At 69.3% G+C, this 98,550-nt stretch carries 98 protein-coding genes and 1 tRNA gene; 51 read left to right on the top strand and 48 right to left on the bottom strand.

All coding sequences use genetic code 11. The features are described from left to right. Positions 1-46 precede the first annotated feature (46 nt). A complete protein-coding gene (locus tag ACWGST_RS05755; protein ID WP_452045692.1) occupies positions 47-820 on the bottom strand; it encodes an SDR family oxidoreductase in 774 nt (257 codons plus the stop codon). A 139-nt stretch (positions 821-959) separates the two neighbouring features. On the opposite strand from ACWGST_RS05755, the gene ACWGST_RS05750 reads away from it, so the two are divergent. The 4 genes from ACWGST_RS05750 (at position 960) to ACWGST_RS05735 (ending at position 3,572) form a co-directional block, all read left to right on the top strand. Beyond that, positions 960-1,427: an NfeD family protein gene (locus ACWGST_RS05750; protein ID WP_452045698.1), complete on the top strand. Its 468-nt coding sequence runs from the start codon at positions 960-962 to the stop codon at positions 1,425-1,427. After that, positions 1,427-2,356, top strand: a complete 930-nt coding sequence (locus ACWGST_RS05745) for an SPFH domain-containing protein (protein WP_452045691.1) — start codon at positions 1,427-1,429, stop codon at positions 2,354-2,356. Before ACWGST_RS05750 ends, ACWGST_RS05745 begins: the two co-directional genes overlap by 1 nt. A 10-nt stretch (positions 2,357-2,366) precedes the next feature. Continuing rightward, on the top strand, positions 2,367-3,122 hold the full coding sequence (locus tag ACWGST_RS05740) for a glycerophosphodiester phosphodiesterase family protein (RefSeq protein WP_452045690.1): 756 nt from the start codon (positions 2,367-2,369) through the stop codon (positions 3,120-3,122). An 84-nt stretch (positions 3,123-3,206) separates the two neighbouring features. Further along, complete coding sequence (locus tag ACWGST_RS05735) at positions 3,207-3,572, top strand: RNA polymerase-binding protein RbpA (protein ID WP_452045689.1); 366 nt, start codon at positions 3,207-3,209, stop codon at positions 3,570-3,572. Here ACWGST_RS05735 and lnt read toward each other — a convergent pair. The 9 genes from lnt to ACWGST_RS05690 all read right to left on the bottom strand — a co-directional run bounded on the left by lnt (position 3,569) and on the right by ACWGST_RS05690 (position 13,570). Beyond that, positions 3,569-5,161 (bottom strand): apolipoprotein N-acyltransferase, encoded by a 1,593-nt coding sequence (gene lnt, locus ACWGST_RS05730; RefSeq protein WP_452045688.1) that lies wholly within the window; start codon positions 5,159-5,161, stop codon positions 3,569-3,571. The two genes, ACWGST_RS05735 and lnt, sit on opposite strands and share 4 nt — an antisense overlap. 70 nt (positions 5,162-5,231) lie before the next feature. Further along, on the bottom strand, positions 5,232-7,664 hold the full coding sequence (locus ACWGST_RS05725; protein WP_452045687.1) for a DEAD/DEAH box helicase: 2,433 nt from the start codon (positions 7,662-7,664) through the stop codon (positions 5,232-5,234). 12 nt (positions 7,665-7,676) lie between these two features. Next, positions 7,677-8,429, bottom strand: coding sequence for a twin-arginine translocase subunit TatC (tatC, locus tag ACWGST_RS05720; RefSeq protein ID WP_452045697.1), 753 nt, complete (start codon positions 8,427-8,429; stop codon positions 7,677-7,679). Between the two features lie 50 nt (positions 8,430-8,479). Continuing rightward, positions 8,480-8,692 (bottom strand): twin-arginine translocase TatA/TatE family subunit, encoded by a 213-nt coding sequence (gene tatA, locus ACWGST_RS05715; protein ID WP_452045686.1) that lies wholly within the window; start codon positions 8,690-8,692, stop codon positions 8,480-8,482. 37 nt (positions 8,693-8,729) lie between these two features. After that, complete coding sequence (locus tag ACWGST_RS05710; RefSeq protein WP_452045685.1) at positions 8,730-9,752, bottom strand: helix-turn-helix transcriptional regulator; 1,023 nt, start codon at positions 9,750-9,752, stop codon at positions 8,730-8,732. Next, complete coding sequence (locus ACWGST_RS05705) at positions 9,752-10,804, bottom strand: helix-turn-helix transcriptional regulator (RefSeq protein ID WP_452045684.1); 1,053 nt, start codon at positions 10,802-10,804, stop codon at positions 9,752-9,754. Before ACWGST_RS05705 ends, ACWGST_RS05710 begins: the two co-directional genes overlap by 1 nt. Before the next feature lie 50 nt (positions 10,805-10,854). Then, complete coding sequence (locus tag ACWGST_RS05700; RefSeq protein WP_452045683.1) at positions 10,855-11,805, bottom strand: FKBP-type peptidyl-prolyl cis-trans isomerase; 951 nt, start codon at positions 11,803-11,805, stop codon at positions 10,855-10,857. Between the two features lie 41 nt (positions 11,806-11,846). Then, positions 11,847-12,899: a tRNA (adenine-N1)-methyltransferase gene (locus ACWGST_RS05695; protein WP_452045682.1), complete on the bottom strand. Its 1,053-nt coding sequence runs from the start codon at positions 12,897-12,899 to the stop codon at positions 11,847-11,849. Then, a complete protein-coding gene (locus ACWGST_RS05690) occupies positions 12,896-13,570 on the bottom strand; it encodes an HAD family hydrolase (RefSeq protein ID WP_452045681.1) in 675 nt (224 codons plus the stop codon). The genes ACWGST_RS05695 and ACWGST_RS05690 overlap by 4 nt, the downstream gene beginning before the upstream one ends. 75 nt (positions 13,571-13,645) lie before the next feature. On the opposite strand from ACWGST_RS05690, the gene ACWGST_RS05685 reads away from it, so the two are divergent. Beyond that, a complete protein-coding gene (locus ACWGST_RS05685; RefSeq protein WP_452045680.1) occupies positions 13,646-14,560 on the top strand; it encodes a PAC2 family protein in 915 nt (304 codons plus the stop codon). 15 nt (positions 14,561-14,575) lie between these two features. Here ACWGST_RS05685 and ACWGST_RS05680 read toward each other — a convergent pair whose 3' ends face one another. Next, complete coding sequence (locus ACWGST_RS05680; protein ID WP_452045679.1) at positions 14,576-15,403, bottom strand: undecaprenyl-diphosphate phosphatase; 828 nt, start codon at positions 15,401-15,403, stop codon at positions 14,576-14,578. 97 nt (positions 15,404-15,500) lie between these two features. After that, complete coding sequence (locus ACWGST_RS05675) at positions 15,501-16,826, bottom strand: M20/M25/M40 family metallo-hydrolase (RefSeq protein WP_452045678.1); 1,326 nt, start codon at positions 16,824-16,826, stop codon at positions 15,501-15,503. A 113-nt stretch (positions 16,827-16,939) separates the two neighbouring features. Between ACWGST_RS05675 and ACWGST_RS05670 the strand changes: the two genes are divergently transcribed. From ACWGST_RS05670 to ACWGST_RS05645, 6 genes are all read left to right on the top strand, one after another. Continuing rightward, positions 16,940-17,023, top strand: a tRNA-Leu gene (locus tag ACWGST_RS05670). 202 nt (positions 17,024-17,225) lie between these two features. Beyond that, positions 17,226-17,978: a hypothetical protein gene (locus ACWGST_RS05665; RefSeq protein WP_452045677.1), complete on the top strand. Its 753-nt coding sequence runs from the start codon at positions 17,226-17,228 to the stop codon at positions 17,976-17,978. Next, positions 17,978-19,609: a DNA polymerase Y family protein gene (locus ACWGST_RS05660; RefSeq protein WP_452045676.1), complete on the top strand. Its 1,632-nt coding sequence runs from the start codon at positions 17,978-17,980 to the stop codon at positions 19,607-19,609. The genes ACWGST_RS05665 and ACWGST_RS05660 overlap by 1 nt, the downstream gene beginning before the upstream one ends. A 49-nt stretch (positions 19,610-19,658) precedes the next feature. Then, positions 19,659-23,135: an error-prone DNA polymerase gene (locus ACWGST_RS05655; protein ID WP_452045696.1), complete on the top strand. Its 3,477-nt coding sequence runs from the start codon at positions 19,659-19,661 to the stop codon at positions 23,133-23,135. An 80-nt stretch (positions 23,136-23,215) separates the two neighbouring features. Beyond that, positions 23,216-24,394: an MFS transporter gene (locus tag ACWGST_RS05650; protein WP_452045675.1), complete on the top strand. Its 1,179-nt coding sequence runs from the start codon at positions 23,216-23,218 to the stop codon at positions 24,392-24,394. Between the two features lie 141 nt (positions 24,395-24,535). Next, positions 24,536-25,414, top strand: a complete 879-nt coding sequence (locus tag ACWGST_RS05645) for a DUF3097 domain-containing protein (protein WP_452045674.1) — start codon at positions 24,536-24,538, stop codon at positions 25,412-25,414. Positions 25,415-25,440: 26 nt separating this feature from the next. On the opposite strand, the gene ACWGST_RS05640 is transcribed toward ACWGST_RS05645, so the two are convergent. Continuing rightward, positions 25,441-26,535 (bottom strand): VIT1/CCC1 transporter family protein, encoded by a 1,095-nt coding sequence (locus ACWGST_RS05640; RefSeq protein WP_452045673.1) that lies wholly within the window; start codon positions 26,533-26,535, stop codon positions 25,441-25,443. 156 nt (positions 26,536-26,691) lie between these two features. Further along, entirely contained in the window at positions 26,692-27,168 is a 477-nt protein-coding gene (locus ACWGST_RS05635; protein ID WP_452045672.1) for an Lrp/AsnC family transcriptional regulator, read from the bottom strand. Positions 27,169-27,277: 109 nt separating this feature from the next. On the opposite strand from ACWGST_RS05635, the gene ACWGST_RS05630 reads away from it, so the two are divergent. Continuing rightward, positions 27,278-28,513: a trans-sulfuration enzyme family protein gene (locus ACWGST_RS05630; RefSeq protein WP_452045671.1), complete on the top strand. Its 1,236-nt coding sequence runs from the start codon at positions 27,278-27,280 to the stop codon at positions 28,511-28,513. A 152-nt stretch (positions 28,514-28,665) separates the two neighbouring features. Continuing rightward, positions 28,666-29,238, top strand: coding sequence for a class I SAM-dependent methyltransferase (locus ACWGST_RS05625; protein ID WP_452045670.1), 573 nt, complete (start codon positions 28,666-28,668; stop codon positions 29,236-29,238). A gap of 38 nt (positions 29,239-29,276) precedes the next feature. Here the strand turns inward: ACWGST_RS05625 and ACWGST_RS05620 are convergent, their stop codons facing one another. Together ACWGST_RS05620 and ACWGST_RS05615 are read right to left on the bottom strand one after the other, a co-directional pair. Beyond that, positions 29,277-30,659, bottom strand: a complete 1,383-nt coding sequence (locus ACWGST_RS05620; protein ID WP_452045669.1) for an MFS transporter — start codon at positions 30,657-30,659, stop codon at positions 29,277-29,279. Positions 30,660-30,725: 66 nt separating this feature from the next. Continuing rightward, a complete protein-coding gene (locus ACWGST_RS05615) occupies positions 30,726-32,525 on the bottom strand; it encodes a DEAD/DEAH box helicase (protein ID WP_452045668.1) in 1,800 nt (599 codons plus the stop codon). A 71-nt stretch (positions 32,526-32,596) separates the two neighbouring features. On the opposite strand from ACWGST_RS05615, the gene ACWGST_RS05610 reads away from it, so the two are divergent. Then, on the top strand, positions 32,597-33,391 hold the full coding sequence (locus ACWGST_RS05610) for an SGNH/GDSL hydrolase family protein (RefSeq protein WP_452045667.1): 795 nt from the start codon (positions 32,597-32,599) through the stop codon (positions 33,389-33,391). A gap of 61 nt (positions 33,392-33,452) precedes the next feature. Here the strand turns inward: ACWGST_RS05610 and ACWGST_RS05605 are convergent, their stop codons facing one another. Then, the gene (locus tag ACWGST_RS05605; RefSeq protein ID WP_452045666.1) at positions 33,453-34,748 is read right to left on the bottom strand and encodes a D-alanyl-D-alanine carboxypeptidase family protein; all 1,296 of its coding nucleotides are present in this window, start codon (positions 34,746-34,748) and stop codon (positions 33,453-33,455) included. Continuing rightward, complete coding sequence (locus ACWGST_RS05600) at positions 34,745-35,563, bottom strand: TrmH family RNA methyltransferase (RefSeq protein WP_452045665.1); 819 nt, start codon at positions 35,561-35,563, stop codon at positions 34,745-34,747. The genes ACWGST_RS05605 and ACWGST_RS05600 overlap by 4 nt, the downstream gene beginning before the upstream one ends. Positions 35,564-35,641: 78 nt before the next feature. Here ACWGST_RS05600 and ACWGST_RS05595 point away from each other — a divergent pair, with 78 nt between their 5' ends. Further along, on the top strand, positions 35,642-36,502 hold the full coding sequence (locus tag ACWGST_RS05595; protein ID WP_452045664.1) for an NAD-dependent protein deacetylase: 861 nt from the start codon (positions 35,642-35,644) through the stop codon (positions 36,500-36,502). Between the two features lie 51 nt (positions 36,503-36,553). Further along, positions 36,554-37,174 (top strand): histidine phosphatase family protein, encoded by a 621-nt coding sequence (locus ACWGST_RS05590; RefSeq protein ID WP_452045663.1) that lies wholly within the window; start codon positions 36,554-36,556, stop codon positions 37,172-37,174. Positions 37,175-37,201: 27 nt separating this feature from the next. Here ACWGST_RS05590 and ACWGST_RS05585 read toward each other — a convergent pair whose 3' ends face one another. Together ACWGST_RS05585 and ACWGST_RS05580 are read right to left on the bottom strand one after the other, a co-directional pair. Continuing rightward, positions 37,202-38,299 carry a glycosyltransferase family 4 protein gene (locus ACWGST_RS05585; RefSeq protein ID WP_452045662.1) on the bottom strand — a complete coding sequence of 366 codons (1,098 nt, stop codon included), beginning with the start codon at positions 38,297-38,299 and terminating at the stop codon, positions 37,202-37,204. Continuing rightward, a complete protein-coding gene (locus tag ACWGST_RS05580; protein ID WP_452045661.1) occupies positions 38,296-39,192 on the bottom strand; it encodes an alpha/beta fold hydrolase in 897 nt (298 codons plus the stop codon). The genes ACWGST_RS05585 and ACWGST_RS05580 overlap by 4 nt, the downstream gene beginning before the upstream one ends. 124 nt (positions 39,193-39,316) lie before the next feature. On the opposite strand from ACWGST_RS05580, the gene ACWGST_RS05575 reads away from it, so the two are divergent. After that, positions 39,317-40,015: an exonuclease domain-containing protein gene (locus tag ACWGST_RS05575; protein WP_452045660.1), complete on the top strand. Its 699-nt coding sequence runs from the start codon at positions 39,317-39,319 to the stop codon at positions 40,013-40,015. Between the two features lie 159 nt (positions 40,016-40,174). Here the strand turns inward: ACWGST_RS05575 and ACWGST_RS05570 are convergent, their stop codons facing one another. The 3 genes from ACWGST_RS05570 to glgA all read right to left on the bottom strand — a co-directional run bounded on the left by ACWGST_RS05570 (position 40,175) and on the right by glgA (position 42,575). Then, on the bottom strand, positions 40,175-40,423 hold the full coding sequence (locus ACWGST_RS05570) for a type B 50S ribosomal protein L31 (RefSeq protein ID WP_056650308.1): 249 nt from the start codon (positions 40,421-40,423) through the stop codon (positions 40,175-40,177). A 111-nt stretch (positions 40,424-40,534) separates the two neighbouring features. After that, entirely contained in the window at positions 40,535-41,320 is a 786-nt protein-coding gene (locus tag ACWGST_RS05565; RefSeq protein WP_452045659.1) for an ABC transporter ATP-binding protein, read from the bottom strand. Positions 41,321-41,387: 67 nt separating this feature from the next. Further along, positions 41,388-42,575: a glycogen synthase gene (glgA, locus tag ACWGST_RS05560; protein ID WP_452045658.1), complete on the bottom strand. Its 1,188-nt coding sequence runs from the start codon at positions 42,573-42,575 to the stop codon at positions 41,388-41,390. 81 nt (positions 42,576-42,656) lie between these two features. On the opposite strand from glgA, the gene ACWGST_RS05555 reads away from it, so the two are divergent. The 5 genes from ACWGST_RS05555 (at position 42,657) to ACWGST_RS05535 (ending at position 45,976) form a co-directional block, all read left to right on the top strand. Continuing rightward, positions 42,657-43,904 (top strand): glucose-1-phosphate adenylyltransferase, encoded by a 1,248-nt coding sequence (locus tag ACWGST_RS05555; protein ID WP_452045657.1) that lies wholly within the window; start codon positions 42,657-42,659, stop codon positions 43,902-43,904. Beyond that, positions 43,901-44,563, top strand: a complete 663-nt coding sequence (gene serB / locus ACWGST_RS05550) for a phosphoserine phosphatase SerB (protein ID WP_452045656.1) — start codon at positions 43,901-43,903, stop codon at positions 44,561-44,563. The genes ACWGST_RS05555 and serB overlap by 4 nt, the downstream gene beginning before the upstream one ends. A 71-nt stretch (positions 44,564-44,634) precedes the next feature. Then, the gene (locus ACWGST_RS05545) at positions 44,635-45,153 is read left to right on the top strand and encodes a universal stress protein (protein WP_452045655.1); all 519 of its coding nucleotides are present in this window, start codon (positions 44,635-44,637) and stop codon (positions 45,151-45,153) included. Next, positions 45,150-45,602 (top strand): fluoride efflux transporter FluC, encoded by a 453-nt coding sequence (locus ACWGST_RS05540; RefSeq protein ID WP_452045654.1) that lies wholly within the window; start codon positions 45,150-45,152, stop codon positions 45,600-45,602. The genes ACWGST_RS05545 and ACWGST_RS05540 overlap by 4 nt, the downstream gene beginning before the upstream one ends. Then, complete coding sequence (locus ACWGST_RS05535; RefSeq protein WP_452045653.1) at positions 45,599-45,976, top strand: fluoride efflux transporter FluC; 378 nt, start codon at positions 45,599-45,601, stop codon at positions 45,974-45,976. The genes ACWGST_RS05540 and ACWGST_RS05535 overlap by 4 nt, the downstream gene beginning before the upstream one ends. Positions 45,977-46,006: 30 nt before the next feature. Here the strand turns inward: ACWGST_RS05535 and fabG are convergent, their stop codons facing one another. Further along, positions 46,007-46,717 carry a 3-oxoacyl-ACP reductase FabG gene (gene fabG / locus ACWGST_RS05530; protein ID WP_452045652.1) on the bottom strand — a complete coding sequence of 237 codons (711 nt, stop codon included), beginning with the start codon at positions 46,715-46,717 and terminating at the stop codon, positions 46,007-46,009. Positions 46,718-46,851: 134 nt separating this feature from the next. On the opposite strand from fabG, the gene ACWGST_RS05525 reads away from it, so the two are divergent. The 3 genes from ACWGST_RS05525 to ACWGST_RS05515 are packed head-to-tail and all read left to right on the top strand — an operon-like array spanning position 46,852 to position 48,334. Beyond that, positions 46,852-47,241 (top strand): DUF3099 domain-containing protein, encoded by a 390-nt coding sequence (locus tag ACWGST_RS05525; RefSeq protein WP_452045651.1) that lies wholly within the window; start codon positions 46,852-46,854, stop codon positions 47,239-47,241. Beyond that, positions 47,238-47,501: a hypothetical protein gene (locus ACWGST_RS05520; protein ID WP_452045650.1), complete on the top strand. Its 264-nt coding sequence runs from the start codon at positions 47,238-47,240 to the stop codon at positions 47,499-47,501. The genes ACWGST_RS05525 and ACWGST_RS05520 overlap by 4 nt, the downstream gene beginning before the upstream one ends. Further along, complete coding sequence (locus ACWGST_RS05515) at positions 47,498-48,334, top strand: SURF1 family cytochrome oxidase biogenesis protein (protein WP_452045649.1); 837 nt, start codon at positions 47,498-47,500, stop codon at positions 48,332-48,334. The genes ACWGST_RS05520 and ACWGST_RS05515 overlap by 4 nt, the downstream gene beginning before the upstream one ends. A gap of 16 nt (positions 48,335-48,350) precedes the next feature. Here the strand turns inward: ACWGST_RS05515 and ACWGST_RS05510 are convergent, their stop codons facing one another. Further along, positions 48,351-49,949: an ABC-F family ATP-binding cassette domain-containing protein gene (locus ACWGST_RS05510; protein ID WP_452045648.1), complete on the bottom strand. Its 1,599-nt coding sequence runs from the start codon at positions 49,947-49,949 to the stop codon at positions 48,351-48,353. Positions 49,950-50,130: 181 nt separating this feature from the next. On the opposite strand from ACWGST_RS05510, the gene ACWGST_RS05505 reads away from it, so the two are divergent. Further along, positions 50,131-51,246: a winged helix DNA-binding domain-containing protein gene (locus ACWGST_RS05505; protein WP_452045647.1), complete on the top strand. Its 1,116-nt coding sequence runs from the start codon at positions 50,131-50,133 to the stop codon at positions 51,244-51,246. Between the two features lie 61 nt (positions 51,247-51,307). Here ACWGST_RS05505 and ACWGST_RS05500 read toward each other — a convergent pair whose 3' ends face one another. Next, positions 51,308-51,871 (bottom strand): YceI family protein, encoded by a 564-nt coding sequence (locus ACWGST_RS05500; protein ID WP_452045646.1) that lies wholly within the window; start codon positions 51,869-51,871, stop codon positions 51,308-51,310. Positions 51,872-52,013: 142 nt separating this feature from the next. Next, on the bottom strand, positions 52,014-53,180 hold the full coding sequence (locus ACWGST_RS05495; protein WP_452045645.1) for a glycoside hydrolase family 3 N-terminal domain-containing protein: 1,167 nt from the start codon (positions 53,178-53,180) through the stop codon (positions 52,014-52,016). A gap of 78 nt (positions 53,181-53,258) precedes the next feature. Between ACWGST_RS05495 and ACWGST_RS05490 the strand changes: the two genes are divergently transcribed. The 6 genes from ACWGST_RS05490 to ACWGST_RS05465 all read left to right on the top strand — a co-directional run bounded on the left by ACWGST_RS05490 (position 53,259) and on the right by ACWGST_RS05465 (position 59,421). Beyond that, the gene (locus ACWGST_RS05490; protein WP_452045644.1) at positions 53,259-54,389 is read left to right on the top strand and encodes an aggregation-promoting factor C-terminal-like domain-containing protein; all 1,131 of its coding nucleotides are present in this window, start codon (positions 53,259-53,261) and stop codon (positions 54,387-54,389) included. Between the two features lie 17 nt (positions 54,390-54,406). Next, positions 54,407-55,237, top strand: coding sequence for an oxygenase MpaB family protein (locus tag ACWGST_RS05485; RefSeq protein WP_452045643.1), 831 nt, complete (start codon positions 54,407-54,409; stop codon positions 55,235-55,237). Then, positions 55,237-55,731, top strand: a complete 495-nt coding sequence (locus ACWGST_RS05480; RefSeq protein ID WP_452045642.1) for an Lrp/AsnC family transcriptional regulator — start codon at positions 55,237-55,239, stop codon at positions 55,729-55,731. The genes ACWGST_RS05485 and ACWGST_RS05480 overlap by 1 nt, the downstream gene beginning before the upstream one ends. A 107-nt stretch (positions 55,732-55,838) precedes the next feature. Continuing rightward, positions 55,839-56,981, top strand: coding sequence for a pyruvate dehydrogenase (acetyl-transferring) E1 component subunit alpha (gene pdhA / locus ACWGST_RS05475; RefSeq protein ID WP_452045641.1), 1,143 nt, complete (start codon positions 55,839-55,841; stop codon positions 56,979-56,981). Further along, the gene (locus ACWGST_RS05470; protein WP_452045640.1) at positions 56,978-58,015 is read left to right on the top strand and encodes an alpha-ketoacid dehydrogenase subunit beta; all 1,038 of its coding nucleotides are present in this window, start codon (positions 56,978-56,980) and stop codon (positions 58,013-58,015) included. The genes pdhA and ACWGST_RS05470 overlap by 4 nt, the downstream gene beginning before the upstream one ends. Beyond that, on the top strand, positions 58,012-59,421 hold the full coding sequence (locus ACWGST_RS05465; protein ID WP_452045639.1) for a dihydrolipoamide acetyltransferase family protein: 1,410 nt from the start codon (positions 58,012-58,014) through the stop codon (positions 59,419-59,421). Before ACWGST_RS05470 ends, ACWGST_RS05465 begins: the two co-directional genes overlap by 4 nt. Positions 59,422-59,456: 35 nt before the next feature. On the opposite strand, the gene ACWGST_RS05460 is transcribed toward ACWGST_RS05465, so the two are convergent. Continuing rightward, positions 59,457-59,861 (bottom strand): hypothetical protein, encoded by a 405-nt coding sequence (locus tag ACWGST_RS05460; RefSeq protein WP_452045638.1) that lies wholly within the window; start codon positions 59,859-59,861, stop codon positions 59,457-59,459. 206 nt (positions 59,862-60,067) lie between these two features. After that, entirely contained in the window at positions 60,068-60,565 is a 498-nt protein-coding gene (locus tag ACWGST_RS05455) for a glutathione peroxidase (RefSeq protein ID WP_452045637.1), read from the bottom strand. Between the two features lie 98 nt (positions 60,566-60,663). Here ACWGST_RS05455 and ACWGST_RS05450 point away from each other — a divergent pair, with 98 nt between their 5' ends. The 3 genes from ACWGST_RS05450 (at position 60,664) to ACWGST_RS05440 (ending at position 62,387) form a co-directional block, all read left to right on the top strand. After that, complete coding sequence (locus tag ACWGST_RS05450; protein WP_452045636.1) at positions 60,664-61,149, top strand: deaminase; 486 nt, start codon at positions 60,664-60,666, stop codon at positions 61,147-61,149. Positions 61,150-61,204: 55 nt separating this feature from the next. Further along, the gene (locus tag ACWGST_RS05445; protein ID WP_452045635.1) at positions 61,205-61,990 is read left to right on the top strand and encodes a metal-dependent hydrolase; all 786 of its coding nucleotides are present in this window, start codon (positions 61,205-61,207) and stop codon (positions 61,988-61,990) included. 97 nt (positions 61,991-62,087) lie between these two features. After that, the gene (locus ACWGST_RS05440; protein ID WP_452045634.1) at positions 62,088-62,387 is read left to right on the top strand and encodes a hypothetical protein; all 300 of its coding nucleotides are present in this window, start codon (positions 62,088-62,090) and stop codon (positions 62,385-62,387) included. Between the two features lie 73 nt (positions 62,388-62,460). Here ACWGST_RS05440 and arfB read toward each other — a convergent pair whose 3' ends face one another. Next, positions 62,461-62,898, bottom strand: a complete 438-nt coding sequence (gene arfB, locus ACWGST_RS05435) for an alternative ribosome rescue aminoacyl-tRNA hydrolase ArfB (protein WP_452045633.1) — start codon at positions 62,896-62,898, stop codon at positions 62,461-62,463. Positions 62,899-62,967: 69 nt separating this feature from the next. Between arfB and ACWGST_RS05430 the strand changes: the two genes are divergently transcribed. Beyond that, positions 62,968-63,381, top strand: coding sequence for a nitroreductase/quinone reductase family protein (locus tag ACWGST_RS05430; RefSeq protein WP_452045632.1), 414 nt, complete (start codon positions 62,968-62,970; stop codon positions 63,379-63,381). Here ACWGST_RS05430 and ACWGST_RS05425 read toward each other — a convergent pair. The 6 genes from ACWGST_RS05425 to ACWGST_RS05400 form a co-directional block, all read right to left on the bottom strand. Then, complete coding sequence (locus ACWGST_RS05425) at positions 63,321-64,037, bottom strand: SDR family oxidoreductase (RefSeq protein WP_452045631.1); 717 nt, start codon at positions 64,035-64,037, stop codon at positions 63,321-63,323. The two genes, ACWGST_RS05430 and ACWGST_RS05425, sit on opposite strands and share 61 nt — an antisense overlap. A 6-nt stretch (positions 64,038-64,043) precedes the next feature. Then, a complete protein-coding gene (locus ACWGST_RS05420) occupies positions 64,044-64,814 on the bottom strand; it encodes an SDR family oxidoreductase (RefSeq protein ID WP_452045630.1) in 771 nt (256 codons plus the stop codon). Positions 64,815-64,911: 97 nt separating this feature from the next. Next, on the bottom strand, positions 64,912-65,277 hold the full coding sequence (locus ACWGST_RS05415; RefSeq protein ID WP_452045629.1) for a hypothetical protein: 366 nt from the start codon (positions 65,275-65,277) through the stop codon (positions 64,912-64,914). Then, positions 65,264-66,145 carry an RNA polymerase sigma-70 factor gene (locus ACWGST_RS05410; RefSeq protein WP_452045628.1) on the bottom strand — a complete coding sequence of 294 codons (882 nt, stop codon included), beginning with the start codon at positions 66,143-66,145 and terminating at the stop codon, positions 65,264-65,266. The genes ACWGST_RS05415 and ACWGST_RS05410 overlap by 14 nt, the downstream gene beginning before the upstream one ends. A 224-nt stretch (positions 66,146-66,369) precedes the next feature. Then, positions 66,370-67,107: an alpha/beta fold hydrolase gene (locus ACWGST_RS05405; protein WP_452045627.1), complete on the bottom strand. Its 738-nt coding sequence runs from the start codon at positions 67,105-67,107 to the stop codon at positions 66,370-66,372. Between the two features lie 276 nt (positions 67,108-67,383). Further along, the gene (locus tag ACWGST_RS05400) at positions 67,384-67,887 is read right to left on the bottom strand and encodes a flavodoxin family protein (RefSeq protein ID WP_452045626.1); all 504 of its coding nucleotides are present in this window, start codon (positions 67,885-67,887) and stop codon (positions 67,384-67,386) included. Positions 67,888-67,998: 111 nt separating this feature from the next. Between ACWGST_RS05400 and ACWGST_RS05395 the strand changes: the two genes are divergently transcribed. Continuing rightward, positions 67,999-68,832, top strand: a complete 834-nt coding sequence (locus ACWGST_RS05395) for a universal stress protein (protein WP_452045625.1) — start codon at positions 67,999-68,001, stop codon at positions 68,830-68,832. A 248-nt stretch (positions 68,833-69,080) separates the two neighbouring features. Then, entirely contained in the window at positions 69,081-69,689 is a 609-nt protein-coding gene (locus ACWGST_RS05390) for a DUF305 domain-containing protein (protein ID WP_452045624.1), read from the top strand. On the opposite strand, the gene ACWGST_RS05385 is transcribed toward ACWGST_RS05390, so the two are convergent. From ACWGST_RS05385 to ACWGST_RS05370, 4 genes are all read right to left on the bottom strand, one after another. After that, positions 69,646-70,089, bottom strand: a complete 444-nt coding sequence (locus ACWGST_RS05385; protein WP_452045623.1) for a pyridoxamine 5'-phosphate oxidase family protein — start codon at positions 70,087-70,089, stop codon at positions 69,646-69,648. The two genes, ACWGST_RS05390 and ACWGST_RS05385, sit on opposite strands and share 44 nt — an antisense overlap. Before the next feature lie 73 nt (positions 70,090-70,162). Next, positions 70,163-70,993: a universal stress protein gene (locus ACWGST_RS05380; RefSeq protein WP_452045622.1), complete on the bottom strand. Its 831-nt coding sequence runs from the start codon at positions 70,991-70,993 to the stop codon at positions 70,163-70,165. Positions 70,994-71,024: 31 nt separating this feature from the next. Further along, the gene (locus tag ACWGST_RS05375) at positions 71,025-71,846 is read right to left on the bottom strand and encodes a universal stress protein (protein ID WP_452045621.1); all 822 of its coding nucleotides are present in this window, start codon (positions 71,844-71,846) and stop codon (positions 71,025-71,027) included. Positions 71,847-71,997: 151 nt separating this feature from the next. Beyond that, complete coding sequence (locus ACWGST_RS05370) at positions 71,998-72,429, bottom strand: pyridoxamine 5'-phosphate oxidase family protein (protein WP_452045620.1); 432 nt, start codon at positions 72,427-72,429, stop codon at positions 71,998-72,000. A 241-nt stretch (positions 72,430-72,670) separates the two neighbouring features. Here ACWGST_RS05370 and ACWGST_RS05365 point away from each other — a divergent pair, with 241 nt between their 5' ends. From ACWGST_RS05365 to ACWGST_RS05325, 9 genes are all read left to right on the top strand, one after another. Then, positions 72,671-74,050, top strand: coding sequence for an MBL fold metallo-hydrolase RNA specificity domain-containing protein (locus ACWGST_RS05365; protein WP_452045695.1), 1,380 nt, complete (start codon positions 72,671-72,673; stop codon positions 74,048-74,050). A gap of 205 nt (positions 74,051-74,255) precedes the next feature. Further along, a complete protein-coding gene (locus ACWGST_RS05360; RefSeq protein ID WP_452045694.1) occupies positions 74,256-74,582 on the top strand; it encodes a DUF1003 domain-containing protein in 327 nt (108 codons plus the stop codon). A 127-nt stretch (positions 74,583-74,709) separates the two neighbouring features. Then, a complete protein-coding gene (locus ACWGST_RS05355) occupies positions 74,710-76,119 on the top strand; it encodes a ferredoxin reductase family protein (RefSeq protein WP_452045619.1) in 1,410 nt (469 codons plus the stop codon). A gap of 47 nt (positions 76,120-76,166) precedes the next feature. Continuing rightward, positions 76,167-76,592 carry an FMN-binding protein gene (locus ACWGST_RS05350; RefSeq protein ID WP_452045618.1) on the top strand — a complete coding sequence of 142 codons (426 nt, stop codon included), beginning with the start codon at positions 76,167-76,169 and terminating at the stop codon, positions 76,590-76,592. Then, entirely contained in the window at positions 76,589-77,371 is a 783-nt protein-coding gene (locus tag ACWGST_RS05345; RefSeq protein WP_452045617.1) for an FAD:protein FMN transferase, read from the top strand. The genes ACWGST_RS05350 and ACWGST_RS05345 overlap by 4 nt, the downstream gene beginning before the upstream one ends. Then, complete coding sequence (locus ACWGST_RS05340; protein WP_452045616.1) at positions 77,368-78,036, top strand: response regulator transcription factor; 669 nt, start codon at positions 77,368-77,370, stop codon at positions 78,034-78,036. Before ACWGST_RS05345 ends, ACWGST_RS05340 begins: the two co-directional genes overlap by 4 nt. Continuing rightward, a complete protein-coding gene (locus tag ACWGST_RS05335; RefSeq protein ID WP_452045615.1) occupies positions 78,033-79,238 on the top strand; it encodes a sensor histidine kinase in 1,206 nt (401 codons plus the stop codon). Before ACWGST_RS05340 ends, ACWGST_RS05335 begins: the two co-directional genes overlap by 4 nt. Before the next feature lie 227 nt (positions 79,239-79,465). Then, positions 79,466-80,416 (top strand): 1-phosphofructokinase family hexose kinase, encoded by a 951-nt coding sequence (locus ACWGST_RS05330; protein ID WP_452045614.1) that lies wholly within the window; start codon positions 79,466-79,468, stop codon positions 80,414-80,416. A gap of 76 nt (positions 80,417-80,492) precedes the next feature. Next, entirely contained in the window at positions 80,493-83,330 is a 2,838-nt protein-coding gene (locus ACWGST_RS05325) for a cation-translocating P-type ATPase (protein ID WP_452045613.1), read from the top strand. Positions 83,331-83,381: 51 nt separating this feature from the next. Here the strand turns inward: ACWGST_RS05325 and ACWGST_RS05320 are convergent, their stop codons facing one another. Further along, positions 83,382-83,696, bottom strand: a complete 315-nt coding sequence (locus tag ACWGST_RS05320) for a TM2 domain-containing protein (protein ID WP_452045612.1) — start codon at positions 83,694-83,696, stop codon at positions 83,382-83,384. A gap of 324 nt (positions 83,697-84,020) precedes the next feature. Between ACWGST_RS05320 and ACWGST_RS05315 the strand changes: the two genes are divergently transcribed. The 3 genes from ACWGST_RS05315 to ACWGST_RS05305 all read left to right on the top strand — a co-directional run bounded on the left by ACWGST_RS05315 (position 84,021) and on the right by ACWGST_RS05305 (position 86,193). Next, positions 84,021-85,040 (top strand): zinc-binding alcohol dehydrogenase family protein, encoded by a 1,020-nt coding sequence (locus ACWGST_RS05315; protein WP_452045611.1) that lies wholly within the window; start codon positions 84,021-84,023, stop codon positions 85,038-85,040. Positions 85,041-85,121: 81 nt separating this feature from the next. Next, positions 85,122-85,964: a universal stress protein gene (locus ACWGST_RS05310; protein ID WP_452045610.1), complete on the top strand. Its 843-nt coding sequence runs from the start codon at positions 85,122-85,124 to the stop codon at positions 85,962-85,964. Beyond that, positions 85,939-86,193, top strand: coding sequence for a DUF1918 domain-containing protein (locus tag ACWGST_RS05305; RefSeq protein ID WP_452045609.1), 255 nt, complete (start codon positions 85,939-85,941; stop codon positions 86,191-86,193). The genes ACWGST_RS05310 and ACWGST_RS05305 overlap by 26 nt, the downstream gene beginning before the upstream one ends. Before the next feature lie 34 nt (positions 86,194-86,227). On the opposite strand, the gene ACWGST_RS05300 is transcribed toward ACWGST_RS05305, so the two are convergent. The 5 genes from ACWGST_RS05300 to ACWGST_RS05280 form a co-directional block, all read right to left on the bottom strand. Beyond that, positions 86,228-87,283 carry a zinc-dependent alcohol dehydrogenase family protein gene (locus ACWGST_RS05300; protein WP_452045608.1) on the bottom strand — a complete coding sequence of 352 codons (1,056 nt, stop codon included), beginning with the start codon at positions 87,281-87,283 and terminating at the stop codon, positions 86,228-86,230. Between the two features lie 280 nt (positions 87,284-87,563). Next, entirely contained in the window at positions 87,564-88,205 is a 642-nt protein-coding gene (locus tag ACWGST_RS05295) for a DNA-3-methyladenine glycosylase family protein (protein WP_452045607.1), read from the bottom strand. After that, positions 88,202-89,878 carry an FAD-dependent oxidoreductase gene (locus tag ACWGST_RS05290; RefSeq protein WP_452045606.1) on the bottom strand — a complete coding sequence of 559 codons (1,677 nt, stop codon included), beginning with the start codon at positions 89,876-89,878 and terminating at the stop codon, positions 88,202-88,204. Before ACWGST_RS05290 ends, ACWGST_RS05295 begins: the two co-directional genes overlap by 4 nt. A gap of 14 nt (positions 89,879-89,892) precedes the next feature. Continuing rightward, positions 89,893-90,687, bottom strand: coding sequence for an alpha/beta hydrolase (locus tag ACWGST_RS05285; RefSeq protein ID WP_452045605.1), 795 nt, complete (start codon positions 90,685-90,687; stop codon positions 89,893-89,895). Between the two features lie 122 nt (positions 90,688-90,809). Next, complete coding sequence (locus ACWGST_RS05280; protein ID WP_452045693.1) at positions 90,810-93,953, bottom strand: ATP-binding protein; 3,144 nt, start codon at positions 93,951-93,953, stop codon at positions 90,810-90,812. A gap of 37 nt (positions 93,954-93,990) precedes the next feature. Between ACWGST_RS05280 and ACWGST_RS05275 the strand changes: the two genes are divergently transcribed. Beyond that, the gene (locus ACWGST_RS05275) at positions 93,991-94,296 is read left to right on the top strand and encodes a hypothetical protein (protein ID WP_452045604.1); all 306 of its coding nucleotides are present in this window, start codon (positions 93,991-93,993) and stop codon (positions 94,294-94,296) included. On the opposite strand, the gene ACWGST_RS05270 is transcribed toward ACWGST_RS05275, so the two are convergent. Together ACWGST_RS05270 and ACWGST_RS05265 are read right to left on the bottom strand one after the other, a co-directional pair. Next, entirely contained in the window at positions 94,278-97,208 is a 2,931-nt protein-coding gene (locus ACWGST_RS05270) for a DEAD/DEAH box helicase family protein (RefSeq protein WP_452045603.1), read from the bottom strand. The genes ACWGST_RS05275 and ACWGST_RS05270 overlap by 19 nt on opposite strands. Continuing rightward, the coding region (locus ACWGST_RS05265) for a site-specific DNA-methyltransferase (protein ID WP_452045602.1) at positions 97,205-98,550 on the bottom strand (1,346 nt) is incomplete at its 5' end. The genes ACWGST_RS05265 and ACWGST_RS05270, both read right to left, overlap by 4 nt.

Genomic DNA, 98,550 nt, shown 5'->3' with positions numbered 1-98,550 from the left:
GATTCGCTTCGGCGGGCTTCTCGCTTCTGGCTTCTGGCTTCTCAGCTCAGGCGTCGCCCTCGCGCACGAAGCCCGAGGTGTCGCCGACGTAGCGGGTGTTGTCGGCCGGCACCTCGTCGACGACGGCCGACGCCACCTCAGCGGCGAATTCGGCGACGTTGAAGAGGCGGCCCGCGTCTTGCTTGCGGGCCTCGATGGCTCCGGGGTTCGCCCGCTCGAGCAGGGTCGCGGTGATGGTGCCCTCGATCATGTCGCCCGAGACGACGACGAACTCGACCCCGGCGGCCTCGAGCTCGGGCAGCTTCGCGCGCAGCGCGTCTTCGCCGGCGCGCTTCGAGAGCGCGACGGCTTCGTACTCGGGCATCGTCGGCGTCGTGCGGATGAAGTGCGCCTGGTGGCTCGTGACGAAGACGATGCGCGCGCCGGGCGCGAGGTGCGGCAGTGCGCCTTCGACGACGTTGACCTGCGCGTCGCGGTTCAGCCGCATCGCGTAGTCGTCGCCCATGCCGGTCTCCATGCCGCCCGAGGCGTTGAGCACGAGGATGTCGATCGGGCCGAGTTCGGCGACGGCGCGCTCGAACATCGAGGCGACGGATGCCGCGTCGGTGAGGTCTGCGCCGACGGCGATGGCGGTGCCGCCGGCCGCGGCGATCTCGGCGACGACCTTGTCGGCGCGGGGTGCCTTGCTGCGGTAGTTGACGACGACGGATGCCCCGGCGCCGGCGAGGTAGCGGGCGGTGTCGGCGCCGATTCCACGGGAGGAGCCGGTGACAAGGGCGACGCGGCCGTCGAGCGATCCGGGGGCGAGCGGGTTGGTCACAGGGAACTCCTCGAGGCTTGACGAACGGCGGTCCGCACGGAACCGGCGAACCGAGACTATCAACTCCGCAGCGGCGACCCACCGGGTCAGCCGCCCTGATAGTTTCAGTACAGGCCGTGCGAAGGAGAACGAATTGGATGTGCTGACCCAGTACGCGTGGATCGTCTGGCTGGTGTTGATCCTGGCGTTCGCGACCATCGAGGTCTTCACGCTCGAGATGACGTTCCTCATGCTCGCACTCGGCAGCGTCGCCGGGCTGCTCTCGGGTCTCTTCGGCATTCCCTGGTGGGCGCAGTTCATCGTCGCCGCGCTCGTCGCGATCGCGCTGATCCTGACTCTTCGGCCGCCATTGCTCCGAATGCTTCGGCGTGGCGGCGATCCCGCACGCAGCAACATCGATGCACTCATCGGTGCCGACGGCCAGGTCGTGCGCACCGTGACCCCGGCCGGCGGTCAGGTGCGTCTCCAGAACGGCGACGTGTGGACGGCTCGGTTGTCGCCCATCACCGAGCAGACGGATGTCGCGGTCGGCGAGCGAGTGCTCGTCACCGGCATTGACGGGGCGACGGCCGTCGTCGTCCCGGTTGAGAGGAGCACTGGGGTTTGATGGACGTTTCCGGCATCATCGTGGGGGTCGTCGTCGCGGCGATCGTCATCTTCGTCATCGTCGTGTTGGCGAAATCGATCCGCATCATCCCGCAGGCCTATTCGGGCGTGGTCGAGCGGCTCGGCCGCTACCACAAGACCCTCTCCCCCGGACTGAACATCCTCGTTCCGTTCATCGACCGGCTGCGCCCGCTCGTCGACATGCGCGAGACGGTCGTCTCGTTCCCGCCGCAGCCGGTCATCACCGAAGACAACCTCGTCGTCTCGATCGATACGGTCGTCTACTTCCAGGTGACCGACGCACGCGCCGCGACGTACGAGATCGCGAACTACCTCGGTGCCGTCGAGCAGCTCACGACCACGACGCTTCGCAACGTCGTCGGCGGCCTGAACCTCGAAGAGGCGCTCACCTCGCGCGACAACATCAACGGGCAGCTGCGCATCGTGCTCGACGAGGCCACGGGCAAGTGGGGCATCCGCGTCGGGCGCGTCGAACTCAAGGCGATCGACCCGCCCCACTCCATTCAAGACTCGATGGAGAAGCAGATGCGCGCCGAGCGCGACCGCCGCGCGCTCATCCTCACCGCCGAGGGCACCAAGCAGTCCGCGATCCTCACCGCCGAGGGCGCCCGCCAGGCCGCCATCCTCGAGGCCGAGGGCGACGCGAAGGCCGCGGTGCTGCGCGCCCAGGGCGAGGCCGAGGCGATCCTCACGGTCTTCGACGCGATCCACAAGGGCGACCCCGACCCGAAGCTGCTCGGCTACCAGTACCTGCAGATGCTGCCGCAGATCGCGCAGGGCGAGGCGAACAAGCTCTGGATCGTGCCGAGCGAGCTCACCGAGGCGCTCAAGGGCATCGGCAAGGCGTTCACTCCCGCTGCACCGGCACAGGCACCGGATGCCGCGGGGCCGGCCGGCACCCGTCCCTGACGACGGGTTCATGGTCTCCGCCTACGTCGAGCCGGCGGGGCCGCGAGTGCTCGCGCACCGCGGCCTCGCCCTCGAGGCACCCGAGAACACGCTGCTCGCGTTCGCGAAGGCCGTCGCGATCGGCTCCGAGTACATCGAGACCGATGTGCACCGCACGGCCGACGGGATCGCCGTCGTCGCGCACGATCCCTCGCTCAGTCGGGTCGCCGGCCGCGAGGTCGAGGTCTCGAAGCTCACGATGGCCGAACTTCGTCGCATCGAGCTCGGGCACGGGCAGGGCTTCTGCTCGCTCGAAGAGACGCTCGACGCCTTTCCCGAGACGAGGTTCAACATCGATGTGAAGGTCGAGGGCGCCGTCGAGCCGACGGTCGCCGCGGTCGCGAAGCTGCACGCCGGGTCGCGAGTGCTGCTCACGAGTTTCTCCGAACGCCGGCGACTGAAGCTCGCCCGGCTCGTGCCCGATGCGGTGACCTCGGCCGGCAGCGCCGGAGTCGTCCGGGTTCGCCTGGCCTCGTTCAGCGGCTCGACGCGAGCAATGCGCAGGTCGCTGCGCGGGGCGGTCGCCCTGCAGGTGCCAGAGGGCCTCGGCCCCGTGCAGCTCGTGACCGAACGGTTCGTCACCGCCGTGCACCGTGCCGGAGCCGAGGTGCACGTCTGGACGGTCAACGAGCCCGCCGACATGACGAGACTGCTCGACCGTGGTGTCGACGGACTCGTCACCGACCGTGCCGACCTCGCAATCCCGCTCATCGCCGCACAAAGCTGAGAATTCCCCGGTAAACCTCAGGCTCCGGAAAGGGAATGCCCAGCTTGATCGTTTAGACATGTAGGCGAGCGAGAGGAGTACGCCATGGCGGACAGGAGCCTTCGAGGCATGCGCATCGGCGCACAGAGCCTGCAGAGTGAAGACGGCGTGGTGTTCGCAGACCGTGCGGAGTACACCTATCGCTGCGAGACCTGCGGGCGCGAGACCGTGATGACGTTCTCGACCGAGGCCGAACTGCCCGAGTCGTGGGAGTGCAAGCACTGCGGAGCATCCGCTGTGCTGCTCGTCGACTCGAAGCCGGTCGAGATCGACCGCTCGGGCGAGAAGATCGCCCGAACCCACTGGGACATGCTGCTCGAGCGCCGCACCCGTGCCGAGCTCGAAGAGCTGCTCGAAGAGCGGCTCAGCTTCCTGCGCGCACGTCGCGGCCAGCAGAAGATCGGCGCTTAAGGCGCGAGCGGCTCCATCGGAGCGTCGTCGTCGGCTTCGCCGGCGGCGTTCGTGTCGCCACGGTCTCGTGACCGTCGGCGAGCGATAACCCCGGCGGCGATGAGTGCTGCCAGCGCGCCGATCTCGATCACGAACGGCACGCTCGAACCGAGCATGACCGACGGAGTCAGCCCGTCGCGCAACTCGACATCGGTGACCATCGCGCCCGGCTCGTAGGCCGGCAGCGCATCGATGGTGCGGCCTGACGGGTCGATGACCTCGCTCGTGCCGACGGTCGAGATGTTCACGACCGAACGGCCGGTCTCGATCGCGCGCAGCCGGGCGATCGCGAGTTGCTGCTGGTTCTCGTCGGTGCCCCGGAAGTCGGCGTTGTTCGTCTGGAACATGTAGAGCTGGGCGCCGTCGCGCGCGCCCTCCCAGATCACGTCGTCGTAGATGACGTCGAAGCAGATGGCGAGGCCCGTGACGGCGTCGCCGAGGTCGAACACCGGCGCGTTGGTGCCGGGAGTGTACCCTCGCTGCACGAGCCCGATCAGGTCTGGCGCGAGGGCGTACCAAAAGTCGCGGTCGGGGATGTACTCGCCGAATGGCACCGGGTGGCGCTTGTCGTAGACGTCGACGGCCCCCTCCCCCGCACGCCACAGCATCGACGTGTTGAAGTACTCGTCGTCGCGCATCGTCACGGTGTTGAGCACGAGCGGCGCGTCGAGCTGCTCGCTCAGACGATCGAAGATGCGCGCGGCAGACTCGCTGCGCGTCGGATCGATGTCGGAACCGCCCTCGGGCCAGAGCAGCACGTCGATACCGGGCTCGTCGAGGATCGGTTCGGTCGCCGCCAGTTGCGCGGCCAGCACCTCACCGGGCTCGCGCTCGTCGAAGTACCCTGTGGGCCCGTCGCCCTGCACGCTCGCGACTCGGATCTCACCGGCAGGCGTCGTCTGCCAGGCGGGCACGAGCATCGAGACTGCGAGGAGGCCGACGACCGGCAGCACCGTGACCGGTCGGCGCCACCCCGCGATCCGCACCCACTCGATGGCTCCGGCCACGATGGCGACCATCACGAAGCTCAGCCCCGTCGAGCCCGCCCACGACACCACCTGTGCGAACGGACTCTCGGACTGGCTGAGCGCCGCTCTGCCCCACGGGAATCCCCCGTAGGGGATGCTGCCGGTGGCCGCCTCGCGCACGCACCAGAGCCCGGCGACGAGCAGCGGCAGCGCCACGAGTCGTATCCACCGCGAACGGCCGAGGCGCGGCGCCCATCGATAGGCGAGCGCGATCAGCACCCCGCCTGCGGCGACGATGAGCGACTCGAGCACCGAGAGCGCGAGCCACGGCACCGGGCCGAGGTAGAGCGCCGTCCACGACACCTGCAGCAGGTAGAACGACATCCCGAAGACGAAGCCCACGAGCGCGCCGCCCCACGACGAGCGCCCGATGAGGCTGACGAGCGCGAGCGCGATGCCGAGAAAGGCCATCGGCCAGAAGCTCGCGCCAGGAAAACCGAGGTCGTAGGCGAACCCGCCGGCCGCCGCGGCGAGCACCGCGCCCCAGAGCGGCAGCAGGGGGCGGTGGGACTTCTCGGGCACCAGATCAGCCTAAGCGACCGCGCCGACGTCGCCGGTCACCCGGCGACCGGCGCTCACGCAACGCCACCGCTCACCCGACGGCACCATACGCCACGACCCCGCGCCGCACCGCATCGATCGCGGCGCGTGCCGTCGAGCCGAGTTCGGCGTCGGCCACGATCGATACCTGGTCGAGCAGGTCGACGACCTGTTTCGCGAGACGCACGAAGTCGCCGGCCGCGAGCTCGGTGTCGGCGAGCACCGTGCCGAGCCCGGCGCCGCGCGCCCACGCGTGCATCGCGAAGGAGAGGGCGGGCGAGGGCACCTCGCTGCCCGGCAGGCGGTGATCGCGTTCGAGGTCGTCGAGCACGCTCCACGTGTCGGTCGTGCGCTCGAACGCCTCGCGGAACCGACCGCGCGGCAGCCGATACTCGACGTTGCTGTCGTCACGGCGGGGTTCATAGACGAGCGCAGCGGCCATCGCGGCGATGCCGGCCTCGTCGAGGCCGTCCCAGATGCCGCGCCGCAGGCACTCGGCCACGAGCAGGTCGCGTTCACCGTAGATGCGCTTCAGCACGCGGCCCGCCGCAGTCGAGACGAGGGTGCCGGATGCATCGCGGTCGAGGTAGCCGAGCGACTCGAGCACCTCGGTGACCCGGTCGAACCGCTTGGCGACCTGTCCGGTGCGGGTTCTGATCTGCCGTGAGAGCTGCTCGTGCTCTTGCTTCAGGCGCCACCAGCGTTCGGCCCAGCGGGCGTGCGACTCGCGCTCGGCGCAGCCGTGGCACGGGTGCGCCCGCATGGCCTTGCGGGCCGACGCGAGCTCACGCTGCATCCGATCGCGTTGTGCGTGCGTGGGATTGCCCTTCGACGACTGCCTCTCGATCTCGCCGATGCGCCGCCGAAGGGCGGCGTACTCGCCGAAGTCGCCGAGGTGGCAGCGCATCGCCTGCTCGAAGCCGGCCATCGACTCCTCTTGCTTGCGCAGCGTGCGCGCGAGGTCGACCACGGCCCGGTCGGCCTGGAACTGTGCGAACGAGAGCTCGAGGATCTGACGGGTGCGCTCGCGCCCGAACTGGTCGATGAGGTTCACGGCCATGTTGTAGGTCGGCCGGAAGCTCGAATTCATCGGGTAGCTGCGGCGCGACGCGAGGGCGGCGACGGCTTCGGGGTCGAGCCCGTCGACCCACTGGATCACCGAGTGGCCCTCGACGTCGATGCCGCGGCGGCCGGCCCGACCGGTGAGCTGGGTGTACTCCCCCGGCGTGATCGGCACCCGCGCCTCGCCGTTGAACTTCTCGAGCTTCTCGAGCACCACCGAGCGGGCCGGCATGTTGACGCCGAGGGCGAGGGTCTCGGTCGCGAAGACGACCTTCAGGAGCTTCAACTGGAAGAGCTCTTCGACGATCTCTTTGAACGCCGGCAGCATGCCGGCATGGTGGGCCGCGACCCCGCGCTCGAGGCCCTCGAGCCACTCCCAGTAGCCGAGCACCGCGAGGTCTTCGTCGCGGAGCATTCGGGCGCGTGATTCGACGATCTGCCGGATCTCGGCGCGCTCGGCCGATTCGGTGAGCCGGATGCCGCTGCGCAGCACTTGACGCACCGCCTGATCGCATCCCGCACGCGAGAAGATGAACACGATCGCCGGCAGCAGGTTCTTGCCCTGCAGCATCGCGACGACTTCGGGGCGATCGGCCCGGCCATTGCCGCTGCGTGCGTCGCCGTGGTACCGACCGCGGTCGCCGCCGCGCTGCCCGCGGGTCGAACGACCCGAGATCGAGCGACCGCCCGCCCTGGCGAGCTGCTTGAGCTCGGGGTTCACCCGGTTCGTCGCCGCCTGCCCCGAGGAGTCGAAGAGGTCGAGCATCTTCGACTTCACGATGACGTGCTGTTCGAGCGGCACGGGCCGCTCTTCGGAGACGATGACGTCGGTGTCACCGCGCACGGCCTGCAGCCAGTCGCCGAACTCCTCGGCGTTCGAGACGGTCGCCGACAGCGACACCAGGCGCACGGCCTCGGGCAGGTGAATGATCACCTCCTCCCAGACGGCGCCGCGGAACCGGTCGGCGAGGTAGTGCACCTCGTCCATCACCACGTACGCGAGCCGGTCGAGCAGCGGCGAATCGGCGTAGAGCATGTTGCGCAGCACCTCGGTCGTCATCACGACGATGCGCGCACCCGAGTTGACGTTCGTGTCTCCGGTGAGGAGGCCCACGGACTCAGCACCCCAGGCGTCGACGAACTCCTGGTACTTCTGGTTGGAGAGCGCCTTGATCGGGGTCGTGTAGAAGACCTTCGCCCCGGCTTCCTGCATCGCGAGGAACACCGCGAACTCGGCGACCACCGTCTTGCCGGCGCCGGTCGGCGCGGCGACGAGCACGCTCCGCCCCTCGTCCAGCGCACCGCACGCGGCGAGCTGGAACGGGTCGAGGTCGAATCGCTGACGCGCGACGAAGTCGGCGAGACGCGGCTGGCGGCGTTGTTGGCGCGAGAGCGCGTAACGCTCGGCCGGCGAGAGGCTCATCACCCCTTCAGCCTAGACAGGCTCCCCGAATTCGAGGGCGTTGCGCTTCGCGACACGACGATCGTGCAGATTCGAGATGAACCAGGCGAGGAAGTAGAGGAGGACCATCGGCACCGCGAGCATGAACATCGACACGACGTCGGCCGACGGCGTCGCGATGGCCGTGAAGAGCACGATCACGAGGATCGCCACACGCCACGACTTGATGATCGCCGCCGCGCTGATGACGCCCGCGAAGTTCAGCAGCACGATGAAGACCGGCACCACGAAGGCGATGCCGATGGCGACGACGAGCTTCAGCACGAAGTCGATGTACTCCTTGGCAGTGAGCAGTGACAGCGCGTCACCCGGCACGAAACTCGTCATGAGCTTCACGATGTTGGGCAGCACGAACCAGCCGGCCGCACAACCCGCGAAGAACAACGGGATCGCCGTCGCGAAGAAGGCGAGCGTGAACCGGCGCTCCTTCTTGTTGAGCCCCGGCACGAGGAAGGCGAAGATCTGGTACAGCCACACGGGGCTCGAGATGACGAGGCCGATGGTGAACGCGATCTGCAACCGCAGGTCGAATGCGCTCGAGATCGTCGGGAAGACGATCGCCGTGTCGGTGCCCTGCGCCACGGCGACGCGGTGCACGGGCTCTTGGATCGCCTCCCAGACGAAGGCGTCCGTGAGCCACCAGCCGAGGGCTGCACCGACGACGATCGCGATCGCCGAGATGAAGAGGCGCTTGCGGAGCTCGATCAGATGCTGACCGAGCGACATCCGCTTCTCGCGGTCTTTCTCGCCGCGATCTTTCACCGCGGTCACCGTGGTCAGGAGTTCTTGCCGGAATCCGGCCCGTCGGCCTTCGGCGTCTCATCGCCGGGGGTCTCGGGATCGGTCTTGTCGGGGCGGACCTCGGACTTGAGGATCTTCATCGACTGGCCGAGGCTACGGGCGAGCGCAGGGAGCTTGGGAGCTCCGAAGAGCAACAGGATGACCACGAGGATGATCAGCGCGTGCCAACCAGTGAAGCCTTGCCACATGGGGGTTCGTCCGTTCGTCGGTGAAGGTGACGACAGTCTAGCTGCCGTCGATGTCAGGCGTGTGCCGCCCGGCATCGGAGGGAAGGGTTTCAGCGTAACCTGCGAGGCCCGCTTCCGCCCACTCGGCGACGACGGCACGAGCCTCGGCGGGGGCCACGACGGTCACGAGACCGGGCAGACCCGCCACGAGCCGCTTGAGTCCGTGCACGTGCGCAAGGCGCAGGGTCACCCGCAGGCGGCCGTCGACCTGATCGGTACGCGAGTCGGCGAGGTAGTCGGCGAGCAGCGGCAGCGTCTCGGGCGCGACATCGACGACCACGTCGAGATCGGAGTCCGAGCTCTGGAAGAGCGAGTCGGGCACGGTGCGATCGGAGTGGTCTTGGATCGGGATCTCGGAGACGACGAGCTCGCTCATGCGGTCGACACGGAAGTTGCGCACGTCTTCGCGGGTGTGGCAGTACGCCTGCAGGTACCAGTCGGCGTCTTGCGACAGGATGCGGAGCGGATCGACCCGCCGACGCCCTGCGACGCCGAGCGCGTTGCGGTAATCGAACTCGAGCTGCCGCCCGCCCGTCACCGCTTCGCGAATGCGGGCCAACGAGGCATCCGCTTCTGATTCGGCGACGGCAAGACGGCTGGGCGCCGCGGATGCCCCGGCGGTGAGTTTGGCCATGAGCGACGCGAGCGACGCGCGACCGGCGTTCTCGGGCGACGCCGAGAGGTACTGCAGGCCGGCGATGAGGGCGGCGGCCTCGCGCGCCGAGAGCCGCGGCGCGTCTTCGATCGCGACGTGGTGCACGATGACGATGACGTCTTCGTCTTCGAAGGAGTCCCAGTCGATGTCGAACAGGTCGTTCGGCTGGTAGGTGCCGGTCTCGCCCGGAAGCCCCGAGGTCGCGATGAGCCGCACGGCGTGCCGGATCTCGTCTTCGGAGAGCCCGAAATGCGCTGCGGCCTCTGCGACGTCGACGACGCGCTGCTCGAGGAGGTACGGCACGAACGAGAGCAGGAAGACGAGTTTGTCGGGTGCCTTCAGCGGCTTCGGGCGTTTGGTCGCCATCATCGACCCTTCCCGTTCTGGCCGGCATCGGCATCGGCATGAGCATCGCGGTGTGCGGCCGCTACGGCGCGAAGCCGCTCGCGCACGGCATCGCGCAGGGCGGGCGGCGACAGCACGCGCACCTCGGGGCCGTAGGCGGCGAGTTCGTCGGCGAACACCGCGGCATCGGTGTAATGCAGACGGATGACGCCGGCGTCTTCGTCGCCCTCGATGGCGCGCTTGCCGAGCCGCACCTCTGCGTCGCTGCCGCTCGTCACCGCGAGGTCGGCGACGTTGCTCTGGTGCAGTTCGTGCAGTTCGGCGATGATGCGGTCTTGCACGCCGAGGGGCGGAGCCGCGAACGTCGACCCGGGCACCGTCGCCACCTCGCCGATGATGCGGGACAGCAGGAAGGTGCGCGGGCCCGCCGCGTCGTGGTCGTAGGCGTGCAGGTGCCAGCGGCCGTCGTGCAACACCACTGCGAGCGGGTCGACCGTGCGTTCGCGTGGCTCGGCCTCGCCCGGCTTGAAGTAGCGGAACCGCACCGACTGCCGCCGGTCGAGCGCCTGCCGCAGCGGTTCGAACGCTGTGTCGCGCACGCGCAGTCGCGGGGCGTAGCCGATCACCGGCTCGCGCGGCTCGATGCCGAGGGACCGCAGCTTCGTGAGCGCGCGCTGCGAATCGGCCGAGAGGGATGCCTCGCGCCAGACCTCTGCCGCGAGACCGAGGAGGGCGAGCTCGTCGGGGGTGAACCGCACGTCGGCGGGCAGATCGTACTGACCCTTGGGGATGCGGTAGCGCAGCGACTGGTTGTCACCCGGGCGGTCGGGCGATTCGACGGTCTCGAGCGGAATGCCGAGCTCACGGATGTCGTCTTTGTCGCGTTCGAACTGGCGCTCGAGATTCGCATTCTGACCGCCGGAATCGTAACGATCGGCATAGCCGCGCACCGTCGAGAGGATCTCGGACTTCACGAGCCCGGTCTCGGTGGCGAGCAGCGCCAGCACGAGGCTGAACAGGCGATCCTCGACCGGGATCTTCGACTCGCCCTTGGTCTCTCCGCCGCTTGCCACAGGTGCGATCTTACTGAACCGCGGTGGCGGCGAGGGCCGCTTCGACCGGCTCAGATGACACCCAGGATGTCGATGACGAAGAACAGGGTCGAATTCGCGGGGATGTCGCCCTGGGGCTGGTCGCCGTAGCCGTCGCCCGGCGGAATCACGACCGCGACCTGCGAGCCGACCTTCTGCCCGATGACGGCCTCGGAGAAGCCCGGGATCACCTGGCTGTCGTCACCGCCGGAGACGGTCATCATGGCCGGCGCGCCCGTCTCCCACGTCGAGTCGAACACCTTGCCGTCGGCCCATTTGACGCCCGTGTAGTGCACGACCACCGTGTCGCCGGACTCCACGACCTGGCCCGAGCCCTCTTTCAAGACCTCGACCTCGGTGTTCTCGAACGGATCGGCCTTCGGCACCGTGATGCCCGGCCGACCGTCGGGTGCCAGCACCACGGCCGGGAAACCGTCGCGGCTGAGGCGCACCGCACCATTGGCGCGGGGCAGGAAGGCACGCTGGACGTCGATCACGAACACGAGACTGTCGCCCGGTTCGATGCCGATCGACGGGTTGCCGTCGGCGCCGAACGCGTCGTCGGCCGGCACCACGACGGCCACCCGTGACCCGGCCGAGCCGCAGGAGAGACCCTTGGCGAGCCCTGGGAGCGTGTTGTCGGCGATCGCCAGCGGAACCGGATCGCCGGTCTTGCCGCCGAAGCCCGTCACCTGCAGCTTCTCGCCCGTCGCGCCGTTGTACACGGCGAGACCCACGAGGGTCTGCTGCCCCGCGACGAGACGGTCGCCGTCGCCCTCGATGATTTCGGTGCACTGCGTCGCGGGGGGTTCGAGCGGCGAGGGGAACTCGACCCGAGGCGTGTCGCCGAAGTCGCCCTTCACGACGACCGCGTTCGAGGAGGCACCCGGCTGCGCTTCGGGAGCGGCAGGGGCGGATGTGCAACCCGACAGGGTCAGGGCGATGACGCCGGCCGTGGCGATGAGCGCGAATGACGAGCGCACTGATCCTCGATTCTCAGGTTTCGGTGAGGGGCGTAGAAAGCCTACCCGCCCGGACCGGCGGGTTCCGTCTCGAACGACTCGCCGTCGGGCCTCGCCGACGGATCGGACTCGTCGCCGGCGCGCGAACGGGTGGCCGCGGCATCCGCCTGCCTGACCCGCTTTCGCAGGCTCTTGTCGCTCACGTTGCGCTCGCCGAGCGCGCCGGGGGTCCACGCCTCGACGTCTTCGTCGCTGAACTCCGTCTTCGACGGGCGGCGCTTCAGCTCGGGCAGGATCGTGTCGGGCGCGAGGCGACGGGCGGTGATGAGGAAGCCCGTGTGCGCGATCATACGGTGGTCGGGGCGCACAGCGAGGCCCTGCACGTGCCAGCCGCGCACCATCGTCTCGCTCGACTGCGGCTCGGTGTACTCCCCCGTGGCGCGGATCGCCTCGGCGACGCGCGAGAGCTGGGTGGCGGTGGCGATGTAGCAGAGCAGCACACCGCCGGGCTTCAGGGCCGCCGAGACGGACTCGAGGCACTCCCACGGCGCGAGCATGTCGAGCACGACGCGGTCGACGGATGCCGGCTCGACCGTCGCGGGCAGCACCTCGGCCAGGTCGCCGAGCGTGATCGACCAGTTCTCGGGGTCGGCGCCGTGGAAGGTGGCGACGTTCGCGCGGGCGACGCTCGCGAAGTCGTCGCGGCGCTCGAACGAGTACAGGTGACCGGCCGGGCCGATCGCGCGCAGCAGCCAGAGCGAGAGCGCGCCCGAGCCGACGCCGGCCTCGACCACGCGGGCGCCCGGGAAGATGTCGGCCTGCGCGAGGATCTGCGCGGCGTCTTTCGGGTAGACGATCGCGGCGCCGCGCGGCATCGACATGACGAAGTCGGTGAGCAGCGGCCGGAGCGCCAGATACTCGACGCCCGCCTGATTGGCGACGACAGAGCCGTCGGGGCGGCCGATCAGGTCGTCATGCGCGAGCAGACCCTTGTGCGAGTGGAAGTGCGCGCCCGGCTGCAGCGTGATGGTGTGCAGGCGCCCCTTGGGGCCGGTCAGCTGCACTCGATCGCCGACGCGGAACGGACCGCTCTGCTCGCCTCGGCTCTCGATCATGCGGTCACCTCGCGAGCCGTGAGAAGTTCTGCGATGTCGTCGACGGTCGTGCCGTCGAGCGTCGTCCACAGCGCAGCGGCCGGCAGGCCGTCGAGCGGGATGAAGTTCGGCACCGCGAGCGCGATCGCGCCCGAGGCGTGCGCCGACGCGAGCCCGGGAGGCGAGTCCTCGATGGCGACGCAGTCGACGATGTCGACGCCGAGCTCTGCCGCAGCGGTGAGATAGGGCTCGGGATGCGGCTTCGCGTTCTCGACGCTGTCGCCCGAGACGATCACGTCGAACGCCGTGAACGGGATGGCGGCGACGATGTCGTCAGCCATCGAACGGACCGACATCGTCACGAGCGCCGTCGGCACCGAGGCCTCGCGCAGCGACCGCAGCAGTTCGCGCGCCCCCGGCCGCCACGGCACGCCGTGCGCCTCGAGCTGCTCGCGCACCCGCTCGGTGAGTCGGTCGACGATGGCGTCGGCTTCGAGCGCGACACCCTTGTCTTGGAAGAACTCGGCCGCCTCCCAGAGGCCGCTGCCGACGAGCTCGAGGGCGTCGTCATGGCTCCACGGCAGGCCGAACGACTGCATCAGCTCCGTCTCGGCGGCCATCCAGTACTGCTCGGTGTCGACAAGGGTGCCGTCCATGTCCCAGAGGACTGCGGCGGGGAGGCGAGTGGTCACAACCGTCAAGTCTACGGGCACGGCCTATTGTGGAGGTGAACCCGGAGATCCGGGGCGGGAAGCGGGGCACCAGGAGTGAATCAGCCGGCCGGTTTCGAGGGCGGAAGGCTGCTCATCGTCGCATTCGAGGGATGGAACGACGCCGGCGAGGCGGCGACCGGGGCGGGCAAACTGCTCGTCGAGCGCCTCGGCCTCGTCGAGATCGCCGCGGTCGACCCCGAACTCTACTTCGACTACCAGTTCACGAGGCCGACGATCGTGATCGGCGACGACGGCACGCGGCGAATCGAGTGGCCCGGCGCGGCGATCATGGGGCCAGGCGGTCTGCCCCCGAGCGACGATGACGACGACCGGGTCACCGGACCGGGCGCCGACACGCTGCACGTGCTGATCGGCGCCGAGCCCGCCCGCAGCTGGAAGGGATTCGCCGCCGAACTCATCGACGCCGCCCTCACCGCCGACATCGAGGGCATCGTGCTGCTCGGCGCCATGCTCGCCGATGCGCCGCACACACGGCCGCTGTCGGTCTTCGCATCGAGCGAGAACCCCGAGGTGCGCTCGGCCCTCGGCGTCGAGCGATCGACCTATGAGGGCCCCGTCGGCATTCTCAGCGTCATCGCCGACCAGGCCGAACGCGTCGGGATCCCCACGGTCTCGCTCTGGGCCTCCGTGCCGCACTACGTGCACAACGCCCCCTCTCCCAAGGCGGTGCTCGCGTTGCTCGGCAAGGTCGAAGAGCTCACCGGGCTCTCGATCCCCCGCGGCAGTCTCGAAGTCGATGCGAAGGCGTGGGAGGCCGGGGTCGACGCCCTCGCCGCCGAAGACGACGAGATGGCCGGCTACATCACGCAGCTCGAGCAGGCGCGCGACGCGGTCGACGCCCCCGAGGCGAGCGGCGAGGCCATCGCGCAGGAGTTCGAGCGCTACCTGCGCCGGCGCGGCGAAGAGCCCGGCGGCCGGGCCGACGGGCGCGGCGAGGGGCCGCGCTGAGCGACGAGGTGCAGGCTAGGCGCTGAGCACGCCCGTGCCGAGCAGCACGAAGATCGTCGTGCCGAGCAGCACCCGGTAGATCACGAACGGCAGGAAGCTGCGCTTCGAGATGTAGCTCATGAAGAACGCGATCACGAGCAGCGCGACGACGAAGGCGACGAGCGTCGCCGCTGCCGTCTCGATCGGGCCGTACACGCTGGGCTCGTCGAGGCTCTTCACGAGCTGGAAGAACCCGCTGCCGAAGACGGCCGGAATCGCGAGCAGGAAGGCGTAGCGCGCTGCCGCCGCCCGCTCGTAGCCGAGGAAGAGCCCCATCGTGATCGTGCCGCCCGAGCGGGAGACGCCCGGGATCAGCGCGAGCGATTGCGCGAGGCCGAAGAAGATGCCGTGCGGCACCGTGAGGTCCTCGAGCTTGCGGCGCTTGGCACCCGCCCAGTCGGCCAGACCGAGGATCAGGCCGAAGACGATGAGCATCGTCGCGACGATCCAGAGCGAGCGCAGGCTCGTCTCGATCTGGTCTTGGAACACGAGACCGAGCACGACGATCGGCACCGAGCCGATGATGATGAGCCAGCCCATGCGCGCGTCGGGATCGTTGCGCGGCACCCGCCCGGTGAACGACCCGAACCAGTGCGAGACGATGCGCACGATGTCACGCCAGAAGAACACCACGACCGCGGCCTCGGTGCCGAGCTGCGTGATCGCGGTGAACGCGGCCCCGGGGTCTTGAGCGCCGGGCAGGAACTCCCCCAGGATGCGCAGGTGAGCGCTCGAGGAGATCGGCAGGAACTCGGTGAGGCCCTGGACGAGGCCGAGGATGAGCGCTTCGATCACGTGGTGCATCCGCCTTCCGCCTCCGCGGATGCAGGAGGACTGAGTTCGGTCAGTAGTCGAGGAGGAGGTCGCGCAGGACCTGCCTGCCGAAGACTGACTCGTTCGGTCAGTAGTCGAGGAGGAGGTCGCGCAGGACCTGCCTACCGAAGACTAATGCGTCGAGCGGCACCCGCTCGTCCACGCCGTGGAACATCGCCGGGAAGTCCAAGCCTTCTGGCAGCTTCAGCGGAGCGAAACCGTACCCCGCGATGCCGAGCCGGCTGAGCGCCTTGTTGTCGGTGCCGCCCGAGAGCAGGTACGGGAAGACGGGGGCGCCGGGATCGTGCACCCCGAGCGTGTGCTTCACGGCGTCGACGAGGGCACCGGATGTCGCGGCCTCGAGCCCGACGTCGCGGTGCACGATCTCCACCTCGACCTCGTCGCCGACGAGCGCGCGCACCTCGGCGAGCACCGCCTCCTCCTCGCCGGGCAGGGTGCGGATGTCGACGAGCGCCTCGGCCCGATCGGGGATGACGTTGTGCTTGTAGCCGGCCGTGAGGAGGGTCGGGTTCGTCGTCGTGCGGAGGGTCGCCGTGATGAACCCCGATGCCGAGCCCGTGGCGAGTGCGAGCTCGTCGGGCGAGACCTGCTCGGGGTCGACGCCGAGCACGCCCGCGATCTCGCCGAGCAGTTCGCGGGTGGTGTCGGTGAGTCGAACCGGCCACTCGGTGCGGCCGAGCGTCGCGATCGCCTCGGCGAGCTTCGTGATGGCGTTGTCGCGGATGAGCCGCGACCCGTGGGCGGCGGTGCCATTTGCGACGAGACGCACCCAGAGCAGCGACTTCTCGCCCGTCTGCAGCAGGTAGGCGCGGCGGCCGCCGACCGTGATCGAGTACCCGCCGACCTCGCTGATCGCCTCGGTGGCGCCGTCGAAGAGCTCAGGGTGGTGGTCGACGAGCCAGCCGGAGCCCGCGCCTCCCCCGGCCTCCTCGTCGGCGAAGAAGGCCACGACGAGGTCACGCGCCGGCTGCGAGCCCGATCCGATGATGTCGCCGAGGGCGGTCAGCATCATCGCGTCCATGTCTTTCATGTCGACCGCGCCGCGACCCCACAGCATGCCGTCGCGCACTTCACCCGCGAAGGGGTCGACGCTCCAGTTGCGGGCGTCGGCGGGCACGACGTCGAGGTGCCCGTGCACGACCAGGGCAGGCTTCGACGAATCACGGCCGGGCACGCGTGCCACGACGCTCGTGCGTCGCGGCTCGGGCTCGAAGAGCTGCGGCGCGAGCCCGAGTGCGGTCAAGCGCGCCTCGACGTACTCGGCGGCCTCTCGCTCGCCATTGGCCTTGCCCTCGCCGTAGTTCGAGGTGTCGAAGCGGATCAGCTCTCGTGCGACGATCGCCGTCTCGTCGAGCTCTGCTTCGGATGGGAGATCGGAGGGAGACGAGGCCATGCCCTTCACGGTAGCCGGGGCATCCGTCATTGGCCACCGTGGTCGAAGGCGCCTCTGAAACCGTGCTAATGTCTTCTCTCGGGCCACCGAGTGATCGGAACGGCCTGACACGAGCGCGGGTGGCGGAAATGGCAGACGCGCTAGCTTGAGGTGCTAGTGCCCTAACGGGCGTGGGGGTTCAAGTCCCCCCTCGCGCACGCTTGTGTCGAGAAGGCCGGATCAGTTTTCTGATCCGGCCTTTTCGCATTTCCGGATGCTGTCGTCAGGGTCGTACGAACGTCTTTTCACGATTTCGTCGCACTCATCCGATGTCTGTCGCGAGGTCGTCAGATGTTCTGGACGGACGGCACGGTCGACTTGCCGTTCTCGAACATTTGTTCGAAACTGTCGAATGTGACCATGACCGCTCCCCTCACCCCGGCCGATGCGCTCTCGCGCGTCGACGAGTTGCAGGCGCGCATTCGAGGCATGCAGGCGACCCGGCTCGACTCCAAGACGGTGCCGACGCATCCGGCGTTCGAGCAGGTGCTGCCGGGCGGCAGCCTCCGCGAGGGCACGGTGGTCTCGGTCGAGGGGTCGATGACCCTGCTCATGGCACTGCTCGCGGGCCCCTCGGCGAGCGGGCGCTGGGTCGCCGTCGCCGGCATGCCCGAGTTCGGTGTCGAGGCGGCCTCGCGGTTCGGCATCGATCTCGAACGCCTCGCGCTCGTGCCCGACCCCGGGCGGCAGTGGCTCACCGTGGTCGCGGCGCTCGCCGACGTCATCCCCGTGGTCGCGGTGCGCCCGGTCGGCCGGGTCGCCCCAGCCGAGGCTTCACGGCTGACCGCCCGGCTCAGGCAGCGCGGCACCGTGCTGCTCGTCGCCGGACAGTGGCCGGGCAGCGACGCGAGCCTCGGCGTCGAGGCGAGCCGGTGGCACGGGCTCGAGCTCGGGCACGGGCACCTCAGCGACCGTGATGTCGTCGTCACCGCCGGCGGTCGTGGAGAGTTCGGGCGCCGCGGTCGTTCTCGTCTTCAACTGCCGGGGCGGTCGCTCGAGTTCCGGGTCGCGACCGACGAGCCGATGCCGTCGGCCAGGCCGGTACCGCTGGGCGAGCCGGTGCCCTTGGGCGAACCCGTGCGCCTCGACGAGTACGTTCGGCGGGCCGTCTGATGGCGCTCGACCTCGTGCACGTCGCCCTCACCCGCACGATCGTGCTCTGGTGCCCCGACTGGCCCGTCTTCGCAGCGTGCCGCGAGCACGGGCTCGACCCGGGCGCTCCCGTCGCGCTCACCGCGGGCGGCCAGATCTTCGCCTGCTCGGCAGCTGCGCGCCGCGACGGCGTGGTGCGGGGGCTGAAGCTCCGCGAGGCGCAGTACCGCTCCCCCGCGCTCACGCTGCTCGACTACGACGCCTCGCTCGACGTGCGCGTCTTCGAACCCGTCGTGCGGCGAGTCGAAGAGACGGTGCCGGGGGTGCAGCTCGTGCGCCCCGGCACGCTCGCCATGCGAGCCCGCGGGCCGGCGCGGTACTACGGCGGTGAGGATGCCGCGGCGCGGGCGCTGCTCGACACCGTCGACGCGCTCGGGGTGGTCGACGCGCGGGTCGGGGTCGCCGACGGGCCCTTCGCGGCCGAACAGGCGGCCCGGGCTGTCGGCGGTGCGGGCGACGGCGGCCCCGGTGCCGGGGGCGGTGAGGGCAGAGCGGTCGAGCGTTCTGTGGGCATCGTCGCGCCCGGGGCATCCGCCGCCTTCATCGCACCGCTGCCGGTGGGCCTCGTCGTCGACGCCCGCATCGGCACCCTGCTGAACCGGCTGGGAGTGCGCACGCTCGGCGAGTTCGCGGCCCTGCCCGAGGCCGACGTGCGCCGCCGGTTCGGTGCGGCGGGTGCCTTCGCCCACGACCGTGCAGCCGGCCGCGAGCAGTCGCGGGTGCTCGCCCGCACGCCGCCGCCCGAGTTCGAGGTCGCGCAGGAGTTCGAGCCGCCGCTCGACCGCATCGACCAGCTCGCCTTCGTCTTCCGGGTGCGCGCAGACGAGTTCATCGAGCGCATGCGGGCGAAACGGCTCGTGTGCACCGGCATCCGTGTCGAGATCGACGACGAGGCCGGCGGGCACTCCAGCCGCAGCTGGCTGCATCCGCGCTGGTTCACCCCCGCCGACGTCGTCGACCGTGTGCGCTGGCAACTGCAGGGCACCGGCACCGCCGACAGTGCGCTCACCTCGCCGATCGTGCGCCTGCGGGTCGTGCCCGAACGCATCGACTCGACCGGCAACCACGAAGAGGGGCTCTGGGGCGATGCGCCCGACGAGCGCGTGCATCACGGACTCACTCGCGTGCAGAGCATGCTCGGCCACGACGCGGTCGTCACGGCCGCGATCGGCGGGGGCCGCATGCTCGCCGACCGGCAGGTGCTCGTGCCGTGGGGCGATCGGGCGCCCGAACGCGCCGGTGCAGGTGCGGGGGCAGGTGCGGGGACGCCGTGGCCCGGCAGTCTGCCCGCACTGGCGCCGGCGAGCGTGTTCCGTGAACGGCTGCCGATCGGGCTGCTCGACGCCGGGGGCGCCGTCGTCGAGATCGACGCCCGCGGGGCGATCTCGGCCAAGCCCGAACGTTTCGCGTTCGCGGGCGCCGAAGCCGCCCCCGTGCGGGCCTGGGCCGGCCCCTGGCCGGTCGTCGAACGCTGGTGGGACGCCGAGCACGCGAGGCGCGTGCACCGCTTTCAGATCGTCGACAACGACGGGTGCGCATGGCTGCTCGTGCGCGACGACGAAGGGTGGTGGGCCGAGGCGAGATACGACTGAGCCGGCGACGGCGTGAAACGAACGAATGAACACATCGACGGGGGCGACTTTGGGGTGGAACAATCCGGGCATTCCGTGGTCGGAGCTCGAACGCAAGCTCTCCGACGCACGCCGTCCAGGCGCGCCGGCCGGGCCGTCGGGCGAGTCGGGCACGCCGAAGACCATCGGCGACGGCGGAGACTCCCCCGCGTGGAGCCGCAAGCGCCACCCCTATCGCCCGTCGGAAGGACTCGCAGCCCCGACCGGGCCGATCGTGCCCTACGCCGAGCTGCACGCGCACTCCAACTTCAGCTTCCTCGACGGCGCCTCCTCGCCCGAGCAGCTCGTCGAGGAGGCGCAGCGCCTCGGGCTCACGGGCCTGGCCGTCACCGACCACGACGGCTTCTACGGCATCGTGCACTTCGCCGAGGCGGCCGAGAGCTTTCCCGAGCTGCAGACGGTCTTCGGCGCCGAGCTCTCGCTCGGGCTGCAGGGGCCCCAGAACGGCGTCGCCGACCCCGAGGGCGAACACCTGCTCGTGCTCGCCCGGCGCGAGGCGGGCTACCACCGCCTGGCCGGGGCGATCACCGCCGGTCAGCTCGCGGGCGGCGAGAAGGGGCGGCCGGTGTACTCCCTCGACGAGCTCGCCGAGCAGGCGGGCGGCGAGTGGGTGGTGCCGACCGGGTGCCGCAAGGGCGCCGTGCGCCGTGCGCTCGCCGAGGGCGGTGCGGATGCCGCGTGGCGCGAACTCGACCGCCTGATCGCGCTCTTCGGCCGCGACAACGTCGTCGTCGAGCTCTTCGACCATGGGCACCCGCTCGACCAGCAGGCGAACGACGCCCTCGCCGGACTCGCCGAGCGGGCGGGCCTGCCCCTGCTCGCGACGAACGCCGTGCACTACGCGACACCGCCCGAGCACCGCCTCGCGGCCGCCCTCGCCGCGGTGCGGGCCCGGCGCAGCCTCGACGAGCTCGACGGGTGGCTGCCGGCCTCCGACCAGCTGCACCTGCGCAGCGGCGCCGAGATGGCCGCGCGGTTCGCCCGCTACCCCGGTGCCGTCGCGCGCTCGGTGACGCTCGCCGACGACCTCGCCTTCACGCTGCGCAGCGCCCGCCCGAAGCTGCCGAAGCAAGAGGTGCCGGTGGGGCACACGCCGATGAGCTGGCTGCGGGTGCTCGTCTGGCAGGGCGCCGAAGAGCTCTACCCCGGCGTGCCGCCGCATGTGCGCGAGCGGCTCGAACGCGAGCTCGACGTCATCGAGTCGAAAGACTTCTCGGGCTATTTCCTGATCGTGCACGACATCGTGGCCGAGGCGCGGCGCCGCGGCATCCTGTGTCAGGGTCGTGGATCTGCGGCGAATTCGGCAGTCTGCTACGCACTGCGCATCACCGCGGTCGACTCGATCGGCTACCGGCTGCCCTTCGAGCGGTTTCTCTCGGCACTGCGCGACGAAGAGCCCGACATCGACGTCGACTTCGACTCCGACCGGCGAGAAGAGATCATCCAGTACGTCTACGCGAAGTACGGGCGGCAGAACGCTGCGCAGGTCGCGAACGTCATCAGCTACCGGCCGAAGGTCGCGGTGCGCGACATGGCGAAGGCACTCGGCTACTCGACGGGCCAGCAGGACGCGTGGTCGCGACAGGTCGAGCGCTGGGGCGCCGTCGTCGAGACCGACGACCACGACATCCCCGACGCCGTCGTCGAACTCGCCGGACAGGTGCTCACCTTTCCGCGGCACCTCGGCATCCACTCGGGCGGCATGGTGCTCACCGACCGACCCGTCGGCGAGGTCGTGCCGATCGAGCACGCCCGCAAAGAGAATCGCACCGTGGTGCAGTGGGACAAAGACGACTGCGCGTGGATGGGGCTCGTCAAGTTCGACCTGCTCGGCCTCGGCATGCTCGCCGCGCTGCAGTACACCTTCGACCTCGTGCGCGAGTCGACGGGCGAGGTGTGGGAGCTCTCGAGCCTGCCGAAAGAAGAGGCGGCGGTCTACGACATGCTCTGCCGCGCCGATTCGATCGGCGTGTTCCAGGTCGAGAGCCGGGCGCAGATGGGCACGCTCCCCCGCTTGAAGCCCCGGAACTTCTACGACCTCGTCGTCGAGATCGCGCTCATCAGGCCGGGCCCGGTGCAGGGCGGCGCGGTGCACCCCTACATCCGCCGGCGCACCGGCGAAGAGGCCGTCAGCTACCTGCACCCGAAGCTCGAACCCGTGCTCGAACGCACGCTGGGCGTGCCGCTCTTCCAGGAGCAGCTCATGCAGATGGCGGTCGCGGTCGGCAACTGCAGCGCCGCCGACGCCGACCTGCTGCGACGGGCCATGGGCTCCAAGCGCGGGGTCGAGAAGATCGAGCGGCTGAGGGCGAAGCTCTACGCCGGCATGGCCGAGAACGGCATCGAGGGCGACGTCGCAGACTCGATCTACGAGAAGATCGAGGCCTTCGCGAACTTCGGCTTCGCCGAGAGCCACGCCTTGAGCTTCGGGCTGCTCGTCTACGCGAGCTCGTGGCTGAAGCTGCACTACCCTGCCGCGTTCCTCGCGGCGTTGCTGCGCGCCCAGCCCATGGGCTTCTACTCGCCGCAGACGCTCACCGCCGACGCGCGCCGCCACGGGGTGGAGGTGCTGCGTCCCGACATCCTGCGGTCGGGGGTGCACGCGGGGCTCGAGGCCGGCGAACCGCTCGCTGAGCCTGTCGAAGCGGGTTCCCTTCGACCGACTCGGGGCACGCGGCATCCAACCGGCCTCGATGCATGTGTCGAGCCCGCGCAACCCCCGATCGGCCCCTTCGACCGCAGCGCGCCCGATCGCGGCGCCGAGCATCGCCGCGACGGCGCGTTCGCGGTGCGGCTGGGCCTCGCCGACGTCTCCTCGATCGGCCAGGCCGTCGCCGAACGCCTCGTCGCCGAGCGCGCGGCCCGCGGTCCGTACCGAGACATGGCGGATGTCTCGCGCCGAGGTGCGCTCGACGCGACGCAACTCGAGGCGCTCGCCGCAGCCGGCGCGTTCGACCGCTTCGGGCTCGAGCGGCGCGAGGCGCTCTGGATGGCGGGCGAAGCGGCCCTCGACCGCGAGGAGTACCTCGCGGGTTCGGTCGTCGTCGTGCAGCCGCCGCTGCTGCCGATGCTGAGCCCGGCCGAGCAGGTCGTCTACGACCTCTGGGCCACGGGCATCTCGCCCGACGACCACCCCATCAGGCATGTGCGCGAACGACTCGACGAACGCGGGGTCGTGCGCATCGACCTGTTGGCGCAGGCGGAGCCCGGGCGGCGCATCGAGGTGGGCGGGGTCGTCACGCACCGGCAGCGGCCCGCGACGGCGAGCGGCATCACCTTCATCAACCTCGAAGACGAGTCGGGCACGCTGAACGTCATCGCGGGCGTCGGAGTGTGGCAGCGTTATCGTCGCATCGCCCGCGAGGCGCCGGCTATGATCGTGCGCGGCATGCTCGAACGCTCGCGTGAAGGGGTCACCAATCTCGTCGCCGATCGGTTCGAGCCCCTCGTCGTGACGGCGCCGCATCGATCGCGCGACTTCCGTTGACCCCACGGCTCGACCGTGCAGGAATACCCTGAGGTCGTGGCCAGACGCGATCCACGGCATTCGACGCGAGGCGACGGCAGATGACCAGTCGACCGACACGGAACCGCCTGTTCTCGCGCGCGTTCATCGCGTTGGGGATCGCGGAGCTCTGCTACTTCGCCGCTGCAGGCATCGCGATCTTCGCGCTTCCGCTCTACGTCACCGGCCCGATCGGCGGCGACGAGGCGTGGGCGGGGTTGGCCTTCGGCGCATTCGCCCTGACGGCCCTCATCCTGCGGCCGCTCGCCGGACGGCTCGCGGACAACGTCGGGCGACTCCCGTTGCTCGTGGGCGGCGCGTTGATCGCCGCGACGAGCCTCGGGCTGATCGCCCTGGCCGACGACCTCGTCACGGTCATCGCCCTGCGGCTGCTCGCCGGTGTCGCCGAGGCTGCGTTCTTCGTGGCGGGGTTCGCCGCGCTCGCCGACCTCGCGCCCAAGGAGCGCCTCGGCGAGGCACTGTCGTACAACTCGCTCGGACTCTACCTCGGCATCGCGCTCGGACCGCCGCTCGGGCAGGCACTCGTCTCGCTCGGCGGCTACCCGTTCGCCTGGGCAGGCGGCGCAGCACTCGCGGCGCTCGCGGCCGGTCTCTCGTTCCTCGTGGGCGAGACCAGGGAGGGCGCTGCGCCCGCAGAACCCGACCGTCGGCTGATCCACCGTCCGGCTCTGCCGATCGCACTCGGCTTCCTCGCCTCGCTCATCGCGATGGGCGGGTTTCTGGCTTTCGCCTCACTCCACGCCGTGCAGGTGGGGCTCGAGAACCCGAGCCTCGCGCTGTTCAGCTACGGCGGCGTCGTCGTGGTGTGCCGCATCGCCTTCGCGCGGGTTCCCGATCGGCTGCCGCCGCTCGCGCTCGGAGCCGCGGCGCTCGTCACGATCGGTCTCGGTCTCGTGCTCGTCGCCTCATGGCCGTCGCCCGCAGGACTCGTCGTCGGCGCAGGCGTCGTAGCGGTGGGGGTCGCATTCAGTACGCCGGCCTTCTTCGCCGCGATCTTCGCAACGGCGTCGCCGTCGCAGCGCGGCGTGGCATCGGGCACCGCGAGTGCGGCGATCGATCTGGGCCTCGGGATCGGACCGATCGCGCTGGGCCTCGTCGCCGACGCGGTCGGCATCCCGTGGGCGTTCGGCGTCGGAGCGGTCGTCGCCGTCGCCGGGGCGATCTGGACGTTCACTCTCCGGCGTCGCGGAGCCGAGTCTGCTCGGGTCGTTGCGTCCTGACGAGGTCGCCGACTCGCTCGAGAGGTCGGCCACATCCTTCGAAAGGCCGACCGCTTCTCGACAGGCCGACCGCGGCCCGGTTCGCAGTGACGCCGTGTGTCGACGCCGGGCTCGCCCCGCGGCATCCGCTAGCCTCGATCGGTGCCTGCAACGCCCCCTGGATCCTTCTCCGATGACCCTCACGACCGATACGGCGCCGATGTGCTCGCCGGCGACTGGAAGGCGCGCGGGCGAAAGGTGATTCCGACGGTCGAGGCCGAGCGCGACCTCGTCGTCGAACTCGCAGACAACGGCTTCTGCGGTGCCGTGATCGGCATCGAGAAGAACATCGTCGTGCTCGAAGACCGCTTCGGTGCGAAGCGCATGTTCCCGCTCGGGCACGGCTTCCTCGTCGACGGCGCGGCGGTGCAGCTCGTCGCGCCGAAGCCGAAGGCGCCGACCGGGCGATTGCGCACAGCCTCGGGGTCGTTCGCCGTGGAGTCAGCGCCCGCACGCGTTGCTCTGCCGAGCCGCATCTTCGTCGAGGGACGCCACGACGCCGAACTCGTCGAGAAGGTCTGGGGCGCCGACCTGCGCATCGAGGGCGTCGTCGTCGAGTACCTCGAGGGCGTCGACGTGCTGGCCGACGTGCTGGCCGAGTTCCGCCCGGGGCCGGGGCGCAAGGCCGGGGTGCTCGTCGACCACCTCGTGCCCGGCTCGAAGGAGCAGCGCATCGCCGACGCCGTCATGCGCGGCCCGCACGGGGCGAACGTGCTCGTTGTCGGACATCCGTTCATCGATATCTGGCAGGGCGTGAAGCCGGCTCGCCTCGGCAAGGAGGCGTGGCCTGTCATTCCGCGGGGCATCGAGTGGAAACGCGGCGTGTGCGACGCGTTCGGCTGGCCGCACGACGAGCAGGCCGATATCGCCCGGGCGTGGCAGCACATCCTCGGGCGGGTGCGCGGCTACGGCGACCTCGAGCCCGCTCTGCTCGGCCGGGTCGAGGAGCTCATCGACTTCGTGACGGCGCCCGCCGGCTGACGCCGCCGCCACCGCGACGCCGGCTCCTAGCCGATCGTGGTGCCGAAGGCGAGGCCGAGCAGGTAGGTCACCGCCGCAGCGCCGAGGCCGATGCCGAGTTGGCGGACCGCGCGCTTCAGCGGTGACGCGCCCGAGAGCAGGCCGACGATCGCGCCGGTCGCGAGCAGTGCGATGCCCACGAGCACCGTCGCCGTCAGGATCGCCGGAAGGCCCGTCAGGCCGAACAGGTACGGCAGCACGGGGATCAGCGCGCCCGACGCGAAGAAGCAGAAGCTCGAAATCGCAGCCGAGAGGCCGGTGCCGACCGCCTCGTCGTCGTGCTCGACGACATTGAGCGCATCGGTCGGCGCCTGCACCTGCTCGGCGGCGTGCACGCGTGCGACGACGAGGGCGGCGTGTTCGACGGCGTCCTGCTCGTCCATGCCGCGCGCCCGGTAGACGAGCGCGAGCTCGTTGGCGTCGATGTCGAGGTCGGGCAACGCCTCGCGTGCCGACGGGTCGGGGGCGGATGCCTCGAGCAGTTCGCGCTGCGATCGCACCGAGACGTACTCCCCCGCGCCCATCGAGAGCGCGCCGGCGAGCAGACCCGCGATGCCGGTGAAGAGCACGACGGCCGCGGGCACACCGGTCGCGCCGATGCCGAGTACGAGGGCGAGGTTCGAGACGAGTCCGTCGTTGGCGCCGAAGACCGCGGCCCGAAAGGTGCCGGCGAGGCGGCGGCGACCGCGCGAGGCGAGCCCGCGCACGACCTCGCCGTGGATGCGCTCGTCGGCCGCCATGGCCGCGGTGGCGTCGGGGTCGCTCGCGTACGGGGAGCGGGCCTCGGCGCGCTGCGCGAGGGCGAGCACGAAGATCGAACCGAATCGGCGTGCGAGCGCACCGAGCAGCCGCGTGCGTACGTCGGCGCGGGGCACCCCGCTGTCGTCGCCATCGAGGAGGGCGAGCCAGTGGGCCTCGTGGCGCCCCTCGGCTACGGCGAGGGCGAGCAGAATGTCGCGCTCCTCGCCGTCGCGCCGTGCCGCGAGCTCGCGGTAGACCGCGGCCTCGGCCCGTTCGTCGGCGAGGTAGCGCCGCCACCTCGCACGGTCGGCGGCGGTGCTCGCCGGCTGGTCGTCGGTCATCGTGCTCCCGTTCATCGCGGGCGCCCGGATCGCCGCGGCCCGAGCCTCCCGCGCCATCGCATGCGGCCGCTCACGCAGCCTCAGACACGCTATCGGGAGCTGTGGCCCGAGCGGCCCGGTTCTGCGGGATTGGCAGCTTTTCGGAGCGCCGAACCGTCAGCCGACGAGTTTGTTCCAACCGTCGCCGTCGACGTGCTCGAAGATGAGGTTCGTCTCGGTGTGGGCGACCGCGGGGTGGCCCGTGAGATAGGCGAGCACGAACTCCCGCAGCTCTTCGGCGTCGCGCGCCGCGACGTGGATCAGGTAGTCTTCGGCGCCGGCCATGTGGAAGACGCCGAGAACGCCAGGCAGGTGCGGCACCGCCTGCCGGAACGCGTCGATCTCGCTGCGGTCGTGCTTGACGAGTCGGATCGCGATGAGCGCCTGCAGTGAGACGCCGAGCGAGGCGAGGTCGACGTCGACCCGGTAGCCCTTCACCGTGCCGAGGGTCTGCAAGCGGCGCAGACGGAGCGACACGGTGGACTCGGCCACCCCGACCTCGGCGGCGAGGGCCGCGCCCGAGGCGCGAGCGTTGGTCGAGAGTGCCTGCAGCAGCGCCCGGTCGACGCGATCGAGTTCGGGCTTCTGCGCCACGGCGGGCTCCTCAGGGGTCGATACTGCAGAACATTCGAGATTTAGAGCGTATCGCATCGAAGCTTCACGGTCGTTTGCCGAATGTCACAGATTCTGCTTGATTCGAGGCATGCAGACATCGTCGTCGCACCTCGAGACCCGCGCCGTCCACGGCGGCATGGCGGGCGTTCGAGAGAGCGGATCCCATGTGCCCGTCATCGACTTCTCCACCACGAACCCGCTCGGCGACGTCGAGACCGGCGGCGCCTCCTACGAGGAGCTCGCGACCGGTCACGACCTCGGCGACGGCCGCTCGGCGGTGTACCAGCGGCTCTGGCAGCCCGGGGTCGCACGATTCGAGGAGTCGCTCGCAGGCCTCGAGGGCACCGAAGGCGCCGTCGCGTTCGCGAGCGGCATGGCGGCGCTCGCCGCGACGCTCATCGCCACGGCATCCGCGGGCAAGCCCCATGTCGTCGCGGTGCGCCCGCTCTACGGTGGCACCGACCACGTGCTCGCGAGCGGTCTGCTCGGCACCGAGGTGACCTGGACGGACGCCGCGGGCATCGCCGGCGCCATCAGACCCGAGACGGGGCTCGTCGTCATCGAGACGCCCGCGAATCCCACGCTCGAGCTGCTCGACATCAGAGCGGTGGCGGATGCCGCGGGTGACGTGCCCGTGCTCGTCGACAACACCTTCGCGACTCCCGTACTGCAGCGCCCGGTCGAACACGGTGCGACCCTCGTGCTGCACAGCGCCACGAAGTACCTCGGCGGACACGGCGACGTGATGGGCGGCGTCGTCGCCGCCGACCGCGCCTGGGTCGAACGGCTGCGCCAGGTTCGCGCGCTCACGGGCGGGCTGCTGCACCCCATGGCCGCGTACCTGCTGCACCGCGGCCTGCGCACGCTGCCGCTGCGCGTGCGGGCGCAACAGGCGACCGCGGCGGTGCTCGCCGAGCGCCTGCTCGAGCACCCGGCCGTGGCGGCCGTGCACTATCCCGGGCTGCCCGGGCAGGATCCGTCGGGGCTGCTCGGTCGTCAGCTCGAGGGGCCGGGCTCGATCATCGCGATCGACCTCGTCGGCGGATACGCTGCCGCTGCGCGGTTCACGGAGTCGTGCGAACTCATCACCCACGCCGTCTCGCTCGGCGGGGTCGACTCGCTCGTGCAGCACCCGGCGTCGCTGACCCACCGGCCAGTGGCCGGCGAAGCGAAGCCGGGTGCCGGCATCGTGCGCCTCGCGATCGGGCTCGAGCACGTCGACGATCTCACGAGCGACCTGATGCAGGCGCTCGATGCGGCCGCCGAACTGGGCGGTCTCGACCGCACCGACGCGAACGCATCGATTCCGGTCGACGCCGGCTGAGGGGGCGGCGGGGCCGAGCGCAGGGCGGCGGGGCCGAAACACGCGATCCTGCACCGGCGACCTCCTTCGCCGTGACACGCCTGGAGATCGAGGCCGGATCGGTCGCTCCCCCGCACTTGCATCGTGCTCGCCGGGGCGCGTAGAACGGGAGCATGGTCGACGACAATTGGCACCACGGCGACGCCGAGTTCCGTGCGGGCGATGCCGGGCACCTGCCGATGGCGGATGCCTCGGTCGATGCCGTCGTCTCGGGCCTCGTGCTCAATTTCGTGCCCGACGCCGCCGCGGCCCTCGACGAGATGGTGCGGGTCACCGCGCCCGGCGGAGTCGTCGCCGCGTACGTCTGGGACTACGGCGGGCGCATGCAGGTGATCCGCGAGTTCTGGCAGGCCGAGTCCGAGATCACACCGGATGCCGGTGGCCTCGACGAGTCCGTGCGGTTTCCGCTCTGCCGGCCCGAGCGACTCGCCGAGCTCTTCTCGCTGGCCACGGGCGGTGCGGCCGAAACCCTGGCCATCGATTCTCAGGCGGAATTCGTCGACTTCGACGACTACTGGCTGCCGGTCCTCGGCGGGCAGGGGTCGGCTCCGTCATACCTCGCGACCCTCGACGAGACGCACCGGTCGGCACTGCGCGAGCGACTTCGCGAACGGCTGCCGGTGCGGCGCGACGGCTCGATCGTGCTGTCGACCCGGGCCTGGGCTGTTCGGGCGCGCATCGCCTGACGCGCCGATCGCGCCCGATGAGCGCCGCACCGCCGCCTTCAGTCGCGCGCGGGCTCGCGTGACGATGCCGTCGCTGCGGCGTGCACCGGGTTTCTGATGCCGATCCACGAGACGAGCCCGCCGACGAGGAGGAAGACGGACGTCGCGATCGCGGCGCGGCGAAGCCCGTCGATGTCGAGCTGGGCACCCACGATGACCCCGAGCGAGGCGATCGCGACGAGCCCCGCGATGCGCGCAACCGCGTTGTTGACGGCCGAACCGATGCCCGCCCTGGCGGGGTCGACCGCCCCGAGGATCGCGGCGGTCAGCGGCGCCACCGTCATCGCCATGCCGAGCCCCATCACGATGATGCCGGGCAGCAGCTGCGCCCAGTAGTTCACATCGTCGGTCACGGTCAGCACGAGCAAGTACCCGATCGCGACCGTGATCGGGCCGAACGTCATGAAGATGCGCGGGCCGAAGCGCGACGAGAGGCCGCCGAACCACGAGCCGAGCAGCACCAGCATGATCGTCGGCGGCAGCATCGCGAGCCCGGCGAGCGTCGCCGAGAACCCGGCGAACTCCTGCAGGAAGATCGTGATCGCGAACGGCCCGAGCGAGAACGCGGCGTAGATGAAGAAGGTGGCGAGGTTGCCGGCGGCGAAGTTGCGTGCGCTGAAGAGGCTGAGCGGAAGCATCGGCTGGGGCGTCCGGCGCTCCCACCAGAGGAACACCGCGAGTGCCGCGACGCCGACGAGGAGCGGCACGAAGACCACGGGCGAACTCCAGCCGTATCGCCCCTGTTCGATGAGCGCGAAGACCGTGCCACCGAGGCCGACGATACCGAGCACCGCACCGACCCAATCGATGCGCTCCCTCGCCGGGCTCGGTTCGTCGCGGCCGAGGGCGTGCATGAATACGAGGGCGAACGCGATCGGGGCGAGATTGATCCAGAACACGAGGCGCCACGAGGCGAGGTCGACGAGTGCGCCGCCGAGGAGCGGGCCGACGAGGAACGCCGCCGTCGTCCACGCCGTCCATCGACCGATCGCCTTGCCCTGCGCCGCCGAGGGGAACGTGGCGATGATGAGGGCGAGCGAGCTCGGCACGAGGAGGGCCCCCGCCGCACCCTGCAGCGCACGGCCGATGACGAAGACGAGGCCGTCGGGCGCGAGCGCGCAGATCGCCGAGGTGACGGCGAAGCCGTAGAGCCCGATGCGGATGATGCGGAGCCGACCGTACGAGTCGGAGAGCGAGCCTGCGATCAGGATGAGCGAGCCGAGCGTCAGCAGGTAGGCGTCGACCGCCCACTGCTGCAGGGCGAGTCCGCCGCCGAGCTCCGCCTCGATCGCGGGCAGCGCGACATTGATGACCGCACCGTCGAGAAATGCGATGAACGACACGACGATGGCGACGACGAGCACCCGCGATCGACGGTCCATACCGGTCATGCTAGCCCCGCTCGGGATGTCGCGAGCCGAGGCATCCACTCAGCGTCTCCCCGCCCGTCAGCGGTTGGCGAGCCGTCTGCGCAGGAATTCGATGCGCGCCTGCAATTGCGTCACCGTGGCCTGCGCGACCGGCGGCCCGCCGCAGACGCGGCGCAGCTCGCCGTGCACGAGCGAGTGCGCCTCGCCGGTGTGCCGCGCCCACAGGCCCACGAGGCTGTTGAGCAGCGAGCGCTGCTCTTTCAGGGTGCGGAAGAGGGCGACCGGCTCGGGGTTCTCGTCGGCGACGACGTGCTTGCGCCGCTCCCCCGCACGTCTGGCCTGACGGGCCTGACGATGCCGAAGCAGCTCTGAGACCTGCTCGGGCTCGAGAATGCCGGGGATGCCGATGAAGTCGAACTCTTCATCGCTGCCGGGTTCGGCGAGGGTGCCGAACTCGGTGCCGTCGTAGAGCACGCGGTCGAACGAGGCATCCGACCCGATCGCCTCCCAGGTGCCGAGCCCCAGCTCTGCATCTGAGGCGCGCTCTTCACGATTGGCCGACTCGAGCAGGCTGTCGTCGAGTCCGTCATCGTCGGCGTCGCCCCCGCGGCGGTCGAGGGCGTGGTCGCGCTCGAGTTCGAGCTGCGCGGCGAGGGCCATGAGCCCGGGCACGTTCGGCAGGAACACCGAGGCCGTCTCGCCGCGCCGACGGGCTCGCACGAAGCGGCCGATCGCCTGGGCGAAGAAGAGCGGAGTCGAGGCGCTCGTGGCGTAGACGCCGACCGCGAGCCGCGGCACGTCGACGCCCTCGGAGACCATTCGCACCGCGACCATCCACCGTGTCGTGTTCGCCGAGAACTCCTCGATGCGCGAGCTCGCCTCTTTCTCGTCGGACAGCACGATGGTGACCTTCTCGCCGCTGATCTGCTCGAGGATCTGCGCGTAGGCGCGGGCGACGGTCTGGTCGGTCGCGATCACGAGCCCGCCGGCGTCGGGGATGCCGTGCCTAACCTCGGTCAGGCGCCGGTCGGCGGCGGCGAGCACCGCGGGGATCCACTCGCCGCTCGGCTCGAGCGCCGTGCGCCACGCCGAGGAGGTGATGTCTTTCGTGTTGTCTTCGCCGAGCCGCGCCTCCATCTCGTCGCCGGCCTTCGTGCGCCAGCGCATGTGGCCCGCGTAGACCATGAAGAGCACCGGACGCACGACGCCGTCGGCGAGGGCGCGGCCGTAGCCGTAGTTGTAGTCGGACCTCGAGAGGCGCACGCCTTGGGCGTCGGGCACGTAGTCGACGAACGGAATGGGGGCCGTGTCGGAGCGGAACGGGGTGCCGGTCAACGAGAGCCGCTTCTCGGCGCGTTCGAACGCCTCGCGGATCGCGTCGCCCCACGAGAGCGCGTCGCCGCCGTGGTGCACCTCGTCGAGGATGACGAGGGTCTTGCCCGACATCGTCACCTCGCGGTGAAGGCCGGGCCGCATGGCGACCTGGGCGTAGGTGACGGCGACCCCGTGGTAGTGGCGGGAGCTGCGGCCGTGGGCGTTGCGGAAGTCGGGGTCGAGCCGGATGCCGGCGCGGGCGGCGGCATCGGCCCACTGCCGTTTCAAGTGGTCGGTCGGGGCGACGACCGTGATGCGGTCGATGATGCGCCGCGCCCGCAACTCGGCCGCGAGACGCAGGGCGAACGTCGTCTTGCCGGCGCCCGGCGTCGCTGCGGCGAGGAAGTCGCGCGGCAGTTCGGCGAGGTACTGCTCGAGGGCCTCGGCCTGCCAGGCGCGCAGTTTCGAGGCGGTGCCCCACGCGGCGCGCTCGGGGAAGGAAGGTGAGAGATGCTCGGCGGCAGACGTGCCCGGTTGGGGGCCGAACGGGATCGCAGTACTCACTGGATCAGAGCGTAGCGGAGGGGTCCGACATCCCCGAACCGACGACCCGGCGGAGTTGGCATGATGGAGGGATGGTCTCGCAGCAGCATCCCTGGTCGCGCTACGTCGCCCTCGGCGACTCGTTCACCGAAGGCATCGGCGACCCCGAACCGAACGCGCCCGGCGGCCACCGCGGTTGGGCCGACCGCGTCGCCGAGGTGCTCGCGCAGGGCACCGACGACTTCGCGTACGCCAATCTCGCCGTGCGCGGCAAGCTCATCCAGCAGATCGTCGACGAGCAGATCGAGCCGGCGCTTGCGCTGCGCCCCGATCTCATCACGATCTCCGCCGGCGGCAACGACGTGATCCGCCCGCGCACCGACCCCGACGAGATCGCGGCGCGTTTCGAGTATGCGATCGAGCGGCTCTCGCGCGATCACGCGACGATCGTCATCTTCACGGGCGTCGACGTCGGCTTCTCCCCCGTGTTCCGCGGCATCCGCGGCAAGGTCGCGATCTACAACGAGAACCTGCGCACGATCGCCGCGAAATACGACTGCATCGTCGCCGACCAGTGGGCGCTCACCGCGATTCAAGACCAGCGCATGTGGGCGCCCGACCGGCTGCACCTGAACTCGCTCGGCCACCACACGGTCGCGCGCATGGTGCTCGACGCCCTGAACGTCGAGAATGCCCTCGAACCGCTGCGCCCTGAGCCGCTGCCGTCGAGCACGTGGCGTCAGGCGCGGGTCGACGACCTGTCGTGGGCGCGCGAATACCTCGTTCCGTGGGTGGTGCGGCGGATCCGTCACCAGTCGTCGGGCGATCTGATCAGTGCGAAGCGACCGGATGCCGCGCCGTACGCGTCACCCGAAGACGCCGGGTAGACCCGGGGCGGGTACCGAACCGGGCTGACGCTGCGTGGCCCGTGCTGAGCGGTCGGTGCGTTCAGCCGAGCGCGCCCGGGTTCGACAGGCGCCACCACGCGCCGGGGTCTTCGATCGAGGCGTCGAGCACGAGCGGCACGCTGATCTCGTGCGAGCCCGCGCGCACGACCGCGGTGCCGACCTGCTCGCCGCGCTCGGCGAGCGTCACGGGCTCGGCCTGCACCTCGACGTCGACGGGCGTGTCGCTCCAGACGACGAGTGCGGCGCCGTCGGCGGTGCGCGCCCGTGCGGTCTCGCCCCACGGCGTCGAGTACTCGGCGAGCACCTGGTTGGCCTCGAGCGGCACCACCTCGTGGAAGCCGGGCGCGACGGAGTCGAGCAGCGCCGCGATCGCCTCGTCGAGCACGGCGTGGGTGTCGCCGCCGAGCAGCACGCCGACGACCGTCACGGTCGACGCGCCCACGGCGTAGTCGGCGGTGAAGAGCAGGTTCGCCGCATCGTCGGTCGTGCCGGTCTTCATGCCGTCGACGCCGTGCGTGCCGAGCAGCTTGTTCGAGTTCTCGAGGGTGCCGAGCTCGGGGATCTCGACGCTCTTCGACGCGGCGATCGCCGCGACCGTGGGGTCGCGGAGCGCGATCTCACCGAGCAGCACCATGTCGGAGGCGGTGCCGACGTTGTCGTCGGAGATGCCGCTCGAGTCGACGACGTGCGTGTTCACGAGCCCGTTGGCGGCGAGCCAGGCGTTCGCCTTCTCGACGAGTGCGCCCTCGGAGCCGTACGCCCAATTCGCGATCGAGATGCCGTAGTTGTTGCCCGACGGGATCAGCAGCGCCTCGAGGCTCTCTTTCAGGCTCAGCGTCGCGCCGGCCTCGACGGGGGCGACCGAGCCGTTCTGGGCGACCATGTCCCAGTAGATGTCGACATCGGCATCGGTGTAGGCGATGTCGGGGCCGGCCTCGCCGGCCGGGATGGGGTGGTCGGCGAGCACTGTCATCGCAGTGATGACCTTCGTGATGCTCGCCATCGCCATCGGGGCCGCCTCGTTGCCGGCGGCCATGAGCCCGTCGAACCCGACTGCGCCGACGGCGTAGCTCCCGAATCCGGGCAGCGCGAGCGGTTGCGGCGCCGCGGCGACCGGCTCGGGGTCGGTGACGTGCGGAGCCGCCGCGGGCACGGCCGCGCCGAGCGCGTCGGCCGTGTAGACGCCGCCGACTGTGATGAGCGCGATGACGACCGCGAGCGCGCTGAAGACGACGATGCGTCGGCGTCGGTAGACGCTCGCCCTCGCGGCCTTCGCGGCTGCAGCTGCTTCCTCGGCCGCAGCAGCGGCATCGGCCTCGACCGTCACCGCGGTCACGACGCCGCCCCGTCGTCGAGTGCGACCGCGTAGAGCACGACCGCGGCCGCAGCCGCGACGTTGAGCGAGTCGACGCCGTGCCGCATGGGGATCGTGACGACGGCGTCGGCGGCGTCGAGCGCGACCCGGCTGAGCCCGTCGCCCTCGGCGCCGAACACGAGCGCGAGGCGTTCGGGTGCGTCGGCGGCCAGGTCGGGCAGCGAGACGGCGTCGTCGGCGAGGGCGAGCGCGGCGATCGTGAACCCGTGGGCGCGAAGCATCCGTGCCGCCTCAGGCCATTCCGGCAGCCGGGTCCACGGCACCTGGAAGACCGTGCCCATGCTCACACGCACGCTGCGCCGGTAGAGCGGGTCGGCGCAGCGGGGGCTCACGAGTACGGCGTCGGCGCCGAGGGCCGCGACGCTGCGGAAGATGGCCCCGACGTTCGTGTGGTCGACGATGTCTTCGAGCACGACGACGCGGCGCGCTCCTGCGAGCAGCTCGGCGGGGTCGGCGAGCACGGGCCGCTCGAATGCCGCGAGGGCGCCGCGGTGCACGCGATACCCGGTGATCGCCTCGAGCTGGTCGGGGTCGGCGAGGTGCACGGGGATGTCGAAGGGTGCGAGCACCGGCTCGAGCCCCGCGAGCCACTTCTCCTCCATGAGCACCGAGCGGGGGCGGTGGCCGGCGCCGATCGCACGGCGGATGACCTTGGCCGACTCGGCGATGTAGAGACCCTGTTCGGGCTCGTGGGCGCTGCGCAGCGCGACGTCGGTGAGCCGCGCGTAGTCGGCCACCGCATCGGATGCCGCGTCGCGGACTCGTTCGATGTGCATCAGTCTCCTCACCCTCCAGACTGCCAGTGCCCGAAACATTCCGGAAAACGAACGCGTCTAGACTCGGCAACAACACAGATGGGAGCACGTGTGACCACCGAGCCCCTTGCCGAGACGCACCTGGCCGAGCCGCAGCTCGCCGAGGCCGTCGAACTGCTCCGCGGCGCACGTGTCGCGGTGCTCACGGGGGCGGGGGTCAGCACCGATTCCGGCATCCCCGACTATCGCGGCGAGGGTGCGCCGGTGCGCACGCCGATGACCGTGCAGACCTTCCTCGGTTCGGAACGCGCACGCAAACGGTACTGGGCGGGCAGCCATCTCGGCTGGCGCAACTTCAGCAACGCGGTGCCGAATCGCGGCCACCTCGCTCTCGCCGAGCTCGAGGCGCGCGGCATCGTCAGCGGCGTCGTCACGCAGAACGTCGACGGCCTGCACCGCCGCGCCGGCAGCCGGCACGTCATCGAACTTCACGGCAGCATGGACCGGGTGCTGTGCCTCACGTGCGGCCAGCACTACGCCAGGCAGGCGATGGCCGCTCGGCTCGAGGCGCTGAACCCCGAGATCGATCTCGAGACCGCGATCAGGCCGGCGCCCGACGGCGATGTCGAGGTCGACGACGTCGACGCGATGGTGGTTCCGGCGTGCACCGTGTGCGGCGGCATCCTGAAGCCCGATGTGGTGTTCTTCGGCGAGTTCGTGCCGACCGACCGATTCCAGGCCGCGGCCTCGCTCGTGCGGGCCGCCGACGTGCTGCTCGTGGCCGGCTCGTCGCTCGTCGTGAACTCGGGCATGCGGCTCATCGAGCAGGCGCGACGGTCGCGACTGCCGATCGTCGTCGTCAATCGCGGCGTCACGAAGGGCGATGGCCGCGCCGCGGTCAAGATCGATGCGGGCGCGAGCGAGACGCTCGTCGCGATCGCCGCCGCGCTCGATTCGTGACCGGTCGCCTCGATTGGCGACGGCCACGGTCGCTCTGCGAGAGTTGACGGCATGACGGATGCCGCGACCGACGCCCCTCGCCCCGACTCGGTGCTGATCGCACTCGTGCGACACGGCGAGACCGAGTGGAACCGCCGGAAGCGGATCCAGGGCATGACCGACATCCCCTTGAACGACACCGGGCGCCGGCAGGCCGCGCAGACCGCCGAGCGGCTCGCGGGCGATTCGCCGCGCTGGGGCGCCGTCTACGGATCGACGCTCTCGCGTGCGGCCGAGACCGCGCAGATCATCGCCGGAGCGCTCGAGCTGCCCGAGCCCCCGCTCGTCGCCGGTCTCGCCGAGCGCAGCCACGGCGTGCTCGAGGGTCTCGACCACGCGGGTCGCGCCGCGCTCGAAGCGCAGGCCTCGACCATCGAGGGACTCGAGCCGCGCTCGACCGTGATCGCACGCGCGACCGCCGCGCTCGTCGAGATCGCCGAGACCCACCCTGGCGAGGCGGTCGTCGTCGTCTCGCACGGCGGGGTGATCCACTCGCTCCTGCTGCACCTCAGCGGCTGGACGCTGCCGCGCGCCGGCTCCACGATCGCGAACGGCTCGGTGCACCTCGTGCGTGTCGAAGCCGGCGAACTCCGCCTCGTCGAGCCCGAGGCCCTCACCGGCACCGACGCGTAGCGGGCCTCAGCCGACGCGTCGCGAGCCTCAGCCTGCGCGACGGCGCCGACGACGCCGGCTGCCCTCGACCGTCGACCGCATGAGCGCGAGCAGGCGATCGGCCGACGCGGCCCAGTTGTATCGGGCGGCGACGACGACGGATGCCTCGGAGCGCCGCTCCCACTCCCCCTCGCGTTCGAGCGACCAGAGGGCGGCGACGAGCGACTCGGGATTCTCGGGGTCGAAGTAGACGGCGGCGTCACCGCCGATCTCACGGAAGATCGGGATGTCGCTGACCACCACGGGCGTGCCGAGGCGCATCGCCTCGACGAGCGGGATGCCGAAGCCCTCGGCCTTGGACGCGTGCACGAGCGCGGTCGCGTTCGAGAGCAGCTCGGCGTACGCGGCATCCGTCACGCCGTCATGGAAGACGAGCCGGGCCTGCGGTGCCAGACGGGTCAGACGCGCCCGCTCGTCGGCACCGATGCGGCTGAGCAGGTGCAGCTCGTAGGCCGGCAGCGCCGCGACGGCGCGCACGAGGGTGTCGACGTTCTTGTAGGGCATGTAGGAGCCCATGTAGACGAGCCGATGCCCCTCGGGCCGCGTGCGCGGCAGGACCGGCGCGCCGAGATCGTCGGCGGCGTTCGGCACGACCGTGACGGGCCGATCGGTCAGGTGGCGCTCGTGGATGAGCCCCGCCGTGGTCTCCGAGACCGTCACGACCTGGTCGGCGCGGTTCAGCAGCAGGCGCTGCGGCCACCAGGCGAGGTGGTAGAGCCGCCAGAGCAGCCGCACCGGCGCGGGCAGGTCGCGCGGCGGCGTGCGGTTCTCGTAGTAGATCAGGTCGTGCAGGGTGAGCAGCAGCTTGTAGTCGCGCCCCCACGAACCCATCGTCTGCATGGGCGTGAAGACGACGTCGGGGCGCAGCTTCTTGACCTGCAGGGCGACGAACGGCTCGCGGATCGACGTGGGCGAGCTCACGAGCTGCCAGGGCAGTTCGGGCAGCATGTCGAGCTGGCGGTGGTCGCTGACCAGCATGGTGAGCGGATGCCGCTTGCCGAGCTCGGTCACGATGCCCGCCGTGAAGCGGCTGATGCCGTCGTGCTGCCCGATGCGGGTGTAGCGGCAGTCGACGATGACCCTCACGCTCGGGCCCCGGCGCCGAGGAACGTCAGGATGCGTGCGGCCGCGTCACCGGGCGTCTCGTAGTGGATGAGGTGGCCGACCTCGGGGATCACCTCGAGGGTCGCGTCGGGGAAGAGCGTGACGAGCCGGTGCTGCGCCGCAAGCGGCGTGACATCGTCGCGCTCGGCGGCGACGAGGAGCGTCGGCACCGGGATGTCGGCGGCGAACTGGCTCACGTCGTTGCCGACGGAGGCCTGGAACGCCTCGAGCACGGCGTCGCGGTCGCCGAACGCCGAGAAGTACCGGTCGTGCTGGTCGTGGATGAAGCGGCGCAGCGACTTCGACCGGGTCTTGGCCATCGTCACGCTCATGATGCGCACGACGGCGCCGTTGCGCAGCAACGCGAACCCGGCGCGCTCGGGCAGCGCAGCGGCGGTGCGGTAGTAGAACACCGCGAGCCGGGTCATGATGCCGCGCGGACCCTCGAGGGCCGGTGCACCGATCGGGTTGACGAGTACGAGGCGCTCGGGAGCGAGGCCGCCCGCGACCGCCGCCGACGAGATGATCGAGCCGAACGAGTGGCCGAGCAGGGCGTACGGCCCGGTGATGCCGACGGCGTCGATGAAGGCGCCGAGCCAGTCGGCGTACGCTTCGATGTCGTGGGGGCGGCCTTCGAAGGTCGCCGATTCACCGAACCCCGGCAGGTCGGGCGAGATGATGCGGAAGCCCGGCAGTTGGGCGACGACGGGTTCGAGGCCGTGGTGGTCGCCGCGGAAGCCGTGCACGAGCACGAGCACCGGGGCATCCGCCTCGCCGTACTCCCACCAGGCCGTCTCGGTGCCGTCGACGTCGACGCGGTGCGCTCGCACGGGGATGCGAGCGAGCTGCTCGGCGTAGGGGGAGGTGACCATCACTGCCATTCTATGGCGCGCCGCCCGGTCGGTCGGGTCGCCTGTGGAGGGCGCCCCGGGGCGCCGATGCCGCCGACACGCGAGCTGCTCACCCCTCGATGACGGTGGCCGACCATAGCCTGACGACATGGAACCTCTGGGAGCCCGCTGGGCCGACACCCTCGCCGTCTTCGACCTCGAGACGACGGGCATCGACGTCGACGTCTGCCGCATCGTGACCGCCCACGTCGGCGTGCTCGGCGCCGCAGGCGAGGTGCTCGAGCGACGCGAGTGGCTCGTCGACCCCGGCGTCGAGATCCCCACGGCCGCCTCGCTCATCCACGGCGTCAGCACCGAACGCGCCCGGCTCGAGGGCCGGCCGGCTCCCGGCGCGGTCGCCGAGATCATCGGTGCATTGCAGGATGCCGCGGCGCGCGGCCTGCCGATCGTGGCGTACAACGCGGCCTACGACCTCACGGTGCTCGACCGCGAGGCCGCCCGTTACGGCATCGCTCCCCTGCCCGAACCGGGCGCCGTCATCGACCCGCTCGTCATCGACAAGGCCGTCGACAAGTACCGGCGCGGCAAGCGCACGCTCATCGCGACCGCCGAGCACTACGGCGTCGTGCTCGACGACGCCCACGACGCCGGCGCCGACGCCGTCGCAGCGGGGCGCGTCGCCCAGGCCATCGCCCGCGCCCACCCCGAGCTCGCGGCGACCGCAGTGGCCGAACTGCACGCCCGCCAGGTCGACTGGAGCCGCGAGCAGGCCGAGAGCTACCAGTCGTGGCGCCGCAAGAACGGCGAGCCCGAGTTCACGACGTCGGGCGCCTGGCCGGTGCGCTGAACCCGTTCCGAGCACACGGCGACACGCCGCGCCGGTCACGGAAACAGGCGCTGACGGCGAGTTCTGCCGCGAGCTCGTGTACTCGGAACGGCAATCGGGCGACAGCCGAAACGACGAAGAGGGCCCCGCGGATGCGGGACCCTCTTCGTGCGGCGGGTGTTACGCGCCGAAGTTCTTGAAGCGCTGGTTGAACTTCTCGACGCGGCCGGCCGAGTCCATGATGCGCTGCTTGCCCGTGTAGAACGGGTGCGACTCCGACGAGATCTCGACGTCGATGACCGGGTAGGTCTCACCGTCGAGCTCGATCGTCTTGTCGCTCGTCGCGGTCGAACGCGTGAGGAACGTGGCGCCCGAAGCGAGGTCGCGGAAGACGATGGCGTTGTACTCGGGGTGGATGTCGGTCTTCATGGAGACTTCCTTGTTGAATCGGATTCGGATGTGAAGCCTGCGCGCACACAGGAAAGAACGGCGGCCCACGGGCCAGCTATCGAGTCTAGCAGAATCGACGGCTTCGCTCGATCACACGGCGCGAGCCGCGTATCGACCGTCGGTCTCGGTCAGTTCGATGGTCATGCCGAACGTCTTCGAGAGGTTCTCGGCCGTGAGTGCCTCGGCGAGCGGGCCCGCCGTGACGATGCCGCCCTTCTGCAGCAGCAGGGCGTGCGTGAAGCCGACGGGGATCTCTTCGACGTGGTGAGTGACCATCACGATCGCGGGCGAGGCCGACGATGCGGCGTAGCCCCCGAGCAGCGCGACGAGCTCTTCGCGAGCACCGAGGTCGAGGCTCGCCGCAGGCTCGTCGAGCAGCAGCAGTTCGGGGTCGGTCATGACCGAGCGGGCGATCTGCACGCGCTTCTGCTCGCCGTCGGAGAGGCTGCCGAAGCGTCGGTCGGCGAAGCCGTCGAGGCCCCACTCCGAGAGCACGCGCTGCGCGCGACGCAGGTCGATCGCCTCGTACTCCTCGTTCCAGCGGCCGGTGACCGAGTACGCCGCGGTGAGCACGACGTCGATCACGGTTTCGTTGCGCGGGATCTTTCGGGCCATCGCCGTCGAGGCGAAGCCGATCATGGGGCGCAACTCGAAGACGTCGACCTTGCCGAGCGACTCCTGCAGCACCTCGGCCTTGCCCGACGTCGGGTGCATCGCGGCGGCCGCGATCTGCAGCAGCGTGGTCTTGCCGGCGCCGTTCGGCCCGAGGATGACCCAGCGTTCGTCGGAGGCGACGCTCCAGTCGACGGAGTCGAGGATCGAATTGCCATCGCGGACCACCGACACATCGTGGAACTGCAGAACCGTGCTCGCCATACGTCCAATGCTATCGGGAGCGCGGAGGTCGTTCGGCGCACGCCCGCGCCGAGCGCGTCGGCGCGGGTCAGCGGGCGAGCACGCGTGCGTACAGGTCGAGCGTGCGTTCGGCGATCGCCGCCCAGCCGAAGTGGGTCTCGGCCCGTCGCCGCCCGGCCGCGCCCATCTCGGCCGCTCGCGCGGGGTCGCCGACCACCGCGGTGAGTGCCGCGGCGAGGTCGGCGACGAATCGTTCGGGGTCGACGGGCGTGCCGGTGCCGTCGCCCGCCTGCTCGATCGGCACGAGCACCCCCGTGACGCCGTCGGCGACGACCTCGGGGATGCCGCCGGTGGCCGTGCCGACCACGGGAGCGCCGCAGGCCATGGCCTCGAGGTTCACGATGCCGAGCGGCTCGTAGATCGACGGGCACACGAATGTCGTCGCCGCCGTCAGCAGCGCCGAGAGCTCGGCGCGCGGCAGGTGCCGGTCGATCCAGACGACGCCGCCGCGTTCAGCGCGCAGCTCGTCGACGAGCGAGGTGACCTCCGCCATGATCTCGTCGGTGTCGGGCGCTCCGGCGCACAGCACGAGCTGCACATCGTCGGGCAGCAGCCGGGCGGCCCGCAGCAGGTAGGGCAGCCCCTTCTGCCGCGTGATGCGGCCGACGAAGATCACCGAGGGCCGATCGGGGTCGACGCCGAGCGACCGCACGGTTTCGGGGTCGACGTGCGGCGCCCAGTCTTCGAGGTCGATGCCGTTGTAGACGACCTCGACCCGGTCGGGATCGATGGACGGATATGAGCGAAGGATGTCGCGGCGCATGCCTTCGCTCACGGCGACGACGGCGTCCGCATCCTCGAACGCGGCGCGCTCCACCCATGACGAGAGCCGGTATCCCCCGCCGAGCTGCTCGGCCTTCCACGGCCGCAGGGGCTCGAGGCTGTGCGCGGTGACGACGTGCGGCACCCCGTGCAGACGTTTCGCCGTGAAGCCGGCGAAGTTCGCGTACCAGGTGTGCGAATGCACGAGGTCGGCGCCGGCGGTGTCGCCGGCCATGAGCAGGTCGACGCCCATCGTGCCGAGCGCGGGGTTCGCCGTCGCGAACGACGGCGGCGTCGGGTAGCCGAAGGTTCCCGCCTCGTCGCGCGGGGCGCCGAAGCACCGCACCTGCACGTCGATGCTCGAACGCAACGCTCGAACGAGTTCGGCGACGTGCACACCGGCACCGCCGTAGACCTCTGGTGGATACTCGCGGGTGAGCAGGTCGACGCGCATGATGCACACGTTAGCGCAGGGGCATCCGACATGCGCCGACTTCGCCGCCCGCCGCCCGGCCGCGCTGACTAGGGTTGTGGCATGGCGACGCGCAAGGTTTTCGGCATCGTCCTCGCCGGCGGCGAGGGCAAGCGACTCATGCCCCTCACAGAAGACCGGGCGAAGCCCGCGGTTCCGTTCGGCGGGCAGTACCGCCTCATCGACTTCGCGCTCTCGAACCTGCTGAATTCGGGCTTGCGGCAGATCGTCGTGCTGACCCAGTACAAGTCGCACAGCCTCGACCGCCACGTCTCGCAGACGTGGCGCATGAGCGGGCTGTTGAACTCGTACGTCGCCTCGGTCCCGGCGCAGCAGCGCCTCGGCAAGCGCTGGTTCTCGGGGTCGGCCGACGCGATCCTGCAGAGCCTCAACCTCATCTACGACGAACAGCCCGACATCATCGTGGTCGTCGGCGCCGACCACGTGTACCGCATGGACTTCGACCAGATGATCCAGGCGCACGTCGAGTCGGGTGCGGCCGCGACGGTCGCCGCCATCCGCCAGCCGATCGGGCTCGCCGACCAGTTCGGCGTCATCGAGGTCGACCCCGCCGACCCGGGTCGCATCCACCGGTTCCTCGAGAAGCCCACCGACCCGGTCGGTCTGCCCGACTCCCCCGGCGAGGTGCTCGCCTCGATGGGCAATTACGTGTTCAACGCCGACGCCCTCATCGAAGCCGTGCTGCGCGACGGCGAACGCGCCGATTCGAGCCACGACATGGGCGGCGACATCATTCCCGCGTTCGTCGCGCAGGGCGCCGCCGGTGTCTACGACCTGCAGCGCAACGACGTGCCCGGCTCGACCGACCGCGACCGCTACTACTGGCGAGACGTGGGAACCATCGACTCGTTCTTCGAGGCGCACCAAGACCTCATCTCGGTGCTGCCCGTCTTCAACCTCTACAACCGCGAGTGGCCGATCTTCAGCCAGCAGCTGAACTCGCCGCCGGCGAAGTTCACGCGCGACGCCCGCGGCACGCTCGGCACGGTCATCGACTCCATCGTCTCGCTCGGTTCGGTCATCTCTGGTGCGCACGTCGAGCGCAGTGTCATCGGGCCGTGGGCCATCGTCGGATCGGGCGCGCACGTGTCCGACTCGATCCTCTTCGACCGGGCGCGCATCGATGCCCGCGCCACCGTGCAACGGGCGATCCTCGACAAGGAGGTCATCGTCGAGGCCGGGGCGCGCATCGGCGTCGACCGGGCCGAAGACCTCGCCCGCGGCTTCATCGTGACCGACAGCGGCATCACCGTCGTGGGCAAGGGCTCCCGCGTCCGGGCCGCCGCGTGAGCGCCCGCACCACCGGCCGCGCGAGCGGCCCGCTCGTCGTGCTCGACGCCGACTCGACGCTCATCCGCGAGGAGGCGATCGAACTGCTCGCCGAAGCGGCGGGCAGCCTCGAACACGTCGCCGCCGTGACCGAACGCGCGATGCGCGGTGAACTCGACTTCGCCGAGAGCCTGCGCGAACGCGTCGCGACGCTCGTGGGACTCGACACCGCCGCGCTCGCCGCGGCGCGCGAGCGCATGACGCCCACCCCGGGCGTGCACGAGCTCATCGAGGGCGTGCATGCTGCGGGCGGACTGGTCGGCGTCGTCTCCGGCGGCTTCCACGAACTGCTCGATCCCCTCGCCGAACGGCTCGGGCTCGACTTCTGTCGGGCGAACCGCCTCGAGATCGTCGACGGCCGACTCACCGGAAAGGTCGACGGGCCGATCATCGACGCGGCCGCGAAGGCGACGGCGCTCGTCGAGTGGGCGAGTGCCGGCGACATCCCGCTGCACCGCACCGTCGCCGTCGGCGACGGCGCGAACGACCTGCAGATGCTCGGCAGCGCCGTGCTCGGCATCGCGTTCTGTGCGAAGCCGATCGTGCGCGCCCAAGCCGACCTCGCGATCGACCGACCCGACCTGTCGCCGGTGCTCGCCGTGCTCGGCCTTCGCGGCTGAGCCGCTGATTCCGCTGATGTCGCCGATGTCGCTCGTTGACCCTCGCACACGCCGCGGCGTAGCATCGCGGCATGGCTGAGGTCGAGGGCGTGCGCTCGGCGCAGCCGGTGATCGTCGGCGTCGTACCCGGTCAGCCGGCCGACGTGGTGCAGCAGGCAGCGGTCTTCGCGACCCGGTTCGGAGCCGAGTTGGTGTGCGCGTACGTCAACCCCGCACGATATACCGTCGAAGAGGCGGCCGACGGATCGGTCGAGAGCGCCTCGATCGATCCGGATTTCGCCGACGACCACGAGGCGGTGTTCGACGAAGCACTGGCGCGCTCCTTGCACGACCTCCTCGAGGCGACGGCAGTGCCCTGGCGCACACTCGCGCTCGCCGGCGATGTCGCCGGTGCACTCGGACACCTCGGCGCGACGCTCGACGCCGCCATGATCGTCGTGGGCGCCCATGATCACTCGCTCACTGGAAGTCTGCGCGAATTCTTCAGTCGCTCGGTCGGCGCGCAACTGGCGCACCGCCAACCACGACCGGTCGTCATCGTTCCCGCATCGCAGCGCACGTCCGAGCCCGGCCACGGAACCGACTCGTGACGGAGCCACGGCCGCCCCACCTGCGGTGGAGCGCCATCGCGCTCGTCGTGACAGGAGGCATGGCCGGGTCCGCAGCCCGGGCCGGGCTCGCTCTGGCGATCCCCGCAGTCGCGGACGTGCCGATCGCCATCGCGATCGTCAACATCGTCGGGGCGTTCGTGCTCGGCTGCCTGTACTCCGCACTCGCGCACCGGGGTTCCGCGGATGCCTCGGCGGGCCGACTCCGCCTGCTCATCGGCACCGGGTTCTGCGGCGGATTCACCACCTACAGCGCGCTCGCGAGCGACACCGTCGTGCTCGCGGTGAACGGCGCGGTCGCAGCATCGATCCTCTACGCGCTCGGAACCCTGCTCGTCGGCGGCGTCGCAACCTGGGCGGGCATCGTCGCCGGGATCGGGCTGGGGCGCGGTGACCGACGACGCGTCGGCCGGGGCGGTGAGGCAGCGTGACGTTGCCGCTCTTCCTCTCGGTCGTCGTCGCCGGCGGCCTCGGCGCCGGCCTGCGCTTCGTGATCGACGGCCTCATCCGATCACGAGTCCGCACCGCGTTCCAGTGGGCGACGACGGCCATCAACGTGTCGGGCTCCTTCGCGCTCGGTCTCGTCATCGGCGCGACGTTCTCGAACGTGCTGCCCCCTGGGCTCGCCGTCGTACTCGGAACCGGATTCCTCGGCGGCTACACGACCTTCAGCACCGCGAGCTACGAGACGGTGCAGCTCCTCCGTCAGCGTCGATTCGCCGCATCGCTCGTCAGCGGCGTGCTGATGCTCGTGTTCTCGCTCACGGCCGCCGGCTTCGGACTCTGGCTCGGCAGCGCGCTATGACGCCCCTGTGCGCCCGATGGCGTGCAGAGGCTAGTGCCCCATTCCGAGGCCGCCGTCGACGGGGATGACGGCTCCCGAGATGTACCCGGCGTCGTCGCCCGCGATCCAGGCGACGACCTTCGCGACTTCTTCTGGGGCGGCGAACCGGCCGAGCGGGATGTTCTTCTTGTACTCGGCCTGCTGCGCCTCGGGCAGTTCGTCGGTCATGTCGGTCTCGATGAATCCGGGGGCGACGACGTTGGCCGTGATGTTGCGGGCGCCGAGCTCTCGCGTGAGCGACCGGGCCATGCCCACGAGCGCCGACTTCGACGCCGAGTAGTTGACCTGGCCCGCCGAACCGTAGAGCCCCACGACGCTCGAGATGAGCACGATGCGCCCGAAGCGCGCCTTCAGCATGCCCTTCGAGGCGCGCTTGACGACGCGGAACGCGCCCGTGAGGTTGGTGTCGACGACGCTCGTGAAGTCGTCGTCGCTCATGCGCATGAGCAGCATGTCGCGCGTGATGCCGGCGTTGGCGACGACGACCTCGACGGGGCCGAGAGCCGCCTCGACCTCGGTGAAGGCGCTGTCGACGGATGCCGCGTCGGTCACGTCGGCCCGCACGGTCAGCGACCCCTCGGGCCCCTCGCCCGAACGCGCCGTGACGGCGACCCGGTGCCCCTGGGCGATGAACTCGCGGGCGATCGCGAAGCCGATGCCTCGGTTGCCACCGGTCACGAGAACGGTGCGGCTCGTCGTCATGCGTGCATCTCCTTCGTGCGTCGGGGCCGATCGGCCCGTTTCAGCATAGAGGCTCGTGAGATCGAGGCCTCCGTCGCCCCGAGACCGACGTAGGCTTGATGCAAGAGGAGTGCCGCAGGACCACGGCGACCACCATGAAGCAGCAGCAGTCGATCACCACGCTGCCGCCCTCGCCCGAAGCGGAGCGGCGGTCGCGCATGATCAAGTACACGATCGCGATGTCGATCCGTGTGCTCTGCGTCGTCGCGCTGCTCTTCGCGAAGGGCTGGTGGCTCGCGGTCTTCGCCGTCGGGGCCATCGTGCTGCCGTACTTCGCGGTCGTGCTCGCGAACGTCGGCAGCGCCAATCGGCAGCGCTCGGTGCTGCGGCCGGGTGGCCTGATTCGCCGTACTCCCCCGCCGAGCTTCGAATCGCCCGCTGAGCCGCCCGCTGACACACCCGCTGAGCCGCGGCGCGATACGCGCGACGACCAGCGTGACGGCGACGCCGACGCACGCGACGCCGACGAGCGCGGTGCCGCATGATCGGTGGATTGGGCGCGTCGCCCGACCACGGCGTCTGCTCGCGCGCCGAGTGCCGGCAGCCCGCGACCTGGCGCGTCGACTGGCGCAACCCGCGCATCCACACGGGCGACCGCGGCAAGACCTGGCTCGCGTGCGACGAGCACGTCGACTACCTGCGCGGCTTCCTCGAGGCGCGTTCGTTCCCGGTCGCGGTCGCCGCGTTCGCCGGTGACGGTGCCGACGAGCGACGACCGGATGCCTCGGGCGGAGGCGCCTCGTGAGCGATTGGCGCTTTCTCGTGCACCGACGCTGGGCGGGCTACCTGGCGCTCACGATCGCGTTCGCGATCGCCTGCTCGGCACTCGGCACGTGGCAGCTCAACCGGCGCAGCGAGGCACTCGCCGAGGTCGCGCGCATCGACGCGAACTACGACGCGGCCCCCGTGCCCGTGGCCGAGGCGCTGCCCGACCCCGAGGCCTTCGACATCGACCAACGCTGGCAGGTGGTCGGGCTCTCAGGCGAGTACCTCGTCGACGACGAGATCGTCGTGCGCAATCGACCGTTCGGCGGCAGCACCGGCTTCCAGGTGATCACCCCGTTCCGACTCGACGACGGCACCGTGTTCATGGTCGACCGCGGCTGGATCGCACAGAACGCCGAGGGTCGGCCGAGCGAGGTGCCGCCGCCTCCGAGCGGGCACGTCGAGGTCGAGGCGCGGCTGAAGGCGGGCGAGGGGCGCATCGAGGGCCGCACCTCGACGGGCGTCGAGTTCGCGACGATCGACCTCGACGAACTCGCCGAGCGCGTCGGCGAGCCGAGCTACACGGCCGCGTACGGCGTGCTCGTGCAGTCGGGCTCCGACGCCGCCGAACCGCCGCTCGCCGCAGCCCGCCCAGAACGCGACGAGGGTCCGCACCTCTCGTACGCGCTGCAGTGGTACGTCTTCGCACTCATGGGGTTCGTCGGCCTCGCATGGGCGGCGAACCAGGAGAGGAAGGCGCTCGCCGAGACATCCGGTTCGATGGATGCCGCAGCTCGAGCGGCCCGCACGCCGAGGCGGAAGCGGCGCGACGCCGATGCCGACCTCGAAGACGGCGTGCTCGACCGGCGCTAAGCCAGCTCGACCGGCGCTAAGCCAGCTCGATGAGCTCCTGGTACTCGCGGCTCCAGTGGTCTTCGGTGCCGTCGGGCATGATGAGCACGCGCTCGGGGTTCAGCGCCTCCACTGCGCCGGGGTCGTGCGAGACGAGCACGACCGAGCCCTCGTAGTGCGCGAGGGCGTCGAGGATCTCGGCGCGGCTCGCGGGGTCGAGGTTGTTGGTCGGCTCGTCGAGCAGCAGCACGTTGGCGCCGGAGACGACGATCATCGCGAGTGCGAGACGGGTCTTCTCGCCGCCCGACAGCACGCCCGCGGGCTTGTGCACGTCGTCGCCCGTGAAGAGGAACGAGCCGAGCACCTTGCGCGCCTCGGTCTCGGTGAGGTTCGGCGATGCGCTCACCATGTTCTGGAGCACCGAACGCTTGACGTCGATCGTCTCGTGCTCCTGCGCGTAGTAGCCGACGCGCAGGCCGTGGCCGGCGTCCACGACGCCCGTGTCGGGTTCGTCGACGCCCGCGAGGATACGGAGGAGCGTCGTCTTGCCCGCACCGTTCAGGCCGATGATGACGACCTTCGAGCCGCGGTCGATCGCGAGGTCGACGGCGGTGAAGATCTCGAGCGAGCCGTAGCTCTTCGAGAGATCCGACGCAGTGATGGGCGTGCGGCCGCAGGGCGCCGGCGTCGGGAAGCGGAGCTTCGCGACGCGGTCGACGACGCGCACTTCTTCGAGGCCCGAGAGCAGCTTCTCGGCGCGGGCGACCATCTGGTGCGCCGCGGCGGCCTTCGAGGCCTTGGCGCCGAATTTCGCGGCCTGCAGCTTCAGCACGTCGGCCTTCTTCTCGGCGTTCATCCGCTCCTTCTTGCGGCGCTCCTCATCTGCAGCCCGTTGACGCTGGTAGTGCTTCCAGCCCATGTTGTAGATGTCGATCGCCGAGCGGTTCGCATCGAGGTAGAACACCCGGTTCACGACCTCGCCGACGAGCACGACGTCGTGCGAGATCACGATGACGCCGCCGCGATAGTTCTTCAGGAACTCGCGGAGCCAGACGACCGAGTCGGCGTCGAGGTGGTTCGTCGGCTCGTCGAGGATCATCGTCTCGGCATCGGAGAAGAGGATGCGAGCGAGCTCGATGCGGCGTCGCTGGCCGCCCGAGAGGGTCTTCAGCGGCTGGTCGAGGATGCGGTCCGGCAGGTTCAGGTTCGAGGCGATCGAGGCGGCCTCGGCTTCGGCGGCGTATCCGCCGAGCGCGTTGAACCGGTCGGTGAGATTGCCGTACTTCTTCATGGCGCGTTCGGCGACCTCGGGGTCGTCGCTGCCCATGTTCATGCTCGCCTCGTGCATGCCGAGTGCGATCTGTCCGAGCCCGCGCGCGTCGAGGATGCGGGTGCGGGCGAGCATCTCGGGGTCGCCGGAGCGCGGATCCTGCGGGAGGTAGCCGATCTCGCCGCTTCGGTCGATGCGACCACCCGTCGGCAGGGTCTCGCCCGCGAGCGTCTTCGTGAGGGTGGTCTTGCCGGCGCCGTTCCGGCCGACGAGGCCGATCTTGTCGCCGTCGGACACGCGGAAGTCGACGTGCTCCATCAGCACGCGCGCACCGATGCGGATCTCGAGATCATGAACGGCGAGCACGGGGATTCCTCCGAAACGAAAGGGGTGGGATGGCGTGCCGAGCGGCACAGCCTCCCAGTCTATCCCGCGAGGCTCCCACTCGCTGAGCGTCCACCCAGCCGCTGAGCGCGCCCGTCGCCGAGTCGGCACGGTCGCCGCGCCGGTCGAAGCGGATGTCACCGGGTTGCGGCAGACTCGCAGCATGACGACGGATGCCTCGCGCGCCACGACCTCGGCGGTGCGCGCCGTCCGGCTGGCGGCGCAGGGGCTCGACGGGGGCTTCGACTCCCCCGCTGCGGCGGTCGAGCGGCTGGTCTGCCTGCAGGCGCAAGATCTCGCGGCCGCGAAGTGGGTGATCGGGTCTCGAGTCGCCGGCACGACCGAGACCACGATCGACACCGCCATCGACGAGCGAGTGCTGCTGCGCTCATGGCCGATGCGGGGCACCCTGCACTTCGTCGCCCCCGAGATGCTCCGGCCGATCCTCCGCCTCACGGCGGCGCGCCTCATGCAGCGGGCGGCGAAGACCCATCGCGACGAGGGCATCGACGACGAGGTGCACGCCGTCGCCCGCCGGGTCGCGGTGCGCGAGCTCGAGGGCGGGCGGTCCGCGACGCGCGACGAACTGCAGGTCGCCTGGACGGCGGCGGGCATCGACACGGTGGGCCAGCGCGGCTACCACCTCATCTGGCGGCTCGCCAACGAAGGGCTGCTCTGCTGCGGCCCGGTCGAGACCCGCGCGCGGCAGCGCTTCGTGCTGCTCGACGAGTGGTCGCCGCGCCGCTCAGACGAACCCGAAGACGACGACGAGACGCTCGCGCGGCTGTTCGCCGGGTACGCACGCGGCCACGGTCCGGTCACCGTACGCGACTTCGCGTGGTGGACGGGCCTGACGCTCGCGCAGGCGCGGGCCGCGCAGGCCGCAGCCGGCGAGGCGGTGTCCCCGTTCGACGCCGAGCGCTTCGTCGCCGCAGACACCGCTCCCCCGTCGACCGCAGTCGGGTCGGCCGCACCGACGGGTCGCCACGCGCTCGCGCCCTTCGATGAGTACTTCCTCGGCTACGGCGACCGCACGGCGTTCTGCTCCGAGGCCGACGCGCTGCGCGTCGTGCCCGGCAAGAACGGCCTCTTCCTGCCGATCCTCGTCGCCGACGGCGAGGTGGTCGGCACCTGGCGCCGCGCCCCCGAGCGCCGCGGCACGACGTCGATCGAGGTGACCCGGTTCCGCGATCGGCCGGCGGTGAGCAGGTTCCGCCCCGCGTTCCGGCGTTGGGCCGCATTCTGGTCGACCGAGCTCGGCGAGATCACGACGGCGTGATCCGACGACGAAGGGCCGGGTGCCCGAGGCATCCGACCCTTCGCGTACGTGCGTTCGGTGCTTACTGCTCGAGCGCAGCCTGGAGCTCGAGGGTGATGGTCACCTGGTCGCCGAGCAGCACGCCGCCGGTCTCGAGCGCCGCGTTGTAGTGCAGGCCGAAGTCTTCGCGGTTGATGACGGTCTTCGCCGTGGCGCCGCCCTTGTAGTTGCCGTAGGGGTCGCCGCCGAAGCCGCCGAAGTCGAAGTCGAAGGTGACCGGCTTCGTGATGCCGCGGATCGTGAGGTCGCCGTCGACCTTGAAGTCGCCCTTCTCGACACGAACACCGGTCGAGACGAAGTCGATCGTCGGGTAGGTCTCGGCCTCGAAGAAGTCGCCGGTGCGCAGGTGGGCATCGCGGTTCGGCTCGTTCGTGGTGATCGAGGCGACCTCGGCCGAGGCGGTGACGCTCGAGTCGAGCGGGTTCTCTGCCGTGATGAAGGTCGCGTCGAAGCGCTCGAACTTGCCCTTGACCTTGCTGATCATGATGTGGCGGATGCTGAAGCCGACCTCGCTGTGCGTGGGGTCGATCTTCCAGCTGCCTGCACGGTATCCGGGGATCTCGATCGTCGAGGCGGTGGTCGTCATATTGGGTGGTCTCCCGTGTTCGATGTCGTGGTTCGTGTCGCGCGGCCGTTCGGCCACACCTATGCAAACGCATGTAGTGCTGCGGCCTATTCCCGCCTCGACCAGAATTCTCAGCGACCACTCGGGTTCGAGCCGCGAGAGCTCAGACCGCGAGCGTGCGCCGCAGGGTGAGCACTCGCTCGACGGCGTCGTCGAGCCGCGCCTCGGTGATGCGCCCCGCGTGCACGGCGCCGACGAGCGAGGCGACGAGGCCGTCGATCGAGATGCCCATCGACGCGGGGTCGGCGGGCAGCACGTAGAGCAGCAGGTCGGCGCCCGAGGCGACGGCGCGCACGGCGTTCTCGCCGGGATCTGCGTACTCGGGCAGGCCGTTGTGCTGCAGCATGAGCATGTCGTCGGTGACGACGACGCCGTCGAAACCGAGTTCGTCGCGCAGAATGCGGTGCCATTCGGGCGAGAGCGACGCCGGTGCCGGGTCGACGGCGGGGTAGCTGAGGTGACCGGTCATCACGAGTTCGGCACCCGCGTCGATGCCGCTCGTGAACGGCAGGGCCGGTCCCGCCCGCCACTCGTCGACCGTGAGCGGCGCCGACGGCACGCTCGAGTGCGAGTCGCCCGGCGCAGCCCCGTGGCCGGGGAAGTGCTTGAGCGTGCTCGCGACGACGCCGCGCTCCCCCGCGACCGAGCCGGCCACTCGTTCGGCCGAGCTGACTGGGTCGGTTCCGAGCACGCGCCCGTAGATGAACGAATCGGGGTCGGCGGTGACGTCGGCGACGATGCCGAAGTTCACGGTGACTCCGCTCGCGGCGAGCGTGCCCGCCCGAGCCGCGAAGGCCGCCTGCGCGGCGGCGGGCGCTTCGGCGCGCAGGGTGTCGGCCGCAGCCGCGGAGTCCCACGGCAGACGCTGCACCTCGCCGCCCTCTTCATCGATGCCGATCAGCACGGGCGCCTCGGGGTCGGTCTGCACTGCCGCGGTGAGCGCCGCGAGTTCGGCGGGGCCCGCCGGCACGTTGTCACCCATGAGGATGAGCCCCGAGACGCCCGCGTCGACGTAGGCGCGCAGCGGCGCGGGGTCGGTGCCCGGCGCGTGCACCATGAGCAGCGCGGCGGCCTTCTGTTCGATCGTGAGCCGCGACATCCGCTCATCGACCCACTCGGCGATCGGGTCGACGGGGTCGGGTGCCGCCGCCGGTGCCGGTTCGGGGGCGACGACGGGCTCGGCGCCCGACGCCGGGCCCGCGCACGCCGTCAGCGCGAGCAGCGCCGCCGTGACCAGCAGCGGCAGACGCACCTCTCGCATGACTCGCATTCGATCGAGCCTACGGTGCGTGTCCGAACGAGCGCCGAGAGCACCCGTGGGTAGACTCACGGCTTCGAAGGGGGTCTCGTGCGAGCCAGGCCTGGGTACGCGGGTGTTGCGGCGACGCTCATCGCCGCCGCCCTCGTGCTGCCCGCCTCTCCCGCCTTCGGCGACGACTACCCCAGCTGGGACGAGGTCGCCGCCGCCAAGGCGAACGTCGCGTCGCGCGAGGCCGAGGCGGCGCGCATCGGCGCGCTCGTCGCCTCACTCGAGACGACGGCCGCGGCGCTCGGCGACGCCGCCGTCGAGGCGGCCGGCGTATCCGCCGCAGCAGCCGCGGCGCTCGCGACCGCGGAGCAGCGTGCGTCGACGCTCGCGACGCAATCGACGGCAGCGGATGCCGCGGCCCTCGCCTCGGGCGAGCGACTCGGGCGCGTCGGAGCCGTGCTCGCGCGTTCGGGCGGGGCGGATGTCACGTTGCGACTGCTCTTCGACGGCGACGGGTCCGTCGACCTGCTGCAGGGGCTCTCGCGCGCGGCGCAGGTGACGAAACTCTACGGCGGCATCGCCGACGCGGCCGAGGCGGCGAAGGCCGAGTCGGCCTCCCTCTCGGCGCAGGCGGACGTCGCCGAACGCGAGCGGTCGCGACTCGCGGATGCTGCGGCGGCGGCCGCCGCCGAAGCGGAGTCGGCGCACGAGGCGGCCGAGGCTGAACTCGCCGGGCAACGCGTCGTCGTCGACACCCTCTACGCCCAGCTCGCGAGCCTGCGCGACAGCACCGCGGCACTCGAACGGCAGTACGAGGCGGGCGAGCAGTTGCGGCAGGCGGCCGAGGCACGGCAGCTCGCCGCCGCAGCAGCGGCCGAAGCCGGCGGCGACGTGGGCAGCGCACCGCCGCCCGGGGTCGTCGTCGACACCGCCGGGGCGAAGGCCTACGCGGCCGGCGCCGTCGCCCGGTACGGCTGGGGCTCGGGCGAGTACCAGTGCCTCGTGCAGTTGTGGACGCGGGAATCGAGCTGGCGCGCCGACGCCTACAACGCCTCGAGCGGCGCCTACGGCATCCCGCAGTCGCTGCCGGGCAGCAAGATGGCCAGCGCGGGCGCCGACTGGCGCACCAACGCTGCGACGCAGATCGAGTGGGGCCTCTCGTACATCTCGGGGCGTTACGGTTCGCCGTGCGGCGCCTGGGCGCACTCCGAGCGATTCAACTGGTACTAGCGGTACAACTGAGAGCGATGGGCACTCAGTCGAACGACGAACTCGCGGTCTTCCGCCGCCACGGCGCCGAGGGCGTGCTGCTGCTCGGCGGCGGGGCGGCGATCCTCCTGCAACTGGCCGACCCGCGGGTCGCGCGCGGTGTCGCGCGACACAGCGGGTTTCGCGAGCGCCCGCTCGATCGGCTGTTCGGCACGCTCGACTACGTCTACGCGATCGGCTTCGGCGACGAGCAGATCGCCGCAGACGCGGTGCGCGCCGTCAATCGCAGGCACGGGCCGGTGCGCGGCGGCGCCGAGGGCGACGCGCCCGGGTACAGCGCGTTCGACGCCGACGCCCAGCGCTGGGTGGCCTCGACCTTGCTCGCGGTCGCACTGAGCCTGCAGGAGCGGCTCGAGGGTCCGCTGCCCGCGGCCATCGCCGACACGATCGTGCGCGGCTACGCGCCGCTCGGCACACGGCTGCAGGCCGCCGGCGAGGGATGGCCGGAGACCCGGGCCGAGTTCGATGCGTGGTGGCTCGAGCGACTCGCCTCACTCGAGGTCGGCGGCGAGGCCCGGCACGTCGCGAGAAGCCTGCTGGGCGAGACATCCGCTCTGCCGTTCGGTGCCGGCCTGCTGCTGCCGCTCGTGCGCCTCATGACGGCCGCACTGCTGCCCCCGCGAATCAGGGCGGCCTACGGGTTCCGCTGGACGCCGCGCGTCGAGCGCGTCGCGAACGGATGGCTCGACGCCATAGCGGCGGTGTGGCCGCTGCTGCCCCGCGCGATCAGGCACGCGCCGATGCGCGCATCTCTCCGTCGCGCGAGGCGTCGCAGCCGGTACGCTGAGCATGAACCACGAGGACGATGATGACCCAGCCAGCACCGCACCGCAACGACGCGCTCGACAGCATCGATCGCCGCATCGTCGCCGAGCTGAGCCGCGACGGTCGCCTCTCGGTGCGCACGCTCGCCGAGCGGGTGCACATCTCGCGCACCGCGGCGCACAACCGCGTGCAGCAGCTGCAGCAGCGCGGGGTCATCACCGGGTTCGGCGCGCACATCGACCGCAAGGCGATCGGCCTGCACATCTCGGCGCTCGTCGTCGTGCGCATCGGCGAGGTGTCGTGGGAGTCGATCGCCGAGAAGCTCGCCACACTGCCCTTCGTCGAGAAGGTGCAGGCCGTCTCGGGCGACATCGACATCATCCTCACGGTGAGCGCGCCGGATCACGAGCAACTGAGCCAGGCGATCCTCCGCGACATCCACGACATGCCGGGCGTCGTCTCGACGCGCTCGCACCTGATCCTCGCCGAGATCGAGGGGCATCCGCCCGCGCAGACGCTGGACATCTGGCGCACCTGAGGCCGATTGTCGGGACGAACGGCCGCGCTTTCGTGCCCCCCGTGCCGTTCGTTCACGGTTGTCCGGGAGCGCCTCCGCGGCGCGCGAGAGTGTCCGACGATGAGGTCATGAGCCTCAATGTCGAGCACGCCTCCGTCCGCACCCTGCCGAGCGAGAAGCCCCTTCGGCTGCTCGACAACGCCGGCCATGCGGTCACGGGCGCGACGACCGGCGGCTTCGGCCTGCCGGACACCGAGACCCTGCTCGAGCTCTACCGCAAGATGGTCGTGGCCCGCCGATTCGACGTGCAGGTCACCGCGCTCACGAAGCAGGGCCGGCTCGCCACCTATCCCTCCGCCTACGGTCAAGAGGCCTGCGAGATCGGCGCCGTCGCGGCACTCACCGCTCAGGACTGGCTCTTCCCGACCTACCGCGACACGATCGCCCTGCTCACTCGCGGCATCGAGCCCGCCGACATCCTGCAGTCGTTCCGCGGCGACTGGCACAACGGCTACGACCAGCACGCGCACCGCACCGCAGCCCAGGCGACGCCGCTCGCGACGCAGGCGCTGCACGCCGTCGGCCTTTCGCACGCGGCGCGCCTGCGGCACGACCCGATCGTCGCGCTGACGTTCCTCGGCGACGGTGCCACGAGCGAGGGCGACGCTCATGAGGCCTTCAACTTCGCCGCGGTCTGGCAGACGCCGACCGTCTTCGTCGTGCAGAACAACCAGTTCGCGATCAGCGTGCCGCTCGAGCGGCAGACCCGTGCGGCGACGCTCGCCGACAAGGCAGTCGGCTACGGCATGCCGGGCTACCACGTCGACGGCAACGACATCGCGGCGATGTACGCCGTCACCAGTGCCGCGGTCGACCGTGCCCGCGACGGTGGCGGGCCCACCCTCATCGAGGGCGTGACGTATCGCATCGAAGCGCACACCAACTCCGACGACCCCACGCGCTACCGCGCCGCGCGCGATGTCGAGCACTGGAAGCGCCGCGACCCGATCGAGCGCCTCGAGAAGTATCTCGTCTCAGAGGGCGCGCTCACCGAGTCCGTGCGCGCCGAGATCACGGATGCCGCCGAGGCCCTCGCCGCCCGCACGCGCGACGTCATGACGACCGAGGCCGAACTCGACCCGCTCGAGCTCTTCGACCACGTCTACGGGCGCGAACGCGCCGCCCTGCTCGAACAGCGCGCCGCGCTCGAGGCCGAGATCGCCGCCGGTGCGTTCGCGAGCCAGGCGAGCCACGAGGGAGCCGCACGATGACCGCGACCGCGACGAGCAGCGCCCGCGGCGAGGCATCCACCGAACCGACCGGCGAACCGACCCCGCTGACCATGGCGGGCGCGCTGAACGCCGCGCTCCGCGACGCCATGGCGGCCGATGACCGCGTCATCGTCTACGGCGAGGACGTCGGCCCGCTCGGCGGGGTGTTCCGCGTCACCGACGGCCTGCAGGCCGAGTTCGGCGACGACCGCATCTGGGACTCGCCGCTCGCCGAGTCGGGCATCATCGGAACCGCCGTCGGCATGGCGATGTACGGCATGCGCCCGGTCGTCGAGATGCAGTTCGACGCCTTCAGCTACCCGGCATTCGAGCAGATGGTCTCGCACGTCGCGAAGATGCGGAACCGCACGAAGGGGCGGGTGACGCTGCCCATGGTCGTGCGCATCCCCTGCGCCGGTGCGATCGGCGGCGTCGAGCACCACTCCGACTCGTCCGAGTCGTACTGGGCCTCGACGCCCGGCCTGACGGTCGTGATGCCGTCGAACCCCGCCGACGCCTACTCGATGCTGCGCGAGGCGATCGACAGCGACGACCCCGTCGTGTTCATGGAGCCGAAGAGCCGGTACTGGTCGAAGGCGCCGCTCGCGCTGCCCGTGACGACGGCGCCGATGGACCGCGCCGAGATCGTGCGCGAGGGCACCGACGTGACCCTCATCGGCTACGGCCCGACGGTGCGCACCGCACTCGAGGCCGCAGATGCCGCTGCCGCCGAAGGCCTCTCGGTCGAAGTCGTCGACCTCCGCAGCCTCTCCCCCTTCGACGACGAGACCGTCGGTGCCTCGGTGCGCAAGACGTCCCGCGCCGCCGTCATCCACGAGGCCGCCCAGTTCGGCGGCTACGGCGCCGAGGTCGCCGCACGGGTGACCGAGCGCAATTTCCACCACCTCGCCGCGCCCGTGCTGCGCATCGCGGGCTTCGACATCCCGTACCCCTCGCCGAAACTCGAGGAGTACCATCTGCCGACCGCCGACCGCGTGCTCGCCGCGCTCGACACCTGGGAGTGGGACGCATGAGCCGCGAGTTCATCCTGCCCGACCTCGGCGAAGGGCTCACCGAGGCCGAGATCGTCTCCTGGCTCGTCGCGCCGGGCGACGAGGTGGCGATCGACCAGGTCGTCGTCGAGCTCGAGTCGGCCAAGTCGGTCGTGCAGCTGCCGACGCCGTTCGCCGGCATCGTGGAGTCGCTCGGCGGCGAGGTCGGCGAGGTGCTGCACGCGGGCGCCGTGCTCATGACGCTCGGCGGTGAGGCGAAGGCTGCGGATGTCGCGGCGCCGGCCGAACCCGGCATCGTGACGAGCGAGACCGCGCTCGCCGAGGAGTCCGGCGCGGTGCTGATCGGCTACGGCACTCGGCAGTCGACGGTGACGAAACGATCGGCCTCGGCGCCGGCTCGCTTCGGCCGGCGCAGCGGCGGGGGCGCCCCCTCTTCGCCCGGAAGCGGCGGCGGCTCGACGACCGCGCCTCGTTCGAACGGTGCAGCCAGGCTCGACTCCGCGCGCCGCTCCCCCGTCGTCTCGCCGATCGTGCGCCGCCTCGCCCGCGAATACGGCTTCGATGCGAGCCAACTGCTCGGCTCGGGCCATGACCACCTCGTGATGCGGCGCGATGTCGAGTCGTTCATCGCCGAGCACGAGGCCCCGACGATGGGCGCCGAGGCTGCGGCATCCCTCGCCCCGTCGATGCGGACACCGTCGCCGGAGGCCGTCGCCGCGCCTGCGACGGACCGCGAAGGCGACCGGCGCGTGCCGCTCGACCGCATGGGGCGCGCCGCCGCCGCCCACTTCTCGCGCTCACGCCGCGAGATCCCCGAGGCGACCGTCTGGATGGATGTCGATGCGAGCGGCCTGCTCGCTGCGCGCCGACAGCTGCAGGAGGCGACCGGCGAGCGCTTCGGCGTCACCGCGCTCATCGCCCGTTTCGTCGTCGCGGCGCTCGCGCGGCACCCCGCGCTGAACGCGAGCTTCGACGCCGAACGCGAAGAGCTCGTCTACCATTCGGCCGTGAACCTCGGGCTGGCCGCGCAGACCCCTCGCGGCCTGCTCGTGCCGGTCGTGCACGGCACCGAGCGGATGTCGCTGCGCACGTTGCGCGACGCGATCACGACTCGCACCGAGGAGGCCGCCACCGGCGTGTTCCCGCCGTCGGCACTGACCGGCGGCACCTTCACGCTCAACAACTACGGCACCCTCGGTGTCGACGGTTCGGCGGCGATCATCAACCACCCCGAGGCGGCGATGCTCGGCATCGGCCGGTTCATCGAGCGCCCATGGGTGGTCGACGGCGCCCTCGCCGTGCGCACGGTGACCGAGCTCACGATCTCGTTCGATCACCGCGTCTGCGACGGTGCAGAGGCCGCGGCGTTCCTCACCTTCGTGGCGAGGTGCATCGAGCGGCCGGTTTCGGTGCTCGCCGAGCTCTGATCGACGGCGCCTGACGGGTCCGCGCCGGTGCGAACTCAGAAGAAATCGTCGGGCGTGCCCGCTGCGCGCTCGACATCGCGGGTGTCTTGGGCCGCGGCCTTGAGCTTCGCGACGGCGACGCGCAGCCCCGACTCCATCTGGGCCGCCCACGCGTCGGATTCACGGGCCGACTGCTCGGCGGCGCGGGCGCGGGCCTCACTCGCATCGGCCGCATCGCGCGCGTCTTTCACCTGCCGCAGCGCGAGCGAGATGCCGTAGTACGCCGCGACCATGGTCGCGATCGGCGCGGCGATGATCGCGAGCGCGCTGATCGCCGCGCCCGTGGGGCTGAAGGCGATCAGCAGGGCGAAGGCGAGGAAGAGCGCGACGATGGCCGCGAGCACGACGAGCATGAACCGCAGGTCGCTGCCCCACTTGCGTCGCTCGACCGGATCGCTCACGGTCGGCGACGGCCCATCGGCCGGAGGTGGCGCGAAGGTCGGCAGGGCCGTGGTTGCGGCCCCTTCGTCGCTGGTCGGACGTGCATACGCGTCGGACATTCGTGCTCCGCTCCCCTTGGCATTCGGATCAACCCCCCAATTGTGGGCCGGGCGGAGCGGAGGGTCAAGGTGCCGCGCGGCGTGCGTTGAAGCCGGTCGATTCGAGCTCAGGCGGCCCGTGCCCGGGTGAGGCCGGCTTCGATCGCGGCGATCACCGCCGGGTCGTCGGGTTGCGTCGCAGGCCTGAAGCGCTGAACTCCCCCGCCCGGCTGCACGACGAACTTCTCGAAGTTCCATTTCACGCGGCCGGCCTTGCCGCTCGCGTCGGCGACGGCGGTGAGTTCTGCGTAGAGCGGATGCCGGTGGCGCCCGTTGACCTTCACCTTCTGCATGAGCGGGAAGGTGACGCCATAGGTCATCGAGCAGAACTCCTTGATGTCGTCGCTGCTGCCCGGCTCCTGACCGGCGAACTGGTTGCAGGGAAACCCGAGTACGGTGAACCCGCGGTCGGCGTACTCGCGCTGCAGTGCCTCGAGCTTCTCGTACTGCGGGGTGAGGCCGCATTTCGACGCGACGTTGACGACCAGCACCACCTGGTCGGCGTAGTCGGCGAGCGAGGTCTGCTCGCCGTCGATCGTCGTGAGGGGGATCTCTCTGATGTCCACCTTTCGAGCCTACGACCGTCGCGGCCTCCGGGGTCGCATTCACATCGAACGCGAAGTGGCGGTTTCGCGTCGGCCCCGAACCGCGGCAGACTCGGTCTGTGGGCATCACCGACGAAGATCTGGCATTCCTCGAGCGCGCCGTCGCTCTCGCGCGGAAGGCCGCGGCCGACGGCGACGGTGCATTCGGCTCCGTACTCGTCGATGCAGGCGGCGTCGAACGCTTCGCCGATCGCAATCGCGAGACGACCCTCGGCGACGAGACGCGGCATCCCGAGTTCGAGATCGCGCGCTGGGCGGCGGCGAACCTGACGGCGACCGAGCGTGCTGCCGCCACCGTCTACACCTCGGGCGAGCACTGTCCGATGTGCTCCGCGGCGCACGCGTGGGTGGGGCTCGGACGCATCGTCTACGCGGCCTCGGCGGCGCAGATCAGCCGGTGGCGGGCGGAGGTCGGGCTGGCGCCCTCCCCGGTCGCCGCGCTCCCGATCACGACCGTCGCGCCGACGCTCGTCGTCGACGGCCCCGTCGAGCGGTTCGCAGACGAGCTGCGATCGCTGATCGTCGGCGACGCGGCGACAGCCTGAGTCACGTACCCCGCATCGGGTGAGATGCACGCGATCGAAAGGGAATCCCACCGCGATGATGGGCGTCAACCATGCCACCAGCGGCGCCGCCGCGTGGATCGCCGCGACCGGTGCCATGCCGTTCCTCACGAGCGGTGCGTACCCTCTCGACCCGGTCGGCGTCATCGCCGGATCCTTCGTCTGCGCCGGTGCGGCCTTGCTCCCCGACGCCGACCATCACGGCGCCACGATCGCCCGGTCGGTGCCGATCCTCGGTAGGCTCACCGCCGGCGCCGTCAACTCCGTGTCGGGAGGTCACCGTCACGGGGCTCATTCGCTGATCGCGGCGGCGCTCGTCGGCCTCGGCGCATGGGGGCTCACGCTCGTGACGTTGACGACCGAGCGGCTCGGCACCTTCTCGCTCGGCACCGTGATCGGTGCCGCAGCGCTCATGTGCTTCGCGCTGAAGGCGCGCGACATGGTCGAATCGTGGGCGACCGCCTGGGTGCTCGGGGCGGCGTTCGGCGTGCTCCTGGTGATCCTCGCTCCGAGCAGCATCGGATGGTTCCCGTTCGCGGTCGTCGTCGGCTTCGTGGCACACCTCGCCGGCGACCTCCTCACCACCGGCGGCCTGCCCGGGCTGCTCTGGCCGATCCGGCCGCGGCCGCCGAAGCTGCTGAGACGGGCGCCGATCATCAGCAGCATCTGGCGCTCGAACGGCTTCGTCGCCCTGCCCGTGCTCGGCGACACCGGGTCGGTTCGCGAGATCGCGTTCGGCTCCCTGCTCGCGCTGTACGTGCTCGTCGGGAGCACCCACGAGGCACTGCTCTGGTTCGGCGTCGACGTGTCCCGCTTCTTCTGACGGCCGTCACGGCCTCCTGACAGCTGTCGGCTTCATGGCGGGCACGATCTCGCACGTCGTCTCGGATTCCACTCGGCAGCGCTGGAGGGTACTCGGAATGTCACTTTCGTGGGATACCGAGATTCGAGAACTGCCCATCGTGAGCCGCATCCCGGAGTCGGCGCGAGACGTCCGTCTCATCTGGAGTCCCTCGACGGGGGCCGCTGCCGCCGCGTGGAATGCGCCGGCGGATGCCACGCCGCCCGAGGGTTGCGAGCCCGTCGCCGATCCGGCACCGCCGGCCTTCGCCGAGCACGTCATCCGGCTCGGGCCCGAACCGGCGGATGGTCTCGATTGCGGCGACGTCGTCTTCGCGCGGCACAGTGGCGGCATGTACGCGTGGACGGTCGTGCCCTGACATCCCCTGCGGCGCTCCGCCCTCCGAGCGGAACCTCCGTCGAGGCGGCGGAGTCGGAGCCGTGCGGGAACGCTCAGTCGTGCGGCGGGCGTCGCAGCCGCTTGACGTCGGTGCGCCGCTTCTTCGCCGCCAGGCGTCGTTCCTTGGCACTGCGACTCGGCTTCGTCTGTCGTCGCGGCGGCGCCGACGGCCGTAGGGCATCGGCCACGACGGTGGCCAGCCGGTCGCGCGCGGCATCCCTGTTGCGCAATTGCGCACGATGTTCGGATGCCGCGATCGTGAGCACTCCGTCGACCAGGCGAGTGCGCAGGCGGTCGAGGAGCCGCTCCCGCTGGAACGGCGAGAGGACGGTCGAGTCCGCCACATCCCAGACGAGCTCGACTCGGGAATCGGCCGTGTTCACGCCTTGCCCGCCAGGCCCCGACGACCGCGAGAACCGCCACGACAGTTCGGACTCGGGGATCGTGAGTCCGGCGTCGATCCGAAGACCGGGGCGATGGGCGGCGGGCATGCTTCCATCATCCTCGGTGCGCGCGATGCTCGTCGGAAGATTCCGGGCCGCCCCTGCGTTGTCGATGGCATGGGTTGGAATGACGATGTCATAGACACGTTCCGCAGCAGCAAGGGCACCGAGAACCACTGGGGCCCGAAGCTGATCATCCTGCACGCGATCGGGGCGAAGTCGGGCACGACGCACCTGAATCCCGTCGTGGGCTTCCGCAACGACCGTGGATGGCGCGTCGTCGCCTCGAAGGGCGGCTCACCGGAGAATCCGGCCTGGTACCACAACCTGCGTGCACACCCGTCGATCGAGATCGAAGCTCTCGTCGACGGCGAGATCGTGACCGTGCCGGTGACGGCGACCGAGATCGCCGACGACGAGTGGCAGGACGCGTACGCCGCGATCGCGGCCGAGGAACCGCAGTTCGGCGGCTACCTCGAGAAGACCGATCGCCGGATCCCCGTTCTGCAACTCACCCCTCGCGCCGACTGACCTCTTGCGCGCTCGAAGCGCGCTCGCGACCGACCATGAGCGAGGCGTTCAACCCGCGCTCCCTTCGAGTGCGACGTTCGGCCGCCCACCGGCCGCGATCCACTCCTCGTATCGGGTCGGCATGATCGTCGCGTCGGGGCCGGGGAGCAGCTCGCGCTCGCCGAGATCGGTGCCGAAGTACCGTGCGCACGGGAGAGCGGCACGACATTGCGGCTCGTGCCGGCGTCGGCGATGTTCGCGATGAACTCGAAGAACTGCGTCGCGTGCACGATCGAATACGGTCGGCCCGACTGGCGGATGAGCCGCTCCTGCGTGGCCTTCGCGGCGAAGTACCCGCCTTCGGAGGCGGCGAGCCGATCGGTGCCGACGACCGAGAGCGCGACGTGGTGGGCCACTCCGGCCCCCGCACCGTAACTGAGCAGGTTGAGCGTCGAGCCGGAGAAGAACTCGTTCGCGGCCGCCTCGTCGAGGTAGTCGGAGTTCGAGACGTCGATCAGCGCCTGCGCGCCGACGAGAGCCGCCGCGAGACCCTCGTCGGTGTAGGAGTTGACGCCCGTCGCACGGGACGCCGCGACGACGTCGTGGCCGTCGGCGACGAGCCGCGCCACGAGTCGCGTGCCGATGAGACCGGTGCCGCCGATGACCGAGATGTGCATGGCGGGCTACTTCACCGAGTCGGCCGGCGCCGACTGCGCGGCGAGCCACTCGGCGAACGTCGTCGTCGAGAGCTGCGCATCGGGGCTCAGCGGCACGAGTTCGGTGCCGGTCAGCTTCGTGCCGAAGTACGGCGCCGCTGCATCGCCGATGACCGTGCGCGGGTCGCCCTTGGCCGCCATGCCGACGCGCACGAACTCGTCTTGACCGAAGCGCTCGGGTCCGCCGATCTCGAGGGTGCCGTTGAGCGGGGATCCGGCGGCGACGCGGGCGACGGCTGCCGAGACATCCGCTGCCGCGATCGGCTGCATGAGGCCCGTGCTGAGTCGTGCCACGCCGTCGACGGTCGCCTCGTCGGCGATGCGTCCGACGAATTCGAAGAACTGCGTCGCGCGCACGATCGAGTACGGCTGCCCCGACTCCTCGATGAGCTTCTCCTGGGCGACCTTCGCACGCAGGTAGCCGCTGTTCGGCAGGAGTTCGGCGCCGACGATCGAGAGCGCGACGTGATGGGTCACGCCGGCATCGCGCTCGCCTGCCAAGAGATTCGCGGTCGACGTCGTGAAGAATGCGAGCACCTCGTCGTCGGCGAACGACGGCGAGTTCGATACGTCGACCACGACGTTCGCGCCGACGAGCACCTCGGCGAGTCCCTCGCCGGTGATGGTGTTCACTCCCGAGTTCGGCGACGCGGCGACGGCCTCGTGGCCGTGCTCGACGAGGTGCTCGACGACCTTGGATCCGATGAGGCCAGTGCCTCCGATGACGACGATCTTCATGACTGGCTGCCTTTCGTCCGGGCGGCGGTGATTCCGCTGCCGTCAAAGAACTCAGACCGGATGGCCGCCGCAACTGTGACGGGGTTTCGAAAACTCGTCAGCCGAGGTCGGGCCGACGGCGATTCCAGCCGGCGAGTTTCATCGGCGCGGTGCAGAGCCAGAGCCTCGTGATCGCGGTCGTTCCGTCGAGGCCGAGCACACCGACGACCTCGCCGCTCGACCGCTGCAGCGCGAGGCCGGCCTGCCCGTTGACGTGAACCGTGCACCAGGAGGCATCCGGATGTCTCGCCTGTTGACGGTGAAGCTCACGGATGACGCGCCGACGGCCTCGCCGCTCGCCGCCCGTCTCATCGCCCGAATCGACGACCATGTGTGCGTCACGGTGCAGGGCACCCGCCAGTGCGAACTCGTCACGAAGATCGAGCGCGGCATGCAGACGGGTGGCGAGGTCATACCGCGGCACGAGAGGTCGCTGCCCCGAGCTTGTGCGGATTCATCATCCAGAGCACCTGATCGATGCCCTGCGCCCCGACGACGAGGGTGATCACGGCGAACGTGGTGCCCTCCTTCGAGAGGAGCACCGCCGCCTGGCCGTTCGTCTCGGCTTCGGTGATGTCCACGCCGTCCCAGAAATGCGTGCGGAAGGCACGCACGAACTTCGCGACCCGCCCGCGGCCAACCACCGGGAACTTCGAGGCGCGCACGACTCCACCGCCATCGGAGTACGACACGACGTCTTCGGAGAGCAGGCGCTCGAGCTGCACGAGGTCGCCCGTCTTCGCCGCAGCCAGGAACGCCGTGAGCAGACGCCGCTGCTCGGACTGCGGCACCTCGCGTCGACGCTCGCCCGTGAGGTGCTTTCGTGCGCGCGAGACGAGCTGCCGCGCCGCGACTTCGGAGACCTGCACGATCTCGCAGATCTGGTCGTACGGGTACGCGAAGGCCTCACGCAGCACATAAGCAGCGCGCTCGGTCGGAGTCAGACGCTCGAGCATGACGAGCACTGCGAAGCCGAGCGCCTCGGCACGTTCGGCGCCGAGGGTGGGGTCGTCGCTCGTGTCGACGGGCTCCGGCAGCCACGGGCCGATGTAGGTCTCGCGTCGGGCGCGCGCCGACTGCAGCGCATTGATCGCCAGTCGAGTCGTGATCGTGGCGAGGAACGCCGCGGGCTCTTCGACGACCGTTCGGTCGGTGCCCTGCCAGCGCAGCCACGCCTCCTGCACGATGTCCTCCGCCTCGCCGGCGCTGCCGAGCATGCGGTACGCGATGCCGAAGAGTCGCCCGCGAACGCTTTCGTAGACGGCGAGCGCGTCGTCGAGGTTGCCATCCATATCGTGTTCCCGTCGGTCGGCGGAGGGGGCGCGATCACCCCTTCCAACTGAGACCGGCCACGTCGCACGAATGTGACAGGTTCCGGCGAATCAGTTCCAGACTCTCGGATGATATGCCGGATGCCGCGGGCCCGCGAGGGCGGCTCAGGGTCTCGCGTTCCCGCGGTCGGTCGTTTCGGCGGCGGGCGTTGCCACCGCCGACGACGAGGTCCGGCGGGCGTGGTCTACGCTGCCTCGCGGGTCTCGACGGCACCACGCACCGCGTCGAGGATCGTCGCGGCGACCGCCCCGGGCTGCGAGACGCTCACCGCGTGCGAGGCACCGGCGATCTCGGTGGTGCCCCGCGAACCGGCGCGCTCGGCACCGGCGCGGAGCACCGCTGCCGGGATGTTCCGATCCTCGCTGCCGAACACGTGCCACGACGGGCGGTCCTTCCATCCGGGAACCGGCGCCTGCGCGGCATCCGTCAACGCGGTCTCGGTGACCGGTCGCTGGGTCGCGCCCATCAGCCCGGCGACCTGCACGGGGACGTCGGCGGCGAACTGGTCGCGGAACAGCGGGCGACGGATCGCGAACTCGACCCCGCCGCTCGAGATCGGGTGCGCGTCGAGCGCGTCGCCGAGCGTCGATCCCGGCTCGCTCGCCGAGAGCGAGAATGCGCTGTCGCCGGGCTCCGACACGAACGCCGAGGCGTACACGAGGCCGATGACCTGGTCGTTGCCGGCGGATGCCTCGCTGATCACGATTCCGCCGTAGGAGTGGCCGACGAGCACGACCGGCCCGTCGATCGAGACGATGACGTCGCGCACGTATGCGGCGTCGCCGGCGAGGCTGCGGAGCGGATTGGCGACCGCGATCGAGGTGATGCCCTCGGCGTGGAGCGCCGCGATGACACCGTTCCAGCTGGCGGACTCGGCGAATGCGCCGTGCACGAGCACGACGGTCGGCTTCTGATCTGACATGACTGTTCCCCTTCTCGAACCGCACCCGCCGCGTGCGGAAGCGATATCAACTCAGACCACGTGGGGCGACGTCTTGTGACGCCACCGGCGATCCCACTCGTGCCGTCACGTTCCCGGCTCGCACCTAGTCAATGCTGCAGTCGACTCACACGGCATCGCTGAGCAGAGCGCTATCGAGCGTCGCCGACATGGATCAGAACAACCCGTCAGTGCAGCGCCGATTGGAGAGCCAGTCGAGCTGGCGCGCAACTCTACTCGCCTTCGGGGCAATCCCCCTCAGGTCGCCGTGAGTGCCGCACCCCATTCGCGCGCACGTTCGAGTTCGCCGTTCGCGACCGGCCCCGAGTAGCCGTGCACGCCGAACGACTCGGGCTTGACAGCTGGTCGGAAGCCCCGGCCCACGAGCTTCTTCATCGCCTTCTTCGCCGCGGAACCCGGAAGTCGTGGGGCGACGGTGCGCGTGTCGAACGTCGCGACCATGACGGGCGACGGCGGGGTCACCAGCCCGTCGATCCATTCGCGGATGCCGCGCTCGGGAACCAGCTTCGCGCCCTGCTGCCGTGCCGAGTCTCTCGTCGACGCCTTCGACATCGAGAACGCATGGGTCGGCCCGCCGACCACGAGAAGGTCGACCTTCTCGGGCAGCTCCTCCGCCGCGGTCGCCGCCTCGACCAGCTGGACGTCGTCGACCCCCCGTTGCGTCCGGATCCCATCGGCGATCGATCCTGCGATCTCCCCAGTGTTCCCCCACATCGTCTCGAATACCACCAGCGCTCGCATGACCAGCTCCTTCCGTTCCGTTCCGTTCGTCGTCACGCTATGGCGCGCGAACCGCGGTGCTCGGGACCTTCGACCCGCCCACTCTGATCGTCTCGAGCGATGCTGTGGCACGTGTTCAAGAGAATCGTCGTCGGCTGGGACGGAACCCCGTCATCGGAGACCGCCCTCGATTGGGCGCTACGGCACGGCCCGGACGTCCCGATCGCCCTCATGAGCGCGACATTGCACGGAGATTCGCGCTTCGACAAGGACCAGATTGAGATGGTGCTGGGTCGACAGTCGTCCGGACGACGCCGGGATGTCGAGAATCGCGGCCTGATCGGGCCGCCGGACGAGGCGCTGGCCGAGTACCTCCTACCTGGAACGCTCGTCGTGGTCGGCGCCCCGGCGCACAAGCACGGGTCTCGCTGGAGCGTTGGAGCTCGACTGGCCGGCCGCCATGGCGGGGGAACGGTGGCGGTCATCCCACCACACAACGACAACGACAACGACGATCTCCCGATCGTCGTCGGGGTCGATGGCTCCGCGGCGTCGTCGGCGGCCGTTGAGGTGGCCGTCAGCGAGGCTCGCCGACGCGGCGTTCGCCTCGAGATCGTTCACGCGTGGCATCCGCCTGGAATGTGGACACCGGTCTTCGGCGACGCGGCAGCGGACCTCGAAGTCTTCGCGTCGATGCACGGGGAGGTGCTCGACGAAGCGCTGTCGCACGCTCGCCGGCTCGGGGCGGAGTGCACTGGCCGCCTCTCGCGTGGTGACGCCGCGCAGTTGCTCAGCGAAGCAGGTCGGTCCGCGTCGCTTCTCGTCGTGGCCAGCCATGGGTACGGGCCGCTTCGACGGTTCTTCCTCGGGTCCGTGACGGTGATGCTTCTGCTCGATCCGCCATGCCCGATACTCGTCGTCACCGAAGTGCTGGCACACGCCGAGAAACGCGTACACGCAGATTAGTGGCGACTGTCCGGGCGCGACGAGGTCGCCGGGTTCGGATTCCATGCTTCGGAACCGTTCTCGCGAGATGTCGACAGGTGCCGAAGATCCCGCCTGCCCGACACGAGCCCAATCCGGCTCCCCCGAACCCTTCCGGCGGGACCAATGGCACTGCACGGATTTCAGAACCCGCGAGAAGCTGAAGCCGACAGCCAAATCGGCTCGATTGCATCGCACTGTTCGCCATCCTGCCGGAGAAGAGGACGACCATGTTCAACGGCACGCATCGGTCAGCGGCCGTCGCTGCCGCCGTCGCTGCGGTGGGCATCCTGTTCGCAGGCTGCACCATCGTCGTCGCGGACCCCGACGACGATCGCGACCGCCGATCAGTGATGATGGGCGGCGCGGATTCAGCGGCGTACAGCGCGACCGACCTCATGTTCGCCAGGATGATGATTCCGCATCACGAGCAAGCGGTGGAAATGTCGGAACTTGCGATCGAGACGAGCGCCGACCCCGATCTGATCGACCTGACCGAGCGCATCCGCGACACGCAGACCAGCGAGATCGCGCTGATGGAGGGATGGCTCGATGACGCCGGGCGTCGGATGCCCGGAATGGATGATACGAACATGGGCCGGATGTTCGGCGACGAGGAGATGGAGGCGTTGGAGGAGGCGAAGGGGGCAGAGTTCGACACGCTCTACCTCGAGAGCATGATCGACCACCATGAGCTGGCGATCCGGATGACCCAACTGATCCTGGACTCGGACAACGCCGACGTGCAAGCCCTCGGCGAATCCATCGTGGAAACCCAGACCGCAGAGATCGAGCTCATGGAGCAGATGTTGAGCGAGGCGGGTCCACCGGCGGGATGATGAACGCGCGCCCCTGGATGTCGCGGGGCGTGATGCGAACCCAACGACTCCTGTCACCCGGCGCCCACGGTGAAACGCCCAGCATCTCGGCCGCCGCAACCTCCGACTCCCGATCGAATTGGTCGGCGTCGCCCCTGACGACCACGCTGAACGCTTCGTCGCCATCGATGCCATCGACCTGGAACAGCACCGAACGATGAATGGTGAGCGCCAGGAGTTTCGTGCCCCGCGACGTGCGGAACACGATGGAATTCCGGTCGACACCGTGGTTGATCGGGAAGATGTCCATCTCACCCGCCGCAGTGGTTGCGATTCGCCCGTACGGTGCCTGCGCGATCCGGTCCCAGCACTCGACCGAGCGCAGTTCGCGCATCGGCAACCGCCCATCGTCGTCTGCCACGTCGATCCGCTCCGTCCTCTTCGTCGTCATCGAATTCGCTCATGTTCGCGGGCGTGCCCGACGTGCGCACGTTTCACGCGGGAAGCACGACCAGCACCGGCACCTGTGAACGCAGCAGCAGCTCGTGGCTCACCGAACCCAGCAGGAATCGCGCCACCGCGGAGCCGCTGTGGCTGCCGACCACGAGCGCCGAGGCATGTTCCGACGCCTCCAGCAGCTCATCCACCGGCAGGCCGTGCACGAGTCTTCCATTGGGCGTGGCGCCGTGGTCGATCCCCACATCGATCGTCTCTGCGAGCGTGTCGCGGTGCATCTGCTCGTATTCGGCGAACTCCCCTGCGAAGTCGGCCAGATCCTGCTCCCACATCTTGGGAGCGGTCCAGGCGTGCAGCAGCGTCAGCGGCTGACCCGTGGCATCGGCGAGATCTGCAGCCACACGCACGACTTCGCGACTCAGAAACGAGCCATCGATCCCAGCAACCACTCCGAGTTCAGCGGCCCTGACCGACTGGTCCGGCACCACCGCAACCGCGCCACCACCGTGCATGCCTGCCAAACGCACCCCTGCCGACCAGCGGCCCGCGCGATCGCGATCACGACCGACGACGACCAGCGTGCCGGGGCGAACGAATGTTCGCAGAATGTCGACGACGGGCCCCTGTTCGGTCGATGTCACGACGTGGATCCCTGGGCGCGCCGTTCGAATCCGATCGGCCTCGTCCATCAACCGGACCCGTGACCCCGCCCGCTCCGACGTGGCGCTGAGGTACTCGCTTCCACTCTCTCGGTCCCGTTCGACGTGCACGAGCACGAGTTGGCTCTCGGTCGCGAGCGAGGCCGCCCATTCCATGGCTCGCTCGGATGCCGGGGAGCCGTCCATTCCGACCACGATGCGCTCGAACATGCTGTTGTTCCTTCCTGAACCCATCACGGGATCACTCACTGTCGTCGGCTTCCGGTGCCAGCACGAAGGGCACGATGAGCACGGGCCCGGCGAGATTCATCACGAGATCACCCGTCGTGCGCCCGAGCGGCCGGAAGCCGCGGGCTCCGGCGTGTGTCGGCCGACCTGCGATCGTGAGCACCGCGCGCCCGGACATCGAAGCGAGTGTCTCGCCCGCAGAGGAACTCGATCGCCTCTGCGTGATGCCGGCAGGTGCACCCAGACGCTCGGCGAGCCGAACCGCACGCTCGAGGGCCTCGGTGCTGGCGACGGCCGACGTACCGTCCGCACGGACGAGGATCAACGGCTGATTCATGCGTTTCGCTTCGACGACCGCCGCCCTGATCACGGCTTCCTCGCCCGGCGCCCCACCGACGCCGACGACCACCCCGCTGCGAGGCCCACCGGATGCCACGGGCACGACGGCGAGCGGCACCGGCGACATCGCAGCGAGTTGCATCGCTCTCGTGCCGAGCGCAAGTCCGTGGAACGTGCCGACCTTGTGGGTGCCGATCGCGACGGCCGTGGCGTGGGCGGCTTCGCCCGCCAATGCAAGCATCGGCGAGCCGACGGCGCACTGAACCGACACTGGAACCTCGCCGGCATGGTCACGAGCGAACTCCAGCTCACGAGCGGCCAGGACCGTGGCCTCCGATTGGAGTTCGGCGATCACGCTCGCGCCGATGGAACCCGCCTCGTCGTCGACGACGAAGAGCAACTCGACCTCGTCGCCGGTTGCTCGAGCCTGTTCGAGCGCCCACGCGATCGCCGCCCGGCTCGCGATCGAGCCGTCGATGCCGACCAGGATCCCCATCCCCACGAGTGTCTCCTCCCTGCAGACCCTTCTCCTTCGCATGCACAGCCTCCCGCACCGCACGCCGGCTCTCAGGGCCATAGGTCCCACGCGCTCGGATGCCGCGAGAATGGTGCGGTGGTTCGCTGCGTGGGGGTTGGTACTCATCTGCTCACGGCGATGAGCGCCGCGGAGGGAGTTCGAACGCGCGGCCGTGAACCTCATCCGGGGTGATGCGGACCCAGCGGTCCTTCTCCTCGGGCGCCCAGGGCGAGATCCCGAGGCGTTCGGCCGCGAAGATCTCGGCCTGCCGATCGAACTCCTCAGCTTGGCCCTTCACGACGACACTGAACGCCTCCGCCTCGTTCCATCCGTCAACCTGGAACGCTATCCGATGGCGAATCGTGAGTTCGAGCAGCTTCGTGCCAGGAGAAGTGCGGAACACGATCGTTCGACGATCGACCCCGTGATTGACGGGGAAGATGTCGACCTCACCCGCAGCCGTGGCCGCAATACGCCCGTACGGCGCATCGGCGATGCGCTGCCAGCACTCCTCCTCGTCCATCCGGCGAGTCGGGGCGCGCTCATCGAGCGTCTCATCCATGGCGTCATGCTCGCAGCATTCGGAGCACGTGCATGGGCCGAAGGTCCCGCTTGGCTGAGCATGCCGATCTCAGGCCGATGGTTGATGTGACCTTCGACCCAACAGCCAGCTTCGTCACCTCCGAGGATGCAGACATGCCAGAGATCGTGATCGCCCCGGAGCCAACAGACCTCGATGCAACGCCTGAGCGGCACCGCCCGGTACTCGTCGTACATGGGCGGTGAGCGATGTGAACGACTACCTGCAGTTCCTCGGCGCCGCTGACAGCGTCACCGGTTCGAGGTACCTCATCGACACCGAGTCCTCGCGAATCCTCGTCGACTGCGGCTTGTTCCAGGGTTACAAGGTCTTGCGAGAGCGCAACCGAGCAGAGTTCGCGGTTCCCCCGGCATCCATCGATGCTGTTGTGCTCACACATGCGCATCTCGATCATTCGGGCTACGTGCCCGCGCTCGTGCGCGACGGTTTCAACGGCCCCGTCTACGCGACGTCCGGCACGGCGGAGCTCTGCGGAGTCATGCTGCCCGACAGCGGCTACCTGCTCGAAGAGGAAGCACGACACGCGGCGAAGGGACGTTGGTCCTCGCACCAGGTGCCGCGCGCTTTGTACACGGCAGCGGATGCCGCAGAATCACTCCACCGCTTCAGCGCCGTCGACTTCGACCGACCGCATCGGATCGGCGACGACCTGGAGTTCACGTTCCTTCCGGCCGGCCACATCCTCGGCGCGGCGGGTGTGCACCTTCGAGTCGGCGATCGCTCCATCCGATTCACCGGTGATCTCGGCAGGACGGACGATCCGCTCATGCGGCCGCCACGTCCGCTCGAGCCGTCATCCGTGCTCGTCACAGAATCCACCTACGGTGACCGGCGGCACGCGCCCAGCGACCCCGAAGCCGTGCTGGGCGACGTCATCGACCGTGTCGCCAAGCAGAACGGAGTCGTGCTGATACCGGCATTCGCGGTCGGCCGTACCGAGACGGTCCTGTTGCATCTGTCGCGCCTGCGTGATCGCGGACGCCTACCCGATATTCCGATCTTCCTGAACAGCCCGATGGCCGTGAACGTCGCAGCGATCTACCACCGGCATCCCGACGAGCTTCGACTCGATGCAGCCGAGATCGACCGCATGTATTCGCTGGCGACGAGCGTGCATACGGTCGACGAATCCAAGCTGCTGAACCTTCGCGGCGGCCCGATGATCATCATCTCCGCGAGCGGGATGCTCACCGGCGGACGCATCCTGCACCACGTCGCGGCATACGGGTCCGACCCTCGCAACGCCATCGTGCTCACCGGCTACCAGGCCGGAGGCACGCGTGGCTCGGCCCTCCTCGGCGGCGCCGATTCGCTCCGCATCTTCGGCCGCGACGTTCCGATCCGCGCCGAAGTCGTCGACCTCGACAGCATGTCCGCCCACGCGGATGCCGACGGGCTCATCCATTGGATGGGCGCCGTGGCCGAACCGCCTCGCCAGGTGTACGTCACACATGGAGAAGCCGCAGCGGCAGATACGCTCCGTGCACGGATCAAACGTGAACTGGGGTGGCCGGCACACGTACCGGAGTACATGGAGCGGATCCCGCTTCCTCAGGAAGATGCCGCAGGCGTTGTCGCATGATGCAAGGTTGAGGCCCCGGCGACGGAACGCAGCACCTCATGTCCGAGCGCATTCCCGTTCGCCGAGAGGTGTGTTTGTATTCAGCATGGACGAGAGAGCAGTCGACCCAGTCACGCATTATGAACGACCGTTGACCAACTGGCATGACGCTGGCCGCGCAGACCTCACGCGAGGTGAACGCGCCGCCGACCTGCTTCGCAACGGCATGGGCAGCTGGTTGTTCGTCGCGCTGTTCCTTGCCTTCATGGCCGCCTGGGGCGTGATCAACATTACGGATGCTGCGTGGGATCCGTATCCGTTCATCCTCTTGAATCTCTTCCTCAGCATGCTGGCGGGCCTGCAGGGCGCCATACTCCTCATCGCAGCAAAGCGCCAGGATGCGATCGCCGCCGCACTGGCTCAACACGACTACGAGACGAACCTTGCCGCGAAGACCGAGATCGAAGAACTCATGGCGATCAACCGGGCGCAACTTCGCATCCTCCAGCAACTGCGCGAGCACCCGTCCCAACCGCTGACTGAGACGCAATGAACCAGGAGCATCACGAGACCTGAGCCCTTTCCGGCGCGATCACCGATGTATTCCCACTCTCCACGGATGACCCACTAAGAATGCTGGAAGAACTCGGCGTCATGCTGAATCCGAGGAAGGAGAGATGATGATCCCCGCGACACGCAAGACGACCGATCGACCACCGCAACTCGAACGCGTGCGCCGGATCCGCACTCGTCGGCGCCTGCGTTCGACCGACCTCTTGCAGATGGCGTTCTGGACCTCCATCGCGATGGCGGTCGGCCTCTACCTCGCGTCCGGAGGCCTTTCGACGGTGACGGACGCAACATCCTTCATCACCGCCGTCGGAATCGTGAGCGGACTCATCGGTACCGACCTCGTCCTGGTGATGCTGCTCATCGCCGCACGTATCCCCCTGATCGACCGGGCCGTCGGTCAGGATGTCGCGATGGCCTTCCACCGGCGCCTCGGGAAGCCGGCGTTGTACCTGTTGCTCGCGCACTTCGCGCTCCTCACCATCGGGTGGGCGCTTGCCGACGGCCAGAACGTGATCGCCGAGACGGCCACCATCTTCACGACCCCTGACATGGCAATCGCCTACGGCGGACTGGGCCTGCTCATCGTCGTCGTGGTCAGCTCGCTCGTGGCCGTGCGCCGCCGACTGCCGTACGAGACGTGGCACGCCATCCATCTGCTCAGCTATGCGGCCGTGCTCGTCGCGATCCCGCACGAGCTGAGTGTCGGCGGGATACTCGCCGAGGGCGCGTGGCAGCGCGGCTATTGGATCGCCCTGTTCGTCGCCGCCTTCGGTGCCATCGCGTGGTTCCGCTTCGCCGTTCCGATCACTCGCTCATTCCGCCACGGCATCCGTGTGGCCGGCGTCGAATCGATCGCTCCCGGCGTCGTCTCCGTCACCCTGACGGGTCGCAGCCTCGATCGGTTGCGTATCAGAGGGGGCCAGTACGCCATCTGGAGGTTCTGGAGTGCAGACACGTGGTGGCACGCCCACCCGATCTCCTTCTCGGCGGTACCGACCGCCGACACTGCCCGCATCACGGTGCGCGCACTCGGCTCTGGCACTGAGCGACTGACCCGGCTGAGTCCGGGCACGATCGTCTCCATCGAAGGTCCGTACGGCACCTTCACGGATGTCACACGCACCGCGCCGCACCTGGCGATCATCGCAGCCGGAATCGGAATCACCCCCGCGCGGGCCCTCCTGGAGCACTCGACTCTGGTGCCGAACGAGGCGACGGTGCTGTTGCGCGGATCCGACGACGGCCAGAAGTATCTGTGGGACGAGACGATCGCTCTCGCTCAGGCGTCCGGGAGCAACGTCTACTCGATGGTCGGCCCGCGTCCGCTCGGCGTGGACACGTGGATGGCGAGCGACGACTACGAGCGCGGCGTGACACTCTCGAGCACCTTCCCCGACCTCGCAAGCTCCGACCTCTACGTCTGCGGGCCGCGGGCCTGGTCCGATCTGGTCGTCAGGGATGCGAAGGAGGCCGGTCTGCCTGACGGGCAGATCCATTTGGAGAGGTTCGACTGGTGAGAAGAAGAGCCATAGCGGCGTGCCTCTTGTCGGCGTCGGCAGTCCTGGTGATCACCTGGCAGCTCGGAGTGCAGACCCATTCTGGGACACCGCCGATCCTGGCGAGCGCAACGTCGCCTTCGGAGGATTCGACCGGCACGACGGGCGGATCGTCGTCGGGCGCGACCACGTCCCCTCCGGCCGCGACGACCGGGAGCTCCGGAACATACACGGGCGCGCTCGAGTCGACCCGCTACGGCGACGTGCAGGTGTCGGTCACGGTCACCGACGGGACCATCAGCGACGTGACCCCCCTTCACCTGACGGACAGCGACGGCCGTTCGGTCCAGATCAGCAACCGTGCAGCTCCGGTGCTGCGCCAGGAGGTGCTGTCGGCGCAGTCGGCGTCGGTCCAGATGGTGTCGGGCGCCACGTACACGAGCGAGGCGTACCTCTCCTCTCTCCAATCGGCGATCGATCAGGCCGGACTATGAGCGGCTTCCGGCACGCCTTCGAGACCATGGGCACTGTGGCGAGCATGGCGTTCGCAGCGGGGCCGCCCGCAGACGGCGTCCTCGAAGCCGTACGCGAGAGATTCGAGAGCATCGAGGACCGCTTCAGTCTCTTCCGACACGACTCCGAGATCTCGCGAATCGCTCGAGGCGAACTCGCCCTCACCGACGCGAGCGCTCCGTTCCTCGATGCGTACGCCGCGGCGATCGACTGGCGTGCCGCGACCCGCGGCGCGTTCGATCCGCATCGCCCTGGAGGCGAACCCGGGCCCGGGCCCATCGACCTGTCGGGAATCGTCAAGGCCCACGCGATCCAAGCCGCCGCTGAGCTCATCACCCGGTCCGACACGACGGATGCTCTGATCTCCGTGGGTGGCGACGGCGTCGCCATAGGGCGGCACGATGCCGACGACTGCTGGACCGCCGGCATCATCGATCCCGACGACCGCTCCTCCCTACTGTGCGCGGTACAGCTCGATGCACGCCTGCCCGCCCTCGCCACCTCCGGGACCACCGAGCGCGGCGAGCACGTGTGGCGGAGCGGTCCGTTCGACTTCCGCCAGGTCACCGTGCTCGCAGCCGACATCGTGACCGCCGACGTGCTCGCCACCGCGATCCTCTCCGGCGGACGCCCGTTGCGCGACGAGGCGACCGAGCATTGGGATATCGATGTGCTGACCGTCGACGTCCATGGGGCCCTCGAGGTGACTCCCCGGCTTCGCCAGCAGATCACGGCCACCGTGCCTAGACTGCGAACATGAGGCCCAGCGCACGGATCCTCCTCGTCGAAGACGACGGTCGACTGGCCGGCATGCTCGAAGAACTGCTCGAGGGAGAGGGCTACTCCGTGACCATCGCCCGTGACGGGCAGCGTGCCCTTCATGAGGGGCTCACGTCCTCATTCGACCTACTGCTCCTCGATCGCGGACTGCCGGTGATGGAGGGGTTGGACGTGCTCGAGAAGCTCCGGGCTGCCGGCGTGGACACGCCCGCCCTCATCCTCTCGGCCCTCGGCAACCCTGCCGACCGCGTCGAGGGTCTGGATCGGGGTGCCGAGGACTACCTGTCGAAGCCCTTCGACATCGCCGAGCTGCTCGCCCGCCTCCGGGCCCTTCGGCGCCGCCAGGTGCCGAACACTTCGTTCCTACGAATCCCCGGCGGCCGCCTCGACGCCATGAGTCGGCTCGTCACCCTCGACAATGCCGGGGCCGTGCTGCTCTCGGAACGCGAGAACGATCTGCTCGCGAAGCTCGCCGGACGTCCCAACCAGGTTTTCGAGCGCTCCGCACTCCTCGACGCCGTGTTCCCCGATGCTGATGACCTCGGCGTCGTGGACACCTACGTGCACTATCTCCGAAAGAAGCTCGGGCGCTCTGTCGTGATCACTGTGCGAGGCATCGGCTACCGCATCGGAATCATGTCATGAGCACTCGAGACGATGACGAACTCCGCATCGCCGTTCGCCGACTCGCCCTGCAGTTCACCGCGCTCATCGCCGTGCTCTTTCTGCTGATCGGGACGCTGCTGTACTCGCTGGTGAGCAGCAGCACCACGGAGTCCCTGGACCACACCCTCGGCGATGCCGCGCGCGTCGACTCCCCGCACGACCTTCCTTCAGGCGTATGGATCACGATCGTCGACACCCCCGGCGGTGCCGCTGTCGGCTCCCGAGAACTCCCCAACGGCCTCCCCGATGCCGATGCGATCTCGGAAGCCGCCGAGACTGGAAACGAAGTGCGCGGCGACGTGAGCGCAGGCGAAACGACCTACCGAGTGCTGACCACCGCCGATCGCGGACACGTCGTGCAGGTGGCGGTCAGTAGGGCGGAGTCGCAGGAGGAACTCGCGCGCCTCATGTGGGCACTCATCGCGTCAGGCGTCGCTGCGCTCGGGATCGGAGCCATCGGCGCCGTCTGGATGGCGCGCCGCGCCATCCGGCCGCTCTCGGACGCACTGGCCATGCAACGTCGCTTCGTCGCTGACGCGAGCCATGAACTCCGCACGCCGCTGACACTGCTCAGCACCAGGGCCCAGCTGCTCCGCCGTCGTGTACACGACAGCGGCGAAGATCCACTGCGAAGCGGGCTCGACGAGATCGTGCAGGACGCCCACGACCTCACCGACACCCTTGATGACCTGCTGATCGCAAGCGATCCGCGCGAACCCGAATCCAGCGACGTCGTCGACGTCATCGGCTGCGCTCGTGAAGCTGCGGCGTCGTTTGCAACGCAGGCGGCGTCGAGGTCCATCGACCTCATTGTTCCCGAAGCCGGTGACCTCATCGAAGTCGTGGCCTCACGCGCAGCTCTGAAGCGCCTGTTCGCCGCACTCATCGCCAACGCGATCGATCATGCGTCATCCGAGATCAACGTGAGCGTCGAGGCCGACCGCCGCTTCGTGATCGTCGTCGTCCGCGACGATGGACCCGGCTTCCCCGACGATGTGCGCGAACGCGCATTCGAACGCTTCGCAAGCGCCCGCAGCGGTGGTGCGCATCCGGCGGCGCAGCGGCACTACGGGCTCGGACTCGCGCTGGTCGCCGATGTCGCCGCCCGCTACGGCGGCGACGTCGAGATCCTCGACAGCAGACCAGGGGCGGCGATCCGAGTGCGGCTCCCGCTGGCCTAGCCACCGGGTCCGAAATACCTCGGGCCGTCGCACGGCTTCGGCTTCGGCTTCGGCTTCGGCTTCGGCGCTCCACGATATGCACGGCGGACCGCTTGCACAACGCCCGCGTGACCATCGTCTTGCGCCGCTCCATTCTCGATGGGAGCCTGTACGTGGCCGGAAGCGGGAGTTCGACGCCGGGGTATCGACCCCCGTGCGACTCCCCGCCCTCCCGTTGGAGGCGAACCATGCACGCACCGATCGTCACGCTGACCATGAACCCCGCGCTCGATGTGTCGACGTCCGTGGAGCACGTCGTGCCGGAGCACAAGCTGCGATGCGCTGAAAGCCGCTTCGATCCGGGTGGCGGAGGCGTGAATGTAGCCCGAACGATCCGGAATCTGGGCGGGAATGCGCTCGCTGTCTACCCACTCGGTGGACCGACCGGCCATGCATATCGCGGATTCGCCGAGGAGGCCGGCGTCGTCGGACGCGTGATCACGATCGCCGGAAACACGCGTGAGAGCTTCACTGTCTCCGAAACGTCGACAGGGAAGCAGTATCGGTTCGTCCTGCAAGGGCCGACCCTGCATGAGCCGGAATGGCGTGCGTGCGTCGCTGCCGTCGCCGATCATCTCCCCGAGGGCGGATACCTCGTCGCCAGTGGGAGCCTCCCGCCCGGAGTTCCCGTCGAGTTGTACGCGACGCTCGCACGATTCTGTGCGGCCCGAGGGGTGCGAACCGTCGTCGACGCTGCAGGACCGCCGCTCGAAGCAGCGCTCGCCGAAGGTGTGTTCCTGGTCAAGCCGAGCGCGGATGAGCTCGCCGCGCTCACCGGCTCCAGCCAGGAGCTGGGGCCTGAGGAACAGCTCGCGGCAGCTCGCGCCATCGTCGACGATGGTCGCGCGGAGGTCGTGGCTCTGACGTTGGGCGCCGCCGGAGCGGTCCTCGTCCACGCGGCCGGTGTGTATCGCCTGCCAGCGCCCGATATCGACGTGGTCAGCGCCGTCGGCGCCGGAGACGCGTTCCTCGGCGCGTTCGTCCTGCGCCTCGCCGAAGGCCGCTCGATCGAGAGCGCCTTTCGAGCGGCGGTCGCCGCTGGAAGCGCGACCGCGATGATGCCGGGGACGGAACTCTGCCATTCCGACGACGTCGCCCGGCTCGAGGAACGACTCGAACGGGAGCGACGCGAGGTCTGAGTACGGCACCCATGACCACGTGGATCAGGTGTCTGATTCGCGCCGGCGGCGTATGGTGTGTCCAGGGGGTCGAGAGATGACCACGCTCGGTCGTGATCTGCCATCCGCGTTGGCCGATGCCCACCGGCTGGATGCCACCGCCGTCGCCGCGAGCTTGAACGTCGACCCCGAACACGGTCTCGATGACGCCGAGGCCGCACGCCGACGCGAACGGTACGGACCGAACCGGCTGCGCGAAGCGAGACGGCCATCGATGTGGCGCCGGATCATGAGCCAGGTGGCGGATCCGTTGATCGGACTGCTCTTCGCGGCCGTCGTGGTCTCGATCATCGCCTGGGGCGTTGAAGGCGCCGTGGGCCTGCCGACCGATGCCGTTGTGATCCTCGCGATCATCGCGCTGAACGCTGTGCTCGGGATCGTGCAGGAGTCGCGTGCGGAGCGGGCTGTGGCCGCCCTCAGCGTCATGACGCAGCCGCACTGCACGGCGCTCCGGGCGGGTCGGCTCCGCACCATCCCGAGCGTCGACCTCGTGCCCGGCGACGTCCTCTCGCTTGCCGAGGGCGATACGGTGGCGGCAGACGCCCGGCTGTTTCGCACAGCATCCCTCCGGGTCGCAGAGGCCGCCCTCACCGGCGAGAGCGAGCCGGTCGACAAGGCGACCGGCACCCTCTCCGCCGATGTCGGCCTGTCGGACCGAACGAACATGGTCCACCAGGGCACCGCCGTGACCCGTGGCACCGGTCGTGCGGTCGTGACCGCGACGGGGATGGACACCCGGATGGGCGCCATCGCGACGATGCTCGACGAGACGGTCCAAGAGCCCACGCCGCTGCAGAGGGATGTCGGGCGACTCGGCCGCGTCCTCAGCCGGATCGTCGTCGCCATCGCGATCGTCGTCGTGGCCGCCATCCTCGTCGTGCAGGGTGTGCAGGACCCCGCGGACGTCGTCACCGTGCTCCTTCTCGGAGTGTCCTTGGCGGTAGCCGCCGTGCCTGAGGGGCTGCCGGCGATCCTGTCGCTCGTGCTCGCACTCGGAGTGCAGCGGATGGCGCGCCGCAATGCCGTGGTGAAGACCCTTTCGAGCGTCGAGACGCTCGGTGCGGCATCCATCATCTGCACCGACAAGACCGGCACCCTGACGACGAACGAGATGACCGTCCAGCGGGTCGTCACGGCGTCGGGAACGGTTCAGCTGAGCGGCGCCGGGTATACGCCGATCGGCACCGCCACGAGTCGAGGCCACGAGCTCGGTGACGGCGCCCTCATGGAGGAGGTCCGCCTCGTACTTGCCGGTGGCTCGCTCGTGAACGACGCCCGGCTCGCGGAGCACGGTGCGGGCTGGGTGATCGAGGGCGACCCGACAGAGGCCGCGTTCCTCGTCGCGGCCCGCAAGCTCGAGGGCACCGTCGAGGAGACGGCGCGGTGGAGCCGCGTCGCGGAGATGCCGTTCAGCTCCGAACGCAAGATGATGTCCACCGCCCACCGCCACGAGAACGGCGACCTCGTGGTGCTGAGCAAGGGTGCGCCCGACGTGCTGCTCCAGCACTGCACGCGGCTCCAGGTGGGAGCCGACATCGTGCCGATGGACGCCGTTCGGCGGGAGCGTGCGCTCGCCGACGTCGAAACCCTCTCGGAGGAGGCGTTCCGCACGCTCGCGGTGGCGTATCGACCGGCACCCGAACTTGCAGCAGGTACGCCCGCGGACGCGTTCGATGAGAACGCCGAAGAGGACCTCGTCTACGCCGGCGTGGTAGGCATCATCGACCCGCCTCGGCCGGGGGTGCGACCTTCGATCGCGGCGGCGCAGGCTGCTGGAATCCGCGTCATCATGATCACCGGCGATCACCCTGCCACGGCTGCCCGCATCGCCCGCGATCTCGGGATCATGGGCGATGACGGCATCGTGCTTCCCGGCGCCCGTCTGGACGGCATGGACGAGCCGCAGCTTCGCAGCGCGGTACGAACGGCTTCGGTCTTCGCCCGCGTCGCGCCGGAGCACAAGCTGCGGATCGTCGACGCGCTCCAAGCCGAGGGCCTGGTCGTCGCGATGACCGGAGACGGTGTCAACGACGCTCCGGCGCTGAGGTCGGCTGACATCGGGATCGCCATGGGCATCACTGGAACGGAGGTGACGAAGGAGGCGGCAGACATGGTGCTCGCCGATGACGACTTCACGACCATCGTGGTTGCGGTGCGAGAAGGTCGCGCGATCTTCGACAACATCCGCAAGTTCCTCCGCTATCTTCTGTACTCGAACATGGGCGAGGTTCTCACGGTCTTCCTCGGTGTCGTCTTCGCCGGCGTGCTGGGGTTCTCGGAAGCGAGCGACGAAGCCGTCGTCCTGCCACTGCTTGCGACGCAGATCCTCTGGATCAACCTCGTCACGGACGCGGCTCCTGCCATGGCGATGGGCGTCGACCCCGAGATCGACGACGTCATGGCACGGCCGCCTCGCGACCCCGACGAACGAGTGATCGACCCGACGATGTGGTTCGGCATCGCGACGACGGGGCTCGTCATCGCGGTCGCGACGTTGGCGACGATGGACGCCTTCCTCCCCGGCGGGCAGATCCCCGGTGGGACCGACTCATTCGAGGTGGCGCGGACCGCCGGATTCACGACCCTCGTCTTCGCCGGACTGTTCAGCGCCTTCAACGCTCGATCGGCGAGGTCGAGCGCCTTCCGTGGGCTCTTCACGAATCCGTGGTTGTGGGGAGCCGTCAGCCTCGGGGTGGTGCTGCAGGTCGCTGTCGTGTCGTTCCCCCCGTTGCAGGTCGCCTTCGGGACTGCGGCCCTGGACCTGGCTCATTGGGTGGTGTGCGTCAGCATGGCATCGCTCGTGTTGTGGGTCGACGAACTCAGGAAGGGCGGCATCCGTCTGCTGGTGCGTCGTCGATCCGCCCGTGCGCCCTGAGCCCTCGTGCTGCAGCCGCTTCTGGAGGTCCGTGCCTGCGGACCCGGTCGCTCACCCGCCCTGCCACCAGGGCATCATCGGGCCGAACTGCTCAGGGATGTACACGAATACCCGCGAGATCGCCGTCGTCAGGATCCAGAGCCCGAACCCGGCCGCGGTGATGATCCAGGCGATCATCTTGTGCTGTTCGAAGTCGGGGAGCAGGCGCCCCTCCTTGTCGCGCTGCACGCCGGCGAGGGTCAGGATCAGATCGATGAGCCACCAGATCCCGAATCCCCCGACCGTCAGGAGCTTCAGGATGCCCGTGCCGACCTTGCCGAGATAGAAGCGGTCGACACCGAGGAATCCCAGCAGCCACGAGAACATCCAGGTTGCGACGAAGGATCTGTCGGACGGGCCGCTCGCCTGGGCCGGAAATGTACCCGGGGAACCCGATGCAGCAGGTGGAAACGTGGACATGTGAGCCTCCTTCGACCCCTTCACTCTGCAGTCGGGCACTGATGTCTGTCGGGTCGAAGGTCCCGCGGCCCGGCGCCCGGACCGTGGGACCTTCGCCCTACTTGGCACGCGTCGCGCACCAGAGACTGCATCACGGAAGGTGATCGACATGCCCGCGCTCGTGCTGTGCAGATCGATGGTCGGGAAGACGCCGGATCGGCCGAGATCGGGCGACGAATCGAACGACAGGAGATGGCTGTGGACAGCATCCGCGCATGGCGAACAGGAACGTCCGCGGGCACCCTCGAACTCGTCGATGCGCCGGTTCCGGTTCCGGCTCGTGGCGAAGTGGTCGTTCGGGTCATCGCCTGTGGAATCTGCCGCACCGACCTGCACGTGATCGACCAGGAGATTCCGGTGCATCGGCCCGGCGTCACACCCGGCCATCAGATCGTCGGCCGCGTCACGGAGCTCGGCGCCGAGGTCGCGGACGTCGCAATCGGGGATCTCGTGGGCGTGGCATGGCTGCGCGGTACCTGCGGCGTCTGCCGCTGGTGCCGATCGGGCTCGGAGAACCTGTGCCCCCGGTCGGAGTACACCGGCTGGGACGCCGACGGCGGATTCTCCGACATGCTCGCCGCGCCGGCCGCGTTCGTCTATCACCTGGCGGCTGACGCCGACCCGGTCGCGACCGCACCGTTGCTGTGCGCGGGTATCATCGGATTCCGGGCCCTCAGCCGGGCGAACCTCCCACCGGGCGGCCGGCTCGGCCTCTACGGGTTCGGCTCCAGCGCACACCTCGTCGCCCAGATCGCGATGGCCGCGGGAGCCACCGTCGCCGTGATGACGCGGGGCGAACAGAACCGCGCACTCGCACAGGAACTCGGAGCGGAGTTCGTCGGCGAGGAAGCCGCTCCGCCGCCGAAATCGCTCGACTCGGCCATCGTCTTCGCTCCGGCCGGCGGGCTCGTTCCCGTCGCGCTCGCAGCGACCCGCAGCGGCGGCACGGTGGTGCTCGCCGGGATCGAGATGTCGGACATCCCATCGATGTCGTACGACGCCTCCCTCTTCCGGGAACGAGACCTGCGCACGGTGACGGCGAACACCCGGGACGACGGGCGCCGGCTCCTCGATCTCGCCGCGAACCTGGGGTTGCGCCCGAGCGCGACGACGGTGCCGTTCGAAGCACTGGACTCTGCTATCGACGACATCCGACAGGGCCGAGCACGCGGGTCGCTCGTCCTCGTGGTCCAGGAACCGGACGCCCGGTGACGCGCGATCCACGGGACCTTCTGCCTCGTCTCCGGCATCCAGAGGCGCAAGGCTGTAGCCACTGAGAAACTGGAGGATGAGATGCACGAGACGACAGTGGTCGGCTGGGATGGCAGCAGCACGGCGGAGACGGCACTCGAGTGGGCGATCGACCGAGCCGAATTGCAGCCGGTCGGGATGCGGCGGCTCATCCTCCTGCACGCCGTGGATGTGGATTCCGTCACCGAAGGGAGAGACGTGGACGAAGCCTTCGCGACGGCCAGGGCGAACGTCGCTGCGCGGGCGAGACGTGCAGCCACGGAGCATCCGTTGCTCGACATCGAAGCCGTCGCCATACTCGGTGAGGCCGGTGAAGTCCTCGCAGACCGAGCGCGCGGCGACGTCCTCGTCGTGGTCGGGGCCGAAAACGCTCACACGGAGGAGTACTCGCACAGTTCGCGCTTGGGCGCGCGACTGGCCGGCTTGGCGGACGGGCCCGTCGCCATCGTTCCGATCGGTGATTCCCTCCTCAGGTCCGGCGTGATGGTCGCGGTCGATCACGACGCCCCGGCCGAGCGGCTCTGCCGGCTGGCGGCTGACTACGCCGACGCGCGCGGCGACACGCTGCACGCGGTGCACGTGGGCGTTCGGACGCACGATGTGGCGGAGGACGCCGAGATTCTCGACCGTGCCCTCGCACCGGCGCTCGCCGAGCACCCCGACCTCACCGTCGTGACGCACGTCGAATCCGGCCCGACGGCGCGAGCGCTGCTGAAGCGGGCGCAGGAGCGCGCGACGGTGTTCGTCGGTTCCCGCCGTCTGAGCGCGGTGCGGAGGATGTTCCTCGGATCAGTCAGCCACGCGCTGGTCACCAACGCGCGCTGCGCGACCGTCGTGGTGCCGCCTGTGGGCGGGCAGCATGCGGAGCCGGAGCTGTCGGAATGAGCAGCTCGAGAGGGAGCCGAGCGTGTTTGCCACCATCGGAGACGAGCTGATCGTTCGCAGTCCCCAGCTGGAGGGCAGCGTGCGCGAGGGCGAGATCCTTGAGATCCGAGGTCGGAGTGGTGCCCCGCCGTACGTGGTGCGGTGGTCAGACAATGGCCATGAATCACTCATCTTCCCAGGGCCCGACGCCACAGTGCGGCACTTCGAGCATCGCGACGAGAGCAGATGATCGGGGCGCGCCCGAGGCGCACTGTTCCGTACACTCATGCCGTGAGGATGACCTTGAGCGCCTTCGTCTCCGCCGCGCGGCCGAAGGTGTCGTAGGCATCGATGATGTCCTCGAGCGCGAAGCGGTGGCTGATGAAGCCGCCGACGTCGAGTCGTCTCTGCGCGAGCAGCTTGATGAGCATGCGCGACGTGTTCGTGTTGACGAGTCCGGTAGTGATCGTCAGGTTCTGGATCCACGCCGTCTCGAGCGGGAAGCTCACCGGCTTGCCGTGTACGCCGACGTTGGCGACGTGGCCGCCCGGCCGCACGATGGCCAGCGACATGTCCCAGGTCGCGGGCACGCCGACAGCCTCGATGGCGACATCCACGCCGAGACCATCCGTGAGGGCGACAACCTGCTCCTTCCAGTCCGAGTCCGATGAGACGACACCGTCGCTTGCGCCGAAGCGCTTCGCCTGCTCGACCCGGTTGGCGTCGATGTCGATCGCGATGACGCGGCTCGGTCCGTAGAGGGCGGCTGTCGTCATCGCGGCGAGCCCGACCGGGCCGGCGCCGATGACCGCGACGACATCGCCGGGCTTGACCGCGCCGTACCTGATGCCGATCTCATGCCCCGTGGGCAGGATGTCGCTGATCATCGCAGCCTCCTCGGCTACGACCCCCTCCGGCATCCTGTGGAGCGAGGTCTCGGCGAAGGGTACTCGTACGTACTCTGCTTGCGTACCGTCGATGAGGTGTCCGAGGATCCAGCCGATCCCCGGTGCCCCCTCGTCAGCGAGGCAGTGAGAGTACATGCCCTCGAGGCAGTACCCGCACTTCCCGCAGGCCGAGATGCACGAGACGATGACGCGATCTCCGACCGTGATCTCTGTCACAGCCTCGCCGACCTCGGTGACGACGCCGACACCTTCGTGGCCGAGGATGCGTCCGGCCTCAACAGTGGGTACGTCTCCCTTGAGGATGTGCAGATCCGTCCCGCAGATGGTCGTCGTCTCCATCTTGACGATCGCGTCCGTGGGCTTCTGAATCTGAGGCGCAGGCACCTCCTGCCAGGTGATCGAACCCGGTCCGTGATACACCGCTGCCTTCATGATTCCTCCGCTGGATTCCCGCACTGGTCTGAATACCCATCGTCCGCGTCACGATGAGGGGGCAACGGGACCTTCGACCTACGCCGCCACACCAACTGCCCCCTGACAGTTCTCACTGACCATCGCACGATGGCTCACCTACGTCTACGGCGCCGGGGACCCTGCCGGAAACCCCACCACCACACGGGATGTCACCCCCGAGGGGCGAACCGAGTCCGGAATGTCGCAAGATGTCCCCCGGAACAAAGCTTGGATAACGCACCGCCGCGCCGCTCCTCGCTCACTCCGGCCACGCGCGCATCGACCCCCAGAGCAGGGCTGCGGCGTACGTGCGGTTCGGCGCCCAAGCCTTACCGCGTCGTCGCACGTCGTCGAGGGTCGGCGTGTCGTCGAGGGCGAAGGCGTGCCTGATGGCCCGGCGGATCCCGAGGTCGCCGGCGGGCAGCACGTCGGGCCGCTTCAGCTGGTGGATGAGGAACATCTCCGCACTCCACGGGCCGATGCCCTTCACGCGTGTCAGCACAGTGATCGCCTCGGCGTCCGGCATCTCGTTCACGCGCTCGAAGTCCAGCGCTCCGGTGTGCACCTGCCAGGCGAGCTCTCGAAGGTAGCTCGCCTTGGCGCGCGAGGTGCCCAGGTCCCGCATCTGATCGACGTCGAGGAGCAGCAGGCGTTCCGCGGTCGGGGTTCCACCGATCGCGGCGGTGAGTCGGTCGTACAGCACGAGCGCGACGCTCACCGAGATCTGCTGCGCCAGAACATGTAGCGCCATGCCGGCGAACGGGTTGTTCGCCGTGCGTCCACCGTCGGGAAACTCGAACGGGTTCGGGGTACCGACTCGGCGCACGAGCGTTTCGAACACGGGATCGGACGACATCAGGTCGGCGTACGCCGCGCTGTCGGCCGGGAGGTTCGTGATCATCGCGGCACCCGGTCCCGGGCCAGCAGCTTGTGAACGGATGCCACGGCGCCGGCGCCCTCGCCGACGGCGGAGGCCACCCGCTTCATCGATCCTGCTCGCACGTCACCCACGGCGAAGACGCGGCCGGCGCTGGTCTGGAATGGCAACAGGTCGCCCGCGGTCGCCGCGGCCGGCTCCTGCGCCGCGAGCTGCGTGTCGGTGAGGATGAACCCGTCGTCGTCCCGAGCGACGTCGACCAGCCAGCCGGTGTCGGGAACGGCGCCGATGAGGCAGAAGACGATGGCGCTCTCGCGCCGCTCGGGGGCCCCATTCCCACCTCGGAGCACCACCGCCTCGAGCGTGTCGGCGCCGATCAATTCCATGACCTCGGTCTGCACCCACAGGCGCACCAGAGGTTGGGCTTCGATGCGCCGGGCGAGGTACGCGGACATGCTCGCGTCGATGCCGGCTCCACGCACCACCAGGTCGACGCGGGACCCTCGCGAGGCTAGGAAGAGGGCTGCTTGACCGGCCGAGTTGGCCCCTCCGACGACAGTGACCGGCTGGGATCGGCAATCGCGCGCATCGAGTTCGGTCGCCGAGTACCTGATCTGCCCGAGTCGTTCGAAGTGGTCGCGACGGGGCACGTTCAGCCGGCGGTAGTGGGCACCGGTCGCGATGATCGCCGCGCGTGCCCTGAGCTGAGCGCCGTCCCGAAGTGTCACCGTCGATTCGGCCGGCCCCGACGGGCTGAGTCCGACGACTTCGCAGGGCGTGTAGAGCTGCGCGCCGAACTTCAGCGCCTGCATCGAGGCGCTCTGCGCCAGCTCGTCTCCGCTCACGCCGCGGGGGAAGCCGAGGTAGTTCTCGATCCTCGAGCTGGTCGCCGCCTGCCCGCCGGCGCCGATCGTGTCGAACAGCACCGTCACGAGTCCTTCGGAGGCGGCGTACACCGCGGCCGCGAGCCCCGCTGGGCCTGCTCCGATCACCACGAGATCCACGTCGTTGCCGCCGGGGGCGTAGGTGAACCCCACGGCGCCTGCGAGGTCGTGCGGCGTGGCGCGCCTCAGCACCTGATCTGCGACGAGCACCACCGGCAGGTCGGCCGTGGTCAGCCCGTGAGCCGACAGGAGCGCCTGTCCGGCGATGGAATCCGCGTCGACCGCTGTATGCGGCAGCTGCTGCCGGGCCGCGTAGGTGCGCAGGGCTCGGTTGTCGGCGCAGTCGAATGCCCCGACGATCTCCGCGACGCTGCTCACCATGTCGAGGATCACACGTCGACGCTGCCCGAAGGCCGCCAGCAGCACATCCGCGATGTCGGCCTGCTCGTTCATGGCCGCGCGGAACCCGTCCTGGCCGATGCGCACGACGACTCCCGGCTCTTGAACGCGGAGGGTCAAGAAGACGAGCTGGCCGGTGAGCATGCCGAGCTCGCCCGTGAAATCGCCCGCGCCCCTGGTGGAGATGGTCCGCTCGGGGCGAACGGAGTTGGCATCGCAGATCACGTCGATGGACCCCGACTCGACGAGGAACAGGTCGTACCGGCGATCTCCCGTTCGGGAGAGGACCTGGCCCGGCCGAACCTGTTCGCGGTACCCGTACTCGGCCAGTCGGGCCAGCTGATCCGGGTCGAGCCGGTAGTCATCGCTTCGAGCAGGCCCGGGCTCGATCTCGAGACGCTCGGCGCGAGGCATCCGATGCCCCTCGGTCATGGCTTCAGCCCCTGGTTCTCGAGCCAGACGAGGGAGTCCTCGGCGAGCTCACGCCATCCGTGATCGAACGGAGCGCTGTGACCCCGGTCTTCGTATGCACGGAGGTCGGTGGTCGACGGCGTGTCGGCGTAGAGGTCGCGAGCGCCGCGCACCACGACCGCCGGCACCGTGTGGTCCTTTCCCGCGGCGATCAGCAGGACCGGGCCGCGCTCGCGGTGCAGGTCGACCGCGGTGGGCGAACTCTTGTGGAGGTTCGCGGAGGATGCCTCGAAGAGCGGTCGACCCGGGGATGGGATCGTGAGGTCACGGAACAGGTCCGCGGTCTCCTCTGCGGGGAGCGCGTTGCCGAACGCGTACGCGAACTGGTCCGGCGTCAGGGTCACCGACTTGCGCTTGTTGCCCGGGCTCTTCAGAACCGGGAAGCTCGAACGCAGCAGGCTGAACGGTACGGCTCGGACGCCCTTGATCGGCGCGGGCGAGATGCACACCGCACCGGCGGCCAGGCCCCGGTCCATCAGCTTCTCGGCGATCAGGCCCCCGAAGGAGTGCCCGATCACGATCGGCGGTTCGGGCAGCTCGCTGAGCACCTGCGCGTAGGCATCGGTGATCGCGTCCACGCCGGGGCCGGCCACGCGTTCGGGGTCGGCGCGGGTGGCGGAGACGGTATCGGCCTCGCCCGGCCAGCCCGGCGCAAGCGTGCGGTATCCCCGCTCCTCGAACAGGTCCTGCCAGGGACGCCAGGAGACCGAGTGGATCCACAGGCCATGGATGAAGACGACGGATCTTGGCATGATTTCGACCTCCGGATGGCGGGCCAGCGTGGGCTGATCCCGGCTGTGCTCCTGGTTCTGAAGCTATGAGGACGCAGTGGAGTGACAGTGAAGAGATCGTGGATCGCGCGGGCGGTGCCCGTTCAGCGCTGCAGTTCGGCGAGGAATCGCTCGGCGCGGCGGGCGAAGAGGTGTGCTTCCCGCTCGGTGGAGAGAGCGCGCGCTCGCTCGGCCTCACGGATGGCGGCTCGGCCGTCGCCCGCGGCGCTGGTCAGCTGCGCGCGAAGGAGGATCACGAGTCCTTCGGAGGAGCGCTGTCCGTGGCGCTCGAGGCATTCCTCTGCCTGTTCGATCGCGCCCGCGGCCGCCTCCAGCGACCCTGCTGCCAGTCGCATCTCGCCCAGGAGTGCGAACCAGGTGGACACGCAGGTGCGTACCGGGCTGGTGAGGTTGGCGCGAATCAATTGCTCGGCTTCGTCTGCGGCGGCCTCAGGGTCTTGCCCGGTCATGGCCAACGCCCAGCACCTGGCCAACCTCAGATACGTTCCGAGGGAGGTGAAGGAGAACTCCGGGTCGGCTGCGATGCCGCGTTCCGCCGCATGCAGCGCCGTGAGTGCATCGCCGACGACCGCGGCGGTTCGGGCCTCGAACGAGGTCGCAACGGTGACGGCGTACGGATCCTCGCCCGCCGCCGTCGTGAGCCTGGCGAACACTGCTCGCGCTCGTGCCGTTTCTCCATGGTAGCCCGCGATCTCGGCGAACATGCCGGCCGCCATCAGTTGCACGCCGTCGTGGACCGGGTCGCCTTCGTGGGCGCTGGTTTCCGGAAGGAGGTCGGAGCTGATGGCGTCCAGCCTGCGGAATGACTCGCCGATGTTCCCGACGCACCACTGGTGGATTCCCGCGGCCGTCCTTCCGTAGGTGCGCACGACGGGGTCGTCCGAGGTCGACGCGAGCCGGTCGAGGTCGTTGACGAGTGGCGTGCTTCGGTCGAGCTCGAGGGCCTGGCCGTGCGCGGTCCATCGCGAGAACAGGAAGCCGGCGGCTTCGCGCTCCCGTCCGAGACGGCGCGCGAGCTCTTCTGCCCGCTCGAGCAGGCTGACGGAAGCGATGCCATACATCGAGCGCATTCCGACGACCGCGATCAGCTGCGAGATCGCGGCGAGTTCGGGTTCGATGAGAGACGATCTGCGTGCCAGCTCGACCGCTGAACCGAAGTGGCGCTCGGCCGCCTCGAGCGACGTCTTCGCGGTCGCCCGCTCGCCGGCGGCGACAAGGGCTGCGACGGTTCGGGCCGGGTCGGTCACGGGACCCGCCGTCCACAGGTGGTGGGCCAGTCGCTCGGACGCGGATTCGTCTCGGATGCCGACCACGTCGATCGCATCGGCGATGCGGCCGTGGATAGCTGCGGCCCGACCGGGAGAGACGGATTCCGAGACCGCTTGGCGCACAAGGTCGTGCGTATAGCGGTACGAGAATGGGTCTTCGGGCACGGGGCCGATGAAGCCCAGTGCGCGAACGGGTTCGAGTCGCTCGAGGCAGGGGGCCACGTCTGACGATGCCGCCTCGGCGAGCAGGATCAGCTCGACGTCGCGGCCGATCAGGGCCGCGACCTCGAGGAGCGATCGGGTGTGGTCGTCGAGCACGGCGAGCCGATCGCGAACCACGTCGCGAACAGTACCCGGCACGCCGGCTGCCAGCACGGACTCCGTCGAACCGAGGCTGTCTGCCAGCAGTCGCCCCAGCTCCTGCACGAAGAACGGGTTGCCGGCGGTGCGTTCGTGGATCAGCTTCACCGCATCGGCGGTGGGGACGACGCCGCTCTGCACGTGCACGAGCTCGGCGACCTCCGTCGTGTTCAGGGGGCTGACGAGGACCCTCCTGTGGCCAGTGGCGCGACTGGCCGTGGCCAGCGTTCGGACCAGCTCGACGCCGGGTGTCGGACCCCGATTGCGCAGTGCCCCCACGATGGCGGTGCGGTCGGGCAGTCGAGCGATGACGGCGTCGAGGAGCTGCAACGCGGTCGCCTCGGCCCACTGCAGGTCGTCGATCATCAGCACGACGGGCCGTTCGGTCGCCGACTCGGCCATCAGCTCGACGAGCTGTTCGAGAAGGCGGAACCGGGCATTGCCGTCGGGCGCTGCGGATGCCTCGTCACGATGTACGCCCACGAAACGGCCGATATCGCGCGCCAGCCACGTCTCGCGGCGGGATGAGGGCAGCGCGTCGAGCAGGCTGGTCACCACCTCGACCCACGGCCACATCGTCGGCGTGCCCTCGCCCTCGAGGCAGTGACCCCAGACGACAAGGGCGCCGCGTGCTGCGGCGTGATGGGCCGATTCGGCGAGCAGCCTGCTCTTGCCGGCTCCGGGCTCGCCCTCGACGAGCACGACCGCCGTTCCGCCGAGGAGGGCCGGCTCGACAGCGCGACCCAGTGCCGCCATTTCGTCGGCCCGGCCGACGAGCCGGTCGGTGGCACTGGGCGCCGTTGCCACTCGGGGAGCCGTCGAGGAGGAATGGGTCGCGACATCCTCGCCCGAGCTCGCGGCCGAGTCGGCCGGCCGGCGCGCAACTGCGTCGGCGGGCGGGTGAGCCGGCGGGCCGGCGGGTGCGGTGCGAGTCGACCAAGTCTGGGCGAGCACGCCCTGGTGGGCGGCCTGCAGTGTCGCTCCCGGGTCGATGCCGAGGTCGTCGGCGAGGCGTCTGCGAACGACGTCGAACACCGCCAGCGCCTCTGCCTGATGGCCCGCGCGCCCCAGAACGGTGACGAGGCTGGCCTGCACGGGCTCGTGCAGCGGCGCCATCGCGGCGGCGAGGTGCAGTGCGGGAAGGACCTGCTCGGGCTTGCCGAGCGACTGCGCGACTCCGGCTGCCTCGATGCAGGCCTGGAAGTACTCGTCGTTGAGCGCGGCGAAGATCGGCGCGGCGCCCGGCGCGTGCGCCCAACCGTCGCCGGCGGGACCACTCCAGAGGCTCACCGCCGCGAGGTAGGAGTCGAGGGCCGCGGCGTGATCGCCTGCGGCCAGTTCGGCCCGAGCGATGACGGTGGACTGCCGGAACTTCGCCAGGTCGAGGATGTCTGATCCGGCAGTGCACAGGTAGCCGCTGCTTCGCCTCAGCAGGAATGACCCTGTTCCTCGAGGGAGCAGTTCGGGTTCGAGGATCCGGCGGAGCGACCCGACGTACTTGTGGATGACGTTCAGAGCGCTCGCTGGGGCATCCTCACCCCAGATCAGCTCGATGAGCTCATCGGCGCCGGTCGGGCGGCCGCCGCGAGCCAGCAGCACACCGAGCAAATAGGCCTGCTGGCGGGATGTTTACGGGATGATCGCTACCGGTTGCGGTGGGAAGTCGAAGCTCAACGTTCGGGAAGACAAGGCCAACGTCGGGCAGACGACCAGCTGTTTTGTGTCCGAGGACGACCTCATAGTCGTCGATGCTGTAGTAGTCAGTGATCCCGAGCACTTCGATCCGTGGTTCGGACTTCTCGAGGAGATCGAGGTAAGGCTCCCACGCGTCGGCGCCGAACTGGTTGTTGAGCGCAGTTCCGGGCGCGTGGATATGCGGATCCCACCGACGCCACATGGAACCCCGAGGATCTGCTGTCGAGGTCAAATGAGCTTCTCCTGACGTGCAGTGCTGGAGCGACGTAGACGTGCATAGTCGAGCAGCTCGCTCGCACGGGCGTTCTTCTTCTTCCAGTCCTTGACGATGGTCTCGCCCAGTAGGACGTAATGCCAGAGTCGTCCGTCACGCTGCTCCTCAGACAACTCATTGATCTGCTCGCACCAGGCGAGGGCAGCCCGCTGCTTGCGCTTGACGTTCTCGTCGCTCAGAGCAGACTGCGCCTTCGTCTCGACGACATAAATGTCGTCGCCGGTGCGCACCAGGAAATCTGGCGAGTACTGCGCGGGCATGCCGTCGGCCTTGAGGTAAGGCCGGCGGAGGAAGTCGTGACGGTACTCGTGCACCTTCGCGAGTGCTTCGACCGCAGAGTCGGCGTCGGCCCAATGGATGAAAAGGCGTTCGAGGCCGCCGCTCTTCGTCGGGATTGGCAGGCGTTCGTAGATGCACTTGTTGACCTCGGCCGCCGAGCTCGCACGGACAGGGATCGTCGCGACGTCAGAGAGCTTGCGGTAATGGACGACCGCGGAGTCGACTTCCTGGTTCTCCTGCAGTTCGACGAGCAGGGTAGCGAACGTGCCTGCCAACTCGTGCGCCACGTCGTCGAGCATCAGCACGCGCCAGTTCTCGTCTTCGAGCGGGTCGAAGGTCTCGCCGAACATGCGCTTGCGGATGTAGGTGTCGATCCAGCCGACGAGCAGCGGGCGATAAGACTGGAGAATCGGGAACTGACTGATCTCGCGGTACTTCTTCGCTGACGTGGTCATGTTCCGGCCGAGCGCTTCTGTGACGCGGGTGGTCATCCGCGACAGATAGTCGTTGTATCCGGTGGCAGTGAGCACCCCTCCATCGACGCGGTAGTCGCCGAACTGCGCGCCGGTCTGCTGGTCTTCGGAGACGAAGCGATCTCCATTGCCGATCTGCTTGAGCATGAGGTCGAGCGGGAAGCGACTCATAGGGAGCGTTAGCGGGTTGATGCTCGGCTCGCGCAGTTCCTCGTCCGCGTCGCGGATGATGATCGGGATCTCGAAGTCATACGCCTGATAGCCCGGACGCAGATCGACGAATTCAAGGTCGCCTGTCGCAGAGGTGCTGGTCTCTCCATCGTCACCAACTTCGACTGCCAGGCCGCCATTGAGCAGGTCATCGTAGAAGTCCGAGAAGGCCGGGTGTTCAACGACGAAGAGTACGTCGAAGTAGTTGTTCGGCTCTATGCGCTTGGCGATGCGCTCGCGCGTCTCGGCCTTGAGTTCGTCGATAGCATCGTTGCCGCGCCACATTAGGCGCAGGCCGCGTCCAATCGTCTGCTCCAAGAGGATTGACGCCTGCGAGGAGCGCAGCGGCACGATAACGCAGATGTTGTTGACGTCAAAGCCCTCACGGAGCATGAGAACCGAGATGATGACCTTCGGCTGCTTGTGCTTGTCGACGTCAAACAGCTTCTCGCGGACGGGCTCCCAGTCCTTCGCGCCGAGCTCCGCCTTACGTCCAGAGTCGACTCGGAGGATGTCGTCCTCGGAGAGACCGGTCGTCTTGAGGAACTCCTCGACGTGCGGCGACACGGTCGTGTCCTCACAGATCACCAGTAGCTTCGGGTGTTTTCCCGCATCCGCATCCTTGAACTGACTCTCGAGGATCTGAAGCTTGCGCAGGCCGGCGCGCAGCATGACGCGCTGTCCGTTTGAAAGCCCCGTGACCGCGTTCTGCTCGTCGCGTTCGGCTCGGAAGTCGAGCGGCAGTGCGGCGACCTCTTTGCGCTTGTCGAGCGCGAGCGCCTTCACAAGCCCAGCCTTCATCGCCGAGGTGAGATCGAAGTCGACGACGATGTGCGGGAAGAAGGCCTTGTTCTTGTTCTTGCCTGATCCGACCTCGTTGTAGGGCGTTGCAGAAAAGTCGAACTGCATGAAGCGCGTGCCCTTGGTCGACGCGATCTCCGTGAGGCTCTTCTGCCACTCGACGTCCGTAACCTCCTCGGACTTTTTCACCTCATGAATGTGGTGCGCTTCGTCGTTGAAGACCACTAGGCTCGGGAGGTCTTTGAACGCCTCGAGCGGGCCACCGCGCGCATAGCGGCGGTCGAGCGTATCGAGCGCGTTGCCGGCGGACGTACCCGGCGTGAGCGGGAAGATGCGCTGAACCGCTTCCTTCGGGCTGATCTCCACGCCGGGCGCATCGATGCCATCTTCATCATCGAGAAAGTCAGGATCCTCCTGACCAGCGAGAAGATGCCAGTTGGTGATGGCGATGATGCCGGAGCCCGTGACCTTGCGACCGATCTCGGTCTTGGTCACGACAGAGGACTGGAGGAAGGCGAAGACCTTCGTGCGGTAATTCTCGGGAACGAACAGGTTGCGCTGGGCGTAGATGTCGCTCGATGCGAAATCTCGCTCACCGTCGTGTTCCTTGCCCATGAACGAATCGAGCAGACGTTCGTACACAATGAGGCCGGGCGCAACGAGCAGGAAGTTGCTCGAGAAACGCGGGTCGCCGGGGTTCGCGACGTTATTGAGGTGCTGCCAGATCAGTAGGGCGTTGAGCACCCACGTCTTGCCTGTACCGGTCGCCATCTTCGCGGCGTACTTCGGGTAGTCATGACGCTGACGAGTGACCTCGCCGAGCACTCCGCCCTGTAGCAGGTACTCCCCCGCGACGGCCTCGTAAAGGTCGCGAAGTCGAGTCGTACCGAGCACTTCGTGCGCGTAGATGATGTTGAGGATTGCCTGGCGCTGGCCCTCGTGGAAGTTGAGGAAACGAGTGTCGCAGTAGTCCTGCTCGAACCAGAAACGAAGGAGTTCGGCCGTCACGGGCGTCACCTGCTCGAGGATGGGAGCGCCGTCACCAGTCACTAGGTCAGGGATCTGCGGTGCGAGCAGCGCACTCAGACCCTTGGCAAGAGGGAAGTCAGCGAACCCGCTCATGCCGACACCTCGATGTTCGGGATGACCACTTCGGACTCGAACCCGAACACGTCAACGGCGCGAATACAGATCGTCCGGGGTCCGTCACGTCGAGCAAGGTCGAGCGTGGCTGTGGTCACGACGCGCAGCGGATCTGCATCGTTGTCGGTGTTGCCGCGATAGTCCTGCCAAACGGAACGGAACATTTCACCGTCGTAGTCCGGGTCAACTGCCCAGTACTCGATAAGGGCGAGTGGTTCGGTATTCGCGATGTTCTGAAGCGCGGCTCTATTCTTCTCGTCGAGATTGATGGCGTCAGGAGACAGCAGGATGTAGTTCTGCAAGCTGACAGACAGCGACTCACCATCACCATCCTGAATCCGGGTGACCACTTCGGCCTGGAGGTACTGGAGGCTCGAGAAGCGCACTTCGGACGCGAGTTTGTCAGCGCCCTTCTTCTTCAGTCGGTCGAGGAGATCCGGTGGAATCACGAGCACCTCGAGCTTGTCGTCGTTGAGGTCGGCAATGTCCTGGCCGATGCCGGCCGCGAAGTTCCAGCCGAGGACAGTTACTTTGTCGAAGCCGCCCATCTTGACCTCGCGGAGGCCCTGTGCACGTCGCAGCGTCGAGATCGTCGTGAGCCGCGCCGGGCTGTCGACCATAACGAGCGTCTTGGTACCGGGCAGCCTGCCAAGGCTGCTGTTGACGTTCTCCTCAAGCGGGAGGGGCAGCGCGCCGTACACATCGAGAACGACTTTCGAGAGGTCGCCGACGCGAAAGCTCCGCCCAAGTGTCGAACGAGCTTGCTCGACTTGATAGTCGCCGATGGCCTGGTAAAGGAACGGCCTTGCGTCCGAGTCGATTAGACGCTTGCGCATGATCATGGTGGACGGTTTCCCGAGGTCAGTAGTGACCCAGGTGCGTCCGAGCGACTCGGCTACCGCGGCTGTGATCCCCGACCCACCGAAGAAGTCCGCGACAATTGAATCCGGGTTTGAGCTTCCCTTAACGATCCGCTCGATGAGCGGCCAAGGCTTCTCCGTCGCGTACCCGACGCGCTTCTTTCCGTCGATTGGATATCGGCCGGCGATCGCCATCACCCACCAGTCCTCCGGGATCTTCCCTCCAGCATCGAGCGCGTAGTCGTCGACTACAAACCCCGAACCAGCCAAGCCAGACTTGAAGTTGCCCACCGTCTTCTGCGAGTGCTGTTCACGGATGGCGTCGTCGTTGAAGATCCATTTATCAGTCTTCGAGTACCAGTACACGGGTCTGCTGCACGAGTAGGTGACATCTGAGTTGGCTTGCTCTTCGGGGCGGGCTGGAAGGATGTTGCTGTGCCTAAGCCTTACCCGAGCGAGTT

The organism is Agromyces sp. NPDC055520 (assembly GCF_053619715.1).
Note: the sequence above shows the minus strand (reverse complement) of the source record. Positions and strands in the feature narration are given on the sequence as shown.

Excerpts from the sequence above, each read along its gene's own strand:
- ACWGST_RS05355 (WP_452045619.1), top strand. The coding sequence starts at position 74,710 with ATGATCCCCGCGACACGCAAGACGACCGATCGACCACCGCAACTCGAA.
- ACWGST_RS05525 (WP_452045651.1), top strand. The coding sequence starts at position 46,852 with ATGAAGCAGCAGCAGTCGATCACCACGCTGCCGCCCTCGCCCGAAGCG.
- ACWGST_RS05745 (WP_452045691.1), top strand. The coding sequence starts at position 1,427 with ATGGACGTTTCCGGCATCATCGTGGGGGTCGTCGTCGCGGCGATCGTC.
- ACWGST_RS05380 (WP_452045622.1), bottom strand. The coding sequence starts at position 70,993 with ATGTTCGAGCGCATCGTGGTCGGAATGGACGGCTCCCCGGCATCCGAG.
- ACWGST_RS05665 (WP_452045677.1), top strand. The coding sequence starts at position 17,226 with ATGACCGCTCCCCTCACCCCGGCCGATGCGCTCTCGCGCGTCGACGAG.
- ACWGST_RS05360 (WP_452045694.1), top strand. The coding sequence starts at position 74,256 with ATGGGCAGCTGGTTGTTCGTCGCGCTGTTCCTTGCCTTCATGGCCGCC.
- ACWGST_RS05410 (WP_452045628.1), bottom strand. The coding sequence starts at position 66,145 with ATGGATGGCAACCTCGACGACGCGCTCGCCGTCTACGAAAGCGTTCGC.
- ACWGST_RS05695 (WP_452045682.1), bottom strand. The coding sequence starts at position 12,899 with ATGATCGAGAGCCGAGGCGAGCAGAGCGGTCCGTTCCGCGTCGGCGAT.
- ACWGST_RS05445 (WP_452045635.1), top strand. The coding sequence starts at position 61,205 with ATGATGGGCGTCAACCATGCCACCAGCGGCGCCGCCGCGTGGATCGCC.
- ACWGST_RS05320 (WP_452045612.1), bottom strand. The coding sequence starts at position 83,696 with ATGTTCTCGTGGCTGCTGGGATTCCTCGGTGTCGACCGCTTCTATCTC.
- ACWGST_RS05545 (WP_452045655.1), top strand. The coding sequence starts at position 44,635 with ATGGCTGAGGTCGAGGGCGTGCGCTCGGCGCAGCCGGTGATCGTCGGC.
- ACWGST_RS05295 (WP_452045607.1), bottom strand. The coding sequence starts at position 88,205 with ATGATCACGAACCTCCCGGCCGACAGCGCGGCGTACGCCGACCTGATG.
- ACWGST_RS05675 (WP_452045678.1), bottom strand. The coding sequence starts at position 16,826 with ATGGCCTCGTCTCCCTCCGATCTCCCATCCGAAGCAGAGCTCGACGAG.
- ACWGST_RS05330 (WP_452045614.1), top strand. The coding sequence starts at position 79,466 with ATGCACGCACCGATCGTCACGCTGACCATGAACCCCGCGCTCGATGTG.
- ACWGST_RS05310 (WP_452045610.1), top strand. The coding sequence starts at position 85,122 with ATGCACGAGACGACAGTGGTCGGCTGGGATGGCAGCAGCACGGCGGAG.
- ACWGST_RS05565 (WP_452045659.1), bottom strand. The coding sequence starts at position 41,320 with ATGGCGAGCACGGTTCTGCAGTTCCACGATGTGTCGGTGGTCCGCGAT.
- ACWGST_RS05725 (WP_452045687.1), bottom strand. The coding sequence starts at position 7,664 with ATGAGCCTCTCGCCGGCCGAGCGTTACGCGCTCTCGCGCCAACAACGC.
- ACWGST_RS05270 (WP_452045603.1), bottom strand. The coding sequence starts at position 97,208 with ATGAGCGGGTTCGCTGACTTCCCTCTTGCCAAGGGTCTGAGTGCGCTG.
- ACWGST_RS05370 (WP_452045620.1), bottom strand. The coding sequence starts at position 72,429 with ATGGATGAGACGCTCGATGAGCGCGCCCCGACTCGCCGGATGGACGAG.
- ACWGST_RS05440 (WP_452045634.1), top strand. The coding sequence starts at position 62,088 with ATGTCACTTTCGTGGGATACCGAGATTCGAGAACTGCCCATCGTGAGC.
- ACWGST_RS05660 (WP_452045676.1), top strand. The coding sequence starts at position 17,978 with ATGGCGCTCGACCTCGTGCACGTCGCCCTCACCCGCACGATCGTGCTC.
- arfB (WP_452045633.1), bottom strand. The coding sequence starts at position 62,898 with ATGCCCGCCGCCCATCGCCCCGGTCTTCGGATCGACGCCGGACTCACG.
- ACWGST_RS05285 (WP_452045605.1), bottom strand. The coding sequence starts at position 90,687 with ATGCCAAGATCCGTCGTCTTCATCCATGGCCTGTGGATCCACTCGGTC.
- ACWGST_RS05640 (WP_452045673.1), bottom strand. The coding sequence starts at position 26,535 with ATGACCGACGACCAGCCGGCGAGCACCGCCGCCGACCGTGCGAGGTGG.
- ACWGST_RS05300 (WP_452045608.1), bottom strand. The coding sequence starts at position 87,283 with ATGAAGGCAGCGGTGTATCACGGACCGGGTTCGATCACCTGGCAGGAG.
- ACWGST_RS05710 (WP_452045685.1), bottom strand. The coding sequence starts at position 9,752 with ATGGCGACCAAACGCCCGAAGCCGCTGAAGGCACCCGACAAACTCGTC.
- ACWGST_RS05325 (WP_452045613.1), top strand. The coding sequence starts at position 80,493 with ATGACCACGCTCGGTCGTGATCTGCCATCCGCGTTGGCCGATGCCCAC.
- pdhA (WP_452045641.1), top strand. The coding sequence starts at position 55,839 with ATGAGCCTCAATGTCGAGCACGCCTCCGTCCGCACCCTGCCGAGCGAG.
- ACWGST_RS05555 (WP_452045657.1), top strand. The coding sequence starts at position 42,657 with ATGGCGACGCGCAAGGTTTTCGGCATCGTCCTCGCCGGCGGCGAGGGC.
- ACWGST_RS05735 (WP_452045689.1), top strand. The coding sequence starts at position 3,207 with ATGGCGGACAGGAGCCTTCGAGGCATGCGCATCGGCGCACAGAGCCTG.
- ACWGST_RS05315 (WP_452045611.1), top strand. The coding sequence starts at position 84,021 with ATGGCTGTGGACAGCATCCGCGCATGGCGAACAGGAACGTCCGCGGGC.
- ACWGST_RS05570 (WP_056650308.1), bottom strand. The coding sequence starts at position 40,423 with ATGAAGACCGACATCCACCCCGAGTACAACGCCATCGTCTTCCGCGAC.
- ACWGST_RS05470 (WP_452045640.1), top strand. The coding sequence starts at position 56,978 with ATGACCGCGACCGCGACGAGCAGCGCCCGCGGCGAGGCATCCACCGAA.
- ACWGST_RS05375 (WP_452045621.1), bottom strand. The coding sequence starts at position 71,846 with ATGGGGATCCTGGTCGGCATCGACGGCTCGATCGCGAGCCGGGCGGCG.
- ACWGST_RS05495 (WP_452045645.1), bottom strand. The coding sequence starts at position 53,180 with ATGCGAGTCATGCGAGAGGTGCGTCTGCCGCTGCTGGTCACGGCGGCG.
- ACWGST_RS05405 (WP_452045627.1), bottom strand. The coding sequence starts at position 67,107 with ATGTCAGATCAGAAGCCGACCGTCGTGCTCGTGCACGGCGCATTCGCC.
- ACWGST_RS05610 (WP_452045667.1), top strand. The coding sequence starts at position 32,597 with ATGGTCTCGCAGCAGCATCCCTGGTCGCGCTACGTCGCCCTCGGCGAC.
- ACWGST_RS05480 (WP_452045642.1), top strand. The coding sequence starts at position 55,237 with ATGACCCAGCCAGCACCGCACCGCAACGACGCGCTCGACAGCATCGAT.
- ACWGST_RS05485 (WP_452045643.1), top strand. The coding sequence starts at position 54,407 with ATGGGCACTCAGTCGAACGACGAACTCGCGGTCTTCCGCCGCCACGGC.
- ACWGST_RS05740 (WP_452045690.1), top strand. The coding sequence starts at position 2,367 with ATGGTCTCCGCCTACGTCGAGCCGGCGGGGCCGCGAGTGCTCGCGCAC.
- ACWGST_RS05420 (WP_452045630.1), bottom strand. The coding sequence starts at position 64,814 with ATGAAGATCGTCGTCATCGGAGGCACTGGCCTCATCGGATCCAAGGTC.
- ACWGST_RS05630 (WP_452045671.1), top strand. The coding sequence starts at position 27,278 with ATGCAGACATCGTCGTCGCACCTCGAGACCCGCGCCGTCCACGGCGGC.
- ACWGST_RS05290 (WP_452045606.1), bottom strand. The coding sequence starts at position 89,878 with ATGCCTCGCGCCGAGCGTCTCGAGATCGAGCCCGGGCCTGCTCGAAGC.
- tatA (WP_452045686.1), bottom strand. The coding sequence starts at position 8,692 with ATGTGGCAAGGCTTCACTGGTTGGCACGCGCTGATCATCCTCGTGGTC.
- ACWGST_RS05680 (WP_452045679.1), bottom strand. The coding sequence starts at position 15,403 with ATGCACCACGTGATCGAAGCGCTCATCCTCGGCCTCGTCCAGGGCCTC.
- ACWGST_RS05500 (WP_452045646.1), bottom strand. The coding sequence starts at position 51,871 with ATGACGACCACCGCCTCGACGATCGAGATCCCCGGATACCGTGCAGGC.
- tatC (WP_452045697.1), bottom strand. The coding sequence starts at position 8,429 with ATGTCGCTCGGTCAGCATCTGATCGAGCTCCGCAAGCGCCTCTTCATC.
- ACWGST_RS05340 (WP_452045616.1), top strand. The coding sequence starts at position 77,368 with ATGAGGCCCAGCGCACGGATCCTCCTCGTCGAAGACGACGGTCGACTG.
- ACWGST_RS05590 (WP_452045663.1), top strand. The coding sequence starts at position 36,554 with ATGACGGATGCCGCGACCGACGCCCCTCGCCCCGACTCGGTGCTGATC.
- ACWGST_RS05425 (WP_452045631.1), bottom strand. The coding sequence starts at position 64,037 with ATGCACATCTCGGTCATCGGCGGCACCGGTCTCATCGGCACGCGACTC.
- ACWGST_RS05505 (WP_452045647.1), top strand. The coding sequence starts at position 50,131 with ATGACGACGGATGCCTCGCGCGCCACGACCTCGGCGGTGCGCGCCGTC.
- ACWGST_RS05650 (WP_452045675.1), top strand. The coding sequence starts at position 23,216 with ATGACCAGTCGACCGACACGGAACCGCCTGTTCTCGCGCGCGTTCATC.
- ACWGST_RS05600 (WP_452045665.1), bottom strand. The coding sequence starts at position 35,563 with ATGCACATCGAACGAGTCCGCGACGCGGCATCCGATGCGGTGGCCGAC.
- ACWGST_RS05400 (WP_452045626.1), bottom strand. The coding sequence starts at position 67,887 with ATGCGAGCGCTGGTGGTATTCGAGACGATGTGGGGGAACACTGGGGAG.
- ACWGST_RS05520 (WP_452045650.1), top strand. The coding sequence starts at position 47,238 with ATGATCGGTGGATTGGGCGCGTCGCCCGACCACGGCGTCTGCTCGCGC.
- ACWGST_RS05345 (WP_452045617.1), top strand. The coding sequence starts at position 76,589 with ATGAGCGGCTTCCGGCACGCCTTCGAGACCATGGGCACTGTGGCGAGC.
- ACWGST_RS05305 (WP_452045609.1), top strand. The coding sequence starts at position 85,939 with ATGCGGAGCCGGAGCTGTCGGAATGAGCAGCTCGAGAGGGAGCCGAGC.
- ACWGST_RS05620 (WP_452045669.1), bottom strand. The coding sequence starts at position 30,659 with ATGGACCGTCGATCGCGGGTGCTCGTCGTCGCCATCGTCGTGTCGTTC.
- ACWGST_RS05595 (WP_452045664.1), top strand. The coding sequence starts at position 35,642 with ATGGGAGCACGTGTGACCACCGAGCCCCTTGCCGAGACGCACCTGGCC.
- ACWGST_RS05465 (WP_452045639.1), top strand. The coding sequence starts at position 58,012 with ATGAGCCGCGAGTTCATCCTGCCCGACCTCGGCGAAGGGCTCACCGAG.
- ACWGST_RS05275 (WP_452045604.1), top strand. The coding sequence starts at position 93,991 with ATGATCGCTACCGGTTGCGGTGGGAAGTCGAAGCTCAACGTTCGGGAA.
- glgA (WP_452045658.1), bottom strand. The coding sequence starts at position 42,575 with ATGCGCGTCGACCTGCTCACCCGCGAGTATCCACCAGAGGTCTACGGC.
- fabG (WP_452045652.1), bottom strand. The coding sequence starts at position 46,717 with ATGACGACGAGCCGCACCGTTCTCGTGACCGGTGGCAACCGAGGCATC.
- ACWGST_RS05430 (WP_452045632.1), top strand. The coding sequence starts at position 62,968 with ATGGGTTGGAATGACGATGTCATAGACACGTTCCGCAGCAGCAAGGGC.
- ACWGST_RS05335 (WP_452045615.1), top strand. The coding sequence starts at position 78,033 with ATGAGCACTCGAGACGATGACGAACTCCGCATCGCCGTTCGCCGACTC.
- ACWGST_RS05390 (WP_452045624.1), top strand. The coding sequence starts at position 69,081 with ATGTTCAACGGCACGCATCGGTCAGCGGCCGTCGCTGCCGCCGTCGCT.
- ACWGST_RS05575 (WP_452045660.1), top strand. The coding sequence starts at position 39,317 with ATGGAACCTCTGGGAGCCCGCTGGGCCGACACCCTCGCCGTCTTCGAC.
- ACWGST_RS05625 (WP_452045670.1), top strand. The coding sequence starts at position 28,666 with ATGGTCGACGACAATTGGCACCACGGCGACGCCGAGTTCCGTGCGGGC.